The sequence below is a fragment of the Halopseudomonas salina genome, from assembly GCF_008641105.1.
The window spans coordinates 110,968-223,830 of record NZ_VTTI01000004.1 but is presented as its reverse complement, the minus strand read 5'-3'; the positions used below and the strand labels follow the sequence as shown (position 1 = coordinate 223,830).

112 protein-coding genes and 3 tRNA genes (1 of these 115 only partly in view) are annotated in these 112,863 nt (G+C 57.3%); 73 read left to right on the top strand and 42 right to left on the bottom strand.

Annotated features, from left to right (window positions below):
• From dinG to FZF01_RS08435, 4 genes are all read left to right on the top strand, one after another.
• On the top strand, positions 1-512 hold the end of the coding sequence (dinG, locus tag FZF01_RS08450) for an ATP-dependent DNA helicase DinG (RefSeq protein WP_150277708.1). 1,621 nt of this gene lie to the left of the window's left edge; only the last 512 of its 2,133 coding nucleotides appear in the window; the start codon falls outside the window, past its left edge; its stop codon occupies positions 510-512.
• 78 nt (positions 513-590) lie between these two features.
• Complete coding sequence (locus FZF01_RS08445; RefSeq protein WP_150277707.1) at positions 591-1,763, top strand: serine hydrolase domain-containing protein; 1,173 nt, start codon at positions 591-593, stop codon at positions 1,761-1,763.
• Positions 1,764-1,841: 78 nt separating this feature from the next.
• The gene (gene pdxH / locus FZF01_RS08440) at positions 1,842-2,483 is read left to right on the top strand and encodes a pyridoxamine 5'-phosphate oxidase (RefSeq protein WP_150277706.1); all 642 of its coding nucleotides are present in this window, start codon (positions 1,842-1,844) and stop codon (positions 2,481-2,483) included.
• 64 nt (positions 2,484-2,547) lie between these two features.
• The gene (locus tag FZF01_RS08435) at positions 2,548-3,366 is read left to right on the top strand and encodes an SDR family oxidoreductase (RefSeq protein WP_150277705.1); all 819 of its coding nucleotides are present in this window, start codon (positions 2,548-2,550) and stop codon (positions 3,364-3,366) included.
• Here the strand turns inward: FZF01_RS08435 and FZF01_RS08430 are convergent.
• Both FZF01_RS08430 and FZF01_RS08425 read right to left on the bottom strand, forming a co-directional pair.
• A complete protein-coding gene (locus tag FZF01_RS08430) occupies positions 3,350-4,597 on the bottom strand; it encodes a TIGR03862 family flavoprotein (protein WP_150277704.1) in 1,248 nt (415 codons plus the stop codon). The two genes, FZF01_RS08435 and FZF01_RS08430, sit on opposite strands and share 17 nt — an antisense overlap.
• 49 nt (positions 4,598-4,646) lie before the next feature.
• Complete coding sequence (locus FZF01_RS08425) at positions 4,647-5,567, bottom strand: histone deacetylase family protein (RefSeq protein WP_150277703.1); 921 nt, start codon at positions 5,565-5,567, stop codon at positions 4,647-4,649.
• A 186-nt stretch (positions 5,568-5,753) separates the two neighbouring features.
• Here FZF01_RS08425 and tesB point away from each other — a divergent pair, with 186 nt between their 5' ends.
• The 4 genes from tesB to FZF01_RS08405 all read left to right on the top strand — a co-directional run bounded on the left by tesB (position 5,754) and on the right by FZF01_RS08405 (position 10,422).
• Entirely contained in the window at positions 5,754-6,617 is an 864-nt protein-coding gene (gene tesB / locus FZF01_RS08420) for an acyl-CoA thioesterase II (RefSeq protein ID WP_150277702.1), read from the top strand.
• A 3-nt stretch (positions 6,618-6,620) separates the two neighbouring features.
• On the top strand, positions 6,621-7,220 hold the full coding sequence (locus FZF01_RS08415) for an HAD family hydrolase (protein WP_150277701.1): 600 nt from the start codon (positions 6,621-6,623) through the stop codon (positions 7,218-7,220).
• 160 nt (positions 7,221-7,380) lie between these two features.
• Positions 7,381-8,343, top strand: a complete 963-nt coding sequence (locus FZF01_RS08410; RefSeq protein WP_188434271.1) for an HDOD domain-containing protein — start codon at positions 7,381-7,383, stop codon at positions 8,341-8,343.
• Between the two features lie 42 nt (positions 8,344-8,385).
• Complete coding sequence (locus tag FZF01_RS08405; protein ID WP_150277699.1) at positions 8,386-10,422, top strand: LTA synthase family protein; 2,037 nt, start codon at positions 8,386-8,388, stop codon at positions 10,420-10,422.
• 48 nt (positions 10,423-10,470) lie between these two features.
• Here FZF01_RS08405 and nadC read toward each other — a convergent pair whose 3' ends face one another.
• Together nadC and FZF01_RS08395 are read right to left on the bottom strand one after the other, a co-directional pair.
• The gene (gene nadC / locus FZF01_RS08400; protein WP_150277698.1) at positions 10,471-11,319 is read right to left on the bottom strand and encodes a carboxylating nicotinate-nucleotide diphosphorylase; all 849 of its coding nucleotides are present in this window, start codon (positions 11,317-11,319) and stop codon (positions 10,471-10,473) included.
• 96 nt (positions 11,320-11,415) lie between these two features.
• Positions 11,416-12,780, bottom strand: a complete 1,365-nt coding sequence (locus tag FZF01_RS08395) for an alanine/glycine:cation symporter family protein (protein WP_150277697.1) — start codon at positions 12,778-12,780, stop codon at positions 11,416-11,418.
• 336 nt (positions 12,781-13,116) lie between these two features.
• Between FZF01_RS08395 and FZF01_RS08390 the strand changes: the two genes are divergently transcribed.
• The 4 genes from FZF01_RS08390 (at position 13,117) to FZF01_RS08375 (ending at position 19,245) form a co-directional block, all read left to right on the top strand.
• Complete coding sequence (locus tag FZF01_RS08390; protein WP_150277696.1) at positions 13,117-15,573, top strand: DUF1631 domain-containing protein; 2,457 nt, start codon at positions 13,117-13,119, stop codon at positions 15,571-15,573.
• 63 nt (positions 15,574-15,636) lie between these two features.
• Complete coding sequence (ampD, locus tag FZF01_RS08385) at positions 15,637-16,209, top strand: 1,6-anhydro-N-acetylmuramyl-L-alanine amidase AmpD (RefSeq protein ID WP_150277695.1); 573 nt, start codon at positions 15,637-15,639, stop codon at positions 16,207-16,209.
• Positions 16,206-17,030: a regulatory signaling modulator protein AmpE gene (gene ampE, locus FZF01_RS08380; RefSeq protein ID WP_188434272.1), complete on the top strand. Its 825-nt coding sequence runs from the start codon at positions 16,206-16,208 to the stop codon at positions 17,028-17,030. Before ampD ends, ampE begins: the two co-directional genes overlap by 4 nt.
• A gap of 196 nt (positions 17,031-17,226) precedes the next feature.
• Positions 17,227-19,245 carry a methyl-accepting chemotaxis protein gene (locus FZF01_RS08375; RefSeq protein WP_188434273.1) on the top strand — a complete coding sequence of 673 codons (2,019 nt, stop codon included), beginning with the start codon at positions 17,227-17,229 and terminating at the stop codon, positions 19,243-19,245.
• 68 nt (positions 19,246-19,313) lie between these two features.
• Here FZF01_RS08375 and FZF01_RS08370 read toward each other — a convergent pair whose 3' ends face one another.
• The 3 genes from FZF01_RS08370 to FZF01_RS08360 all read right to left on the bottom strand — a co-directional run bounded on the left by FZF01_RS08370 (position 19,314) and on the right by FZF01_RS08360 (position 21,859).
• Complete coding sequence (locus FZF01_RS08370) at positions 19,314-19,880, bottom strand: cob(I)yrinic acid a,c-diamide adenosyltransferase (protein ID WP_150277693.1); 567 nt, start codon at positions 19,878-19,880, stop codon at positions 19,314-19,316.
• 90 nt (positions 19,881-19,970) lie between these two features.
• Positions 19,971-20,888 (bottom strand): 2-dehydropantoate 2-reductase, encoded by a 918-nt coding sequence (locus FZF01_RS08365; protein WP_150277692.1) that lies wholly within the window; start codon positions 20,886-20,888, stop codon positions 19,971-19,973.
• 5 nt (positions 20,889-20,893) lie between these two features.
• The gene (locus FZF01_RS08360; RefSeq protein WP_150277691.1) at positions 20,894-21,859 is read right to left on the bottom strand and encodes a response regulator; all 966 of its coding nucleotides are present in this window, start codon (positions 21,857-21,859) and stop codon (positions 20,894-20,896) included.
• A gap of 105 nt (positions 21,860-21,964) precedes the next feature.
• Between FZF01_RS08360 and FZF01_RS08355 the strand changes: the two genes are divergently transcribed.
• The 3 genes from FZF01_RS08355 (at position 21,965) to FZF01_RS08345 (ending at position 23,985) form a co-directional block, all read left to right on the top strand.
• On the top strand, positions 21,965-22,450 hold the full coding sequence (locus FZF01_RS08355) for a YajQ family cyclic di-GMP-binding protein (RefSeq protein ID WP_150277690.1): 486 nt from the start codon (positions 21,965-21,967) through the stop codon (positions 22,448-22,450).
• Positions 22,451-22,475: 25 nt separating this feature from the next.
• Positions 22,476-23,315: a mechanosensitive ion channel family protein gene (locus FZF01_RS08350; RefSeq protein WP_150277689.1), complete on the top strand. Its 840-nt coding sequence runs from the start codon at positions 22,476-22,478 to the stop codon at positions 23,313-23,315.
• Positions 23,316-23,469: 154 nt separating this feature from the next.
• Positions 23,470-23,985: a hypothetical protein gene (locus FZF01_RS08345; protein ID WP_188434274.1), complete on the top strand. Its 516-nt coding sequence runs from the start codon at positions 23,470-23,472 to the stop codon at positions 23,983-23,985.
• A gap of 85 nt (positions 23,986-24,070) precedes the next feature.
• Here the strand turns inward: FZF01_RS08345 and FZF01_RS08340 are convergent, their stop codons facing one another.
• Both FZF01_RS08340 and FZF01_RS08335 read right to left on the bottom strand, forming a co-directional pair.
• On the bottom strand, positions 24,071-25,453 hold the full coding sequence (locus tag FZF01_RS08340; protein WP_150277688.1) for an AmpG family muropeptide MFS transporter: 1,383 nt from the start codon (positions 25,451-25,453) through the stop codon (positions 24,071-24,073).
• Between the two features lie 20 nt (positions 25,454-25,473).
• Positions 25,474-25,806 carry an MGMT family protein gene (locus FZF01_RS08335; RefSeq protein ID WP_223825461.1) on the bottom strand — a complete coding sequence of 111 codons (333 nt, stop codon included), beginning with the start codon at positions 25,804-25,806 and terminating at the stop codon, positions 25,474-25,476.
• A 67-nt stretch (positions 25,807-25,873) separates the two neighbouring features.
• Here FZF01_RS08335 and FZF01_RS08330 point away from each other — a divergent pair, with 67 nt between their 5' ends.
• Positions 25,874-26,890, top strand: coding sequence for a DUF481 domain-containing protein (locus FZF01_RS08330; protein WP_188434275.1), 1,017 nt, complete (start codon positions 25,874-25,876; stop codon positions 26,888-26,890).
• A 69-nt stretch (positions 26,891-26,959) separates the two neighbouring features.
• On the opposite strand, the gene FZF01_RS08325 is transcribed toward FZF01_RS08330, so the two are convergent.
• A complete protein-coding gene (locus FZF01_RS08325) occupies positions 26,960-27,718 on the bottom strand; it encodes an SDR family oxidoreductase (RefSeq protein WP_150277685.1) in 759 nt (252 codons plus the stop codon).
• 196 nt (positions 27,719-27,914) lie between these two features.
• Between FZF01_RS08325 and FZF01_RS08320 the strand changes: the two genes are divergently transcribed.
• The 3 genes from FZF01_RS08320 to groL all read left to right on the top strand — a co-directional run bounded on the left by FZF01_RS08320 (position 27,915) and on the right by groL (position 30,546).
• Entirely contained in the window at positions 27,915-28,364 is a 450-nt protein-coding gene (locus FZF01_RS08320) for an FxsA family protein (protein ID WP_150277684.1), read from the top strand.
• Positions 28,365-28,555: 191 nt separating this feature from the next.
• A complete protein-coding gene (locus FZF01_RS08315) occupies positions 28,556-28,849 on the top strand; it encodes a co-chaperone GroES (protein WP_150277683.1) in 294 nt (97 codons plus the stop codon).
• Between the two features lie 50 nt (positions 28,850-28,899).
• A complete protein-coding gene (groL, locus tag FZF01_RS08310) occupies positions 28,900-30,546 on the top strand; it encodes a chaperonin GroEL (RefSeq protein WP_150277682.1) in 1,647 nt (548 codons plus the stop codon).
• Positions 30,547-31,077: 531 nt separating this feature from the next.
• On the opposite strand, the gene fdxA is transcribed toward groL, so the two are convergent.
• Positions 31,078-31,401, bottom strand: a complete 324-nt coding sequence (fdxA, locus tag FZF01_RS08305; protein ID WP_150277681.1) for a ferredoxin FdxA — start codon at positions 31,399-31,401, stop codon at positions 31,078-31,080.
• A 145-nt stretch (positions 31,402-31,546) separates the two neighbouring features.
• On the bottom strand, positions 31,547-34,135 hold the full coding sequence (gene mutS, locus FZF01_RS08300; protein WP_223825443.1) for a DNA mismatch repair protein MutS: 2,589 nt from the start codon (positions 34,133-34,135) through the stop codon (positions 31,547-31,549).
• A 222-nt stretch (positions 34,136-34,357) separates the two neighbouring features.
• Between mutS and FZF01_RS08295 the strand changes: the two genes are divergently transcribed.
• The 3 genes from FZF01_RS08295 to FZF01_RS08285 all read left to right on the top strand — a co-directional run bounded on the left by FZF01_RS08295 (position 34,358) and on the right by FZF01_RS08285 (position 36,488).
• Positions 34,358-34,879, top strand: coding sequence for a CinA family protein (locus FZF01_RS08295; RefSeq protein WP_150277680.1), 522 nt, complete (start codon positions 34,358-34,360; stop codon positions 34,877-34,879).
• A gap of 110 nt (positions 34,880-34,989) precedes the next feature.
• Positions 34,990-36,030, top strand: coding sequence for a recombinase RecA (gene recA, locus FZF01_RS08290; protein ID WP_150277679.1), 1,041 nt, complete (start codon positions 34,990-34,992; stop codon positions 36,028-36,030).
• A 14-nt stretch (positions 36,031-36,044) separates the two neighbouring features.
• A complete protein-coding gene (locus tag FZF01_RS08285; protein ID WP_150277678.1) occupies positions 36,045-36,488 on the top strand; it encodes a regulatory protein RecX in 444 nt (147 codons plus the stop codon).
• On the opposite strand, the gene FZF01_RS08280 is transcribed toward FZF01_RS08285, so the two are convergent.
• From FZF01_RS08280 to FZF01_RS08270, 3 genes are all read right to left on the bottom strand, one after another.
• Positions 36,448-37,536, bottom strand: a complete 1,089-nt coding sequence (locus FZF01_RS08280) for an LOG family protein (RefSeq protein WP_150277677.1) — start codon at positions 37,534-37,536, stop codon at positions 36,448-36,450. The genes FZF01_RS08285 and FZF01_RS08280 overlap by 41 nt on opposite strands.
• Before the next feature lie 30 nt (positions 37,537-37,566).
• Complete coding sequence (locus tag FZF01_RS08275) at positions 37,567-38,970, bottom strand: MBL fold metallo-hydrolase RNA specificity domain-containing protein (protein WP_150277676.1); 1,404 nt, start codon at positions 38,968-38,970, stop codon at positions 37,567-37,569.
• Positions 38,971-39,039: 69 nt separating this feature from the next.
• Positions 39,040-39,450: a PA3611 family quorum-sensing-regulated virulence factor gene (locus tag FZF01_RS08270; protein ID WP_188434276.1), complete on the bottom strand. Its 411-nt coding sequence runs from the start codon at positions 39,448-39,450 to the stop codon at positions 39,040-39,042.
• 142 nt (positions 39,451-39,592) lie between these two features.
• Between FZF01_RS08270 and FZF01_RS08265 the strand changes: the two genes are divergently transcribed.
• Complete coding sequence (locus tag FZF01_RS08265; protein WP_150277674.1) at positions 39,593-40,351, top strand: tRNA-uridine aminocarboxypropyltransferase; 759 nt, start codon at positions 39,593-39,595, stop codon at positions 40,349-40,351.
• On the opposite strand, the gene FZF01_RS08260 is transcribed toward FZF01_RS08265, so the two are convergent.
• The gene (locus FZF01_RS08260; protein ID WP_150277673.1) at positions 40,345-41,274 is read right to left on the bottom strand and encodes a DMT family transporter; all 930 of its coding nucleotides are present in this window, start codon (positions 41,272-41,274) and stop codon (positions 40,345-40,347) included. The genes FZF01_RS08265 and FZF01_RS08260 overlap by 7 nt on opposite strands.
• A 191-nt stretch (positions 41,275-41,465) precedes the next feature.
• Between FZF01_RS08260 and FZF01_RS08255 the strand changes: the two genes are divergently transcribed.
• From FZF01_RS08255 to FZF01_RS08235, 5 genes are all read left to right on the top strand, one after another.
• Complete coding sequence (locus FZF01_RS08255; RefSeq protein WP_150277672.1) at positions 41,466-42,128, top strand: response regulator transcription factor; 663 nt, start codon at positions 41,466-41,468, stop codon at positions 42,126-42,128.
• Entirely contained in the window at positions 42,125-42,499 is a 375-nt protein-coding gene (locus FZF01_RS08250) for a diacylglycerol kinase (RefSeq protein ID WP_150277671.1), read from the top strand. Before FZF01_RS08255 ends, FZF01_RS08250 begins: the two co-directional genes overlap by 4 nt.
• A gap of 108 nt (positions 42,500-42,607) precedes the next feature.
• Positions 42,608-46,093, top strand: coding sequence for a hybrid sensor histidine kinase/response regulator (locus FZF01_RS08245; protein ID WP_150277670.1), 3,486 nt, complete (start codon positions 42,608-42,610; stop codon positions 46,091-46,093).
• 82 nt (positions 46,094-46,175) lie between these two features.
• Positions 46,176-46,901: an AzlC family ABC transporter permease gene (locus FZF01_RS08240; RefSeq protein WP_150277669.1), complete on the top strand. Its 726-nt coding sequence runs from the start codon at positions 46,176-46,178 to the stop codon at positions 46,899-46,901.
• Entirely contained in the window at positions 46,898-47,224 is a 327-nt protein-coding gene (locus tag FZF01_RS08235; RefSeq protein ID WP_150277668.1) for an AzlD domain-containing protein, read from the top strand. Before FZF01_RS08240 ends, FZF01_RS08235 begins: the two co-directional genes overlap by 4 nt.
• On the opposite strand, the gene FZF01_RS08230 is transcribed toward FZF01_RS08235, so the two are convergent.
• From FZF01_RS08230 to FZF01_RS08220, 3 genes are all read right to left on the bottom strand, one after another.
• A complete protein-coding gene (locus FZF01_RS08230; protein ID WP_188434277.1) occupies positions 47,225-48,451 on the bottom strand; it encodes an MFS transporter in 1,227 nt (408 codons plus the stop codon).
• A 91-nt stretch (positions 48,452-48,542) separates the two neighbouring features.
• Entirely contained in the window at positions 48,543-49,616 is a 1,074-nt protein-coding gene (locus FZF01_RS08225; protein WP_150277666.1) for a metal-dependent hydrolase, read from the bottom strand.
• Positions 49,617-49,706: 90 nt separating this feature from the next.
• Positions 49,707-50,396 carry a crotonase/enoyl-CoA hydratase family protein gene (locus tag FZF01_RS08220; RefSeq protein ID WP_150277665.1) on the bottom strand — a complete coding sequence of 230 codons (690 nt, stop codon included), beginning with the start codon at positions 50,394-50,396 and terminating at the stop codon, positions 49,707-49,709.
• Between the two features lie 195 nt (positions 50,397-50,591).
• On the opposite strand from FZF01_RS08220, the gene FZF01_RS08215 reads away from it, so the two are divergent.
• Positions 50,592-50,682: transfer RNA gene (locus FZF01_RS08215), tRNA-Ser, on the top strand.
• A 66-nt stretch (positions 50,683-50,748) separates the two neighbouring features.
• Here the strand turns inward: FZF01_RS08215 and FZF01_RS08210 are convergent.
• Complete coding sequence (locus FZF01_RS08210; RefSeq protein WP_150277664.1) at positions 50,749-51,471, bottom strand: Crp/Fnr family transcriptional regulator; 723 nt, start codon at positions 51,469-51,471, stop codon at positions 50,749-50,751.
• Positions 51,472-51,688: 217 nt separating this feature from the next.
• Positions 51,689-52,408 carry a Crp/Fnr family transcriptional regulator gene (locus tag FZF01_RS08205; protein ID WP_150277663.1) on the bottom strand — a complete coding sequence of 240 codons (720 nt, stop codon included), beginning with the start codon at positions 52,406-52,408 and terminating at the stop codon, positions 51,689-51,691.
• A gap of 297 nt (positions 52,409-52,705) precedes the next feature.
• Here FZF01_RS08205 and FZF01_RS08200 point away from each other — a divergent pair, with 297 nt between their 5' ends.
• A complete protein-coding gene (locus tag FZF01_RS08200) occupies positions 52,706-53,692 on the top strand; it encodes a GAF domain-containing protein (RefSeq protein ID WP_150277662.1) in 987 nt (328 codons plus the stop codon).
• A 272-nt stretch (positions 53,693-53,964) separates the two neighbouring features.
• A complete protein-coding gene (locus tag FZF01_RS08195; protein ID WP_150277661.1) occupies positions 53,965-54,477 on the top strand; it encodes a hypothetical protein in 513 nt (170 codons plus the stop codon).
• A 70-nt stretch (positions 54,478-54,547) separates the two neighbouring features.
• Here FZF01_RS08195 and dsbG read toward each other — a convergent pair whose 3' ends face one another.
• Genes dsbG through dsbD form a run of 3 tightly spaced genes read right to left on the bottom strand, consistent with a single transcriptional unit; the run spans position 54,548 to position 57,860 of the window.
• Positions 54,548-55,303: a thiol:disulfide interchange protein DsbG gene (gene dsbG, locus FZF01_RS08190; protein WP_150277660.1), complete on the bottom strand. Its 756-nt coding sequence runs from the start codon at positions 55,301-55,303 to the stop codon at positions 54,548-54,550.
• Positions 55,300-56,115: a TlpA disulfide reductase family protein gene (locus tag FZF01_RS08185; protein WP_150277659.1), complete on the bottom strand. Its 816-nt coding sequence runs from the start codon at positions 56,113-56,115 to the stop codon at positions 55,300-55,302. The genes dsbG and FZF01_RS08185 overlap by 4 nt, the downstream gene beginning before the upstream one ends.
• On the bottom strand, positions 56,115-57,860 hold the full coding sequence (dsbD, locus tag FZF01_RS08180; RefSeq protein WP_150277658.1) for a protein-disulfide reductase DsbD: 1,746 nt from the start codon (positions 57,858-57,860) through the stop codon (positions 56,115-56,117). Before dsbD ends, FZF01_RS08185 begins: the two co-directional genes overlap by 1 nt.
• A gap of 151 nt (positions 57,861-58,011) precedes the next feature.
• Here dsbD and FZF01_RS08175 point away from each other — a divergent pair, with 151 nt between their 5' ends.
• Positions 58,012-58,707 carry a response regulator gene (locus FZF01_RS08175; protein ID WP_150277657.1) on the top strand — a complete coding sequence of 232 codons (696 nt, stop codon included), beginning with the start codon at positions 58,012-58,014 and terminating at the stop codon, positions 58,705-58,707.
• A complete protein-coding gene (locus tag FZF01_RS08170; RefSeq protein WP_150277656.1) occupies positions 58,704-60,023 on the top strand; it encodes an ATP-binding protein in 1,320 nt (439 codons plus the stop codon). The genes FZF01_RS08175 and FZF01_RS08170 overlap by 4 nt, the downstream gene beginning before the upstream one ends.
• A gap of 12 nt (positions 60,024-60,035) precedes the next feature.
• On the opposite strand, the gene FZF01_RS08165 is transcribed toward FZF01_RS08170, so the two are convergent.
• Positions 60,036-60,740, bottom strand: coding sequence for a tellurite resistance TerB family protein (locus tag FZF01_RS08165; RefSeq protein WP_150277655.1), 705 nt, complete (start codon positions 60,738-60,740; stop codon positions 60,036-60,038).
• A gap of 191 nt (positions 60,741-60,931) precedes the next feature.
• On the opposite strand from FZF01_RS08165, the gene ilvD reads away from it, so the two are divergent.
• Complete coding sequence (ilvD, locus tag FZF01_RS08160) at positions 60,932-62,608, top strand: dihydroxy-acid dehydratase (RefSeq protein WP_188434278.1); 1,677 nt, start codon at positions 60,932-60,934, stop codon at positions 62,606-62,608.
• Between the two features lie 28 nt (positions 62,609-62,636).
• Positions 62,637-62,954 (top strand): antibiotic biosynthesis monooxygenase family protein, encoded by a 318-nt coding sequence (locus FZF01_RS08155; RefSeq protein WP_150277653.1) that lies wholly within the window; start codon positions 62,637-62,639, stop codon positions 62,952-62,954.
• Here the strand turns inward: FZF01_RS08155 and FZF01_RS08150 are convergent.
• The gene (locus tag FZF01_RS08150) at positions 62,932-63,519 is read right to left on the bottom strand and encodes a uracil-DNA glycosylase family protein (protein WP_150277652.1); all 588 of its coding nucleotides are present in this window, start codon (positions 63,517-63,519) and stop codon (positions 62,932-62,934) included. The two genes, FZF01_RS08155 and FZF01_RS08150, sit on opposite strands and share 23 nt — an antisense overlap.
• A gap of 282 nt (positions 63,520-63,801) precedes the next feature.
• On the opposite strand from FZF01_RS08150, the gene FZF01_RS08145 reads away from it, so the two are divergent.
• The gene (locus tag FZF01_RS08145) at positions 63,802-65,025 is read left to right on the top strand and encodes a 3-hydroxyacyl-CoA dehydrogenase (RefSeq protein WP_150277651.1); all 1,224 of its coding nucleotides are present in this window, start codon (positions 63,802-63,804) and stop codon (positions 65,023-65,025) included.
• Positions 65,026-65,110: 85 nt separating this feature from the next.
• On the opposite strand, the gene FZF01_RS08140 is transcribed toward FZF01_RS08145, so the two are convergent.
• The 3 genes from FZF01_RS08140 to purM are packed head-to-tail and all read right to left on the bottom strand — an operon-like array spanning position 65,111 to position 67,614.
• A complete protein-coding gene (locus FZF01_RS08140) occupies positions 65,111-65,830 on the bottom strand; it encodes a DUF3108 domain-containing protein (protein WP_150277885.1) in 720 nt (239 codons plus the stop codon).
• Between the two features lie 31 nt (positions 65,831-65,861).
• Entirely contained in the window at positions 65,862-66,542 is a 681-nt protein-coding gene (gene purN, locus FZF01_RS08135; RefSeq protein WP_150277650.1) for a phosphoribosylglycinamide formyltransferase, read from the bottom strand.
• 4 nt (positions 66,543-66,546) lie between these two features.
• On the bottom strand, positions 66,547-67,614 hold the full coding sequence (gene purM, locus FZF01_RS08130) for a phosphoribosylformylglycinamidine cyclo-ligase (protein WP_150277649.1): 1,068 nt from the start codon (positions 67,612-67,614) through the stop codon (positions 66,547-66,549).
• A gap of 208 nt (positions 67,615-67,822) precedes the next feature.
• Here purM and FZF01_RS08125 point away from each other — a divergent pair, with 208 nt between their 5' ends.
• From FZF01_RS08125 to hda, 3 genes are read left to right on the top strand one after another with little or no spacing between them, the layout of a single operon-like run.
• Positions 67,823-69,013, top strand: coding sequence for a DUF2066 domain-containing protein (locus tag FZF01_RS08125; protein ID WP_188434279.1), 1,191 nt, complete (start codon positions 67,823-67,825; stop codon positions 69,011-69,013).
• 39 nt (positions 69,014-69,052) lie between these two features.
• Entirely contained in the window at positions 69,053-70,171 is a 1,119-nt protein-coding gene (locus tag FZF01_RS08120; RefSeq protein ID WP_150277647.1) for an AI-2E family transporter, read from the top strand.
• On the top strand, positions 70,171-70,884 hold the full coding sequence (hda, locus tag FZF01_RS08115; RefSeq protein WP_150277646.1) for a DnaA regulatory inactivator Hda: 714 nt from the start codon (positions 70,171-70,173) through the stop codon (positions 70,882-70,884). Before FZF01_RS08120 ends, hda begins: the two co-directional genes overlap by 1 nt.
• 4 nt (positions 70,885-70,888) lie before the next feature.
• On the opposite strand, the gene FZF01_RS08110 is transcribed toward hda, so the two are convergent.
• From FZF01_RS08110 to arsC, 3 genes are read right to left on the bottom strand one after another with little or no spacing between them, the layout of a single operon-like run.
• Entirely contained in the window at positions 70,889-71,296 is a 408-nt protein-coding gene (locus FZF01_RS08110; RefSeq protein ID WP_150277645.1) for a DUF2069 domain-containing protein, read from the bottom strand.
• Positions 71,283-71,906, bottom strand: coding sequence for an NAD(P)H:quinone oxidoreductase (gene wrbA / locus FZF01_RS08105; RefSeq protein WP_150277644.1), 624 nt, complete (start codon positions 71,904-71,906; stop codon positions 71,283-71,285). Before wrbA ends, FZF01_RS08110 begins: the two co-directional genes overlap by 14 nt.
• Positions 71,903-72,256, bottom strand: a complete 354-nt coding sequence (gene arsC, locus FZF01_RS08100) for an arsenate reductase (glutaredoxin) (RefSeq protein ID WP_150277643.1) — start codon at positions 72,254-72,256, stop codon at positions 71,903-71,905. The genes wrbA and arsC overlap by 4 nt, the downstream gene beginning before the upstream one ends.
• 93 nt (positions 72,257-72,349) lie before the next feature.
• Between arsC and FZF01_RS08095 the strand changes: the two genes are divergently transcribed.
• The 3 genes from FZF01_RS08095 to FZF01_RS08085 are packed head-to-tail and all read left to right on the top strand — an operon-like array spanning position 72,350 to position 74,347.
• A complete protein-coding gene (locus FZF01_RS08095; protein ID WP_150277642.1) occupies positions 72,350-73,621 on the top strand; it encodes a virulence factor BrkB family protein in 1,272 nt (423 codons plus the stop codon).
• Positions 73,618-74,082 (top strand): TlpA family protein disulfide reductase, encoded by a 465-nt coding sequence (locus FZF01_RS08090; protein WP_150277641.1) that lies wholly within the window; start codon positions 73,618-73,620, stop codon positions 74,080-74,082. Before FZF01_RS08095 ends, FZF01_RS08090 begins: the two co-directional genes overlap by 4 nt.
• A complete protein-coding gene (locus FZF01_RS08085) occupies positions 74,075-74,347 on the top strand; it encodes an acylphosphatase (protein WP_150277640.1) in 273 nt (90 codons plus the stop codon). The genes FZF01_RS08090 and FZF01_RS08085 overlap by 8 nt, the downstream gene beginning before the upstream one ends.
• Before the next feature lie 10 nt (positions 74,348-74,357).
• On the opposite strand, the gene FZF01_RS08080 is transcribed toward FZF01_RS08085, so the two are convergent.
• From FZF01_RS08080 to FZF01_RS08065, 4 genes are all read right to left on the bottom strand, one after another.
• A complete protein-coding gene (locus tag FZF01_RS08080) occupies positions 74,358-74,942 on the bottom strand; it encodes a lytic transglycosylase domain-containing protein (protein ID WP_150277639.1) in 585 nt (194 codons plus the stop codon).
• A 1-nt stretch (position 74,943) separates the two neighbouring features.
• Positions 74,944-75,675, bottom strand: coding sequence for a hypothetical protein (locus tag FZF01_RS08075; RefSeq protein ID WP_223825442.1), 732 nt, complete (start codon positions 75,673-75,675; stop codon positions 74,944-74,946).
• A gap of 13 nt (positions 75,676-75,688) precedes the next feature.
• Positions 75,689-77,422 carry a proline--tRNA ligase gene (locus FZF01_RS08070; RefSeq protein WP_150277638.1) on the bottom strand — a complete coding sequence of 578 codons (1,734 nt, stop codon included), beginning with the start codon at positions 77,420-77,422 and terminating at the stop codon, positions 75,689-75,691.
• A gap of 151 nt (positions 77,423-77,573) precedes the next feature.
• On the bottom strand, positions 77,574-78,827 hold the full coding sequence (locus FZF01_RS08065) for an OprD family outer membrane porin (RefSeq protein WP_150277637.1): 1,254 nt from the start codon (positions 78,825-78,827) through the stop codon (positions 77,574-77,576).
• A gap of 315 nt (positions 78,828-79,142) precedes the next feature.
• On the opposite strand from FZF01_RS08065, the gene FZF01_RS08060 reads away from it, so the two are divergent.
• Together FZF01_RS08060 and FZF01_RS08055 are read left to right on the top strand one after the other, a co-directional pair.
• Entirely contained in the window at positions 79,143-79,571 is a 429-nt protein-coding gene (locus FZF01_RS08060; protein ID WP_150277636.1) for an HIT domain-containing protein, read from the top strand.
• Positions 79,571-79,780: a SlyX family protein gene (locus tag FZF01_RS08055; RefSeq protein ID WP_150277635.1), complete on the top strand. Its 210-nt coding sequence runs from the start codon at positions 79,571-79,573 to the stop codon at positions 79,778-79,780. The genes FZF01_RS08060 and FZF01_RS08055 overlap by 1 nt, the downstream gene beginning before the upstream one ends.
• A 58-nt stretch (positions 79,781-79,838) precedes the next feature.
• Here the strand turns inward: FZF01_RS08055 and FZF01_RS19735 are convergent, their stop codons facing one another.
• Positions 79,839-80,426 carry a cold-shock protein gene (locus FZF01_RS19735; protein ID WP_308420783.1) on the bottom strand — a complete coding sequence of 196 codons (588 nt, stop codon included), beginning with the start codon at positions 80,424-80,426 and terminating at the stop codon, positions 79,839-79,841.
• A 222-nt stretch (positions 80,427-80,648) separates the two neighbouring features.
• On the bottom strand, positions 80,649-81,119 hold the full coding sequence (locus FZF01_RS08045; RefSeq protein WP_150277634.1) for a Dps family protein: 471 nt from the start codon (positions 81,117-81,119) through the stop codon (positions 80,649-80,651).
• Positions 81,120-81,466: 347 nt separating this feature from the next.
• Between FZF01_RS08045 and aspS the strand changes: the two genes are divergently transcribed.
• From aspS to nadA, 17 genes are all read left to right on the top strand, one after another.
• Positions 81,467-83,242, top strand: a complete 1,776-nt coding sequence (gene aspS, locus FZF01_RS08040; RefSeq protein ID WP_150277633.1) for an aspartate--tRNA ligase — start codon at positions 81,467-81,469, stop codon at positions 83,240-83,242.
• A 25-nt stretch (positions 83,243-83,267) separates the two neighbouring features.
• The gene (locus tag FZF01_RS08035; protein WP_150277632.1) at positions 83,268-84,014 is read left to right on the top strand and encodes a YebC/PmpR family DNA-binding transcriptional regulator; all 747 of its coding nucleotides are present in this window, start codon (positions 83,268-83,270) and stop codon (positions 84,012-84,014) included.
• A gap of 121 nt (positions 84,015-84,135) precedes the next feature.
• Positions 84,136-84,663 (top strand): crossover junction endodeoxyribonuclease RuvC, encoded by a 528-nt coding sequence (gene ruvC / locus FZF01_RS08030; protein ID WP_150277631.1) that lies wholly within the window; start codon positions 84,136-84,138, stop codon positions 84,661-84,663.
• A 22-nt stretch (positions 84,664-84,685) separates the two neighbouring features.
• Entirely contained in the window at positions 84,686-85,291 is a 606-nt protein-coding gene (gene ruvA, locus FZF01_RS08025) for a Holliday junction branch migration protein RuvA (protein WP_150277630.1), read from the top strand.
• 29 nt (positions 85,292-85,320) lie between these two features.
• Positions 85,321-86,382 carry a Holliday junction branch migration DNA helicase RuvB gene (ruvB, locus tag FZF01_RS08020; protein ID WP_150277629.1) on the top strand — a complete coding sequence of 354 codons (1,062 nt, stop codon included), beginning with the start codon at positions 85,321-85,323 and terminating at the stop codon, positions 86,380-86,382.
• Between the two features lie 60 nt (positions 86,383-86,442).
• Positions 86,443-86,910: a tol-pal system-associated acyl-CoA thioesterase gene (gene ybgC / locus FZF01_RS08015; protein WP_150277628.1), complete on the top strand. Its 468-nt coding sequence runs from the start codon at positions 86,443-86,445 to the stop codon at positions 86,908-86,910.
• 4 nt (positions 86,911-86,914) lie between these two features.
• The gene (gene tolQ, locus FZF01_RS08010) at positions 86,915-87,589 is read left to right on the top strand and encodes a protein TolQ (protein ID WP_150277882.1); all 675 of its coding nucleotides are present in this window, start codon (positions 86,915-86,917) and stop codon (positions 87,587-87,589) included.
• A gap of 11 nt (positions 87,590-87,600) precedes the next feature.
• Positions 87,601-88,047, top strand: coding sequence for a protein TolR (tolR, locus tag FZF01_RS08005; protein WP_150277627.1), 447 nt, complete (start codon positions 87,601-87,603; stop codon positions 88,045-88,047).
• On the top strand, positions 88,044-89,090 hold the full coding sequence (gene tolA, locus FZF01_RS08000) for a cell envelope integrity protein TolA (RefSeq protein ID WP_150277626.1): 1,047 nt from the start codon (positions 88,044-88,046) through the stop codon (positions 89,088-89,090). Before tolR ends, tolA begins: the two co-directional genes overlap by 4 nt.
• Before the next feature lie 5 nt (positions 89,091-89,095).
• Positions 89,096-90,394 carry a Tol-Pal system beta propeller repeat protein TolB gene (gene tolB / locus FZF01_RS07995; RefSeq protein ID WP_373286416.1) on the top strand — a complete coding sequence of 433 codons (1,299 nt, stop codon included), beginning with the start codon at positions 89,096-89,098 and terminating at the stop codon, positions 90,392-90,394.
• Between the two features lie 47 nt (positions 90,395-90,441).
• Positions 90,442-90,945 (top strand): peptidoglycan-associated lipoprotein Pal, encoded by a 504-nt coding sequence (gene pal, locus FZF01_RS07990; protein WP_150277624.1) that lies wholly within the window; start codon positions 90,442-90,444, stop codon positions 90,943-90,945.
• Between the two features lie 8 nt (positions 90,946-90,953).
• Entirely contained in the window at positions 90,954-91,766 is an 813-nt protein-coding gene (ybgF, locus tag FZF01_RS07985) for a tol-pal system protein YbgF (protein WP_150277623.1), read from the top strand.
• A gap of 121 nt (positions 91,767-91,887) precedes the next feature.
• Positions 91,888-92,547 carry a 7-carboxy-7-deazaguanine synthase QueE gene (gene queE / locus FZF01_RS07980; protein ID WP_188434280.1) on the top strand — a complete coding sequence of 220 codons (660 nt, stop codon included), beginning with the start codon at positions 91,888-91,890 and terminating at the stop codon, positions 92,545-92,547.
• A 1-nt stretch (position 92,548) separates the two neighbouring features.
• A complete protein-coding gene (gene queC, locus FZF01_RS07975; protein WP_150277621.1) occupies positions 92,549-93,232 on the top strand; it encodes a 7-cyano-7-deazaguanine synthase QueC in 684 nt (227 codons plus the stop codon).
• 47 nt (positions 93,233-93,279) lie between these two features.
• Positions 93,280-93,355: transfer RNA gene (locus FZF01_RS07970), tRNA-Lys, on the top strand.
• A gap of 233 nt (positions 93,356-93,588) precedes the next feature.
• On the top strand, positions 93,589-94,047 hold the full coding sequence (locus FZF01_RS07965; protein ID WP_150277620.1) for a PA2169 family four-helix-bundle protein: 459 nt from the start codon (positions 93,589-93,591) through the stop codon (positions 94,045-94,047).
• Between the two features lie 211 nt (positions 94,048-94,258).
• The gene (gene nadA, locus FZF01_RS07960) at positions 94,259-95,317 is read left to right on the top strand and encodes a quinolinate synthase NadA (RefSeq protein ID WP_150277619.1); all 1,059 of its coding nucleotides are present in this window, start codon (positions 94,259-94,261) and stop codon (positions 95,315-95,317) included.
• Here nadA and FZF01_RS07955 read toward each other — a convergent pair whose 3' ends face one another.
• On the bottom strand, positions 95,318-96,793 hold the full coding sequence (locus tag FZF01_RS07955) for a M48 family metalloprotease (protein WP_150277618.1): 1,476 nt from the start codon (positions 96,791-96,793) through the stop codon (positions 95,318-95,320).
• A gap of 86 nt (positions 96,794-96,879) precedes the next feature.
• Here FZF01_RS07955 and FZF01_RS07950 point away from each other — a divergent pair, with 86 nt between their 5' ends.
• The gene (locus FZF01_RS07950) at positions 96,880-97,128 is read left to right on the top strand and encodes a sulfurtransferase TusA family protein (RefSeq protein WP_150277617.1); all 249 of its coding nucleotides are present in this window, start codon (positions 96,880-96,882) and stop codon (positions 97,126-97,128) included.
• An 11-nt stretch (positions 97,129-97,139) separates the two neighbouring features.
• Positions 97,140-98,243: an AI-2E family transporter gene (locus FZF01_RS07945; RefSeq protein WP_150277616.1), complete on the top strand. Its 1,104-nt coding sequence runs from the start codon at positions 97,140-97,142 to the stop codon at positions 98,241-98,243.
• 12 nt (positions 98,244-98,255) lie between these two features.
• Here FZF01_RS07945 and FZF01_RS07940 read toward each other — a convergent pair whose 3' ends face one another.
• Together FZF01_RS07940 and FZF01_RS07935 are read right to left on the bottom strand one after the other, a co-directional pair.
• On the bottom strand, positions 98,256-98,720 hold the full coding sequence (locus FZF01_RS07940; protein WP_150277615.1) for a peroxiredoxin: 465 nt from the start codon (positions 98,718-98,720) through the stop codon (positions 98,256-98,258).
• 57 nt (positions 98,721-98,777) lie between these two features.
• Entirely contained in the window at positions 98,778-99,335 is a 558-nt protein-coding gene (locus FZF01_RS07935) for a glycine cleavage system protein R (RefSeq protein ID WP_150277614.1), read from the bottom strand.
• A 241-nt stretch (positions 99,336-99,576) separates the two neighbouring features.
• Between FZF01_RS07935 and dapA the strand changes: the two genes are divergently transcribed.
• From dapA to FZF01_RS07885, 10 genes are all read left to right on the top strand, one after another.
• Complete coding sequence (gene dapA / locus FZF01_RS07930; RefSeq protein ID WP_150277613.1) at positions 99,577-100,452, top strand: 4-hydroxy-tetrahydrodipicolinate synthase; 876 nt, start codon at positions 99,577-99,579, stop codon at positions 100,450-100,452.
• A gap of 35 nt (positions 100,453-100,487) precedes the next feature.
• Positions 100,488-101,591 carry an outer membrane protein assembly factor BamC gene (gene bamC, locus FZF01_RS07925; protein WP_188434281.1) on the top strand — a complete coding sequence of 368 codons (1,104 nt, stop codon included), beginning with the start codon at positions 100,488-100,490 and terminating at the stop codon, positions 101,589-101,591.
• Between the two features lie 17 nt (positions 101,592-101,608).
• Positions 101,609-102,406 carry an MBL fold metallo-hydrolase gene (locus tag FZF01_RS07920; RefSeq protein WP_150277611.1) on the top strand — a complete coding sequence of 266 codons (798 nt, stop codon included), beginning with the start codon at positions 101,609-101,611 and terminating at the stop codon, positions 102,404-102,406.
• The gene (gene purC / locus FZF01_RS07915; RefSeq protein WP_150277610.1) at positions 102,406-103,119 is read left to right on the top strand and encodes a phosphoribosylaminoimidazolesuccinocarboxamide synthase; all 714 of its coding nucleotides are present in this window, start codon (positions 102,406-102,408) and stop codon (positions 103,117-103,119) included. The genes FZF01_RS07920 and purC overlap by 1 nt, the downstream gene beginning before the upstream one ends.
• 57 nt (positions 103,120-103,176) lie before the next feature.
• Positions 103,177-103,266: transfer RNA gene (locus FZF01_RS07910), tRNA-Ser, on the top strand.
• Between the two features lie 842 nt (positions 103,267-104,108).
• A complete protein-coding gene (locus FZF01_RS07905; RefSeq protein WP_150277609.1) occupies positions 104,109-106,097 on the top strand; it encodes a carboxylesterase/lipase family protein in 1,989 nt (662 codons plus the stop codon).
• A 122-nt stretch (positions 106,098-106,219) separates the two neighbouring features.
• Positions 106,220-108,238: a carboxylesterase/lipase family protein gene (locus tag FZF01_RS07900; RefSeq protein WP_188434282.1), complete on the top strand. Its 2,019-nt coding sequence runs from the start codon at positions 106,220-106,222 to the stop codon at positions 108,236-108,238.
• A 272-nt stretch (positions 108,239-108,510) separates the two neighbouring features.
• Positions 108,511-110,562 (top strand): PhoX family protein, encoded by a 2,052-nt coding sequence (locus tag FZF01_RS07895; RefSeq protein WP_223825441.1) that lies wholly within the window; start codon positions 108,511-108,513, stop codon positions 110,560-110,562.
• Positions 110,563-110,657: 95 nt separating this feature from the next.
• Positions 110,658-110,888, top strand: a complete 231-nt coding sequence (locus FZF01_RS07890) for a Sec-independent protein translocase subunit TatA (RefSeq protein WP_150277607.1) — start codon at positions 110,658-110,660, stop codon at positions 110,886-110,888.
• A gap of 14 nt (positions 110,889-110,902) precedes the next feature.
• A complete protein-coding gene (locus FZF01_RS07885; RefSeq protein WP_150277606.1) occupies positions 110,903-111,286 on the top strand; it encodes a hypothetical protein in 384 nt (127 codons plus the stop codon).
• Here the strand turns inward: FZF01_RS07885 and FZF01_RS07880 are convergent.
• Positions 111,216-112,733 carry an alpha/beta hydrolase family protein gene (locus tag FZF01_RS07880; RefSeq protein ID WP_188434283.1) on the bottom strand — a complete coding sequence of 506 codons (1,518 nt, stop codon included), beginning with the start codon at positions 112,731-112,733 and terminating at the stop codon, positions 111,216-111,218. The genes FZF01_RS07885 and FZF01_RS07880 overlap by 71 nt on opposite strands.
• Positions 112,734-112,863 lie beyond the last annotated feature (130 nt).

The window sequence follows — 112,863 nt, the reverse complement described above, 5'->3', positions numbered from 1 at the left end:
TGCCAGCCATTCTTGAAGAGGCTCTCGGTAGTCTGGTGCTGTTTTCCTCCCGGCGGCAGATGCTCGAGGTCTATGCCGGGCTGGGTGGCGCCTTCCGCGAGCGTATTTTTGTGCAGGGGGATCTGTCCAAACAGGAGTTGATCCGCCAGCATCGCTCTCGGGTTGACGAGAAGCTACAGAGCGTGATTTTTGGTCTGGCGAGTTTCGCCGAGGGTGTCGACCTGCCGGGCCGCTATTGCGAGCACGTGGTCATCGCCAAGATTCCCTTCGCCGTGCCCGACGATCCGGTGGAAGCGGCGCTGTCGGAGTGGATCGAACGCAATGGCGGCAATCCTTTCATGGAAATCGCCGTGCCCGATGCCTGCCTGCGCCTTATCCAGGCCTGTGGCCGGCTGCTGCGCAATGAGCAGGACAGTGGCACGGTCACGCTGCTCGATCGCCGCCTGGTGACCCAGCGTTACGGCAAGGCAATTCTCAATGCATTGCCGCCGTTTCGCCGGGAAATCGAATAGCGCTGAATATCGGTGCGGTATTGGGTCTGAATCTGCGATTTAATATGGACCAACGATAAACACAACAACGGAGTTTCCATGAGCAATGTCCAGGGTTATTTCGATCCCCGTTTTGAATCCGTGCGGGACATCTTTGCCGCACAACAGCAGGATCCGCAGGCCCGGGGTAGTGCGCTCTGCGTGACCATTGGCGGTGAGACAGTGCTGGATCTGTGGCAGGGCGTGGTCGACAAGGACAACCAGCAGGTCTGGGAGCAGGATTCACTGGTCAATGTGTTTTCCTGCACCAAACCCTTGGGTGCGGTGGCTATTTTGCAGCAGGTCGAGGCAGGCAAGCTGGGTCTGGATACGCCTCTGGCCGATGTATGGCCGGAGTTTGCTCAAGCTGGCAAGGCGCAGATCACGCTACGTCAGGTCCTCAGTCACCAGTCCGGTTTATCGGCAGTAACCGAAACACTGCCTCCCGAGGCGCTGTTCGACTGGAATGTGATGAGTAGCGCCCTGGCCGCGCAGCGGCCCTGGTGGGCACCTGGCGAAGCCCATGGTTACGCCCCGGTTACGTATGCCTGGCTGGTCGGCGAGCCGCTGCGCAGGGTCAGCGACACTCGCCCTGGTCAGTACATTCAGGAGCATATCTGTCGGCCACTGGGGATGGATTTTTTTGTTGGCGTGCCGGATCAGGACCTGCCGCGTCTGGCACATTTATCGCGGTTACGTAACCAGTACGGCGATGAGTATGCCCGCGCGCTCTTTGCCTCCATGGGCAAACCTGAGGGGATGGGCTTCAAGGCATTCGGCAATCCCTCGAGCATGATGGTGAGTAGTAATGAGCGCCACTGGCAGCAGGCCGAGATACTCTCTGCCAACGGTACCGGTAACGCCAGGTCCCTGGCACGCTTCTGGCAGGTCCTGGCCCACGGCGGCAAACTGGGAGAGGCACATCTGCTCGACTCGGAACTGGTCGATGAGATGCGCCGCGAGCACGTTCAAGGCATGGATCGTACTTTGCTGGCGCCTACCCGTTTCGGTCTGGGTGTGATGCTTGAGCAGCCGTATGAAGGCGGTGGTTTCGGCATGGGGCCCCAGGCCTATGGACACCCGGGAGCAGGCGGCTGCCTGGGTTTCTGTGACCCAGAGACCCAGGTCGGATTCGGTTATGTGACCAACGCGATGGGCCCATACGTGCTGATGGATCCCCGCGCGCTGGCCTTGAGTCGTGAGGTCTACCAATGCCTGCGAAGCGTGGATTGATACAAGCCTTGTCCGGGATCAATGCAGTCCACACTGGCGGTGCTAGGATTAGGCCCGAGATGACAGGGAGATTTTCCGATGAAGCCTGATATTGCCGATCTACGCCGTAACTACACCCGTGATGGTCTGCTTGAAGACAAGGCCCCCGATGAACCGCTGAGTTTGTTCGCCAACTGGTTCGAGCAAGCGGTAGAGATCGAATCCACCGAGGCGAACGCCATGATGCTGGCCAGCGTGGATGCCGACAACCAGCCGCATTTGCGTACATTGCTGCTCAAAGGCGCTGACGAACGGGGATTTGTGTTCTTTACCAATTACCAGAGTGCCAAGGGTCGCCAGTTGCTCGAGCAGCCCAAGGCAGCAATGACCTTCTGGTGGCATGACCTGGAGCGCCAGGTGCGTATCGAAGGGGAGGTAGAGCGCATCAGCGAAGAGGAGTCCGATGCCTATTACCACAGCCGCCCGGTCGGAAGCCGTCTAGGTGCCTGGGCGTCGCCTCAGAGCGAAGTAATTGCCAGCCGCGAGGTGCTGGAAAACAAGCTGGCCGAACTGGAAGCACGTTATGCCCAGGAGGCGCCTCCACGTCCCGAACATTGGGGTGGCTTGCGCTTGAAGCCCCAACTGATCGAGTTCTGGCAGGGCAGGCCCAGCCGTCTGCACGATCGGCTGAGCTATCGCCTGGTCGATAATCACTGGCGGCGCGAACGCCTGGCGCCCTAGGGCATTTCTTGCAGCGCGCTTCTTTTTGGCCCACTCTTTGGACAACAGCAGTGGGAGACGGGTGATGGCCAGAGGGATGTTTCAACAGAAGGTAGTTGTGGTGACCGGCGGCTGCGCAGGCATCGGGCGTGCGCTGGCGTTGCGATTCGCCCAGGCCGGAGCGCGGATTGCGATCCTCGACGTTCAGAATGAGCCTCTGGTTGCCTTTCGCGAGCAGCTGATGAGCAAGCTGAACGCCGAGGTTCTCGCTATTCATTGCGATGTGGCCGACGATAAGGCCTGCCAACAGGCGATCTGCCAGGTGATCGAGCATTTTGGTGGTGTTGATGTGTTGATCAACAATGCTGGTATTACTCACCGCAGTGAGTTTGCCGACACCGATCTGGAAGTTTTCCAGCGCATTATGGCGGTGAATTACTTTGGTGCTCTGCACTGTACACGGCACGCTCTTGAGAGTCTGATTGAGCGCAAGGGGCAGATTATTGTACTCAGTTCGATCTCTGGATTTGCCCCGCTGCTGTATCGTAGCGCCTATAACGCAAGCAAGCATGCCCTGCATGGTCTTTTCGAGACCTTGCGCTTGGAAGTGCGTGAGCAGGGGGTCAATGTAATGTTGGTCAGTCCGGGCTACACGGCTACGGATATACGCAAGAACGCGCTGGTGGGTGACGGGTCAATCAACCAGGCCAGTATTGTTGCGCCTTTCAAGGTGTCATCTCCCAACGATGTAGCAGACGACATCTATCTGGGAGCAGTCAAACGCAAACGCTTGCTGGTCTTGTCCAATGTTGACTGGCGGGCGCGCTTCTTGTCGCGATTCTTCCCGCGCCTGTTCGAAACCTGGATGTTGCCACGGCTTTCCGGGGTCAAGCTGGAGCGTTGAGCCAGTCAGCGGCGCCCTGGCCTGCGGTGCGGCCACTGGCGAAGCAGGCAGTCAGCAGGTAGCCGCCGGTGGGTGCCTCCCAGTCGAGCATCTCGCCAGCGCAAAATACCCCCGGCATGCTCCTCAGCATCAGTCGTTCATCCAGCGCACTCCGGGTTATCCCGCCGGCGCTGCTGATAGCCTCATCTAATGGACGTATGCCATGCAGCTCTATGGGCAGCGCTTTCATACCCTGTGCCAGGGCCTGAGGATCGGCCAGAACCTCCGGTAGCAGGCATTCATGTAGCAAGGCCGTTTTCAAGGGGTCAAGCCCTGCACGTTTGCGCAGAACCGACGCCAGGGATTGGCCCTTGCGCGGTTTGGCCAGCAACGCAGCCAGCTCCTCGCGGGTGCGATCCGGGGCTACATCCAGCCAGAGACAGGCCTTGCCGGTGGCCAGCAACACATCCCTCAGTGGGGCGGAAAGAGCGTAGACAAGGCTGCCTTCAAGACCGTCGTGGGTGACCACGCACTCGCCCCGGCGTGATACCACCTGGCCATCCGGCGTCCTCACTGTGGCGATAACCTGTTTAAGCGGCGCGCCAGCAAAGCGCTCGGTCATGAAAGGGCTCCAGTCGGCGACGAATCCACAGTTGGCCGGCAATAAGTCCGCGACCGTAATGTGCCTTACACGCAGGGTCTCCACCCAGGCGCCGTCTGATCCCAGGCGAGCCCAGCTGCCGCCGCCCAGGGCCAGGATGGCGGCTGAGTGGACCTTGCACTGCGGGCCGGCCGGCGTGTCGAACTGCAACTGTTGCTGCTCGGTCCAGCCAGTCCAGCGATGCCGGGTATGCAAGCGTACGCCTGCCTCACGCAGACGTCTCAGCCAGGCCCTCAGTAGCGGCGCTGCCTTCATTTCCACCGGGAACACCCGGCCGGAAGACCCCACGAAGGTATCCACTCCCAGGCCGTGAACCCACTGGCGCAGTTGACTGGCATCCATTTGCGCCAACCAGGTTTCCACCCAGGGGCTGGCTTCCCTGTAGCGGGCGACAAAATGCTCGGCGGACTCGGAATGGGTAATATTCATGCCGCCGACGCCAGCCAGCAGAAACTTGCGTCCGGGCGATGGCATCGCATCATAGATATCTACCTGCAGACCGCGGGCGGCCAACGTCTCGGCTGCCATCAAGCCGGCCGGACCCGCACCGATAATGGCAACGCTGGGAAGGGGTGAAACGCTCGCGGGCATGAGGAATCCGATGAAGTCTGACAGGGTATTGATGCGCAGGGCTGCCAGTTTAACCCAAACCGCGTTCGCGCCAAATCTGCGCGGCACTCTGATGCAGCAGAGCGTGACGTCGGGCGAGGGCATGGCGATCATTACTGTAACCACCGCCGATCACGGCGCAAACGGGTATATCCCGGCCCAGGCAGTGCTCGATGACCATTCGGTCGCGGCTGGCGATTCCTGCGTCAGTCAGTGCAAGGTAGCCGAGAGCGTCATCCCGATGCACATCCACGCCAGCGTCATAGAGAACGATGTCAGGTTGGTACATGGGTAGAAGGTAACCCAGCACATCGTCGACTACTGTCAGGTAGCCCTGATCGTCGAGCTGGCGCGGCAGAGGAATGTCCCAGTCGCTGACCGCCTTGCGTGCGGGAAAGTTGTTCTCGCAGTGCAGTGAAACAGTTATGGCGTCCCTGTCATTTTCCAGAATCCGCGCAGTACCGTCGCCCTGATGTACGTCGCAGTCGAAGATCAGAACCCGTCCGGCCTTGCCGCTGGAAAGCAGGTACCGACTGATAATGGCCAGATCGTTGAAAATGCAGAAACCCGAGGCAAAGTCATGGTGGGCATGGTGGGTGCCGCCGGCCAGATGGCAGGCCAGTCCGTGCTGCATGGCCAGTTCGGCGGTCAGTAAAGAACCACCCACGGCGCGGGTGGTGCGTTGCAACAACGCTTCGCTCCATGGCAGCCCCATACGACGCAGCTCCACTGGTGACAGGGCGTTGGAGCTGAATCGGCTGACGTAGCCATCATCATGGGCCAGCCGCAACAGATCGCTGGTAGCCACCGCAGGTTGATGCAGGTTGCCCTCATGCAGCACCCCTGTCGCGTGCAAGTGGTCGTGCAGCAACACGAACTTGTCCATTGGAAAGCGGTGTGCCGCCGGGAACGTGAAGCTGTAATCGGCGTGATAAACCAGAGGTAGATCCATGTATGCAGGGCCTTTGAAAGGGTTTCGTCGCAGTATGCGGGGCCCTTGAACAAGCCAACAAGCGCGCAGGCATTACCAAAAGCTGCAGGTTAGCGGTTAGAATGTCTCGCTTTGCGACACGCTGTCGCACCCCTGTTTGCCGTTCGCCGCCCCAACGGGTCGGCTGCCGTTGAGGAACCTATTACCATGACCCAAATGCTGGATGATCTGGTTAGCCTGCTGGCGCTGGAAAAGATCGAGGAAAACCTGTTCCGTGGCAAAAGTCAGGATCTGGGTTTCAAACAATTGTTTGGCGGCCAGGTTCTGGGTCAGTCGCTATCGGCAGCCAGTCAGACGGTTGATCCCGAGCGGCACATGCATTCGGTACACGGTTATTTCCTGCGGGCAGGTGACGCCACTTTGCCAATCGTCTATCAGGTAGATCCATTGCGTGATGGTGGCAGTTTCTCCACACGCAGAGTCCAGGCGATTCAGAAGGGAAAGCCGATCTTCACCATGATTTCTTCCTTTCAGGGCGACGAGGACGGCTACACTCACCAGGCGCAGATGCCTGACGTACCCGCCCCCGAGGAACTGCGTAACGAAACCGAACTGACTCGTGATCATCAACACATGATTCATGCGAGCGTGCGTGAAAAGGTGCTGGTCGACAAGCCTATCGAGATCCGTCCGGTTGGTAAATTCAATCCATTTGATCCCAAGCCCGCCGATCCGGTGCGCTATATGTGGTTTCGGGCTGATGGTCGGCTGCCGGACGATCCACAGGTGCACCGCTACCTGCTGGCCTACGCTTCGGATTTCCACCTGCTCGGTACCGCGATGTTGCCCCACGGCATTTCGTCATGGACGCGGAACATGCAGGTTGCCAGTCTGGATCATTCGCTGTGGTTCCATCAGCCACTGCGCATGGATGACTGGCTGCTGTATGCAATGGACAGTCCTTCGGCCAGTGGTTCCCGTGGTCTGTCCCGGGGCCAGGTTTTTACCCGCGACGGTATTCTGGTCGCGTCTGTTACCCAGGAATCACTGATGCGTCAGGTGGAGCGTTGATCGATGCATGATGCCAAGGCATGGATATTTGATCTGGACGGTACCTTGACGCTGGCTCAGCATGATTTCGTCGCCATCCGCGAGGAGCTGGGTATCCCTGCCGATGAGGATATTCTGGGATATCTGGAGAAGTTGCCCGAAGATCAGGCCAGCGAGCTGAGCAGGCAACTTGACGCCATCGAGTTGCGTCTGGCCCGAGATGTCGCTGCTGCTCCTGGTGCTGCCAGGCTTATCCGGCATTTGCGCGATACCGGCAAGCAGGTCGGGATACTGACCCGCAATCTGCATTCAGTAGCTTTATCTTCCCTCGAAGTATTGGGCATCGCCGACTGCTTCGAGCCGGAGCATATTCTTGGCCGTGCTGAGGCTCTGCCCAAGCCGGACCCTGCGGGCATCCATCACCTGCTCGGGCTCTGGTCAGTTGAGCCCAAGGAAGCAGTGATGGTGGGGGATTTTCGCTTCGATCTGGAGGCCGGCCGTGCGGCAGGCTGTCGTACATGCCTGCTGCATGAGCATGACAGCTGGCCAGGACTGGCTGATCTGCATCTGCCCGACTGTGAGCGCCTGCTCGTTTATTTGCAGGGCTTTGCCGATACGCATTGAGCTTTTGCGGGCGGGCTGCAAAAACCGGCTCGCAAATGGTTGCAAAAGGCTATCATATTCCGCCCTGTCACCCTTTGCGGAAAAGCCCTGTATGTGGATCCATATAAAGTCATTCTTCACCGCCGGCAGAAGCAGTGGGCCCGGGGCTACGAGATCAGGTGTGGCAGGCAGTCGCCGCAGTGCCGATATGGATTCAGCGGTGGTTGCCAGCCAGCCTCTTGATACCCGTATCGAGCAAGCGTTCATGGGCATGGTGCTGGGGGTACATTCACCCCAGGAGTCGGCACTCAACGACTTCGAGACCAGAGCCCTGAAAGTATTTGCCGGGCTGATGGACGGAGATTTGGCCGACGCCCGGCTGATTCCACGACTTCCAGCGGTGCTGCCGCGTCTGATGAATTATTTCCGTGATCCCTCGACAACTACCCGGGAGCTGGCCGATCTTATTGGCCGCGATATTGTCTCGGTCAGTGAGGTAATACGCCTGGCCAACAGCCCCTTCTATCGACGCGCCAGTGAGGCGCGCAGTCTGGAGCAGGCCGTGTTGGTGCTAGGTCAGAGAGGCTTGCGCCAAATGGTTGCGAACCTGTTGGTGCGCCCCATTTTCAGCGAGCGGCAGGGCCATTTCAGCGCGATAGCCGGCGTTCTGCTCTGGGAGCAGTCGGAGAAAACCGCACTAATCACCGCGGCGCTGGCGCAAAAGGACCAGGGTGACGAATTCTCTGCGTATCTGGCGGGTATTTCCAGCAACCTTGGGCTGTTGATCGGTTGCCGTGTCCTGGATAGTCTTTTTGACGGCAGTCAGACCCCGAGCAGCATCGCCTTTCGTGCTCAGTGGCTGGCGATAGCTCGCAGGCTTACTGCTCGGGTTGCCAGAGCCTGGGAATTCCCGGATCAGGCCTGTGCTTTGCTGGAGCAGGTGTGCGAGGCGGACCCCTCCAGGTTGCCTTCTGACGGCATGCGGCTATACAGTGCGCAGCGCCTTGGTCAGTTTCACAGTCTGCAGCGCTGTGGCCGGCTGCCGGTGACCGATACCGCATCACCTGCATCCATGATCGCAGACGAGCGGGTCTTCTCGCTCGCTATGGACATCCTCGCTCGACTCGATGGGCGTAAAGGCTGATGTTGGCAATATAAAACCTATAACTATTTTCAGGAGCCTGCCATGGGCTGGTTACGATCACGCCGTCTGCATTATTTTCTCGGCGGTGTAGTGATTCTCTTCGTGTTGCTGGTCGCTTTGCGAGCAGTCTTTCTGTTTGGCTTTTCGTCGATCACGCCCGGGGTGGATCAGCCCTGGCGGCTGGTTCTGGAGACGCTGGGGATCGGTGTCCGTTTTGATTTGAGACTGGCTATTCTACTCATGCTTCCGGCAATGCTGCTGGCCTGGCTCCCGGTATGGAACAGCCTGCGCTCACGACCCTTACGATGGATCAGCCGGTCTTATCTGCTGATCGCTCTGGCAGTTGTGCTATTCATGTATATCATCGATTTCGGCCATTACGCCTATCTCGGTGTGCGTTTGAATGCCTCTGCTCTCAAGTTCATCGAGGATGCGGGTATTTCCCAGCAGATGGTCTGGGAAAGCTATCCGGTGATCTGGATCACTCTGGCCTGGCTGGTCATGCTGGTGGCCAGTTTCTGGGCGCTGTTGCGCTTGGAGAGAGAGACCCTCGACCGCGCGGATACCCGCATTGGTCTCGGCTCACGGATCTGGGGTAGCTGCCTGATGGTGGTTGTCGTATTCCTGGCGATCCTCGGCCGCTTCAGCAACATCAATCTGGAAAATCCGGTTCCGCTGCGCTGGAGTGACGCGTTTTTCTCTGGTGATAGCCAGTTGGGCGCTCTGGGCATCAATCCGGTGATTTTTTTCTACGACACCATTGCCATTCCCCAGGAGCGTTACGACCTTGCCGAGGTGCGTAAATATTATCCGCAAGTGAGCGAATATCTCGGCGTGATCGAGCCGGATATTGAGGCGTTGACGCTGAACAGGGTCCTGTCTGTGCAGCCGCACCGACTTGATGCCGCGCAGCGACCCAATGTGGTTTTCATCATGCTTGAGTCGCTCGGGACCACGGCGGTAGGGGCCTATGGCAACCCCCTCAAGCCGACGCCAAATCTGGATCGAATGGCATCGGAGAGCTGGTTCTTCCGTCATTTCTATGTGCCGGTCACGGGTACGGCTAAAACCGTCTGGGCAAGTATTACCGGTATTCCGGATGTGTCGCGCTCCGAGACTGCAACGCGCAATCCGCTGATCACCAATCAGCACACGCTGGTCAATGCGCTGGAAGGCTACAACAAGATTTATACCATCGGTGGCAGTGCCGGCTGGGCCAACATGAATGGGCTGATCAGGCAGAGTATCGACGGCGTGACGCTGTATGAAGAAGGCTTCTGGAAATCTCCTAACGCTGACGTATGGGGTATCTCCGATCTGGATCTGTTCAAGGAGACCGACAAATTACTGCGAGCGCTGCCGAGCAATGAACCATTCTTCGCCTATATTCAGACCGCGGGTAACCACAGGCCCTTCACCATTCCGCCGGATAACGACGGTTTTGAGGTGCTTGAGCCCAGCCTGGAAGAGGTGCAGGCGGCGGGCTCGCGTAGCGTGGCCCAGTACAACGCGGTGCGCCTGCTGGACTTCAATATCGGGCGGTTGATGGAAATGGCAAAAGAAGGCGGGTATTTCGATAACACCATTTTTGTGATGTTTGGTGATCACAACACCCGTATTGCCAATATCGACTACATGAGGCCGGCGTTCGATCAGTTGGGGCTGGAAAGCAACAATACCCCACTGTTCATTTATGCCCCCAAGCTACTACCCCCGCGTGAATTCGATGAGGCGGTTGGTCTGGCAGATCTGCTTCCCACCATCGCAGGCCTGCTTGGTTTTGAATATGACAATCGCACCACGGGCCGCGATCTGTTGATGCCTGCCCCTGAAGGTGAGCGAGTAGTGCCCTTGGTATTGCGAGAAGGAACCTTCCCGTTAATAGGTGCCGTGAGCAAGGATTTTCTGTTGCAGATGAATTACGACGGAAGCGAGCCCAGCCTGCACGACCTGCACTCCGATACCCCCCTGGATAACGTGGCCGACCAGTATCCGGGAGAATACCAGCGTCTGTTACCGCTGACCCGGGGGTTGTACGAAACGTCCCACTACATGCTGTATGAAAACGTCCGGGATTGACCCGCGGGCGCAAGCAAGAGAAAACCGGCCTGTTGGCCGGTTTTTCAATTACATGCTCAAGCGCATGGATAAATCCACCGCCTTGATGTCCTTGGTCATGCTGCCTATGGAGATAAAATCGACACCGGTTTCAGCGACGCTTCTGAGGGTCGTCTCGTTTATTCCCCCCGAAGCTTCAAGCGCGGCCTGACCAGCACTAAGCCGTACTGCTTCCCGCATGTCATCGTGGCTGAGTTCGTCCAGCATGATGATGTCAGCACCTGCTGCCAGCGCCTCACGCAGCTCTTCGAGATTTTCGACTTCGACTTCCACCGGTTTGTCCGGAGCCAGGTGGCGAGCCTGGGCGATAGCCTCAGCAATGCCACCACAGGCAGCAATGTGATTTTCCTTGATCAGGAAGGCGTCGTACAACCCGATCCGGTGATTGTCGCACCCGCCGCAGGTTACGGCATACTTCTGGGCCATGCGCAGGCCGGGTAGAGTCTTGCGGGTATCGAGCAAACGTACGCCGCTGCCCTCGACCAGGTCGGCGAAGTGACGGCTGCGCGTGGCTGTGGCGGACAGGGTCTGGATGAAATTCATGGCACTGCGTTCAGCGGTCAGCAAACCCCTCGCGGGGCCGTTGAGTCGGCAGAACACCTGATTGGGCTCCATACGCTCACCATCACGGGCTAGCCACTCGACGTGGATCTGAGGGTCGACCTGACGGAACACCTCCTCAGCCCAGGCTGTACCACACAGGATGGCTGACTCGCGTGTGAGGATGCTGGCAGTGGCCTGTCGATCGGCCGGAATCAGGGCGGCGGTAATGTCGCCGGAACCTACGTCCTCGGCGAGAGCCCGGCGCACGTCATCAACGATAATCTGTTGCAGTTGGTCCAGGGTCAGATTGGGCATGGGGCGAGGCTCCGTCGAGTATGTCGTGAGCCGGCGAGTATACCCTATCAAGCGCAGAACGCCCGCCGGCAGGCGGGCGTGGGGAGGGCGATATGACTAGTCCTTCAACAGGTTGAGCGGATCGTTGAAGTAGTCCCGGGTCAGCTTGAATACGACAGGACTGAGCAAGAGCAGCGCGATGAGGTTCGGGATCGCCATCATTGCATTCAGCGTGTCCGCCACCAGCCAGAGGCTGCCAAGATCGACGATCGGCAGAGTACCCAGTGGGATTGCCAGCACCCAGAGTACTCGAAACGGGATGTTAGACTTTTCACCGAACAGGAACTGGGTGCATTTTTCGCCATAAAAACTCCAGCCGATGATGGTCGTGAAGGCAAAAATGGCCAGACCAACGCTGACAATGTACTGACCCCAACCGCCGGGCAAGCCGATGTTGAACGCGTGGGCTGACAGGGAGGCACCGTTCTCGCCACTCTGCCATGCACCGGTCACCATGATCACCAGGCCGGTGATCGAACAGATCACTATGGTATCGATAAAGGTGCCGAGCATGGCCACAGTGCCCTGACGTACCGGGTTGCTGGTCTGTGCCGCGGCATGGGCAATGGGCGCGCTACCCAGGCCTGCCTCGTTGGAAAAGACGCCACGGGCAATACCAAAGCGCATAGCTGCCCAGATGGTGGCGCCAGCAAAGCCGCCTGCGGCGGCTGCCGGATTGAATGCATGATAGAAAATCAGGCCGAAGGCCTCAGGCAATTCGCTGGCATGCATTGCCAGAATTACCAGTCCGCCGCCGACGTAGAAAAGCGCCATGATCGGAACCAGCTTGCCAGCCACTTCGCCAATCCGTTTGATGCCGCCGATCAGCACCAGGGCGACCAGTACGGCTATGACGATACCCGTCAGCAGAGGCTCAATGCCAAAGGTGCTTTGCAGGGCATCGGCTACCGAGTTTGACTGGATCGTATTGCCGATACCAAAACCGGCCAGCATGCCGAATATGGCGAAGAGCACCCCAAGCCATTTCCATTTCTGGCCCAGACCGTTCTTGATGTAATACATTGGCCCGCCAACGTGATGGCCCAGCGCGTCCTTTTCGCGGAAATGTACCGCCAGCGCGGCTTCGCAGAACTTGGTTGCCATGCCTACTACAGCAATTGCCCACATCCAGAATAGGGCGCCTGGGCCGCCAAAGAACAGGGCGGTGGCCACGCCGGCGATGTTCCCGGTACCCACCGTGGCAGAAAGTGCTGTCATCAGGGCGTTAAAGGGGCTGATATCACCCTCGGCGGTGCTCTTGCGCCCGTTCCAGAGCATTTTAAAGCCGTAGCCCAGTTTTCGTTGGGGGATCAGTTTCAGGCCCAGGGTCAGATACAGACCGGTGCCAGCCAGCAGTGCGAGCATTGCTGGTCCCCAGACAATGCCGTTTATGGTGCCGATATACGCAATAAGTGCATCCATTGAAGTGACTCTCCAGTAGTCAGGTCTGTTATTTTATATTCTTGCCAAACCGGCACAGGATAACGTGTGTTTCGCCCTGGCAGCTGTTCGCTGGCGTCCATTTGTGTCAGCAATGCGTCGATCCGGAAAATACGTGGGTGCCAATTGTGTGAACCGGTTCAAGAAAAAGCCAGAACAAAGAAAGCAGGTCTGAAAAAGACTGTATAGTTGATCTAAATTTGACGCCAAATCCGTGACGCATGGAAGGCAGTACACGCAGCATGCAGTATCATGTGCAGTAGAAGGGAGCTCCGCTGGCGTTGGTCATGACGGTCGCAGATCGTCCGGAGAACAGGTATGGCGCGCGATCCCAAAATCATCAGTTTTTCCCCGGCCGGCCAAGGCAGCGAAACCGATCGGGAGCGGACGTCAGTTTTGCCGGCGCCGCTTCGGAGCGTGCGCAAGGAAGCTGTGGCCTTCCTCAAGGCTCGCTTGTCGGCGTTGTTTGATAACGCTGACGACAGTCTTTTCGAAATGGCGGACCGTGCCGCCAGCAACTCCGAGCAAGCTCTTTTTTTTGAAGCCATGCGCGCCGTGCGGCTGCATCGGCATGCGATGAGCTCCAATTGCTGTCAGCAGCTCGGGCGCAATATGGAAGCATTGAACGACAGTGCCTCTACGGTCAAAGCGCGGCCGATAGCCAATTTTGCCATCGACAGCCTTTCCCTGGTTCAGCCCGACGATCTGGAGCAGACTGTCGCGCTTGACAGCATGGTCGGGCGGGTGGTGGAGCGAAATCGACAAGGCCTTTCGCATCTGGCTATTCGGTTCAACAGCCTGGTTAAATCCCCTGTTGACGAAACCAGCAACCCAGTCGGCCCGGCTGCTCTAGCACAGATTTTTGTGGACGCACTCGGCGAGATGACGCTGGACATAAAAGTACGCATAATCGTTCTCAAGCTTTTTGAGCGCTACGTTTTTAACTCGATTGATCCCTTTTATGCCACCGCTAACGCCCAACTGGTCAGCGCGGGTGTCTTGCCTGATCTGAAGAGCGTTGCCCCCGTTCAGCGGCACCAGCCCGCAGTAAACATTGGTTCCGGCGCCACTGTCGCTGCCGGTCAGGCACTTGGAGGTTATGGAGCGCAGGAGAGCACCGACCAGCAACGTGTACTGTCCCTGTTCAGTGAGCTGATCGGCAACTGGCGGCATGCCAGCGGAGACGCGGCGCTCTCAAGAGTAACCGGATCCTCAGGCGCGCCGCTGCAGAGCAGTGAATTGCTCGGGGTTCTGGCCCAGGTACCTGTTGGTGAGTTGGAGGAGGGTGGCTTCAGGCGTCAGGATCTACGCACCCATATCAGCCAGTTGCTGCAGGAGCAGCGCGATCACCAGGGCCAACGACGTTCCCTGGATCGTATCGATGAGGATGTCATCAGTCTGGTATCGATGCTGTTTGATTTCATTCTTGATGATCCGCAGCTGCCCGCTGCGTTGAAAGCGATGATAGGCCGGCTACAGCTGCCGATCCTGCGGCTGGCGATCTCTGACAAGCGCTTCTTTGGTCAGGCCAGCCATCCAGCCCGCAGGCTGCTTAACGAACTGGCCCGCGTCACTATGGGCTGGAATGACCAGGATGATTTGCGCCGGGATCAGTTGCATGTGCTGCTCGATAGTATTGTTCAGCGTTTGCTTGCCGAGCCCACGCCGCAACCGGACATGTTTTCGGCGATGCATGGCGAGCTGACCAGCTTCGTCAACACCGAAAAGCGCCGTTCTGATCTTCTCGAACAGCGCACCCGGGATGCAGAAGAGGGCAAGGCCAGGATAGAGGCTGCCCGTGGTGAGGTGGCGGCAAGGCTGAACGCCATGCTGCTGGGCAGGACCCTACCCGTCTTCGTGGTTGATCTGCTGCGCGAAACCTGGAGTCAGGTGATGCAGATGACCTGTCTTCGCGAGGGACCTGATTCCGCTGGCATGCAGGCGACCGCAGAGGTTGCACGCATGTTGCTTCAGAGTGTTGAACCGCTGGCTGCTGGCGATGTAGGCGAGCGTGAAGCCCTCAACCTGCGGGTGCGTGAGTCCCTGGCTGATGGACTGACGCTGCTGGGTATTCAGGCTGAGCAGGGTGCGCCGCAACTTGTCAGGCTCAAGCAGCTTCAGCAATCGGTGCTGCTGGAGGCTGGACCTGCGGCGCCGGATTCTGTGCAGACTGAAACGCAAGAGCGGGATCATTCCCATGTGGCGCAGGAAGTCCAGGGTCCTGCAGCCTTGGATATGGCCGAGCCGGAGGAGACTGACGCTCAAGCTGCACTGCAGGCAGCCCCCGCGGAAACAGGCGAGTTGCAGCAGACAAACCCAATGACAGGCCTCTCCGGCGATAAGGCGGCGCCCGAATCAATCTCTGCTACGGTAAAACCGGCTCCTCAGATGCAGCGCCCGCGTATACCCGTCATGGAAGTGCGTGAGCCAGTACTTGAGGAGTCAGCGGCACCTGACCAGGCCCTTCTGGCCGGGGACACTGACCCGGCTGCAGTGGCCTGGGTCGAGCAGTTGCACACGGGCAGCTGGTTCGAGTTTCAGATGGATCCGCACTCTGCGACGCAGCGTTGTAAGCTTGCTGCGATCATCAGCTTCAGTGGCAAGTACATCTTCGTCAATCGTGCTGGTATGAAAGTGGCAGAATTCGCCCGGGTGGACCTTGCTCAGCATCATGCTGCAGGGCTGATCCGCCTGCTTGACGACAATCAGTTGTTTGACCGCGCTCTTGAATCGGTTATCGGTAATCTTCGGCAGTTGCAGGCAGGCAGACACTGATACAAATTGTGCTATCCACTGCGCAGCCTGCTAGCATAGGGTTTTTGCCGGACTCCTTAGGCCATGCCGATACGCATAGAAGATGGCTGGGCGAGAGACGTAGACATCTGCCCCTCGCCCCACTGCAATGCTCGTCCCCCGGCGGAGAGCATTTCTTTACTGGTTATCCATAATATCAGTCTGCCGCCCGGGCAGTTTGGTGGTGGGTTTGTCCAGGCCTTTTTCAGGGGGGCTCTCGACCCCCTGGAGCATCCCTACTTCGCCACCATAGCTGCTCTGCGCGTTTCGGCGCATTTTCTCATCGAGCGGAATGGGAAAGTCACCCAGTTTGTCTCCTGTCTGGACCGTGCCTGGCACGCAGGTGCGTCACTTTATGCCGGGCGCACTGATTGTAATGACTTCTCAATCGGCGTCGAACTGGAGGGTACCGATACTCAGCCCTATGCGGAGGCTCAGTACTCCAGCCTACTGGAGCTGACTCAGGCTCTGCGGTCGGCTTATCCGGCTATTACGCCGTACCGCATTACCGGTCATGAGTTCATTGCGCCGGGTCGCAAAACCGACCCCGGACCCGCCTTCGAATGGCGTCGTTTTCTGGGCGATCTGGTCAACCAGACAGGGGGGGGCGCAGCGTGAGTTTTCTGGTTCTTTTGCTGGTCGGACTCATTATTCGCTTCACTCCATGGCGCCACGGTTTTCCCGTCGATGCCGCCGGCTTGTGGGTACGCAGGATCGTTGAGGGTGAGCAGCCGCGCCCTATATGGCAAACGCTGGCGCTGCTGGCATTGCCGATGTTGCTAGCCGTCTTTGTTTTATGGGGGCTGGAAGGGCAGCTTTACGGCCTGTTGACCTTGGCAGCACATGTCGCTCTGCTGCTGGTCGCTATCGGCCGTCACGATTCCCTCGGTTCAATGGCAGCATCATTCGAGCAAGCCTGGCAACGAGGTGACCAGGAAGCGGCTTACCACATTGCCCGTAGAGACCTGGACCTTGACGGTGAAGGACCTTCTGATCTGTTGCGTGGAGTGGACGCCAGTGTGGGCTGTGCGACCTTCCGGGATTATGTGACCCCGGTTTTCTGGTACCTGTTGCTCGGGCCTCTGGGAGCCCTGGGTTATCGGCTGCTGGAGCGTTTCCAATTACGATCCGAGCATCCTGCTCTGCCAGCGGTCAGGCGCATGATCCATGCACTGGAATGGTTGCCGGCGCGTCTTTTTGCACTGAGTCTGGCCCTGGTGGGGGATTTTGAGCGAACACTGGGGTTGGTGAACAGTTGGGTGCTGCGCTGGGAGGTTAGCGCTGACCAGGTGGTGTCCGATTGCATTGCCGCAGCCCTGGGTGATGAGCAGAGAGTCACCGGTACAGCGTCGGCAGTCCTGCAACCGGTGCGTGCACTACTTGCTCGAAGTCTCTTGGTCTGGGCGGCCTGTATAGCATTCATCAGCCTGTTCGGTTAAAGATGTCAGTCGTATTGCCGATAGCTCAGTATGAGACAATCAGAACAGCTCCTGTACTGCTTGCACGGCGGGTTGTGGAATGCGAAAGGTGGTGTTCGCCCCGCCGATATAATAAACACAAGGCCTGATCACAGGTTTTTGCCGACGCGTTTTGATGTGTGTACGGCAGAAGATACGTATTTGAGGAGATGGATGCGTGAATAGTCTGATGGCCCCCGCCATAGCGTTGATGAACCGTTTGAGTTATGGCATGAAGTTCTGCCTGATCAGCGTCCTGTTTTTTGTGCCTCTAGGTATCGTCAGCAGCATGCTGGTGGAGCAGGCATATGAACGGGTCAAGATTACCCAGCGCGCCCTCGATGGCATGACACTGGTTGAGCAGAATCTGTCAATCATGCGCGATGCAGAAATGCTGCGTGATCTGGACGTTGTGCTCGGTCAGCTAGGGCAAGGCGAGTTCGCAGCGGATCTGGAGCAGCGCACAGCGGTTTTGCGCAAGCAGGTAGTGGATGCGCTGCAAGGTCTGGATCTTGATCCGGATGACCCGCAGGCAGGCGACCTGGTGACCAAGCGTGACGAACTGATACAGGCCTACGAACAGGCTGGTCAGGAGTCGGTCCGCAATCGCGGGGCATTGACCAGTCTTGCGCTCGGCGAACTGTCCTCTCTACTGGGTTTTAGCGCTGCTTATGCTGGATTGCCCCAGGATTATGATCGCAATATCCGCCAGCTTTCCGATTTGCTGATCAACGTGACGCCTGTGATTACCCAGACACTTGGCGCCGGGCGTGCCGTTGGTTCTTATTCCATTGGTCTGGGCTATCTGAATTCCGATGCCAGTCGCGATATGGACGATCTGTTTGAAAGCATGCAGACGCTTCGCGGTGATTACGCGCAGACTCTGGACCTGGTGCTGTCGGGAGATGAGCTCAGCGGGCTGCGTGGTTCAGGACAGGTCAGTCTGGAAAGTCTCGACACCGCCGCACGTATCTTCGAAGACGATATCATCCTGGCCAGCACGCTCAGCGGAAACTGGCTGGATTATTTTAATCAGCTAACCGCTGAAATTGACAAAACCTACGCTTTCAATGGGGCGGTACTCGAGACGCTGGGGGAGGTTCTGGCCAAGCGGCTAGGCGAAAATATTCAGGCCATGACTGTGCTGATCATCTCCCTGTCAGCTGTCGGTTTGCTGATTATCTATCTCTATGCCGGTTTCTACATGGCTACGCGGCGAACCCTGAAGCGGCTGTCCGCATTGATGGGCCAGGTGGCCGATGGCGACATGACGGTACATGTCGAGGTCGACAGTCGGGATGAGCTTGGCGCACTGGCAACGGATTTCAACCATACCGTACGACGGATTCGGGATCTGATCACGCAGGTCAGCCAGACGGCCGGTCAAGTGGATCAGCAGTCGCAGCAGGTAGAGACAATTTCGGGGGAGAGCAGTCGCGCAGTCGCCTCGCAACGCTCGCAGATCGAACAGGTAGCGACCGCCATGAACGAGATGTCGGCCACGTCCCAGGAAGTGGCGCGCAGCGCCGCCAGTGCCGTGACCAGTGCCGGACTGGTGAGCAAGGAAACCATGGCCGGCCGGCAGTTGGTGGAGTCCTCCGTCGATGGTATCGAGAAGCTGGCCAACGAGATCGAGAACTCGGTCAAGGCGATTAACCAACTGGCCGATGACAGCTCTTCTATCAGTCGGGTACTTGAGGTAATTAAAGGTGTCGCCGAGCAGACTAACCTGCTGGCTCTCAACGCTGCCATTGAGGCTGCGCGGGCGGGTGAACAGGGTCGTGGCTTTGCAGTGGTAGCCGATGAAGTCAGAACGCTGGCGAGAAGAACCCAGCAATCCACCGAGGAAATCGAGCAGATGATTGCTCGTCTGCAGAACGGTGTGAATGGGGCAGTCAAGGCCATGGGGGCGAGTCATGGCATGACTGGCGCCACAGTGGACTCTTCGCTCAAGGTGCAGGACGCCCTGGCCAATATTCTCAAGGCGGTCAATCAGATAGTCGATCAGAGTGAGCAGATTGCCGCCGCGGCAGAGGAGCAGACCGCGGTAAGTCACGACATCGATCAGAATATTGTCGAGATAAATCAGGTCAGTGATCGAACTGCAGAGGGTGCGCGGCAAACTGAAGAGTCCAGCAACCGCATGAGTCGGCTGGTGCAGGAATTACAGCAGATTATCAGCGCGTTCCGCGTCTGACTGAGTAGCGTGCTTGCGCTCCAGTACAGTCCGTGCTGTTGCGCAGGCGGTTCAACGTCTTGCGGGCCTTAGGCTTCGGGCTTGGGTTTGGAATGCCATAGCACTTCGGGCGTCTGCTCACGCTTTGCGATAGCCCTGGCCATGACAAAAAGCAGGTCCGACAGCCGGTTGAGATAGATTCGCGCCTGCTCGTTCACTGTTTCTTTATTGGCCAGCGAAAGATAGCGCCGCTCTGCCCGCCGGCAAACACTGCGAGCCAGATGAGCGCTGGCTACGCAGCGCGAGCCCCCGGGTAGAATGAAGTTTTTCAATGGCTCAAGGTCTGCGTTGTATCCATCGATCAATTCCTCCAGGTCTGTCACGTCTGACTCGCCGATGATGTCATGCCCGGGTACCGCCAACTCACCGCCCAGATCGAACAGCCGATGCTGCACCGGGGCCAAAACCGAGCAAAAATCGGTCAGGTGCTGGGCCTGCAGATCAGCTATCAACACGCCCAAAAGGCTGTTCAGTTCATCGACGCTGCCCATTGCCTCGATACGAGGGTGATCCTTTTCGATGCGCCTGCCGTCGGCAAGGCCAGTCTGCCCCGTGTCGCCGGTACGGGTATAGAGTTTACTCAAGCGAAAGCCCATGGTGCGTATGCCTTTAGGAAAGTCAAAAATCCGAAGTCTGTCATTAGCGGCAAAGCCTAGCCGTTCTGAGCGCCCACGCAAAGCCTGCTATCAATCACCGGGTAGCCCAAGCATTGCCAGATGTGTCTTCAGCCTCGCGTGCAGATGCCTCATTGCTGGCACCTCCAGGCGGGCCTTTTCCGCAGCGCGGCACGCATGGCCGAGGATGTAATCTATTTCGGTACGCCGGCCCGCATGCACATCCTGACGCATCGAGGAACTGTTTTGCGCGGTTTTCAGAATGACAGTGCTGATCACATCAGGTAGCTCTGCGGCCTGTTCTGCATAGCCCTGGCTTTGCAGCAGTGACTGCAGTTCGTGGGTAAGTGCGTCGAGCTCTGCACCTGCTCTGGCGGGAATCTCACCGTTGAGGCAGTCGTACAGCGCGGTAAAGGGATTGATCGCGCAGTTGATGGCCAGTTTTTGCCATAACACACGACCGATATCTTGCTCCCAAACCCAGTCGAGCGTGGTCTGCTTGAGCGACTCCAGCCAGGGAGGACAGAGGCCCCCGGCTTCGTCACCGATCCTGGTTGTTCCCTGGCCGGCCCAGACCACATGGCCAGGCTCACGCAGCCAGGCACCGTCAGTCACGCTGGCGCAGAGCACTCTGCTGCTACGGCATAGCGCTCTGGCCTGTTGCTGGCTGCCGAGACCGTTCTGCAGCATTATCACAGCACTGTCAGAGCGCAGACGAGAAACCAGAGGCGCCAGTGCAGAGGCAACGGCGTGGGCCTTGGTGGCGACGACAAGGTAGTCCAGCGCTTCGGTGTGCGAGCCCAGCGTCGCCTCCATCAGGTATTTTTGTCGGGTACCCTGGTGCTCGAATGTGAGCATGCTGCCAGCGGCCTGCCATTGCTCAACCGCCTCGTGTGTGCGCATGATCAGGCTGACCGGGTAACCAGCCTGTATCAGCCTGCCAGCCCAGAGAAGCCCGAGGCTGCCGGCACCGAGGATATGGAAGTGCATGGCGATCAGTCCGGTTGCGGCCAGCGAACCTCGGTGATCAGGCTGGTTTCGTAGGCTTCTTCGAGGTGTTGTTCAACAAGCTCCAGCAGTTGTTCTGTGCCGGGCAAGGTCTGTCTGTCGTTCACTGCACATAGGGCCATGCCCGCACGCAATGTGAGATAGCCTTCGCTGGTCTTGAAGGCCTTGAGGTTCAAGCCATCATGGAGTCGTTTGAAACTGGCCGGTTTGCAGTCAGCGGGATCTTCAGCCAGCGTGACAATAGCGAATGTATTGGACCCCGCCCGTGCGATCACATCGGTGGGCCGGACCAGCTGCTGAAGTCGCCGCGCAATGCCTCTCAGCAACTCCTGTTGAACACCTTCACCCAGGCGAGTGGTCAGTTCCTCGAGATTCTGCACGCCCAATACCAGTGTGCAGCAGATGCCGCCGCGCGATTCGACGTTGCGTAGAATATCGCCGAGTCGTTGCAGGGCATAACGCCGGTTACCCAGAGCAGTGACATTATCGACTAGGTTGTGTTCTTCAAGTTGGCTGTTATTGGAGGCAAGGAGGCGGTTTTCATCAAGCAGCCGGTTGATTAGTTGTGTTGTGCGGTCGGCTGCATAAATGCGCGGAAGCAACTGCTCGTTCATTGACGATTTGCTGATGAAGTCGTCTACACCACGATCGAAGGCTTCGCTCAGAACGTTGTCGCCCTCCCTTGCAGTCAATAGCACCACATAGGTGTAGTGGTCGGTTTGCTCGTCGGTCTGACGAATACGCGTTGTCAGCTCCAGGCCATCCATTTCGGGCATCAACCAGTCAGCGACCATAACGCTGGCTGGGCGCTCCTCGTGCATTGTCAGCGCATCCATAGCGGAGCTGGCAAATCGGATATCGGCATACCCTGCGCGCGTCAGATTATGGCCAATAACCGCACTGCTGAACTTGGTGTCGTCCACCACCATGATGCTGAGCTGCGGGTTGGGCATTGCGGGACTCCCGGTCTGTTGTTCTGTTCGGGTTATAATGCCACGAACCTATGCAGTTGTTTTGCAATATATGTCATAAATTTTTTGTTTAGTTGAGGTAAATGCATGCCTTCTTTTGATGTTGTCTCAGAACTGGACAAGCACGAAGTCACCAATGCCGTGGAAAACTCCATGAAGGACCTTGAGCGCCGATATGACCTGCGGGGTAAGGGCAGCTTCGAGTTCAAGGACAAGGAATTGCTGGTACATATGACCGGAGATGCCGAGTTTCAGCTGGAGCAGATGCTCGAGATTCTCAGGATCAATCTGGTCAAGCGCAAGATCGATATTCAGTGCCTGGAGGTCAAGCCAGCCTTTGCATCAGGCAAGCAGGTAAAGCAGGATGTGCAACTCAGGGAAGGCATAGACAAGGAGCTGGCAAAGAAAATCGTCGGCAGGATCAAGGAATCCAAAGCCAAGGTGCAGGCGGCTATTCAGGGCGAGCAGGTTCGCGTGACAGGCAAGAAGCGTGACGATCTTCAGGAAGTGATGGTGTTGTTACGCGGGGCCGATATGGAGATGCCCTTGCAGTTCAACAATTTCCGCGACTAGAGCGAATGACAGAGAGGTAGGACGGATGGATGAGGTGATGACGCAGCTCGAAGAGCTTCAGGAAGCCTGGCTGCCAATGGTGGTGGAATACGGAAGTCAGGTCTTGTTGGCCATTGTGACATTGCTGATCGGCTGGTGGCTGATCGGCCGGCTGACTGGCGGTATCCATGTGCTTATGGAGAAACGCAATATCGACCGGACTTTGCACGGGTTTATTGGCGCACTGGTCGGCATAGGCCTGAAGGTGATCCTGCTGGTCAGTGTTGCGGGCATGATTGGCGTCGAAACTACCTCCTTTATTGCGTTGATTGGTGCTGCCGGTCTTGCGGTGGGTCTGGCATTACAGGGTAGCCTGGCCAATTTTGCAGGCGGCATGCTGATTCTCATCGTCCGTCCGATTCGCGCCGGTGAGTATATCGAGGCTCAGGGCGTGGGTGGCACCGTCGACAGTATTCAGATTTTCAATACCATTTTGAAAACACCCGATAACAAGACGATCATCATTCCCAATGGGGCCTTGTCCAACGGCAACATCATCAATTATTCCCGCCAACCCACCCGGCGTGTGGATCTGAATATCGGGATTGATTATGGCGATGATGTCAAAAAGGCCCGCGAGATACTGTTGGGGTTGGCAACAGCTGACGAGCGCGTCTTCAAGGATCCCGAGCCAGTGGTCTGGTTGGTGTCACTAGGTGATAGCTCAGTCAATCTGTCGCTACGCATGTGGGCCAAGACAGATGATTACTGGGGCGTTTACTGGGAGCTTCAGGAGTTGGCCAAGGAGCATTTCGATCGCGAGGGAATCACTATTCCGTTCCCCCAGCGCACAGTTCACATGATGACCGACTCTGCTGCAGAGTAAATTCGAATGTGCTGTCAGAAGCCCGGCCGATGCCGGGTTTTTTTATGACTTTTTTCTTACCAATAGTCTGAACCCTCACGACCGTTCCCTGTCCAGAGGGGGTAGAGGCGTGCATATAGCTCGCCCAGTTCACCAGACCATAAGGTATATTTCCATGAAGCGACTTTTAAAAACATCACTGATCATGGCCGCGATGATTCCTGCCATGGCCATGGCAGTGCCGTCCGCCGGCGACAGGGAAATCACCCTGAGCGGGGCTGGCGCCAGCGACAAGGATTTCGATCAGAATGGAATATCAATGCAGGGTAGCTGGGGCGAATACTTGAGCCCATCTTCGCTGTGGGGCGTGCGCCAGAGCATCGGCATAAGTGACTCTGAAGGTGAGGAGACCAACTTTGATGGCTCCACACGCGTTTTCTATGATTATCATTTCGGTACTGGCGATACTCGTCCGTTCATTGGTGCGAGCATCGGTGGCATCTATGGCGAGCAAGTTGATGAGAGCTTCATTGCCGGCCCCGAGATCGGCGTCAAGCATTGGGTCAAGGAAGACGTGTTCATCACCGGCATGATGGAATATCAGTTCCTGTTCAAGAGTGCCAGCGATGCTGATGATCGCTACGACGACGGAGCGATTTTCTACAGCGTAGGTGTCGGTTACAACTTCTGACAGTCAATTTTATTTGGTTTTTTTGCGGCGCCGCGTCTTAGCGGCGCCGTTTTTTTATCTACTTCCGACAGGCTCCTCGCATTGATCAATCCATCCCCGGGCGCTTCAGTCTGTCAGGATGGGCCACCCTCAGCAGCATGAACGCCAGAATGATAGCCGGTAGGCCTGTCAGCGCAGTGAGCATGAAAAAGGTTACCCATCCGGTGTTTGCCGCCAGCATCCCGGTAAAACCCGCTGCGAATTGACCGGGGAGGGTCATGATCGAGCTGAAAAGGGCATATTGAGTCGCGGTGTAGGCTGTATTGGTCAGACTGGACAGGTAGGCAATGAATACCGAAATGGCCAGCCCCCCGGTGATATTGTCGGCAATGATGGCCATTATCAGGCCATACTGTTCGGGTCCGATATGCGCGAGCCAGGCGAAAGTCAGGTTGGTTGCCGGTGCCATGAAGGCCGTAAGCAGCAGGATAGGCGCAATGCCGAAACGAGCTACCAGTAGCCCCCCAAGAGCGGCTCCCAGCAGTGTCATGCCCAGGCCAAAGGCAGCCGCAATATTGGCGATCTCCGCCTTGCTGAAGCCCAGGTCCAGGTAGAATGGGTTGGCCATAACTCCCATGAAAATATCGCTTATGCGAAAGGTCGCGATAAAAGCCAGGATGACTAGGGCAGCCTTGCCGTAGCGCTGAAAAAACTCGGCGAAGGGACACACCATGGCGCCAATGAACCAGGCGGTCAGATCCCGGCGCCATCCCGCATGACTGGTTCGGGCCAGATAGTCACTCACCCGGTGCTCCAGTTCCATCGTTGAATGCGTCACGTGCACCGCAGGCTCGGCGATGATCAGCGTGGTAAGAATGCCAACCCCCATCAACCCGGCCATGGCTGCATAGGCAATAGTCCAGCTATCCAGCGACGCTAGATGCAGTGCGCCAGCGCCTGCGGCGAGAATGGCTACTCGGTAGCCAGTTACATAGGTCGCTGCCATAGCGCCCTGGCGATGCTTGGCCTCGGCCTCCACGCGGTAGGCATCGATCGCAACGTCCTGGGTTGCAGAGCCGAACGCCGCGAGAACTGCCCAGAGCGCAACAAGGGTAAGGTTTTCCCTCGGGTCAGTGAACGCCATGCCCAGCAAGGCAACGGCAATGACCAACTGAGCCAGCAACATCCAGGCCCGGCGACGTCCCAACCAGCGACTCAGAAGGGGCAGGGGAGCGCGATCAATCAGCGGCGCCCAGAGAACCTTGATTGAATGCGCCATGCCGACCCAGCTGAGAAAACCAATGGCGGTAAGCTCGACACCCAGGTCACGGAGCCAGGCGCTGAAGGTGCCGCCGACCAACAGTAATGGCAAGCCCGCGGAAAACCCCAGGAAGAGCATGCCGATAACACGTGGTTTAAGGTAGACGCGTAGCCCTTCACGTTCGCCGATGGAGGTGGTGGCTACGCCATTGGTTTCGGGGTCGATCATGCTGCTCCTGTTCTTCTGGTTCAATCCGGCCAGCCGTACCGTTTCATGTCGACCCGGCGATGGGTGATGATGATACCTTCGGCGAGGAGCCGTTGATATTGCTCCTGACCCGCTGGATGGTCAGGAGGTAATGAAAGCTGGCCCTGGCTGTTGAGAACCCTGTGCCAGGGAAGCGTGGTGCCCTCCGGCAATTGCCCCAGCCAGCGCCCTGCCAGGCGTGCTCCGCGCCCCATTCCGGCCAGTTGCGCCAGTCTGCCGTAACTTGTGACACGGCCTTCCGGAATACTCGCCAGCACTAGCAAGAAAGTCTCACGGACGGTGGCTGAACCCGTTTGCAAGTCTGAAGGCGGCATAGCTGGCTTTCGGTTTTCAGTCATGGATAATGGCGCCTCGCTGTTGCCCTCATCATATAGGTTTCACATGCTCCGTTGTCGCCCCCTGTTGGCACTTGTTCCGCTCCTAGTTACATCTACCGCCGCTATTGCTGACACGCTCTGGTTGACCAATGGTGATCGGATCAGCGGCACTATCGAACTACTTCAAGATGGTGAACTGGTCATGAATACCGAGCTTGCTGGCCGTCTTCGGGTCAAAGTCGAGAATATCAGTACATTCGAGGCAGAGCATGCGCTGCTGATCAAGACGCCGGGGCAGGCAGAAAGTTCTCTGGCGGTATCTGCGTCAGACACCTCTGGCACGGTGAATGTTCTCAATGGTGGTACGCAGCCTGTGCTGCTGGAGATTAGTACAATCCAGCAAATGCTAGAGCCCAACCCCATCATCGAAGACTGGGTCTGGTCAGGGGATGCAACTGCGGCGCTGGACATCAAGAATACGACCACGGACCAGCGCGATCTGGACCTGGCCTTTGACACCCGTGCGCGTCATGGGGATTGGCGGCATGTGGTGGGCGGGGAGTTCGAGCGCGACTACCGTGACGATGTGAAAAGCCGCCACGTATGGCAGGCCGACTATGACGTGAGCTGGTTCTTCGACGAAAAATGGTTCTGGCAGACTGCCGCAGGATATGAACGCGACCATATCGAGGAAATCGCCCGCCGCAAGCAGTTCGGTATGGGGCCGGGTTACGAGTGGTGGAATGACGCCCTGGGGCGCTTCGAGACATCGGCACGCCTCGACCGTGTGGAGCTTGAAAGCCGTGATGGCAGCACCGATACCTTTAACGCGCTGGGATTGCAGTGGGAGTTGCGCCGGTATCTGTTCAGTAAACGCTTTGAAGCGATTCACAACGCTGAAGCATTGATTCCAGACGATCCGGCGATCAATTTCGGTCTGGACGCGGAATTGGGCATTCGCTATCTGGTCAACAGCTGGGCTTCACTGAGTCTGCTTACCGAATGGGATTATGTGAATGGTAATTCGCAAAACAGTATCAACCACACCCGCTACCGGCTGGGTTTTGGGATAGGTTGGTAGCGGCCTGGGTTAAAAGGGCAGGAAGAGTAGTGGCGGGTTGGTCGAAGCCAGCCCCGCCAATATTCCTTATTACAGGCGAATACCGCCGTCCAGCTCCAGTATGCGGCCGGTGTAGTAATCGTTCTCGAACAGATAGGCCGCCGAATGGGCGATTTCCTCTGGCTTGCCCATGCGCTTGAGGGGAATGCCGGAGGTCATCTTTTCCAGCGCCTCGGGCTTCATGCCCGCGGTCATGTCGGTCTCGATAAAGCCGGGTGCGATGCCCGCGACCCGGATGCCGTAGCGTGCGAGTTCCTTGGCCCAGGTGACGGTCAGTGCTGCGACGCCGGCCTTCGCCGCCGAATAGTTCGACTGACCCATGTTGCCCGCGCGGGAGATGGACGAGATGTTGATGATCAGGCCCTGGCTACCCAGCTCGACCATCTTGGCGGCCACTTCCCGGGTGCCGAGAAAGACGCCGGTCAGGTTTACGTCGATGACTGACTGCCACTGCGCCAGGCTCATCTTCTGGATCTCGCCGTCGCGTGACTTGATCAGCAGCCCGTCACGCAGGATACCGGCGTTGTTGATCAACCCGTTGATGGCGCCAAAGTCGGTTGCTACCTGGCTGACCATATCGATTACCTGCGCTTCGTCGGCGACGTTGCAGATGTAGGAGCGAGCATCGCCGCCAGCTTTCTTGCAGGCATCGACTGCTTCGTCCAGGCGATCCTGATTGAGGTCAATCAACGCCAGCCGGGCCCCGCGGCCCGCAAGATACTCGGCCATGGAACGACCCAGGCCCTGACCGCCGCCGGTCACGATGATCACACTGTCTTTCAGTTGCATAATTGGCACCTCTCATAGCCAAGGGGATCTTATCGGGGGCAAGCATGCCCGACTCCTGCCGATTTTTGAATACCCGCGGGTGCGTTTCGGTCATCGTTTGACCTGGGAAAGGACAAAAGACAGCGTTGGCTGGCGGTTGAAAGCCGGTTGTGGCGTACCCATATACATACTTGACTGAATAATTTTCGAGGTTCGCATGCCATTAGTGCGTTTTACATTGCTGGCCATACCGCTGATTGAATTGGCGGGTCTGATATTGCTCGGCCAGAGGATAGGTGTCGGTATGACCCTGTTGTGGGTTCTGGCCAGCGGCATTCTCGGCGTGGCCGTTATCCAGAGTCAGGGCTGGACAATGCTGCAACGGCTGCAGGCCCGCATGGCCCAGGACAGCTCACCCTTTGGTGTTCTCAAGTCAGGCATGTGGGGTGTGCTTGCCGGCATCTTGCTGGTTTTCCCCGGTGTGCTGACCGACGCTGCAGCCCTGGTATGTCTTTTATTGGCCTGGCGCTATCGCGGTCAGCTCCAACCCGGTGACCCGGGCGGTCCCGGCGTCTGGCGCCAGGGGGACCATGACGTCATTGAGGGTGAGTGGAAACAGGGCAAAGAAGAGCAGATCGATCGCGACAAGCCTGCGGATCGAGAGTGAAAAAATTTCCATGGAGCCCTTGAAATCGTTTTCGCGGGCCCCATTAACGCTTCACCAGTTTTACAGGCTCCCAGTGGGGGCTCAACAAAACAGTGACGTCGCCGTTGGCGCGTCCCTCGGGTCGAAAGGCCCGGTTAACTTGAGAGGCCGGCTCGCCGGCAATCGACATCAATATTGGGAGAGATCTAACGATGAAAATCCGTCCGTTACACGACCGCGTAGTGGTTCGTCGCAGTGAAGAAGAGACCAAGACCGCTGGCGGTATCGTTCTGCCCGGTTCCGCAGCAGAAAAGCCGAACACCGGCGTGGTGCTGGCTGTGGGCACCGGTCGCATCCTGGATAATGGCGATGTCCGTGCTCCAGCTCTCAAAGAAGGCGACAAGGTTGTCTTCGGCCCTTATTCAGGCAGCAACACTATCAAGATCGACGGCGAAGACCTGTTGATCATGAGCGAATCCGAAATCTATGGCGTGTTGGAAAGCTGAGTTAAGCGCTTCTGACATTCTCTGAACGACATTATGGAAGGAAAGTAAAAATGGCTGCTAAAGAAGTTAAATTCGGTATCTCTGGCCGCAACAAGATGCTGGCTGGCGTGAACATCCTGGCCGACGCGGTCAAGGCAACTCTGGGGCCAAAAGGCCGCAACGTCCTGATCGAGCGCAGCTACGGCGCGCCGATCATTACCAAGGATGGCGTTACTGTTGCCAAGGAAATCGAACTGAAAGACAAGTTCGAGAACATGGGCGCCCAGTTGGTCAAGGACGTCGCATCCCGCGCCAACGATGACGCTGGTGACGGTACCACTACCGCTACCGTGCTGGCCCAGGCAATTGTGACCGAAGGTCTGAAGTCTGTTGTTGCCGGCATGAATCCGATGGATCTCAAGCGGGGCATCGACAAGGCGACCATCGGTATCGTGGCTGAGCTGAAGAATCTGGCCAAGCCCTGCGCTGATTCCAAGGCCATTGCCCAGGTAGGCACCATCTCCGCCAACTCCGACGAGTCCATCGGCAAGATCATTGCCGAAGCGATGGATCGCGTAGGCAAGGAAGGCGTTATCACGGTTGAGGAAGGTTCCGGCCTGGATAACGAGCTCTCCGTCGTAGAAGGTATGCAGTTCGACCGCGGTTACCTGTCTCCCTACTTCGTCAACAAGCCCGAGACCATGTCTGCCGAGCTGGATAATCCGTACATCCTGCTGGTCGACAAGAAGATCTCCAACATCCGTGAAATGCTGCCGACCCTGGAAGCTGTGGCCAAATCCGGCCGTCCGCTGATGATCATTGCCGAAGATGTTGAAGGCGAAGCGTTGGCTACCCTGGTAGTCAACAATATGCGCGGCATCGTCAAGGTGGCTGCCGTCAAGGCGCCCGGTTTTGGTGATCGCCGCAAGGCCATGCTGCAGGACATCGCCATCCTCACTGGCGGTACCGTGATCAGCGAAGAGGTCGGCCTGAGCCTGGAAAACACTGGTCTTGAGCACCTTGGTCAGGCCAAGAGTGTGCAGATCAACAAGGACAACACTACCGTTATCGATGGCGCCGGCGCCAAGCAGGACATCGAAGCCCGTGTTGGCCAGATTCGCAAGCAGGTCGAAGACACCACTTCCGACTACGACAAAGAGAAGCTGCAGGAGCGTCTGGCCAAGCTGGCTGGGGGTGTTGCAGTAATCAAGGTCGGTGCTGCTACCGAAGTCGAGATGAAAGAGAAGAAGCACCGGGTTGAAGATGCCCTGCACGCCACTCGCGCAGCCGTCGAAGAAGGCGTGGTACCTGGTGGCGGTGTTGCTCTGGTTCGCGCTCTGCAGGCGATCGAAGGGATGACCGGTGACAATGAGGATCAGACCGTCGGTATCAATTTGCTGCGTCGTGCAGTCGAGGCGCCTTTCCGCCAGATCGTTATGAACGCCGGCGAAGAAGCCTCCGTTGTCCTGAACAAGGTCAAAGCGGGCGAAGGCAACTACGGTTACAACGCTTCCACCGGCGAGTACGGTGACATGATCGAGATGGGTATTCTGGACCCGGCCAAGGTAACCCGCAGCGCGCTGCAGGCTGCTGCCTCCGTAGCCAGTCTGATGATTACCACCGAAGCCATGATTGCCGAGCTGCCGGAAGACGACAAGCCCGCAATGCCTGACATGGGCGGCATGGGTGGAATGGGTGGCATGGGCGGCATGATGTAAGCCGACTGCCTCCAGGCAAGACCCGAAACCCGGCACCGCAAGGTGCCGGGTTTTTTTATCTGCAGATTCAGGGAAGATGTGAATTCGGTAGCCTGAGACTGGTGCCTGAGATAAATGTTCCTGTTGTGCAGTGTCTTTTTTGTAAGTGTTTGCCTACAAGCTTTGTAAGCAAAATCTGCCAGCGGCTGTCAGCACTTGGTAGATTTTCTCTCAGAAAAATAGTAAGTGCTTGAAAAATAAAGTTATTAAAATATGAGAATGGTGTTTTAGCGCTAAATTTCACACTTGCTTACATTGGGTTGAGCAGTATTATGTACCCATGTGTGACGGATCACGCAGTCAGGCAGGATGCCAGACAGGGATCATCAGGGTGATGGAGTCAGGACGACTGGATAAGGATTTCACATAGGGAATGAAAGAGTGGGCGGGTTTATCCCGCCCCTTTTTTTGTCTGCGATTTGAGTTTTCAAGAGGCAGACATGAAAAAGCCGGCGCATTGGCCGGCTTTCAATTCTTCGACTGCGAGACGCCTCAGCGCTCCAGGTATTGCAGCTTGTCAGGCACGCCATCCCACTCTTCAGCGTCGGGCAGGGACTCTTTCTTCTCGGTAATGTTCGGCCAGATCTCTGCCAGCTCGGCATTGAGCTCAGTGAACTCCTGCATGTCTTCCGGCACTTCGTCCTCGGAAAAAATGGCATTGGCCGGGCATTCTGGCTCGCAGAGGGCGCAGTCAATACATTCGTCGGGGTGAATAACGAGGAAGTTTGGACCCTCGTAGAAGCAATCGACGGGGCAGACCTCAACGCAATCGGTGTATTTGCACTTGATGCAGTTGTCTACAACAACAAAAGTCATGGCGGGGTCTCCGGAATAAGTCGGTCTTGATTAATGGCGCGTAGTCTAGCAGTTTTTGCATTCTGGTACAGAGCGACGATGATATTTGCCGAAGTTCGCAACATGATCGCCGCGTCTTAATGCAAATATCTCTCATTTACAGGCATTATTTGTGCTCCGCCTTCCACTCATAAAGCAGCTCGAGTGCCTGTTTGGGGGTCAGCTCGTCGGGCTTGAGTTGGTGTAATTGCTCGACCAATGGATGCGGCGCCATTGCAAACAGGTCGTTCTGCAGAGGTTTTTTTTGTGTCGGCGTTTCGGGCTTGCCCTGTTGGCTGAGACTCTGTTGCTCCAGCGCCGCCAGATGCTCACGCGCACGATCTATTACCTGACGTGGCACGCCAGCCAACTGGGCTACCTGCAAGCCGTAGCTCTGGCTCGCGGGGCCCGGGAGTACGCTATGCAGAAAGACGATGCGCTCATTATGCTCGGTGGCATTAAGGTGCACGTTGGCCACACCCGGGTCAGTATCGACCAGGCCGGTGAGCTCGAAGTAGTGGGTGGCAAAGAGGGTGAATGCGCGCACCCGGGCCAGATACTCGGCCGCTGACCAGGCCAGCGACAGGCCATCGAAGGTGCTGGTGCCGCGGCCCACTTCATCCATGAGTACAAGGCTAGCGTCGGTGGCGTTATGCAGGATGTTGGCCGTCTCACTCATCTCGACCATGAAGGTTGAGCGACCACCGGCCAGGTCATCACTGGAACCGATACGGGTGAAGATGCGGTCCACCATGGACATTTCCACGGTGCGTGCCGGCACAAAGCTGCCGATATGCGCGAGCAGCACGATCAGCGCGGTCTGACGCATGTAGGTCGATTTACCACCCATGTTCGGGCCGGTAATGATCAGCATGCGGGTGTCGGGATCCAGGTGCAGATCATTGGCGACAAATGGACCGTCCAGAACATGCTCCACGACCGGGTGCCGGCCTTGTTCTATGCACAACTGGCTGCCCTGGATAAAGGTTGGCCGCTGGTAATCCAGCGTGCTTGCACGCTCGCTCAGCGTGGCGAGCACATCGAGTTCAGCCAGGCCCGCAGCGGTGTCCTGTAGACGTGCCAGGTCTTCATTGAGACGGTCGAGCAAATCTTCGTACAGTTGTTTTTCACGGGCAAGAGCGCGGCTGCGTGCAGACAGGGCTTTGTCCTCAAAGGTTTTCAGCTCAGGGGTAATAAAGCGCTCAGCGCCCTTGAGCGTCTGGCGTCTTACATAGTCGGCTGGCGCCTGAGCTGACTGGCCCCGAGACAGTTCGATGAAATACCCGTGTACCCGATTGTAGCCGACCTTCAGGGTGGAGAGACCGGTGCGTTCGCGCTCACGGGTTTCCAGGTCGATCAGGTATTGCCCGGCGTTTTCGCTGATATTCTGCAGTTCGTCAAGGTCCGCGTCGTAGCCTGGCTTGATTACCCCGCCGTCGCGCAGGACCGCCGGGGGATTTTCAATCACGGCCCTTTGGAGCAGTTCGGCCAGTTCCGGATACACGCCGACTTCCCCAGCCAGATGTTGCAGATGCGCTGTTTCCAGAGGTTCCAGGGCCTGTTGCAAGGCGGGCAGGGCGGCGAGGGAGTCACGTAGACGCGCCAGGTCCCGCGGGCGCGCCGAGCGCAGCGCGATGCGAGCAAGAATGCGCTCAATATCGCCAATACCCTTGAGTGCGGGTTGTAATTCCTCGTGGTAATGCTGCTGTAAAAGCGTAGTGATGCTGTCCTGTCGTGCTTGCAGTACCTTTGCATCACGCAACGGGCGATTCAGCCAGCGGGCCAGCAGACGGCTGCCCATGGCGGTGGCGGTATGATCGAGCACGTCCAGCAAAGTGTTGTCGCGCCCGCCGGACAGATTGCTGTCGATTTCCAGGTTGCGCCGGCTGGCACTGTCAATGATCACGCTGTCCTCGAAACGCTCCAGAATGAGGCTACGGATGTGCGGCAACGCGATACGTTGGGTTTCCTTGGCGTAACACATCAGCGCACCGGCCGCACCCAGCCCCAGCGTCAGGTCGTTGCAGCCGAAGCCGACCAGGTCCTTGGTGCCGAATTGTTGGGTCAGAGATTTGAATGCGCTATCGCGATCAAACTCCCAGGGTGCTCGTCGGCGCACCGCACGACGTCGCTCGATTGGCGTGTTCGTCTCCCAGTCATCGGGTATCAGCAATTCTGCAGGTGCCAGTCTCTCTAGCTCACCCAGTAGTGTTTCCCAGCCCTGTAATTCCATCACACAGAAACGCCCGCTATTGATATCCAGCGTGGCCAGGCCAAAACCTCGCTCGCTACCGACCAGTGCGGCCAACAGGTTGTCGCGCCGCTCGTCCAGCAAAGCCTCGTCACTGACCGTGCCGGGTGTGAGGATGCGAACCACCTGCCTTTCTACCGGCCCCTTGCTGGTAGCCGGATCGCCGATCTGTTCGCAGATCACCACAGACTCGCCAAGCTTCACCAGTCGGGCCAGATAACCTTCTGCGGCGTGATAGGGAATGCCGGCCATCGGAATGGGTTGGCCGCCGGACTGTCCGCGGGCAGTCAGGGTAATGTCGAGTAGGCGCGCAGCTTTTTTCGCATCATCAAAAAACAGCTCGTAGAAATCCCCCATGCGATAAAACAGCAGCTCGTGCGGATGGTGCTGCTTGATCCCGAAGTACTGCTGCATCATCGGTGTGTGGCTAGATCCGGATGGCTGGTTTCGAGCTTCTTTTTTCATCTTAATCCATTGAAAATCAGGTTATTTCATCGCATCGCACAGAGTCGCGCAGGGGTTTCAGCACATGGATCTGGAGGGAGCGACTGGGGTAGCGCGCCAGAGTAGCAAACCGGCAAGGTCAAAAACAGTTGAAAACATCAAGTGCCACCACCGGATAACCCGGGGGATGAATCCGTAGTTGGAGACTGGCATAGTCTATTCAGTTTTATGAGAGGAGTGCGCATGTCGAACTATGATCACTTGATTGACGCTACGGCCGCCCGGCTGGGCAATGTATTGCAGCGTCACGGCTTGAATGTGAGTGCAGCAGAATCTTGCACCGGAGGCGGCATCTGTGAGGCCATCACTCGCGTCAGTGGCAGCTCTGCCTGGTTCCAGACGGGCTTTGTCACCTATGCCAATCAGAGCAAAAGCCGTTGGCTGGGCGTGCATGAGGGTGATCTGCAGGCTCATGGTGCGGTAAGTGAGCCGGTGGTGCGCGCGATGGCCAGTGGTGCGCTGGCAGCCGCTGAAGCTGATATTGCGGTCGCGGTAAGTGGCATCGCCGGTCCGGATGGTGGGACCGCAGAGAAGCCGGTGGGCACGGTATGGTTTGCCTGGGCCCTGCGCGACGGCACAGTCAGCTCCGGCTGCCGCCGTTTGCAGGGCAATCGCCGGGAAGTGCGCGCCCAGACCGTTTTGCACTCTCTGGAGGGCCTGATCAAGGCCGCAGAGCAGTTGGCTGTGAGCCAGTCCTCAACCTGATTAAACAAGGGGTAGGCGGCGGCAGACTTCTGTGAAATAATACTGACCATATATACAGTAGTTTTCGTTTTCCGGGCACTCGCGTACCCGCCACTCCAAGAGGATGCACAATGGACGACAACAAGAAAAAGGCGCTTACGGCTGCCTTGAGTCAGATTGAACGTCAGTTTGGCAAGGGTGCGGTGATGCGCATGGGTGATCAAGAGCGTATGGCCATCCCGTCAATCTCAACCGGTTCCCTGGGGTTGGATATTGCCCTGGGCCTGGGAGGTTTGCCCAGGGGCCGGGTCGTCGAGATTTATGGTCCGGAATCTTCAGGTAAAACCACACTGACTCTCTCGGTCATTGCCCAGGCGCAGAAGCAAGGTGCTACCTGTGCTTTCGTTGACGCAGAGCACGCACTGGATCCCGAATATGCCGGCAAGCTTGGTGTGATCGTGGATGATCTGCTGGTTTCTCAGCCTGATACCGGTGAGCAGGCTCTGGAAATTACCGACATGCTGGTACGCTCCAACGCGGTCGACGTAATTGTCATCGACTCGGTAGCAGCCCTGGTACCCAAGGCCGAAATCGAGGGCGAGATGGGTGATCACCACGTCGGTGTGCAGGCCCGCCTGATGTCCCAGGCCCTGCGCAAGATTACCGGTAACATCAAGAACGCCAATTGCCTGGTTATTTTCATCAACCAGATCCGCATGAAGATCGGCGTGATGTTCGGCAACCCGGAAACCACTACAGGTGGTAACGCGCTGAAGTTCTACTCCTCCGTCCGTCTGGATATCCGCCGTACCGGCGCGGTGAAGGAAGGCGACGAAGTAGTGGGTAGTGAGACCCGCGTCAAGGTAGTCAAAAACAAGGTGGCGCCTCCGTTCCGTCAGGCTGAATTTCAGATCCTCTACGGTTCCGGCATCTATCACAATGCCGAGATCATCGATCTGGGCGTGCAAATTGGCCTGGTCGAGAAATCCGGCGCCTGGTATGCCTACAAGGGCAACAAGATTGGCCAGGGCAAGGCCAATGCAGCCAAATACATGGCCGAGAATCCGGCCATTGCCGACGAGATCGAGAAGGCTATTCGTGATCAGCTGTTGCCCAAGCCCAGCAACGCCAAGGCAGCGGCTGTCGAGGCCAGCGCCGACGTTGATCTGTAATCTGACGCGACATCATGTTTGGTCGTCAGCAGCAGCTTGAAACGCCCCAGGAAATCCGGCGCAGCGCGCTGGACTTGCTGGCGCGACGTGAGCATAGCCGGCTCGAAATGCTACGCAAGCTAAAGCTGCGTGGCGCTTCTACCGACCAGTGTGAAGCAGTGATCGATCAATTGCAGGAAGATGGCCTACTAAGCGACGAGCGATTCTGCGAGGCCTACGTGCATGCCCGGGTTCAGCGTGGTTACGGCCCGCAGCGACTTGCAGAGGAGTTACGCGAGCGCGGCGTGGCCGAGCATCTTGTCAGCGACGTGCTGGGACTGGACTGGGATTGGTCCAAACGGGCCAGCGTGGCATTCGCCAAACGCTTTCCTGAAGGCCCTGCAGAAGATCTCAAGCAGCGTGCGAAACAGCTCAATTTCATGCGCTACCGGGGTTTCGCAGATTTTCGACTCGATTGACGTAATTGATAAGTGCTCTTAACCGGCCCTGATGGCGGCCGTTAAAGCTGAATACCAGACGATGCATTCCATCCAATTCTGGCTCATCCGGATCTGGGCATCCGGTACCTACCTGCTCGAAATCCCCTCCTTCGCAAATATCATTGAATTGTTCGTTGATCTGGTCCAGTGTGAGATCGCTCAGTGGCTTGTGCATCCGCAGCTGATAGCGCCTATCAACCCATCTGGATGAATGGTAATTGCTGTAGAAGTGCAGAATTTCCTGCATGGCCTGATCAGGTGAGCGCGCCAGTGTGATCAGATTGAAGTCGGCCTCAAGTATGTATCCCTGATCACACATCTGGTTTTTGAAAAAAGTCAGCAGACCGTCCCAGAAGCCACCATCGGGAACGTCGAGCAGGATAATGGGTACTACCGGACTCTTGCCGGTCTGGATCAGCGTCAGCACCTCCAGGGTTTCATCCAGAGTGCCAAAGCCTCCCGGGCATAGAACCAGCGCGTCAGCTTCCTTGACGAAAAACAGCTTGCGCAAAAAGAAAAATCTGAAACGCAGGTCATGATCTGTGTTGTATACGATGTCGTTGGAGCGCTGCTCGAACGGCAAGGTGATATTGAAGCCGAGACTGTTGTCCAGACCGGCCCCTTCATGAGCTGCACCCATGATGCCATTGCCAGCTCCAGTGATGGTCATATAGTCATTCTGGGCAAGGGTTCTGCCCATATCGCGTGCCAGGGCATACAGCTGATGGTCAACGTGGGTTCGAGCCGAACCGAATACGGTTACCTTGCGGCGGCGCTTGAACATCTCGAGTCGGGCGAAGGCCTGCTCGAGTTCGGCAATGGTTTGCAGCATGATCTTGGCGTCCCAACGGTCCCTGTCAGCCTGTGCCATGCGTACGATGTTGAGAATCATCTCACGGTAGAGCGGAGCGTTTGCGCTATTGCCAGCGCTGGCATCGACCAGCGCATCGATTTTTTGCTGTAACCCCGTTCCACCGGTCTGCACATGCCGTGTCAGGTAGTCCGCCGGGTCTTTGTCATCGGTCATCGACAGTTCCAGTATCAGTTTGCATGCTCGTCAAAACGCTATTTGCTCATCCAGCTCCGGGATAGTTGCCAGCCAGCCAAGGCGGGCTTTTATCGCCGCTGCAAGCGCTTCGCTCTTTTCCAGCTCACCATGCACCAGATAGATTTCAGGACTGCGTTTGAAGTGCCCAAGCCATTCAATGAGTTGTGACTGGCCGGCATGTGCGGAAAATCCACCGAGTGTATGCAGATGCGCCTTCACGGCGAGGCTCTGATGAATAATGCGTACGTTTTTCTCACCGTCGACCAGTCGACGGCCCAGGGTACCCTTGGCCTGGAAGCCGGGCATGATGATATGGCAATCATCACGCCAGAGATTGTGTTTGAAGTGATGGACTATACGGCCGCCGTTGCACATGCCTGCGCCGGCAATAATAATCGCGCCGCCGTAGACGCGGTTGATTGCCATGGATTCCTCGGTGCTTGGCGTGCATTTGAGGATCGGCAGCCAATGCTTGAGATCCCCTTTTTTCTGGCTTTCGATCAGTGCTTTTTCAGCAGGTTTGAAGTCCTTGCGAAAACGATCGTAAATCTCCGTGGCAGCGATCGCCATGGGGCTATCCAGAAATACAGCCTGTTGCTTGAGCGTGCCGGCCTGATAAAACTTGCCCAGATAGTAGAGGATGTCCTGGGTTCGACCTACGGCAAACGACGGGATCAGGACATTACCGCCGCTGGCCCAGGCGGCATCGAGTATTTGCTGGAACTCCTCCAGGGTCTCGTCCAGGTTGCGGTGGTCCCGATCGCCATAGGTAGACTCCATCAACAGCAGGTCTGCCTCCTTAAGGGTTTCAGGCAGCTTCAACAGGGGCGACTGGTCATTGCCCAGGTCTCCTGAAAACACCAGTTTGCGGGTGAGGTTGTGCGCTTCATGAATGGTTATTTCCACGACGGCCGACCCCAGAATATGGCCAGCCTCATGGAAGGTAACATTGATACCATTAGCCGCTGTCGCTTCCTGACCATACTCATGGTGCTTGCACAGTCGCAGAGCGGCGTCGGTATCTTCCTGGGTATAAAGAGGTTCGAGAAGGGGCTTGCCTGCACGTTTGCGCCACTTGTTTTCCCAGTCAGTGTCCCTTTGCTGCAGGGCGGCGGCGTCGCCGAGCATGAGTTTCAGGAGTTCGGCGCAGCCCTGGGTCATATAAATAGGGCCTTTATAGCCTTCAGCCACCAGTTTGGGCAGAAGACCTGAATGATCCAGGTGCGCGTGGGAGATAATGACTGCGTCGAGGCTCTCGGGCATGAAGTCGAAGCGATTTCGATTCTGCGCCTCTTCCCGACGGTACCCCTGGGTCATGCCGCACTCCAGCAGAACCCGGGATCCATTGGCTTCCAGCAGATAACAGGAGCCGGTAACCTGGCGTATCGCGCCTTTGAAGGTGAGTAGAGCCATGTTTATATTCTCCGCCTGAAAATTCCATTGTGCCGGGCGTTGATGGCTGGTTCGTTGATCTGGGACAGTCTAGAAGGACTGACAGTGTTCAGATACAAAGCTGTGTGTCAGGACGGGCTGAGTGGTATCAGTCAGCACAAAGTGGTAGGTCAGGGTCGCGCCCATGTCCATCAGGCGGCGAAACTGCTGGTTGGAGCACACGCTGGCCTGCAACTGGCTGCGTACAACCAGGGGCTCGGACTGCAATTGGGCCGCATAAGCTTCATTGACCGAAAGGTAATTGATCAGGTGACCATCTCGCGCACTGAAGCCTTCATCGACAATGTCATCATTGAGTGGCCGAGGAGTGCCGATGCTACTTTGCTCGGCAATGTCCTCAAGGGTTTCCTGCAAGCGCATTTCCCTGAGCGATTGCGCCTGAGAGGGAAGGGCGATTAGGGTTGCAACGAGCAGGGTAGTGGACAGGGTTAACCAACGCATGAATATTCTCCATTGACCGGAATGTATGACGGACTGCAGCATTCGACCATCCCGGAGTGAACTGGTTCGTGCCAAGCCCGACCAGAGCGGTTTTGATTGTGTCAGAATGCTGGCCGAGCACCAAATCTGAAAGTGGAAATCCATGACCGAAGAGAAGTATCCCGAGCACGCGGTTCACCGGCTCCGGAGCCAGATGCGTGAAAAATCGACCAGGCCCTTTCGTGCCCGGGGCTCGTTCATGCAGCGTTGCGAGGGTTGCCTGCTTGCTCCCAGGGCATGTCTGTGTGACTGGCGACCCAGCCTGGCAACGTCAGTAGGCATCTGCCTGATCATGCATCCCCTGGAGCCGCTCAAGCCAACCAACACCGGAAGGTTGATAGCCGACTGTCTTCCCGAGACCCACGCTTTTGTCTGGTCCCGCACAGAAACGGATTCGCAGCTGGAGCACTTACTGGCAGACCCCCAATGGCAGCCGTATATCGTTTTCCCCGGGGAGTACGCGCGACCCGATCAGCAGGTGGTGCAGGAGCTACCCGAGCGCAGCGCTTCAGGTAAGCGACCGCTGCTGGTCATTCTTGATGCTACCTGGACGCAGGCCCGCAAGATGTTTCGTAAAAGTCCTTGCCTGGCTGGGTTGCCGATACTGAGCCTGCGCACCGAGCAACTTTCGCGCTATCGCCTAAGACGCTCCTGTCGTGAGGAGCATCTGTGTACCGTCGAAGTGGCCGCTGCCTGTCTGGCGCTGGCTGGCGATGAGGCCGATGCGCAGTTGCTGGGTGACTATTTCGACCTTTTTACCGAAGCCTACCTTGCGTCGCGGGCCAATCGGCCGTTCACGCTGGACACACCAGCGCATGAGCGTCTCGCGCTGCATCTGGCCAGAAAACCTAATACTCAGTGATGCCCGGCGGGCTCTTGCTGAACGGGTACTATTGCCCGTCGCCTTTCCAGAACCAGGGGCACCAGTTGCGCTACCAGCATGCCGGCGAGCATCAGGGAGCAGCCGATGAATCCCCTCAGGCTGAGTGTCTCATTGAGAACCAGCCAGCCGGCCAGCGCAGCGAATACGGCTTCCAGGCTGAGAATCACCGCGGCATGGGAGGCGATGGCATCACGTTGGGCCACTACCTGAAGGGTGAAAGCAACCCCTACGGCCAGCAAGCCGCCGTACAGAATGGCTGGCCCGGCCAGCACGATTGAGGTCCAGACAATGGGCTCAAAAATCACTGCCAGTACCAGGCTGATCACAGCGCACACCACAAATTGGCAGAAAGCCACTCGCACCGGATCGAAGCGGCTGGCCAGGGAGCTTACCAGCAACACGTGTACGGCCCAGCAGGCCGCGCCGGTCAACTGCAGCCAGTCGCCCCGTGAGATGCTGTAGTCTGCATTCACGCTCAATAACAGCATCCCGATCAATGCCATTGCTGCGCCGGCCCAGGTGCCGATGCCAGTGCGCATACCGATGAATAGCCCGAAAACTGGCACCAGAATGACGTAGAGCCCGGTGATGAATCCGGAGTTGGTCACGGTGGTAAACATCAGACCGATCTGCTGCAGGTTAATGCCCAGGGTGAGGACAAGCCCCAGAATCAGGCTTCCCAGCAGCATGGGCCGGCTAAATCGGTACCCGCCGGGAGCGGCGCGGGGCCTGGCGAGCAACACCAAAGGCAGAACTGCCAGAGCGCCGAGCAGAAATCGCAGTCCGGTGTAAAGGAAGGGGCCGACATGCTCCATGCCCTTGCTTTGGGCGACAAAGGTCGAGCCCCAGATCAGAGCTGTAATCAGCATGAGCAGGTCGGCTCGGTAGGCACTGGATTTCATGCATGGCTCCGCTTGATTGATTCCGGCGCGGAGTATGCCTACAGGTTTTGTCCAAAAACAGATACAGTTGCGCAGGATTAGCGCGTGACCGCTGGGTCGGCACAATCAGTTAATTGACGGGTTCTCCGGCGGCTGTCACGCTTTGCACCACAAAGCCAACAAAAATAACATCATTATCGAGAACATAAGGTATGGCTCCCACCTACGATATTCTGATCGCAGACGATCACCCGCTGTTTCGCAGCGCATTGCGCCAAGCTCTCGTTTCGGCCGCTGACGCGCAGCTTCAGCTCACGGAAGTGGGCAGTATTTCCGAGCTGCAGGCTAGCCTGGAAACGCGAGACAGTTGGGATCTGGTTCTGCTGGATCTGAACATGCCTGGCGCCTACGGTTTTTCAGGGCTGGTTTTGTTGCGAGGTCAATATCCGCATCTCCCCGTGGTAGTGATTTCAGCCCAGGAAGAGTCCTCCGTGGTCAATCGTGCGCGAGACTTCGGTGCCAGCGGCTTTATTCCAAAGTCTTCGTCCCTGGAAGAAATACAGCAAGCGGTGCGCACAGTGCTGGAAGGCGGCATAAGTTGGCCAACTGCAGCCGGCAGTGGCGGACCGCTATCGGAGCAGGAAAAGACCGTGAGCGCTCAGCTTGCCAGTCTCACGCCACAGCAGTTCCGCGTGCTGACCATGGTCTGTGATGGTCTGCTGAATAAACAGATCGCCTACGAGCTGAGTGTGTCAGAAGCAACTGTCAAGGCACACGTCACTGCTATATTTCGTAAGCTGGGAGTGCGTACCCGGACCCAGGCGGCACTGGTGTTGCAGCAAATGGAACTGACCCATGCGGGTCAGAGTGCATGACCAATCCGTACAAGGGCGCTACCGGCCTTCGGCGTATCTGGAATGCCTGTGGCTACTCACTGGACGGTTTGATGACGGCCTACCGCGGGGAAGCCGCGTTCCGGCAACTGGTCTGGATGGCGATCATTCTGATTCCAGTGGCTCTGGTCTTGCCGGTTGGTCCGGTTTCCAGAGCTCTATTGATTGGCAGTGTGCTCATCTCATTGATCATCGAGCTGTTGAATTCGGCTATCGAGGCGGCAATCGATCGAATATCGCTTGAGACCCATCCTCTGTCCAAGGCGTCGAAAGACATGAGCAGCGCTGCGCAAATGCTCGGCCTCATTCTGCTGGCGGTTGTCTGGGGCCTGGTTCTGCTGGAAAACTTCTAGCCCGGACTGCAACAATCGTCCGATGTTTAGACCTAAGTCGTAGTCGGGGTTGCTGGGCAAAGCCAGGGCGGCCTGACAGACTGGTCACCTTGTTCAAGGTGTCGTTACGTGATGCTTTCAGGTTTGCTGGTCGCCTCGATATTTCTCCTTTACATGGCGTTGCTGTTTGCTATCGCGTTCTGGGGCGACAGGCAGACCAGCGAGTTCAATCCGCGACTCCGTGTATGGGTTTACAGCTTGTCCCTGGCGGTCTGGTGTACCAGCTGGACGTTCTTTGGTGCAGTGGGCATGGCCGCCGATCAGTTGTGGAATTTTCTCCCGATCTATATCGGCCCAGTCATTCTGTTTCTGTTCGGGTGGCGTCTCTACGCTCGCATGATTGCGATCAGCAAACAGGAAAACATCACTTCGATTGCCGATTTTATTGCCTCACGCTACGGCAAATCCCGAGGGCTTGCGGTAGCAGTCAGCATCTTGTGCCTGGTCAGTGTTCTGCCGTATATCGCGTTGCAGCTCAAGGGTATTGTGCTGGGGTATAACCTGCTCAGCGGCTCGTCCATGACCGGCAGTGGGACCCTTGCCGGTACCAGCGGTGCCGAAGATACCGCACTCATCATCACCTTTGTCCTGGCTCTGTTCACTGTTCTCTTCGGAACCCGAAGCCTTGATGCTACCGAACACCACCGGGGCATGATGCTGGCTATTGCTTTCGAGTCCCTGGTCAAGCTCCTGGCGTTTCTGGCGGTAGGTATTTTTGTCACCTTCAGTCTGTTCGGCGGAGTGGGGGACTTGCTCCAGCGGGCCACTTCCAGCCCGGAGCTACAAGAGTACTGGCAGCGCGATACCTTGTTCACCAATCTGCTATTTCAGTCGTTCATTGCCATCCTGGCGTTTCTCTGTCTGCCCCGACAATTTCAGGTGGCTGTCGTCGAGAATATCGAACCTGGTGATTTGCGCCTGGCCCGCTGGGTGTTTCCCGCCTATCTCATTCTTGCAGGTCTGTTCGTACTTCCTATCAGCCTGGCCGGACAGATGACCCTGGGCCCGACAGTGTCGGCAGATTCCTATGTGATCAGCCTGCCACTTTTGCAGGGCAGTCCGGTCCTGGCGCTATTGGCATTCATTGGTGGCGCATCGGCGGCGACGGGCATGGTGATCGTGGCTGCCAGTGCCTTGAGTACCATGGTATCGAATGATGTTGTGTTGCCGTTGTTGCTGCGCAATCGGAACCGGCCGGAACGGACCTATGAAGAGTTTCGCGGTCTGCTACTGAATGTCAGGCGGACCAGCATTCTGGTTATTCTGTTGCTCGCTTACGTGGTGTATCGGCTGATTGGCTCGGCTGGCACACTTGCGAGCATTGGACAAATCGCCTTCGCCGCCATAGCTCAGTTGGCGCCGGCCATGTTCGGGGCGCTGTTCTGGAAACAGGCCAACCGTGCTGGCGTATTTGCCGGTCTGGCCGTGGGCAGCAGTCTGTGGTTCTACACGCTGATCCTGCCTTTGCTGGGCTGGCAGTTGGAGGGCTGGCCGCTGCTGAATACCCTTTACGGCGGTCCGCTGGATCTTCCGATGGATAACCTGACACTGGCGAGTTTGATTGCGCTGGCTGGCAACGTGGTGTTTTTCATACTGGTATCGGGGTTCAGTCGGACCCGGGTGGTAGAGCACTGGCAGGCCAGTCGTTTTGTCAGCCCTGATTCGTCGTCCTGGCAGGAAGGGCCCAGCCGGGCGCTGCTGCGGGTGACAGTGGATGATCTGTTACTGCTGGCTGGGCGGTTCGTTGGCCAGGAGCGCGCGCAACGCAGCTTCGAGCGTTTCTCTCTGACCCGGGGGGGCGCTATGTCCGGATCACAAATTGCCGGTAGCGCCTGGATTGCCCACAGTGAACGTCTGCTGGCTGGGGTCTTGGGCGCCTCTTCGGCCAGGGCCGTAGTCAAGACAGCAATCGAAGGCCGGGACATGCAGTTCGACGACGTGGTACGCATCGTCGATGAGGCCACCGAAGTGTTGCAGTTCAACCGCGGGCTGCTGCAAGGTGCTATCGAGAATATCAGCCAGGGAATCAGTGTGGTCGACCGCGAGCTGCGCCTGGTGGCATGGAATCGACGCTACCTGGACATGTTCGAATATCCCGAAGGGTTGATTGCGATAGGTACGCCCATTGCTGATCTGATCCTGTATAACGCTAGCCGTGGCCTGTGTGGCCCCGGTGATCCCCGTGAGCATGTGACCAAGCGCATTAACTGGATGCGCAAGGGCAACGCCCATCGTTCCGAACGGCAGTTCCCCAGTGGGCAGGTTATTGAGATCATTGGCAATCCGATGCCTGGCGGTGGCTTTGTCATGAGCTTTACCGATATCACTGAATTTCGCCGGGCAGAGCAGGCTCTGAAAGAATATAACGAGCGCCTGGAACAGCGCGTTGCCGAACGTACCAGTGAGCTGTCGAAGCTCAATCAGGCACTCACACTGGCCAAGGCTCAGACCGAGCGCGCCAGTCAGTCCCAAAGCCGCTTTCTCACCGCAGTAAGCCACGACCTGATGCAGCCCATGAATGCCGCCAGACTGTTTTCGGCGTCCTTGTCCCATCAGGCCAACCTGCCGCCCGAGGCAGAAGAGCTGGTGCACCATCTGGATACGTCCCTGCGGTCAGCCGAGGATCTGATTTCCGACTTGCTGGATATTTCTCGCCTCGAAGCCGGTCGCATCACGCCGGAATGGAATGACTTTGCCCTCAGTGAACTCTTTGAACCCTTGCGTATCGAGTTTGGCGCTTTGGCTGTCGAACGGGGTGTTGAGCTGCGCGTGCATGACAGCCAACTGCGCGTGCGCAGTGATATGCGCCTGTTACGTCGGGTGCTGCAGAACTTTCTGACCAACGCATTTCGCTATGCGGGGCGTTCCAAGGTCGTGCTTGGTGCCCGGCGACAGGGCAGTCAGTTAAGGATCGAGGTGTGGGACCGCGGGCCAGGGATTCCCGGGGATAAGCTGAGAGTCATATTCGAGGAGTTTCAGCGGCTGGACAGCCACCACACCCAGGCTGAAAAAGGCCTCGGACTGGGACTGGCCATTGCCGACGGTATCTGTCGGGTCCTGGGTCATGAGCTGGCGGTGCGCTCTTGGCCAGGCCGTGGCAGCGTCTTCAGTGTCGCCCTGCCGGTTGCCACGGCCGTCAGGCCCCGCATACGGCTGGCTGCCGTGCAACCGAGCCCTACTGTCTGCGGCGCCCAGGTGCTGTGTGTAGACAACGAGGAAAATATCCTGACCGGCATGCATAGCTTGCTCAGCCGTTGGCAGTGTCATGTCGCGGTGGCAAAGGATCGGGTGGAGATCGAGCAACTGCTGGATTCCGGATTCCGGCCGCAATTGATTCTGGTGGATTACCACCTGGATGCGGGCGACACGGGCACTGCTTTGGTCCAGTGGCTACGCGGGCGTTTGGCGGAGGACCTGCCAGGGGTGGTCATCAGTGCCGATGGTCGTAGCGAACTGGTAGCGCAGATACGTGCTGCGGGTCTGGACTTCCTGCCCAAGCCGATCAAACCAGCTGCGCTCCGGGCGTTGATCAGCCGCTATGTGAATCTGCACTGAGGCCTGTTCGCGCCAAACTGTATCTTGTGTGCTTCAACGCCAGAGCGTAGTTTCGCTCGCCTGATCGTTAAAGGGCCAAAGCATGTCACCGCGTTGCAAGTCTGCGTTAGTCGGAGCCAGGGACACCATTCCGATGCTGGTCGGCGCTCTGCCATTCGGCATAATTTTCGGCACTCTGGCCGTTTCGTCCGGGCTTTCTGCAACCGCAACCCTGGCCATGTCCGCTCTGGTGTTTGCCGGCTCGGCCCAGTTCATCGCCATTGGGCTGATTGCTTCGGGTACCGGGCTGCTGGTCATTCTGCTCACTACCCTGATCGTCAACTTGCGGCATCTGCTCTACAGCGCCAGCCTACTGCCCTATGTACGCCATCTGTCGCAGCGCTGGCGTCTGCCGCTGGCGTTCTGGCTGACCGATGAAAGCTATGCGGTAGCGCACAGGCATTACCTCAGCCCGGATGAGCCCCTGGAAGACAAACACTGGTATTTTTTCGGTTCCTGCCTGGCGATGTACAGCAACTGGTTTGTCTGCACCCTGATTGGCGTCCTGCTTGGTCGTTCGCTGCCGGAGATGGCCGAATGGGGTCTGGATTTCGCGATGGTCGCCACTTTTATCGGTATCGTCGTGCCCTTGTTACGAACCCGGCCAATGCTGGTTGCCGCGCTGGCTGCCGGGGCTGTCGCCGTGGTGGCCCACGGATTGCCTTACAAGCTGGGTTTGATGCTTGCTTCGCTCGTCGGTGTCATGGCTGGCATTGCAGCCGAGCGGTTGGTCAGCCGACCCAAGTCGGGCCAGGGAGGTGATGCATGACTTTCCATGAGATCATTTTGGTAGCGGGTATGGCTCTGATCACCTTTGCTATCCGTTACACGCTCTTTGCTGCCGGGCACCGGGTAAGGTTTACCCCCTGGGTTGCCCAGGGCTTGAATTACGTGCCGGTGGCCGTGCTCACGGCAATAGTGGCACCCGCCATGCTCATGCCTGATGGCAGCCAACTGGATCTGGGTGTGGATAACGCCTATCTCGTAGGCGGTATTGTGGCGATCATCCTTGCCGCGCGATGGCGCAACCTTTTGGTAACTATTATCGGTGCAATGTTGTGCTTCTTCGCCTGGCGTTGGTGGCTCGGGTAATCACCAGAAAGTTGCACGGCCACTGCGCACAGCGGTAACCATCAACGCCAGTGCGGCGATCGAGATCAGGGTGGTGAAGCCCAGCACGGTTGTGCCAAAACCGATCACGTCGCTGGTAAAACCGACGCCAAGCACCACAGAAGCCATTGTCAGGTATGCCATCAGGTAGAACGCCGAGATGATCCCGCCGCGCTCTGCCGGTGGTGCTACCTGGCTGATAGAGGCAATTGCCACCACCCCGGTGGCCCCGGCCCCGGTAGCAGTGGCCAACGTTGCCAGTGCAAACAGCGAGGGCGAACTGAGTAGCACTGAGCCTGCCATGATCACCAGGCCGGTGATGAGCATGATGGGCCCGGCGATCAGCAGTCGGTTGAGGGGTTGGCGTTGGCAGGCAAACTGACTAATTCCCGCCATCAACTGCCAGGCGGCAGCAAATAGACCCGCAACGGCGCGATCGCTGATGCCGGTCAGATTCATGGCCAGTGATGGACCCAGCGATGCGTAGAGACTTCCGGTAGACCAGGCCAGGCATATAGCGGCGGCCGCGAATATGAACGCACCCAGAAGCTCGCGTGGCACCTTGATGGTGGTCGGTCGCCAGTTGCGCAGCTTGAAGTTGTGCTGGCGCTGACCGAGGTGAGTGGGCCAGGGTGCGGACAGTAGCAGAATGATGGAGCCGAGAGTTAGCGCAATAATGACCAGAAAAGGCCAGAAAGCAGCGCCGGTGCCGAAGTGCAGCGCAATCGAGCTGACCGTGGGGCCCGCGAAGGCGCCGAGGGTAAAGAACAGCGCCGAAAGAGTCGCCGCACGAGTCCAGTTCTCATTGGGCTCAAGTTCTACCAGAGCGGCCGAAGCTGCTCCGGTAACCAGGCCGGTGCCAATGCCGGTCAACAAGCGCGCCAGGCCCAGGCCGTAGATATCTGTGGCCAGGAGAAATGCGCTCGCCCCGGCCAGTATGAACACCAATCCCGGCACCATCATCTGTCGTCTACCGAGTTTGTCCGATAGCGATCCGAGGATGAGCAGTGTGGTTACTACCCCAAGTACATAAATGGAAAAAACCGCTGTTAGCGCTGTGGAAGAAAACCCCCATTGATCCTTCCAGTAGGAGTACAGGGGGGTTGGCAGATTGCTGGCAAAGATCGTGGTAAAAATTGCCAGCAGGGCAGCAATCATTGCCAGGCCCCGGCGATTTTCGCCGCCGGTTGCGCTCAGTTCCGCTGTCATGCTCTGTGTCCGTAGGGGTGATGCCTGCATTATCGCAGAGAGCGGCTGCTGTTGCGCTGTTGCCTGGCATCATCAGCGGTTATGGAAAAGCCTATGGTGTCGCGCCAGATGCTGCTGGCATGTCGCCCAGGTTGTTCGCCAGGGACTCCAGGGGGAAACGGTATTGAGCATCAATCGCACGACGGAACAGCCCCCCTAGCTGCCCCAGGTCAGCCGCCGGCGCAGGCCACAGCTCGGAGTCACGGACTAATGAAGTGGTTTTCCCGTCGTCGGAAACGGTGGCTAGGGCAAAACGGAACGGGTGATAGCCAGTCATGCCCAGCCGCAGATCGGTCACTACCCACTGGCTCCCAATAAGGTCGTAGCGCAGCATGTCACGAGTGAACCAGCGTAACCTGTGATGCTGCTCCGAGCCCTCAAGGGCCAGCGCTGCTTCGCTGTAGTTTCGCGGCAACTTGACCAGTTTCGGCAGCTCGCTATCAAACCATCCGGTGAGTCCTTCGTAATAATCATCTCCGTCTACAGCCACCACCCGCCAGAGCAGAGTGTTGAAAGGCGTGGGAGAGCTGAAACGGTGCTCAGTTTCAACGCCCGCGAGCGCAAGGGCACGATCGAGCCGGTAATCCGCCATCTGCTTGCCGGCCAGGGTGCTGAGCAGATACAGACTACTGATCACCAGCGCCGCATGTTGCCAGCGCAGGCCCGCGCGATTCATGCCGATAATCAGGCCGGCGACTACCGCGAACAGCAATGGCAAGGTGTACAGGGGGTCGATAATGAAAATGCTTGAGATCGCCACCGGTGCTGTGGTCATTGGCCAGAAAAGTTGCGTCCCGTAGGTGGTGAAAGCATCGAGGAGCACGTGGGTGACGAAGATCAGCCAGATGCACAGCCATAGTCGGACTGCCGTGTAATCAGGATGGGGACGCAGGCGTCTTGCGAGCCAGGCGAGTATCAAACTCAGACCAGTGAGTACGAAAAGCGAGTGGCTGAAGCCCCGGTGGTAGGTCATGTCGGCTACCGCATCGCCGAAGTCCAGCACCACGTCCATGTCTGGCAAGGTGCCGAGCAGTGCGCCGGCAACCAGGGCTTTGCGGCCATGCCAGCGGCCTAGCATGGCGCCGCCGACGGAGGCGCCAAGCAGTGCCTGAGAAAGCGAATCCATGTGTGTTCCCCTGAACAAAAAACACCAGAATAAGTCAGTCCGGTGTGTTTTGTCCGGGCAAATCGATTCGAGTCGTAACGCCCGTTTTTATCAGAGAGCGTGCTGCTTATCCACAGCAATGGAGCGGTCCAGCAGTTCCAGCAGTTCCTTGCGCGTCTTGAGCTTGGTATTGCGATGTGCAGTCATATTCAATTTGGTCAACTGCGTGGCCATTTCCATCGCCTTGCTTTCCAGTTCCTCGGCGGATACTACCTTGTCCAGAAAACCTGCAGTTACCGCGTCTGCCGGATCGAACATTTCTGCGTTGATGACCGAGCGGTTGAACGCACTATTGGTCAGGCGTGCGCGGGCCAACTCGATGCCTACATGGTGCATCGTCATGCCGATGGCAACTTCATTCAGGCCGATTTTGAACGGGCCCTCGATTCCGATACGGTAATCGGCAGAGAGGAGGATGAAAGCGCCTTTGGCCACCGCGTGGCCGGTGCAGGCAACAATCACCGGGAAGGGGTGAGACAGCATGCGTCGAGCCAGGGTTGAGCCGGATGCAACCAAGTCCCGTGCCGCGTCTGCACTGGATGTCATGACCTTGAGATCGTATCCGCCGGAGAGAATGCCGGGTTGCCCGGTGATAACTACAACGGCCTTGTCCTGCTCGGCCTGATCAAGCGCCTTGTTGAATGCCTCCACAACAGCCGGAGATACCGCATTGACCTTGCCGTTGCTCAAGGTAAGACGCGCGATGCCATCGGAGAACTGGTAGGAAACGAGCTCGTTCATGAAATATTCCCTTTGTGTGGAGGCGACCTGACATGGTCGCGTGTGGAATGCAGTGTACCAAGATAAAGCTGACCGGCCAGTTCCGCAGTAATACGCCGGTGCCGGTCTGCACCAGGGAAAAAGGGTTTGCTAAACAGAAGCGCTTTCGGTAAATTAGCGCGCCTTGGAACCGGCCCTGCCGGGTTCGAGAATTGCGGAGAGGTGGCCGAGTGGCTGAAGGCGCACGCCTGGAAAGTGTGTATACGTTAATAGCGTATCGAGGGTTCGAATCCCTCTCTCTCCGCCATATTGCATCGACAAAGCCCCGTTTATCGGGGCTTTGTCGATTTTAATCTTCAGGTTTTCACTGCTTTTAGGAAAAGGCTACCCGTTCAAGCATCCGGTCGTAGATCTGCCTATCAGCCACATAGCAGTGACAGGAGGCTTCTTCCAGGCCGGGGCGGTCATGCACGGTGATTTTGCCCCTTTGATAGCCGATCAATCCACGGCTTTGCAGGGCCTTGGCTGCCACGGTCACACCTGAACGCCTTACCCCCAGCATCGAAGAGAGAAACTCGTGGGTGAGGTGCAGTTGGTCACCCTGGGTTCTGTCGTGGGTCATCAACAGCCAGCGTGCCAGACGTGGTTCCACTGCGTGAAAGTGGGCACAGGCTGCGGACTGGGCTATCTGACTCATCAATGCATTGAGATAGCGTTTAATCGCTTTTTTCAGGGCGGGGCTGCGTTCCAGATGATCCTGGAAGCAGGCCGATGACATGCGCAATGCCGTACCCCCTCCCTTGACCAATACTTGTATCGAGCTCTCTTGCACGCCGAGCATCAGTGACACTCCCACCATCCCCTCGTTTCCCACCATGGAAACTTCCAGACGTGCTCCGCTTTCCAAGGTCACGATCAGCGAGGCAAGGCAGTCTATTGGGAAGTAGACGTGCAGGATCCGTTCCCCAGGCTCTGCCAGTACCTGACCGAACTTCAGGTCCACCATGTCACTGTCCGCAACAAAACGCTCCAGCTCCTGAGCAGTCAGGCTATCGAGAAGTCGGTTGGGATTGGAAAGAACAGCGGTTTGATCCATTGATGCACTCCAGGCATGAAAATTTGGCCATCGGCACATGCAAAGAACATCATGGAACCCCGAGGTCAGAAAGCGATAGAAAAACAACGCTCTATCGACGACAACAGGGACAGTAACACCGGCTTTTTATCCAGTCGGTACGCTGGAGCACACATGGAAATTTATGTACGCAATCACACCTTCGCTACACTCAATCATGGTTGATCGTGCATGGTGATCAAGCGGAGTGTCGATAATTGAGCAGGCGGTCATATTCCTTTTTTACCACGGCATAGCATTCACATACCCGCCTTTCCAGGCCAGATCTGTCCAGAATGCTGATACGGCCACGGCGGTAGGAAATCAAGCCAGCCCTTTGTAGATCCCCCGCTGCGTCGGTGACGCCTTCCCTGCGCACACCCAGCATGTTGGCGATCAGTTCCTGAGTCATCACCAGTTCGTTGGTGGGCAGTCGGTCCATACTCAGCAGCAGCCATCGGCACAATTGTTGGTCCAGGCTGTGATGCCGGTTACACACAGCGGTCTGGGCCATCTGGGTAATCAGCGCCTGGGTGTAGCGCAGCAACATATCCTGCAGGCAGCCTGCACGGTTGAACTCGGTCTTCAAGAGCTGACCCTTGAGGCGATAGGCGCTGCCAGCGCTTTGAACGATGGCGCGGCTCGGCGTGGTTTCGCCGCCCATGAAAAGCGAGATGCCAACAATGCCCTCGGCTCCAACTAGGGCTGTTTCTGTAGAACTCCCATCCTCCATCACGCAGAGCAGCGAAATGATGCAATCAATGGGAAAGAAAACATATGGCATGGTCTTCCCGGACTCCACCAGAGACTCTCCCAGCGTCAGTTCGACCAGCTCCAGATGCGGCGCCAGGCGGTCGTACTCGTCTTTGGGTAGTATCGCCAGCAAATGATTCTGCCGAGGATCACGTTTCTGGGGCATGCAGGGTACTCCGTTATTGGACAGGCCCTCCTTGTGACACTCGACAGGGAGGGCTTGTTCCGGGGTGTTATTTGGCCCGAGGTTGTCGCGGGAGGGGTATCTGTGAGAGGGCGGGAGGGCATCACTTGCATGGAATCAAGCCGAGGGTTGGATTTGTTCCCTTTGCACGGCGCTGTGTACGAGAAGGCTGCTATGTACGCTAACGCACGGTGTTGGATCTGTCACGGTATTAAACTCGTTAAAATACTCATGCTGTTCAGTCTTTGATGGAGCAACATCACACAAGGATATTCCATAGTGCTTGAGGCTAATATCCGAGCTCTTCAGGTCATGATGGGGGCTGGAGCGCCTGCTTCAGACTCTCCTGAAAACCCTGACGGACCTATTGAAACGCTTCTCGACAGGTACACGCAGCTTGTGGCGCGGATCTTCAAGGTGCCCATGGCGGCAGTATCTATGGTCGACCGGAAGCATCAATTTTTAAAAGCATCTTTCGGAATTGAGGTTTGTGAAAGCTCAGTCCACGACTCTTTCTGTGCCCATGCGCTCAAACTGGATGTGCTTGAGTTGTCAGATATACAGGACGACGAATTGTTCTGTTCCCATCCCTCCGTATTGGGCCCTCCCTTTCTGCGCTTTTACATGGGTGTCGTACTGCGAGGTCCCAGCGGCAAGCCCATAGGTACCCTCTGTATCATGGATACGCTACCTCGCTTCATGAGCCGCCTGGAACGTTCCTGGTTGATTACTTTCGGCCAACAGTTCAGCGAGCTGATCAACCATGAAAATGCCTTGGCTGAGGCGCAGTTACTGCAAGTCAGTGCTCCCATCGAAACGCCGTCAGCTGATTCACTTGCCGAATTGATCCGTCTGTCAGAAAAGGGCGGAGGCTACGTGGCAGTCCTGCATATGCGTCTTAAACGGATAGACGAGATTTATCGTCGCAATGGGCCTGTCGTCAGGAACCATGTTCTGGAATGTCTCGCTGAGCGTCTGAAATCACCTGACTCCAAAGTGTTGGCCGTCCATCATCCGAGTATGGCGCGCTTTGGTGCAGTGATACCGGTGCATTCGATTCAGGATCTGTTCAACGTGATCACTGCTATTGTTGCCAAGCTGTCCAGGCCAATCATTCTCCAGGGGGTAACGATTCAGCCGGACATAGATGTGAGCATCAGCTTGTCTGACCTTGAGGGTGTGACGCTGGAAAAGCTTCTGGAAAAGGCAGAGGCGGCCCTGAACGGCCACATTTCTCATGAAGGGATACGGGTTTTCAACTACTAGTTCGTGGCAAAGCAGTGCAGCAGGAGCCTCACTGCTACTGCAGCCATTTTTGGGTGCCAGGCGGATCAGGATTGGCTTGTTTTGTTCCTCAAGTGAGAGAGCCCCGGATTTCTGGTCTAGACTTTCAGGGTCGATCCGGCCGATGTCGAGAACCGTATGACCCTGACAGGATGTCCGTGCCTTCACCGATCCAGAATGTGGCTTTGCTCCTGTCCTCACTCGGCCAGCCCTCGGCCCGAGCTGTCGTAAAACTGATAACCACAGGAGTGACCATGATGCTTCCCAACCAAACCCTCCGCCAAAGACTAAGCCTCTCCAGTTGTATTGTCGCTGTTCTGCTACTGAATCCGGCAGTTGCCGACACCATCGAGGGTTCGCTCAATGGTGAATCGAAAAGCTGGAATGTCCTCAAGCAGCAAGGCGCATCAACGGCAACTTTTTCGGAGCTGACTCCCGGCATGCAGACAGTCAGGTTGCAGGGCCATGTGGAGCAGAAGTTTGCCACCCAGGGCACCCTGAGTATCAATTTCACGTTGATGAATGGATCGCTGATAAGCCCCCCGGAAGTGACCTATTTCCATACCAATGGATTCATGCCCAACTATGGAAACCAGGATACGCCAGCCGGCTGGGAGCTTAGCATCAGCGAGATTGAAGGGGATTCGGCGCATTTTGTCGGACGATATGAGGGCACCCTGAAACTGCAGGGCAAGCCTGAGGGGAATGAACCCGAGACGCTGGAACTGGCCGTTGAATTCGATGTGCGAGCCACCAGGGATGAATAAACACCTGCGCCGCTCAGTTCATCGGCAGCGCAGGGCGCGGACGGCGCTCAGATAAATACACTGGGCTGTGTTATCTCGGCCCCATGATCTCTGCCAGGCGATCCGGTCGGGGTGCGCCCTGTTGCTGCTGCATGCGTCCCTGGTCATCCTGAAAGAAGATCGCCGGTGTGGCCTGGGCGCCAAGTTGGCTCATCAGATCGTAATTGGCTTTTAGCTGCTGCTCGATCGCCGCCGGGATCGTCTTCATCGCCACAACTCCGTCACCGGACTCATGGTCATGCAATGCCGCCGCGGGATTCTTTGCTGCGAGAATGGTGGCGGATTTGCCGGGGCTGTCTTCACGCAATATGCCGACCATGATATGCCGCAGTTGCACCTTGCCTGACTCTACCCACGGACGTGCCTGCTTCCAGAACATGCTGCAGAACGGGCAGCTGGGATCGGTGAAGGTATAGACCACGCGCTCGGCATCATCAGCGCCATCACCAATCCAGTCGCTGGCTTCCAGCTGCGCCCACATGCCTTTTGCCATGGGTTGATACACCAATTCGTCGAGATGTTTCTGGCTGATATCTGTGCCGTTGGCATCCAGCAGGGTGCCGACCAGTACGTGCTGTCCGTCCTCGGTGAGGTACAGTGCCAGGCCCTGTCCATTGAGTTTGCCGGCAAAACCCTGCAGGCCCGCGGGGGCGTCGAAGCGGCCGACAATGTCGACACCGTGCTTGACGGTAGCGGCAATGGGCGCGGGCCAGTCTTCAGCGCTGGCGAAGGGCGTCAGGGTGAATAGCAGGGCGGGGAGTGCATATTTTGCATGTAGTCGGATCATGGCGTTTCTTCCTCTTTGAGTTTGGCAATCTGGTGGGACAGGCTCGCCGCGGACAGTTCGCCCAGGTGGCTGGCGACCTGCTGGCCTTGTTCGTTGTAAAACAGGGTGGTGGGCAGCGCCTGAGAGCCGACCTGCTGGCCAAACTGACCGCCGCTGTCGAGCAGGACGTTGTGCAGTGTCAGGTCGGTGTCTTGCAGGAAGCGGATTATCTCGCCCTGGCCTTCGCCCTGGTTGATGAAGGCAAAGACAATGTCGGCTTCCCGTTGCTGGGCGTCGGCCAGTACCGGCATTTCACGCCGGCAGGGTGGACACCAGGTGGCCCACAGATTGACCACCAGCGGCCGGCCGTTCAGATCCTCAAGTGATACCTGTTCACCTTCAACGTCGAGCAGCGTCATGTCCGGGAGTTGTGTGCCTTGCTGCAGGGTGTGGAGCATGTAACTGCTCACGCCCCAGAAGATCAGACCGACTGCCAGCGCCCCGCCTAGAGGCAGGCGCAGAGTCAGGTCGCGCCAGGCAAGCCACAGGCCTGCAGCCAGCGCCGCTACGATGCCCGGCCAGATGATGAAACCGCCATCGCGGATGTCGATTACCTGCCAGAGGTCGTCTCTGTAGTGATCGAAATAAAGGGCCACAAACGCCAGGCGGGCGACGCCCAACCCCAGCAGCAGGAGATTGAACAGGTGTTTTTCCGGATTGCGCTCGCGGTGACGCCCCATCCACCAACCGGTCAGCGTCGCCAGAAACAGACTGACCAACATTATGAGATGTGAGCTGGCCATCGCCAGCGGGCCGATATTGACTGTCAGCATTAGCCGTCCTCACGGGTGGTTTGCCACGACTGCATGAATTCACTCGCGTTGACTTCGCCGGTGATGCGGTGGGCGCGTCGCTCCTCGCCATCTGGCCCGAACCACAGAAGGGTAGGCGGGCCATGAATAGCATAGCGCGAGAGCAATTCACGGCTCGCGGCGCTGTTGGTAGTGACGTCCGGTCGCAACAATCTCACGCCATCCAGGCTGGCCATCACATCGGCCTTGCCGAACACGTTCTGTTCCATGATCTTGCAGGACACACACCAGTCTGCGTAGTAGTCGACCAGTACCCATTCTCCAGCTGCCCTGGCGGCGGCCAGTTGCTCATCCAGCTCGGCGGGCGTATCCAGGGTGGTAAAGGCGTCCATATCGCTCTCTGCCGGAGCGGCTGTGGCCGATGCACTATAGACTGCCAAGGGTTGCCAGGGATTGATCGCACCACCGGCAGCGCCCAACAGCAGCGTCAGGCCCCAGACGCCCGCGAGCGTGGCGGCGGTATGCAGCATCGTGCTGTGAGTGCTGCCGCGGGCTGTATGCATCAAGGTGATGGCAGCGCCCAGCAGGAATACGGCTATCAGGCCGAGCCACAGGGAGGCATCCAGCGCCGGCCGAACGATGAACAGGGCCGCGGCCAGGAACACGAAGCCGAATACCACCTTGACCCGGTTCATCCAGGCGCCGGGGCGTGGGAGAAAGCGGGTGCCGACTGTTACCAGCAGCAAAAGCGGCACGCCCATGCCTACACCCAGAGCAAAGAGCGCGAGACCGCCCTGCAGCATGTCGCCAGTCTGGCCGATATACAGTAGCGCGCCTGCCAGTGGTGCGGTCATGCATGGGCCCACCAGCAGGCCGGACAATACTCCGAGCATCGCCGCGCCGCCAAGATGGCCGCCGGTCTGCTTGCGTCCGGCCTGATCCAGTCTGTCCCGAACAAAGGCGGGTAGTTGCAGTTCGAAGAGCCCGAACATCGGTAGCGCAAGCAGGACGAAGAGCCCGGCGAAGCTGCCAACAACCCAGGGTTGCTGCAAGACGGCCTGCAGGTTGCCGCCGATCAGCGCCGCCAGCACGCCTAGTGCGGCATACACCAACGCCATGCTGAATACATAAACAGATGCAAGCATCAGTCCTCGGCGAGGGGTCGCGCCACTGCCCACCACCAGGCCAGCAAGAATCGGCAGCATGGGCAGCGAGCAGGGTGTGAATGCCAGCAATAGCCCCAGCCCGAAGAATAGCGCCAAAGCTACCGGCAGTGACCAGGCCTTAAGATGACCGGCCATGCGCTGGTCTTCGGCCTGCGTATCAGACGCTGGCTCCTGAACGTTGGTACCGATATCACGGCTTTGCGGCGGATAGCATAAACCGGCATCGGCACAGCCCTGCCAGCCGAGCGTGAACGCGCCTGAGTGCTCCGCCGGAATGGTCAGTTGCAGCGAGTCGCGGTACACCTGCGAATCACCAAAGAATTCATCGCTGTAGGCTGTGCCGTCGGGGAGTGTGGGATGGAGTCGGGCATTCAACCCGGAAAAGGTCAGGCGTTCCTGATACAAGTAGTATCCGGGTGCGATGCGCCAGGTCAGCTGTGTTGCACCGTCGTCACTGCGCGTGACAGACAGGTCAAACGCTTCCTCGACTGGGAGAAACTCAGCATTGCCTTCGGTCCCGCTGCTGAGGCTGCCGAAGGCGAATGCCAGGCTGCTCCACAATAGAAAAACAGGTAAAACCGGAAAATGCCGCCACTTCATGTGTTCGGTGCCCCCGCCTGCAGAATGATGTGCTGGAGTATGCATTGGCGGGATTAAGGGCGAATTAACGCCTGTGTGGTTCAGCCAGCAGCTCTTAATCCGCTGTTAATCATTACAATGGATACTGTCAGAAATCCGTAGCGGAACATCCATGCATATTCTCCTTGTCGAAGACGACCCCCTGATTGCCAGCGGCATTGCCGCCGGTCTGGCTGCGCAAGGCATGACGGTGGACCCGGTGGGCACCGCGGCACATGCCGAGGCCATGCTCGGAACAATCGCCTTCGATGTGATGATTCTGGATCTGGGGCTGCCCGACGAGGATGGGTTGTTGTTATTGCGCCGGCTGCGCGCCCGGGAAGTGACCATCCCGGTGCTGGTGTTGACCGCCCGTGATGCCGTCAGCGATCGGGTTGCCGGTTTGCAGGCGGGCGCCGACGATTATCTGGTCAAGCCATTCGATCTGCGTGAGCTGAGTGCCCGGTTGCACGCAATGCTGCGCCGAGCCAGCGGCCGCAGTTCGAATCTGATCAGGCATGGTGTGCTGGTGTATGACCCGGATGCTGCGCTGGCCTGGGTGAACGACACGCCAGTGGAACTGTCGCGGCGCGAACGTGCCTTGCTCAGTACCCTGCTGCTGAACAAGGGCCGAGTGCTGACCGCAGGGCAACTGAAAGACAGCATCTACGGCATGAGCGACGAGCTTGAAAGTAACGCGCTCAACGTGCATATCCACCATCTGCGCCGCAAGCTGGGTAATGACATAGTCGAGACCGTGCGCGGGCTGGGGTATCGCCTCGGTGCGGCGGCGCCTGTCGATCCCCCATTATCCGGTTCGCGACAATGAGCCTGCGCCTGCGTCTGACGCTGATTCTGGGGTCCACTTTCATCATCCTGTGGTCCGTGGCTGCCGCCTGGATGCTGTACGACCTGCGGGCAGAGATGATGCGGTCGCTGGATCAGCGGCTTGCCGCCTCGGCGCAGATGGTGGCTGGTTTGCTGGTACAGCTGCCGCAATCCTCTCAACCGGATACGGGCAATCCCATTACTGCCCAGCGATTGGGCATCCCCGATGGCCTCACCTGTCAAGTCAGCTCATTGCGCGGCGAAGTTATCGCGCGTAGTCACCCCGAGTTGGCGGAGCCCCTCGATGCGCAGCAGACTGGTTTCCGAGACCAGCAGATAGATGGGGTGAGATGGCGTAGCTACACGGTAGAGCAGGATGGCATGCGCATTACCACGGCAGACCGGTTGGATGAGCGCAGAGAACTGCAATCGGCGGTATTGCTGGCAGCGGCATTGCCGGTAGGGGTAGCGTTGCTGGGTACGCTGTTATTGCTCTGGTTTGGCGTGCGCAAGGGGCTGGAACCGCTACGGCGCATGGCTGATGCCTTGCTTGAGCGCGATGCGCAGTCCCTGCAGCCTTTGCAGTTGGCCTCTCTGCCAAGCGAACTCAGACCGCTGCAGGACAGTCAGAACCAGCTTTTCGAACGGATTGCCCATGCCATTGAGCGCGAGCGCCGTTTCACCGGCGATGCGGCCCACGAGTTGCGCAGCCCCCTGACGGCGATCAAGGTGCACCTGCAGGTAGCGGGGATGACATCGGGCGCCGAGTCCGCCAATGCTCTGGCCCAGGCTGAGAAAGGCGCTGATCGTCTGCAGGGCACACTGGAACAGTTGCTCTTGCTGGCGCGGGTAGAGGGTCGGCAATCCTTCGACGAAGGCGCGCAGGCCACAGCGCTGCAGGTCGCCCGTTTGGCAATGCAGGACACTGCTGGCGCTGCAGAAGGTGTGGAGCTACGCGCTGCGGCCACGTTATCGGATCGACCTTTGAACATGCCCCCCGCGCTGGCTACGGTAGCGCTGCGTAACCTGCTGGATAACGCCCTGCGCCACACCGTCAAAGGCACACGGGTGGAGCTCGAGGTCAGCAGCCAGGGCAACTGGGTGCATTTCAAGGTGCGTGATCATGGCCCGGCATTGGCCGACGACAGCGTGATGTTGCTGACTCGGCGCTTCTGGCGGCAGGACACCGGGGGCGGCAGCGGCCTGGGTTTGGCAATAGTGGATGCGATAGTGCAACGCTTTGGCGGCCAGTTGCGATTCAGCAACGGCCCCGATGGGATGCTGGTCACGCTCCAGTTGCCGTTGCTTGCTGTTTAATTCACAAGGGGCTCACCCCAGATTGCTTGCTGCCTGGGTCTCAAGTTCGGTTTTCAGGGCAGGGTCGAGCTTCAGTTGCCGCGCTAGCTCATCCAGGTAGGCGCGTTCCATGTAATTCTGGTCGTCGACCATGACCAGGCTGGCAAGATACATCTCCGCGGCGATCTCCGGCGTGGCAGCCGAGCGAGCAACATCGGCAGGATCGAGGGGCTTGGCCAGTTCCTGGTCGAACCACCGCTTGAGTTCGGAGTCGTCAGTGATCCTTTCGACTTCGCCATCGATCAATACGCGTTCACGATCGTCGATATGACCATCGGCCTTGGCGGCGCCGATGACGGCGCGCAAAATCGCCTGGCTGTGCTGTTCAATCTGGGCGGGCGGAACGCGATCAATCGTCTGGGGTTGACCCGGGCTGGCGCCTCCCTGGATCTGGTTATGGGTTTGCCAATTGCTGTAGGCCTTGTAGGCGACAACACCCAGTGCAGCCAGACCGCCATACATGGCCACCTTGCCGCCCATTTTGCGGGCCTTCTTGCTGCCCATCAGCAGGCTCATTGCGCCGCCGCCCAGTGCGCCTCCCCCGACGCTGCCCAGTAATCCACCCAGCGGTGAACTGCCGCCAGCCCGGCTTTGTGGCTGATTACCGCCGTTGCCCTGATTCTGCAGCATATCCTTCCCGGCATGGAGCAGTTGGTCCAACAGACTGCGCGTGTTCATTTCCACCTCTGATCAGTTTCGTTGGCTTCAGATATTCAAGGCACATCATATAGCTCCCGGGGTTGGACGCGGTAGATGGGCAATCGTTTCCAATGCTTGCTGATTTTCCGCTGGGTCTGAAACCTGGCGCACTCAAGAGTGCTAGGCTGGCAGGAGAATACATCCATCGAATGCCCAGGAAGGAGAACAGCATGGCCGAAGACACAAGGCGCCGACATTCTGCACAAGTGGTCGACGGGGCGGGCAAGGCTCCGGGCCGGGCCATGTTGCGGGCAGTCGGTTTCGAAAGTGAGGATTTTGTCAAACCGCAGGTGGGAATCGCCTCAACCTGGAGCATGGTCACGCCCTGTAACATGCATATCAACCATCTGGCCGAAGTGGCCGGGCAGGGTGTCGATGCGGCGGGTGGCAAGAGCGTCATCTTCAACACCATCACCATATCCGACGGTATAGCCAACGGCACCGAGGGCATGAAGTACTCGCTGGTTTCCCGTGAGGTGATCGCCGACTCGATCGAGGCTGTAGCCGGTTGCCAGGGCTTTGACGGACTGGTCACTATTGGCGGGTGTGACAAGAACATGCCCGGCTGCGTGATGGGCATGGCTCGATTGAACCGACCCTCGGTTTTTGTCTACGGCGGCACCATTCTGCCCGGCGCGGGTCACACCGATATTATCTCGGTGTTCGAGGCAGTAGGCGCCTGCGCCAAGGGTGATATGGATCTGATTGAGCTCAAGCAGATCGAAGAGACGGCGATTCCCGGCCCCGGATCCTGCGGAGGCATGTACACAGCCAATACCATGGCTTCGGCTATTGAGGCGATGGGCATGAGCCTGCCCGGCAGCTCGGCGCAAAATGCCACTTCAGATAGCAAGCTTGAGGACTGCCGGGCGGCAGGGTCGGCGGTGCTCAACCTGCTCGAAAAAGATCTCAAACCCCGCGACATCATGACCCGAAAGGCATTCGAGAATGCGATTACCGTGGTGATTGCCCTTGGCGGCTCGACCAATGCGGTGCTGCATCTGCTGGCAATGGCCAGCACGGTGGATGTCGAGCTGGCCCTTGAGGATTTTGCGCGGATTGGCCAAAGGGTTCCCGTGCTGGCGGACCTCAGGCCCAGCGGCCGTTACATGATGTCTGAACTGGTTGCCATAGGCGGCATTCAGCCCCTGATGAAGATGCTGCTTGATGCCGGTTTGTTACACGGCGAGTGCATGACCGTAACCGGAGCCAGTCTGGCTGAAAATCTGGTTAACGTAGCGCCTTATCCGGCGGACCAGGACATCATTCGCGGGCTGGAGAACCCGATCAAGCGCGACAGCCATCTGCGTATTCTGTACGGCAATCTCGCGCCGGACGGCGCTGTTGCCAAGATAACCGGCAAGGAAGGCACCCGTTTCAGAGGTCGAGCTCGGGTTTTCCACTCGGAGGAAGAGGCGCAAGCCAGTATTCTTGGTGGCACGGTGGTTGCCGGCGATGTGGTGGTCATTCGCTACGAGGGCCCCAAGGGTGGCCCCGGCATGCGAGAAATGCTGTCACCCACCTCGGCCATCATGGGCCGCGGCCTGGGCAGTGATGTGGCATTGATTACCGATGGCCGCTTTTCTGGTGGCAGTCACGGCTTCGTTGTTGGGCATGTTGCCCCGGAAGCGGCTGATGGCGGTCCGATTGCGCTGGTGTTGGATGGCGATCAGATAACCATCGATGCTGACGCTAATACAATCGACCTGCATGTCAGTGGTGTGGAGCTGGAAAAGCGCAGGCTCAACTGGAAAGCGCCGGAGCCGCGCTATAAACGTGGTTTGCTGGCCAAATATGCGCGCACGGTTACCAGCGCCTCGATCGGAGCTGTTACCGATCTGCCATGAAGGGTTTCTGTGAACGGGAGAGGCTGTGATGAAGTTCATTTTTGAAGTGCGGATGAAGCCCGGCTACACGGTGGATGAATACGCCGATGCCTGGATCCAGGCCAGTGAAGTGATTCAGCAAACGCCGGGGGCATTGGGCACCCGGCTGCATCGCAAGATCGGTGAACCGGACGTGCTGCTGGCGATTGCCAGCTGGGAGTCCAAGGCAGCACGCGACGCCAAGGATGACAACCGCGACGAGCTGGTGCGATCCATCCTCGAGAGGCACGCGAGAAACTGTGAAATCACAGTGATAGGCGAGTTCGAGGAGCCTGAGTGGGAGGTTATGCCGCCCGATGTGGTGTGAGGGCGGCAACGCGTTGTTTTAGTGCTGGAATGACTTCGAGCTCGAACCAGGGGTTGCGCTTTAGCCAGATATTATTTCGCGGACTGGGGTGGGGCAGCGGCACACGTTCCGGCCAGTAGCTTCTCCAGTCAGCAACGCGCTCGGTGAGCGGCTGTTTGTCAGCAAAATGATAGGCGTGTGCGTACTGCCCGATGACCAACGTCAACTCCACCAAGGGCAAATGGGATAGCAGCTGTTCTCTCCAGGCCGGCGCGCATTCCGGCCGCGGCGGCATATCCCCTGACTTGCCTTTGCCTGGGTAACACAGGCCCATGGGCACAATTGCTACCTGGGCTGGGTCGTAAAACATCTCCGGGGTCATCCCCAGCCATGCGCGCAGGCGGGCACCGCTTGCGTCGTCGAAGGGAATGCCACTTTCGTGCACCTTACGCCCGGGGGCCTGACCAACGATCAGGATCTTTGCCCGTGGATCGTGTTGCAGCACCGGCCGTGGGCCAAGTGGTAAGCAGGCCTGGCACAGGGTGCATGCTCTTACCTGCTCCAGCAATTGGGTGTGGGCAACCATGGTGATTACTCCGCTGTAATTCTGGTCGATAAAAGGGCTCGAAATATAGCCACAATACCTCTGCAGCCTTTGAGCACATGCTATCAGTGAAACCTTCAGAGGCTCTCTGGTCGAGGCCTGCACTGAATTTATTCACACTGTGAATGGCGCCAATCGAGCTTATTTGTTTCAAATCCGGCGTATTTTTGCGTAATGTATCGGTCCTTGTTTTACAGACTCTGCGGTCATCGTTTCCTTCTGACCGCGCTCGTAATTCCCAACTCGACCAGGAGGTATGCTGCGATGGCTTCTTTTGAAGAAATCAGGAATGTAGGTGTAATAGGTGCCGGCACCATGGGCCGCGGTATCGTGATGAACTTCGTCAATGCAGGCTACCCTGTCACCTGGCTCGACGTTAATGGTGAGATGCTGGCGAAAGGTCTGGAAGACATCGCCAGCGTGTACAAGCGCTCTGTGGCCCAGGAGCGTTTTGATGACGCCGAAGCTCAGGCGCGTCTTGGTCGGATTACCACTACCCAGCAATACGCCGATCTGCAGGATATGGATCTGGTGGTTGAAGCTGTGTACGAGAACATGGATCTGAAGAAAAAGATCTTTGCCGAACTGGACAAGGAAGTGAAAGCCTCTGCAATCCTGGCGACAAATACCTCCTACCTGGATATCGACGAGATTGCTTCGGCCACCAAGCGGCCGGCACAGGTGCTGGGTCTGCACTTCTTCAGTCCAGCGCACATCATGAAGCTGCTGGAAGTCGTCCGCGGTAAGGCGACTGCCCAGGATGTCATGGACGCCTGCCTCGAGATTGGCAAGAAAATTGGCAAGCAGGCCGTCCTGGCTGGCAACTGCCACGGATTTATCGGCAACCGGATGCTGGAAAAGTACTCCCGCCAGTCCCGCGAAGTGGTGCTGGAAGGCTCCACGCCATGGGAAGTAGACCAGGCGCTGCAGGGCTTTGGCATGGCCATGGGCCCTTACCGCATGTACGACGTGGTCGGCATTGATCTGGGCTGGCGCTCACGCCAGCTGGCAGGCATCGGTCGTGGTGAGCCAATCGTATGGCTGGACAACAAGCTGTGTGAAATGGAGCGCTTCGGCCAGAAGAGCGGCCACGGCTTCTACCAGTACGAGAAAGGCAGTCGCCAGGCTATCCACGATCCCGAGACTGACATGCTGGCCCGCGAAGTAGCGGACGAAGCCGGTTACACCCAGCGGGACGTAGGTGCTGAAGAGATCGTCCAGCGCTGCATCCTCGCCCTGGTTAACGAGGGTGCCCGTATTCTGGACGAAGGTTATGCTGAGTCAGCCGAGGATATCGATCGTGTTTATCTGTACGGCTACGGCTTTCCTGCCGAGCGTGGTGGCCCGATGAGCTATGCTGATAACCTGGGGCTGGATGAAGTGCTCAAGCAGATTCGTGCTCTTGAAGCCAGCCAGGGCGAATTCTGGAAGCCTGCTGATGGGTTGGTTCGCCGCGCCGAAGCGGGTGAGCGCTTTACCCAGCAGTAAGTTACAGCTGCCCACAAAAAACCGCGGTGGCCTTTCGGTTCCGCGGTTTTTTTGTGGGTTCTTAAGTGCTTCTATTAGCCTGCTGCTATTCGGCTACAGGGGTACCCACTACCGGCTTGCCGTCGAGCGTAGCCTCCTTGAGCATGATGCGATAATGCTGACCGTCGGTCTCGACTTGGCTCAATCGCACCAGCAGGTAATTCCAATCCTTGGCGAACCACAGGGTAGTCTGGCGCTTGGAATCGGCGTCACGTATCCGCTCGACCTCAACCGCATCAAACTGGCCGGCCCGCGTGGTGACACGATCGTCGCCAACCACCCTGAACTCATACTCGTCGATCTCGTCGCCATCCACAACGCGATAGATCATCTCCGTACGACCAGCCATCAGATCTCGCTGCAGAGCCAGTTGATAGGTGGTTTTATCGAGTAACCCGGGTTCAGTGGCCAGGGTGAAGGTTTCTCCCTTGTGTTCGCCTTTTACCAGCTGGTTTTCCCAGTCAAACACCTGACTTGTCTCGCGGCTGCGACCCAGCCCTTTGCGCTCGTAGTGATAGCTGAGGGGCACTACCCGATCTTCTTCGAGTCGGAGGGTGCTGTTTTCAGAAAGCCTGGCAACGAACATGCCGGCGCTGAAGCTGAGGTTCCAGGTTCCGTCGGCATTCTGCTCGAGGGTGTGAATGGCTTCGCCGTTAACGGGGATTTTTTTCATGTCTGCGGCGTAACTGGCAGTAAATGGTGCAAGCTCTGCGGCTGAGAGTGTAGCCGAGCCAAAACTCAATCCGGCAACCACCAGCCAGCGCATGGTCTGTTGCAGGAAGCGGTGTTGCGACGTGCTATGAGGCATAGGGATCTTCTCGCAGGTCGTTATTGAAATCTTCAAGACTCAGGCCCTCAGGTGCAATAGCTGATCCATCCAGGCAAGCCTGGTCATTGACCAGTCGCAGGCGCCCCTCAATGAACCAGCGCATCGCCAGGGGATAGAGGAGATGTTCTTGCTGTTGCACCCGAGTGGCAAGCGACGCAGGTGTGTCGTCAGGTAATACGGATATTCTGGCCTGAACGATCAGAGGGCCGCCATCGAGCTCCTGGGTGACAAAGTGCACCGTGCTGCCATGTTCGTCTTCTTTGGCATCAAGTACTCGCTGATGCGTGTGTAAACCTTTGTGCTTTGGCAACAGAGATGGATGAATGTTCAATAAAAAACCACGATAGCGCGAAACAAACTTTTCAGTCAGGATCCGCATGAAGCCGGCGAGTAAAATCAGATCGGGCTCGAACTGATCAATCTGCTCGATTAGCACCTGGTCATAGGTTTCACGATCAGCATAAGCCCTGTGGTCTACTACAACGGCAGGGATATTGGCTTTGCGTGCCCGTTCAAGGCCCAGGGCATCGGGACGATTGGATATCACCGCCACGATCTGGCCTTCGTCCGGGTTTACCCTCAGGCCGTCAATAAGTGCCTGCAGATTGGTTCCTGAGCCTGAAATGAGTACCAGAATACGGCAGGTCACTGTGTCAGCGACCCCCGCGGTGCAGAGTGACCGGTTCCGCACCGTCTGCTAGCTGTTCGACGCTGCCGATGATCCAGGGCTCTTCGCCTGCGTCTTTCAGTAACTGCAGGGCACGCTCTGCGTCTTCATGGCCTACACAGATAACCATGCCGACGCCGCAGTTGAGGACTCGGTGCATTTCGTTTTCCTCAACATTGCCCTGTTCCTGCAGCCAGTTGAACACCGCTGGGCGCAACCAGCTATCGAGATCGATGCGCGCGCCGGCGTTGGACGGAAGCACCCGTGGAATATTTTCCAGCAAACCGCCGCCGGTAATGTGAGCCATGGCCTTGACCGCACCTGTCTCCTTTATAAGCTGCAACAACGCTTTGACGTAAATGCGTGTCGGAGCCATCAGCAGCTCGTTCAGGTTTTTCCCGTCCAGCTGAATCTGGTTGATGTCTGCGCCGGATACTTCGATGATTTTGCGTACCAGGGAGTAACCGTTGGAGTGGGGGCCTGAAGAGGGCAGGGCCAGCAGAACGTCGCCGGCCTGAACTCGGCTGCCATCAATGATCTCCGATTTTTCGACCACGCCGACGCAGAAGCCGGCCAGATCGTAGTCTTCACCCTCGTACATGCCAGGCATCTCTGCCGTTTCACCCCCAACCAGAGCACAGCCCGCCAGTTCGCAGCCGGCACCAATGCCGCTGACTACCTCGGCGGCAATATCAATATTCAGCTTGCCGGTGGCGTAGTAATCGAGAAAGAACAGGGGCTCGGCGCCGCAGACCACCAGATCGTTTACACACATGGCCACCAGGTCGATGCCGATGCTGTCATGTTTGCCCAGATCCATTGCCAGACGCAGTTTGGTGCCGACGCCATCGGTGCCCGAGACAAGAACCGGCTGCCGGTATCCCTCCGGTATTTCACACAATGCGCCGAAGCCCCCGAGACCGCCCATGACTTCCGGTCGGCTGGTGCGCTTGGCGACGTGCTTGATCCGGTCAATCAGCGCGTTGCCGGCATCGATGTCGACGCCAGCGTCCTTGTAGCTGATGGAAGGCTTTGGGGGGGTCTGGCTGCTCATGCTGAGATCTCGACGACTGGAAAGGGGGATAGCAACGGCCTTGTTTGGAACCGTTACACTTTAGGTCGCTAGTTTAGCAACATGAGGAGCCGAGAACCATGCTCGCCGAGCGATACCGATACCCAGTTGGTGCCCTTGGTTGCCGGCATGGCGACGCGCGTTTAATGTATGCGCATTATTCATGCTGTCAGGTCCGCGGGAATCTCTCATGTATCAGTTGCGTAGAAATCTGGTTTTGCTGCTTTTGGTTCTGGTGCTCACACCAATAACATTGGTGCATGCAGCGGTACTCGAGGGCTTTTATCGGGTCGAAATACCGCCTAGAGAGGAGCAGGATCGCAGCATGGCCTTGCGTGAAGCCTTCGAGATTATGGTCGCGCGGCAGGCCGGCAGTGGAGCGGTTGATCACGAGGCGGTGTTGGCTGCCATGCAGGATCCACGAAATCTCATGCGGCGAATTGCCGGCATCGAAGAGGGTGGTGTGCGGGTGGAGTTCGAACCGGCTTCCTTGCGTGACTTGTTCACCGAAGCAGGTCTTCCGGTATTGGGGCCCAATCGGCCGACGGTTATGCTTTGGGCGGTAGAGGAATCTGGTCTCGGAATCGAAATGCTTGGTCAGGGCAGTAACTGGGCCGCAGTGCTAGACGAGGCGGCGCAGAACCGCGCAGTAGCCCTGAGTCTACCCCTTGCCGACCTTCAGGACAGGGCGCTGGTAGATGTCCAGAGCATCCAGAAAGGAGAAGGGGAAACGTTGAGGCAGGCCAGCGAGCGATATGATGCCAAGGCCGTGCTGGCGTTGTCCATCGATGAGGGGGCTCAAGGACCGGTATTGGCGTGGCACTGGTGGTTGAACGAGCAGTCCGAGAGCGGGCGCATCTCCGCCGATTCGAAGGCTGCAGCGGCTGATCAACTGATGCTCCTGGTGGCGGATAGGGTATTCGGACAGTATGCCGTTGCTCCATCCAGCGCCGCTGAGGTGTCGACTTGGGAAGTAATTGTTGAAGGAATTGATAGCCTGGACAAGTTTGCCGCCTTGCAACGAACCTTTCAGCAGTTGGGTAGTAGACAGATGCCCAGTGTTCTGAGTATCAGGGGCGACGAGGTACGTTTTGGTCTCGAATTTCCGGGCACTGAGGCGCAGCTGGAGCGTTTGCTGGCTCTGGATCAGCGTCTGCGCCGCATGCCCACCCCGGAGCTTGAAGTGCTCCCCGTGCCCGAACCCCTTCTCGAGCCCCAGGCTGATCAGGTTGCCGATGAAGGTGCTGATGACCAATCAGGCCCCGTTGGAGGTGAGTCTAGAATGCCGGAAAGTTCAGAGGGTGCCGCCTTGGCGGAACCTGAGCCCGAGTTGCAGGAAACTGAACCGACACCTAACAGGATGTTTTTTCGCTGGCGCTAAAGGTGTCGAGCGTTACCCCCTCTTTTCAAGGAACTGGAAATGATCACTGATACCCGTTGGTACTGGGCCGCTGGATTTGCGGTGCTGATGCTGATGATTTATTTGCTGCAGCCCATCTTGCCGCCGTTTCTGATTGGTATCCTGCTCGCCTACCTGGGCGACCCTGCTGTGGTCCGCCTTGAAGCCCGCGGGGTACCACGCATGGCTGGTGTAGTTGTGGTTTTCGCGGCGGTTACGGGTATCTTCGCCGTATTGTTGCTGATCCTCATTCCTCTGCTTATCAATGAAATTGGTATCTTGCGCGACAGTATTCCGGCCATGGTGGTCTGGTTTAACCAGACTGCGTTGCCCTGGTTCGAGTCGCGTCTGAACGTCGATGTCAGCAGTTTCCGCCTTGAGACTGTCACCGACACGATTCGTGAGAATCTGGGTAAGACCGGCGGGATAGTGGGGATTATTCTGCAGCAGGCTACCCGTTCGACCATGGCTTTGCTGACCTGGCTGGTCAATTTGGCCATGATCCCGGTTGTGGCTTTTTACCTGATGCGCGACTGGAAGGAAATCATGCAGCGTATCCGCGGCCTGTTACCCAGACAGCATGAGGGGCTTGCGGTGAGCCTCGTGCGTGACTGTGATGAAGTACTGAGCTCCTTCATCAGGGGGCAATTACTGGTCATGCTTTGCCTGGGCGTTATCTACTCCCTGGGGTTGTGGCTCATCGGGCTGGAGCTTGCGTTATTGATCGGCATGGTTGCGGGTCTGGCGAGTATCGTGCCCTACCTGGGTTTTGTTGTCGGAGTAGGCGCCGCCCTGATTGCAGCCATTTTCCAGTTTGGGGATGTGTTCCACCTGGTTGCCGTCGTCGCCGTGTTCAGTCTCGGGCAGGTGATTGAAAGCACTCTGCTGGTGCCGCTGCTGGTCGGCGACCGCATTGGTCTGCATCCGGTGGCTGTTATCTTTGCCGTATTGGCTGGCGGGCAGCTGTTCGGCTTTGTGGGTGTATTGCTGGCATTGCCGATTGCAGCGGTACTCATGGTTCTGGTGCGGTACATGCTGGGTCGGTACAAGGATTCAAGCGCCTATCGCGATCCTGAGGAAGACATTCTGACTACCGGAGATGGGCAAGCTGTCGCGGAATCCGAGGCTCCCATTCCCTGATGTCGACTGGAAATCCCATACAACTGTCGTTGAGCGTCAAGCTCAGCGACGAAGCCACCTTCAGCAATTTTTACGCCGGGCCCAATGAGCTGGTGGTCAAGGCGGTGCGTGCGCTGGCCGATCCACAAAGCAATCCGGCCGATGACGTTTTATACCTCTGGGGCGCTTGCGGTAGTGGGCGCTCCCACTTGCTCCAGGCCGCTTGTCATCACATGGCCGAGGCAGGCGGGTTGGCGATGTACCTCCCCCTGGCGGACATGATCGAGCATGGACCGGTTCTTTTTGAAGGGATGGAAGAGGTGGACCTGTTGTGCCTGGATGAGTTGGACGCAGTGGTAGGTCATGCACATTGGCAGGAAGCATTGTTCCATCTCTACAACCGGCTGCGCGAGCGAGGCGGACATTTGTTGTTGGCCGCCGATTCACCACCCCGGAGCATGGCGCTTGATCTCCCCGACCTGACTTCGCGTCTCGGATGGGGTCTGGTCCTGCAAATGCAGGCCCTGGATGATCTGGGTAAGCAGGAGGTGTTGAAACTGCGGGCAGAGGGCCGGGGTCTGCAGCTATCGGACGAGGTGGCGCGGTATATGTTGAGCCGGGGCGCCCGAGGTATGGGTGAGCTCTTTGCTGCCCTTGAGAAGCTTGACCAGGCGTCCCTGCAGGCCAAGCATCGTCTGACCATTCCCTTCGTCAAGCGCATCATGGACTGGTAGTTGCTCAGCCGGCCTCTCTCACTCGCTTGGCCTGAAAGCCCCACCGCACGTAGCCCATCGCTGGAATGAAATACAGCAGGCTGAAGCCGACCAGTAATGAACCGTAGATCAGTCGTCCGGGCTGAAAACAGACTAGCACTCCGTAGATAAAGTACAGGTTGATGGCAAAGCACAGCCAGGCATGTGCTCGCACATTGCCCATGACGATGCCCGGCATGAAAATCAACAGGGGTACCAGCAGAGTGCCGATTATGACCAGCGGGTTGGCGCCATGCAGATCCGCAAACATCGCATTATAAACAAGCAAAGTGACAATCACCGCCAGATAGCCGATCAGCGAGAGTATTCTGGTCAGGCGCATGCGCGGCTCGAGATATTCCAGAGGCGGCAAGGGTTTTTCAGCTTTGGACATGGGTAGCTCCGGCATGCAACTTGTGGGTCAGGGAGGCAACGCGTTGACCAAGGGCTCGGCATAATGCTGATTCATGGGCGTCGAGTGGACGAGATCCGTCGGTGCCTGCGTGATGGCTTGCACCATAGGGCGTACCGCCGCCCCGGGTTTCCGTGAGTTCCGTATTGGTGTAGGGCAAGCCTACCAAAAACATTCCGTGGTGCAGCAGCGGTAACTGCATGGACAACAAGGTGCTCTCCTGGCCACCATGCAGGCTGGCCGTCGAGGTGAACACGGCTGCCGGCTTGTCGGTCAGGCTGCCAGCCAGCCAAAGGCTGCTGGTGCCATCGATGAAGTACTTGAGCGGGGCAGCCATGTTCCCGAATCGGGTAGGACTGCCGAGGATCAACGCAGAGCAATCGCGCAGATCGTCTTCCGTGCAGTACACCGCACCCGATGCAGGTACGGCGGGGCTGGTGGCCTTCGTCTCGGCTGATACTTCCGGGACGGTCCGCACGCGGGCCTCCAGGCCAGTCTTTTCCACTCCCTCGGCGATCAGGCGGGCCATTTTTGCGGTGGCACCGTGGCGGCTGTAAAACAGGACCAGAACGTAGGGCGCGTTGTGGCTCATGCAAACAGCTCCAATACCTTTTCCGGAGGGCGTGCAAGTACGGCCTTGCCGTTGCGTACCACTATCGGGCGCTCGATTAGCCTCGGGTAATCAGCCAGCGCCTGGACCAGCTGTGCTTCACTGAGTTCGGGATTGCTCAGGTTCAGCTCCTTGTAGGTGTCTTCGTTCTTGCGCATCAGATCGCGTGCGCCCATATCCAGCATGGTCAGTAGTTCGCTGATTGACGCGTTGTCCAGAGGTGTCTTGATGTAATCGATTATTTCTGGTGCTTCTCCCTGCTCTTCAAGCAGTGCCAGCGTCTGGCGGGATTTCGAGCAGCGAGGGTTGTGGTAAATACGTGCTACGGACATGGGAGTCTCCGTTCCTGTGAGCGGGGCCGGTGGCTTATGCCGGGTATGGGGTTTATTCTAAGCGCTAACTCTTCTGGCTGTCAGGGTATCTGGATGTCGCCAAGACTCAACCTGTTACTGCATTTTTGCCGTTACCTGTTTAGACGCTTCAGCGAGGACAACTGTGTCAAGAACGCAGCAGCGTTGACCTACACCACCTTATTTGCCGTTGTGCCCGTGATGACGGTCAGCTACGCGATGCTGGCGGCTATTCCAGCCTTTGATCAGGTGGGCAGTCAGGTAGAGGATTTCATCTTCAGCAACTTTGTGCCTTCTACTGGTGACACCTTGCGCGAGTACCTGAGTCAGTTTTCCGATCAGGCCCGCCAGCTCACCGGTGTGGGTGTAGCGCTGCTGCTGATTACGGCACTACTGATGCTGCTGAATATCGAACGCGCATTCAATGCGATCTGGCGCATCCGGCAGGCCAGGCGTGGCGTATCCAGTTTTCTGCTGTATTGGGCGGTACTCAGCCTGGGCCCTCTGCTGTTAGGGGCCGGCTTTGTGGTGAGCACCTACCTGACGTCACTCAATTTCTTTGATACGGGCGCGGCTATCGACACCCTTACCCGTTTGATGCTGGGTTGGCTGCCGCTGATCTTGAGTATCGCTGCATTTACGCTGGTATACGTGGCTGTACCCAATACGCGGGTGCCCCTGCGTCATGGCCTGGCAGGAGGTGTTCTCGTAGCGCTGCTGTTTGAAGGGGCTAAAGCATCTTTCGCATTGTACGTGGCGCTGTTCCCCGGGTATCAATTGATCTACGGCGCCTTTGCTGCTTTTCCCCTTTTTCTGCTGTGGATTTACGTCAGTTGGCTGATCATTCTGTTTGGCGCCGAACTGGTAGCCAATCTGGGAAACAGCAATGCCTGGCAGCGCCCGATGCTTCCGGGCTTGCTGAGCATGCTGGGGCTGCTGCAGGTGTTCCTGCAGGCGCACAAGCGTGGCGATGTGGTCGACTTGGGTAGAGTCAACAATGCGGGCTGGGTCATGCACGAGGAGCTATGGCTGGAGCAGACAGAATGGCTGGAATCCGAACGAATAATTGCCCGGGCCCAGCATGGTGGATATGTTCTCAGCCGGGATCTGGACCAGATGGAGCTCGCGGAGCTGTTTGCCCGTATGCCCTGGCCAGTTCCCAGCACAGTCGAGCTCCCATCCCGTCTGCACTCGAATGCACCCTGGTACCCGGCATTACTTGATTCTTTGGGGCGTCTTGAGGATCAGCGCAGGGAGACTCTGGGGGGTAGCGTCAAGAGCTGGCTGGTTGCCGAGATGGCGCCGGATGAATTGAGCGCTCGCGCGCCTGATGAGGTAACAGCATGAAGCATCAAATCAAGGCGTGGGTTATTTTGACGTCTCTGCTGGCCCTGGTAGCCTGCACTCAACCCCAGTGGATCGATCACAGGGGCGCATCGGTGCGCGCAGCAGACCTCGAAGGTCGATGGGTGGTGGTCAACTATTGGGCCGAATGGTGTGCACCCTGTCGGGAGGAGCTGCCGGAATTGAATTCACTGTCGCGGGCTTCTGACCAGGTTGTGGTTCTGGGTATTCACTTTGACGCTTATCAGGGGGAAGAGCTGCGTGCGCTCAGTGAAGAAATGGATATCGGTTTTTCCGTTGTAGGCCATGATTTTGCCGAGGCTTACGGACTGGCCTTGCCGCAGGTTCTGCCGACCACTTATGTCATCAATCCTCAGGGTACCCTTTCACATACGCTCCAGGGACCGCAGACCGAGCAGGAGCTGATGGCCCTGTTACCTACAGGTGGAGTAGAAAATGACTAGGCTAAGTGTTCAGGGGTTTGTACGAGGCAAGGTTCAGGGTGTGGGCTTCAGGCATGCCACGGTCCAGCAAGCCAACCATTTGGGCGTGGATGGCTGGGTCAGGAACCGGGACGACGGCTCGGTTGAGGTGATGTTGTGCGGTGAGCAGCGTAATGTCGAGGCATTGGCGCAATGGCTGCGTGAGGGGCCTTGTGCTGCGCGAGTCGATTCGGTCGACCTTGATGCCTGCATCTGGCAGGACATCGCCGGCTTCGTACAGCTGTGAGCCTTGGCTTTCACTCGTTGACGTACCAGTAGCTGTACCAGTAATCGATAACCCGATCCGGGTATTTCTGGCTCCCCAGGCTACCGTTGTAGCGAGCAAGTCCGCGTCGCAGGTTACCTTTCTCCTTGTCCAGATAATATTTGAGGATGGTGCACCCGTAGCGCAGGTTGGTCGCCAGATCGATCAGGTTGTCTTCGGGCCGCCCCAGTTCATGCTTCCAGAAGGGCATGACCTGCATCACTCCTTGGGCCCCCGCTACCGACAAGGCATACCGGTCGAAGAGGCTCTCAGCGTGAATGAGGGCCAGTACCAGGTCAGGCTTCAGACCTGCGCTGCTGGAGGCCTGATGTACCAGACGCAGGAACTCGAGCCTCTCCTGTTCATCCGGCAGGTAGGGTGCCATGCGCGCCGACATGTCGACCAGCCAGACCTCCGCATCGAAACGATCATCAAAGCTGCTTGAGCGCGCCACCGTTTCTGCCAGCAGTGCCTTTAGCTGTTGATCAACCACTTCAGGGTCCTGAGCTTGCACGGGCCCTGCCAGTCCAAGCCAGCCTGCCAAAACCAACGCCACTATCCCTGTGCGTATTGCCATATCAGGGTCGGCTGTTAATTTCCAGTGCCTGGATGAATTCACCCTGCAGCATCGGATCGCCGGTGGTCAGGAGAATGAGCATGTTTTCCAGTTGATTGGATTCAACGTCCAGACCCAATTCAGCCAGGCGCTTGACCCTGTAAGCCCACTGATCCACGTCATCTTCTTCCAGGTTGTCATATATCAGCGCCACAGCTTCATGCAATTTGCTGCGCAAATCACGACCCACCAGCAGGTTTACCTCGCCACGCACGGCCTGATCTGCCTGGGCGCTGAGCTGAATGACTCTGAGGTTCTGGTAATCAAGATCCAGAAATCCATCGTTCAGCAGGTTCAGCTGCAGATGCCCGTCCTTGTCTGTGTACAGGGTTGTCTGGAAGTTGCCAGCAATGACCACGATGGGTTTTTCGGCCCAGGGCAGACTTTGATATTCCTCTCTTGTGTCCAGTAAGTTGCCGTGACGGTCGAAGTAATCAACCTGATAAAATAACTGCTCGGTGACACGCACCTTGCGCTGCGGCAGCGCCATAACGGCTGAATCGCCTATGTCGATCTGCACAGTATGGCTGACCAGGTCACGATCCACTCGATCGCGCGCATACTCCGTCTGCGGTGCCTGCGCTGCACAGCCCGTCAGCAGTACGCTGGCGAGCGTTGCGATTGCTTTGAAACCAGGCTTCAAACGTTCCCTGGAAAGCGGTAGTGTCCATAGCCGTGGCGAAATGATGTGCATAGCTTTTCTCTTCTCAGGCCTTTGCGGTGCTTTGCACCAGAAACGCGAGAATATCCTCGACCTTGATGTTACGAGCCTCGCTTTCCCGGCGATATTTGTACTCGACCTGGCCTTCGTCCAGGCCGCGGTCGCCAATGACGACCCGGTGCGGAATGCCAATCAGATCCATATCGGCAAATTTGACGCCAGGGCTGACTTTTTTGTCCCGATCGTCGAGAAGCACATCGATTCCAGCGCTCTGTAGCGCGCTATACAGCCGCTCGGTTTCGGCCTTGACCTGTTCGGAGCTTTCCATTTTCAGCGGCACCAGGGCTACCTGGAAGGGAGCAAGGGCGTCGGGCCAGATAATGCCGCGCTGATCATGATTCTGCTCGATTGCAGCAGCCACAACCCGTGAAACACCGATGCCATAACAACCCATGCTCAGGGTGCTGGCTTTTCCCTGCTCATTGAGCACGGTGCAGTTCATTGCTTCGCTGTATTTGCGGCCCAGCTGGAAAATATGACCTACCTCGATGCCTCGTTTGATAACTAGTGTTCCCTGGCCGTCCGGACTCGCATCGCCTTCAACGACGTTACGCAGATCGGCTATCTCGTCATACTTTGCATCACGCTCCCAGTTAACCCCCGTGAAATGGCTGCCATCCTGATTTGCACCGCATACGAAATCCGCAAGGTGCGCAGCTTCGTAATCGGCTATGACCTTGACCGTCAGGCCTACCGGCCCGATCGAACCGGGTCGGCAGCCGATGGCTTGCAGGATCTGCGCTTCACTGGCGAAGGTAAGAGGTGCGTGAATGGCCGGATGCCTTTCCGCCTTGATTTCGTTCAACTCATGATCGCCGCGCAGAACCAGCGCGACCATGGGATGCTGCTTGCTTTCTCCGGCTTCGCCCAGAACGACCAGGGTTTTTACGGTCTGGGTAGCGGGTAGCCCGAGGAAATCGCAAACGGCCTCGATGGTGAACTTGCCGGGGGTCTCCACCAGGGTTTTTTCGGCATTGGCGGTCGGTCGCTCGCCCTGCGGTGGCAAGGCAGTCGCCTTTTCCATGTTGGCTGCGTAGGTGCCGGTATCCGAGAATACAATTGCATCCTCTCCGGAGTCAGCGAGCACGTGGAACTCGTGGGAGCCTTCTCCACCTATGGACCCGTTATCAGCGACCACCGGGCGGAAATTGAGTCCGAGTCGTGTAAAAACGTTGCAATAGGCCTGGTACATACCCTGGTAGGTCTGTTCCAGCGAGCTTTGATCCAGGTGGAAGGAGTAGGCATCCTTCATGACAAATTCGCGGGCACGCATCAGACCGAAGCGTGGGCGTATCTCGTCACGGAACTTGGTCTGGATCTGGTACATGTTCAGCGGTAGCTGCTTGTAGCTGCTGATTTCAGTGCGAGCGAGATCAGTTATGACCTCTTCGTGGGTGGGACCCACACAGAACTCGCGATCATGACGGTCTTTCAGGCGCAACAGTTCGGGGCCGTATTGCTCCCAGCGCCCGGATTCCTGCCAGAGTTCTGCAGGCTGAATGGCGGGCATCAGGATTTCCAGGGCGCCTGCGTTGTTCATTTCCTCGCGAACGATGTTTTCGACCTTACGCAGAACCCGCAGGCCCATCGGCAGCCAGGTGTAGAGACCCGATGCGATCTTGCGGATCATTCCCGCACGTAACATCAGTTGGTGGCTGATGACGGTGGCGTCAGCGGGTGTTTCCTTGAGCGTTGAGATCAGATATTGGCTGGTGCGCATGGGGCAGTAGATCCTGAGGCGATTTGAGCAGTGACCATATTGTACGGTTGTGACCAGTTGGCGTATAGCCCGCACCGGACCTGGGATTTTTCGATCGGGCATAAAAAAACCCGGCCGAAGCCGGGTTTTCTGTTTCTTACCGCGGGTTTGCTTAGAGCAGATCCCAGGTGTAGGAAACGATCAGGCGGTTCTCGTCGACGTCGCCGCCGTCAAGAGTGTCGTCCTGACGGATGGTAGCGTTACGCCACAACACGTTAACACCTTCCAGCGCGCCGTTCTGAACGGTGTAGCTGATGTTGGTGTCACGCTCCCAGCGGCTGTCACGCACGGCAGGAGCCGCATCGATGTTGTCACTGGTGATGTAGCGAGTCATGAACGTCAGACCGGGCATGCCCAGGCCAGCGAAGTCATAGTCGTAACGGGCCTGGTAGGAGCGCTCGTCCTTGGCGTTGAAGTCAAGGTACTGTACCGAGTTGGCCAGGAAGATTGCGCCATCATAGTAAGCGAAGCCAGCATCGCCACCCATCTGCTGATAGGCAACGCCGAATGCGTGGTTACCGGCACCCAGAGTCAGAGCCAGAGAGGTAGCATCGTTGTCGAAGTTGTCAGCTGGGCCGCTTTCGTCCGAAGTCTGGTAGTGAGCCAGGTCGGTGACCAGAGACAGGTCGTTACCCAGCGCCATGTTGTAGGTGGCGCCCAGGAAGTGACGCTTCCACAGATTTTCAGCATCAGAAGTGTAGAGGGTGGTGCTCAGGTCGTCAGAGAACGTGTAGGTGCCGCCGAGATACGTGACTTTCTCGTCAAGGATGAAAGCGCCATCAGTCTCGGAGGAGCTGCTCATATCGCCACGATCGTTCATGCGACCAGCTTCTACGAACAGGCCGTCGATAGACTCGTTGGTGATGCTGTAACCGTTGTAGTGGTTCGGCAGCAGACGAGCGTCGTCATAGGCGATAACCGGGTTGGACGGCAGGTGTACGCCATAACGCAGAACGGTGTCTTCTACGATGTGGGCTTTGACCGCGCCACGGATTTCAGCATAGTTGCCCGGGCCGGTGTTGCCCTGACTGCTTGGCAGCAGGCCAGTGCCTGCGTCGTCGCTGGTGCTGTCCAGCTTGATGCCCATCATCGCGATGGTGTCAAAACCCAGGCCGATCGGGCCGCGGGAGTAGCCGGATTCGAAGTTCAGTACGAAGCCGGTAGCGGTTTCGTCACGCTTGCTCTGGCCTACACCAGGGCTGCGGAAGTCGCGGTTGAAGTTCATGGTGCGGTTGCTGAGGGTAGCCGAAGAGCTCTCGATGAAGCCTTCGTTGTTTTCAACAGCTGCGGTAGCTTGTGACACGATAAGTCCATTTGCGGCGGCAACGGCCAGTGCAATGGAACTCCACTTGATAACATTTTTCATTATTTGCTCCTTCAGATTAAAAACAAGCCATGGTCACGGCACCCGCAACCAATCATCTTTTATTGTTATCCCAGCAGATTAAAGCATCAAAAGATGAATAGCGAAACATTAGGCTTAAAAAACATGCTCTTGTAGCTTTGACCTACAATTTATCCGAGTATCATACCTCGGCTGGGGTCTTTTAACCGCGCTATTGTAATCCAATTATCACAGTTTTATGTGATTCGTTTCACAAATGTCTCACGCTGAGACGGGCGGGATCGAATCGGGCAGCGATTCCCATCCCCATCTTGCCTTCAGGCCAACAGGAGCCACATGTTCAAGCTACATTCACAGCTGGCAGCTGATTGCGTTCATATCGGGGATTTTCCCTTGAGTCGGCTGCTGATGATGAACGATTCTCAGTATCCCTGGTGCATACTGGTGCCTCGGGTTTGCGATGTGACCGAGATATTTCAGCTTGATTATAAGGATCAGCAGCGTCTATCCGCCGAGTCTGCGTTGTTGAGCAGGTTGCTGTGCAGCACGTTTTCCGCGGACAAGATGAACATTGCCGCCTTGGGTAATGTCGTCAGTCAGTTGCACGTTCACCACGTGGTTCGCTATCGCACTGATGCGGCCTGGCCTGCACCTGTGTGGGGGCGTTTGCCGGTGAAGCCTTTTGCGGGTGAGGATCTGGAAGTGCGCTTGACACAAATCAAGCAGATGCTGCCATCTGGTTTCAAATTTGCGGAGCAAGTGTGATGAGCGATCTGGAAGACAGAGTTGCAGACCTGGAAATACGCCTGGTATTTCAGGATGACACCATACAGTCGCTGAGCGAAACGTTGGCCGCGCAGCAGATGGAGTTGGAGAAGTTGCGTCGAGCAGTGGAGGTGTTGGCCAGGAGGCAGGCTGATCTCGCCAGCTCTTTACCAGCCAACGATGAGGATCAGCCGCCGCCACATTACTGATCCTGCATTGTTGTGACGGAAGGTGGCGCCCTCTGAGGGCGCCGGTAATCAGTCTGGTTTACAGAATGACCACATCTTCGGCTTGCAGGCCTTTCTCGCGGCGGGCAACCACAAACTCGACCCTCTGGCCTTCTTCCAATGCCCGGTGGCCTTCGCCACGGATGGCGCGAAAATGCACAAACACATCATCGCCCTGGTCGCGTGAAATAAAGCCAAAGCCCTTATTGATGTTGAACCACTTTACCGTACCCGCTTCGCGATCCGACTGTCTGCCGGGCAGGCTGAACGAAAGCTGCTGTATCTCGTTTGCCAGAGTCATCACTGTTGCCAGGCAAACGACGCCGATGGCCATACCAATTGCATAAATGACCAGTGTTTCGAGCGCGGGAACCCAAGTTGAGATCAGAGGGATCAGTGCTGCGACCAGCAAACCGATCGAAACAACGATGGCGACGCCGAACCTGATTGCGGTGTCCACACGGTGGCGTGCGGTGAACTGTTGAAGATTGAGTAGGCCGGTAAACAACAGAAGAATTCCATTGAGATTGATCAGGCCGCTTTGAGCGAAGAAAGGTAGTGTGTTGACCAGGCCTGTAATTAACGCGGCGAGGCCGATGATGAGGTGCAGATAACGTAACGTATTCAAGAATTTCACCTTGGATGCTATGACATTGGTAATGGGGAAGTGCCTGTGGCCGGCGCATAGAGACTTTTGCCGGGGCGCGCACTGTAACCTGAAACTGTCAAGGGCTCAAAGCGTGAACTTGTGGGGTAAAGAGAAAGTCAAGAAGGGTAGAGCAGTGCTGTAACTTGAGCATCGGCGGGTGGCTGTCCACCCGCCGACGTTAATTCAATGCAGCGGCAGACATTATTTCTCGAGAAGGCTGCGCAGCATCCATGCGGTTTTCTCATGCACCTGCATCCGCTGGGTCAGCAAGTCAGCCGTTGGCTCATCGTGGGTTTCGTCGCAGATAGGGAAAGACTCCCGTGCAGTGCGTACGCATGATTCATGACCCTCGACCAACAGGCGAACCATGTCCAGCGCATCCGGTACACCCTCTTCTTCCTTGATGCTGCTCAGTTCGACAAACTGCTTGTACGTGCCGGGCGCGGGGAAGCCGAGAGTCCGGATACGCTCAGCGATATCATCCACCGCCTGTGCCAGCTCCATGTAATGGGTTTCAAACATCATATGCAGTGTCTGGAACATGGGGCCCTTCACGTTCCAATGAAAATTGTGGGTTTTCAGATAAAGCGTGTAGGTGTCCGCCAGCAGGTGCGACAGACCCTGAGCAATTTTCTCGCGATCGTTTTCTTTGATGCCAATATCGATTTTCATCATGACTCCTGTTGGATGGGATTGATTCAAACGGGTTTGGACTGCCGCAGTTGGCCGTAACTGCGACTGTGTTGTTGTCCTTTTGAGCTGCAGTATAGACGCTAACGTAACGCCTGCATGCTCAACTGCCAATTTGTCGAAACCGAATATTGCAGCAATCTCCTCGCAGCTGGCGCGTCTCCATGTGGAGTCATGTCGTTGGAGCACAGTTAAATCAGGGATTGAGGTTCTCGCCGACAAGGGTACCTTTCGGGTATATTATGGCGCTTTTCTCAGTGTGCTGCTTCGCGACTGGCATTCATCCCGGCGCGCAGGCTGCCCGATCTCTACGACAGGAATACCACAACATGATGCGTACCCACTATTGCGGCCAGTTGAACGAATCGCTGGCGGATCAGGAAATCACCCTTTGCGGCTGGGTTCATCGACGTCGTGACCATGGTGGTGTGATATTCCTGGATATCCGCGATCGTGAAGGTCTGGCGCAGGTGGTATTCGATCCAGATCGCGAAGAAACCTTCGCTCTGGCCGACCGCGTGCGCAGTGAATATGTGGTCAAGGTAACCGGTAAGGTCCGCCCTCGCCCTGCCGGTGCAGTGAACCCCAACATGGCCTCCGGTGCGATCGAGGTTCTGGGGTACGATCTCGAGGTGCTGAACCAGGCCGAAACGCCACCCTTCCCCCTGGACGAGTATTCAGATGTGGGCGAGGAAACCCGCCTGCGTTATCGCTTTATCGATCTGCGCCGCCCAGAGATGGCCGCCAAACTGAAGCTGCGTTCGCGCATTACCAGCAGCGTGCGCCGCTATCTGGACGAGAATGGCTTTCTGGATGTGGAAACACCCATCCTGACCCGTGCTACCCCTGAAGGGGCTCGTGACTATCTGGTGCCCAGTCGCACCCACCCTGGTACTTTCTTTGCCTTGCCGCAGTCACCACAGCTGTTCAAGCAGTTGCTGATGGTCTCCGGCTTCGACCGTTATTATCAGATCGCCAAGTGCTTTCGCGATGAGGATCTGCGCGCTGATCGCCAGCCGGAATTCACCCAGATCGATATCGAAACCAGCTTCATGGACGAGAAGGACATCATCGGTCTGACCGAGGGTATGATCCAGAAGCTGTTCAAGGAAGTGCTGGACGTGGACCTTGGCGACTTCCCGCATATGACCTTCGAAGAGGCGATGCGTCGCTATGGGTCGGACAAGCCGGACCTGCGCAACCCGTTGGAGCTGGTCGACGTGGCCGACCAGTTGACCGAAGTCGACTTCAAGGTGTTTAGTGGGCCGGCTAGCGATCCCAAGGGCCGTGTTGCTGCGCTGCGCGTTCCTGGTGGGGCCAGCATGCCGCGAAAGCAGATCGACGATTACACCAAGTATGTGGGCATCTATGGCGCCAAGGGCCTGGCCTATATCAAGGTCAATGAGCGAGCCAAGGGCGTTGAAGGTCTGCAGTCACCGATTGTCAAATTCATTCCCGAGGCGAACCTTGAAATCATTCTCGACCGGGTTGGCGCGGTTGATGGCGATATTGTCTTCTTTGGCGCCGACAAGGCGAAGATCGTCTCCGAGGCCTTGGGCGCCCTGCGTATAAAGCTTGGACATGACCTGCAGTTGCTGACCTGCGAGTGGGCGCCGTTGTGGGTGATCGATTTCCCGATGTTTGAAGAGAACGACGATGGCAGCCTGAGCGCATTGCACCATCCTTTCACTGCGCCCAAGTGCAGCCCGGAGGATCTGGCTGCCAACCCGGCTACGGCTCTGTCGCGCGCCTATGACATGGTGCTTAACGGTACCGAACTGGGTGGCGGTTCGATCCGTATCCATCGCAAGGAAATGCAACAGGCGGTTTTCAACATTCTCGGCATCAGTGCAGAAGAGCAGCAGGAAAAGTTCGGCTTCCTGCTTGATGCATTGAAGTACGGCGCGCCGCCGCACGGTGGCTTGGCCTTTGGCCTGGATCGCCTGGTTATGCTGGTAACCGGTGCCCAGTCGATCCGTGAAGTCATTGCCTTCCCGAAGACCCAGAGTGCGGCCTGTGTCATGACTCAGGCCCCGGGTGCGGTGGATGGCAAGGCCCTGCGCGAGCTACACATCCGTCTGCGCGAGCAGCCCAAGGTCGAATAACCCGCCCAGAACCACGGAGTCGATCATGGCCGGACATTCCAAATGGGCCAACATCAAGCATCGCAAGGCAGCGCAGGACGCCAAGCGTGGCAAGGTGTTCAACAAGCTGATCAGGGAATTGACTGTGGCTGCCAAGCTTGGCGGCCCCGAGCCCGCGGATAACCCCAGGCTAAGAGCGGCGGTGGATAAATCACTGACCGCCAACATGACCCGCGATACCATCGACCGCGCAATTGCGCGTGGTGTGGGCAGCACTGATGCGGACAACGTCGAGGAGCTGACCTATGAGGGTTATGGTCCCGGTGGCGTTGCGGTCCTGGTCGAAGTGATGACCGATAACCGCAATCGCACGGTCAGTGAAGTTCGCCACGCCTTCAACAAGTGTGGCGGTAATCTGGGCACCGACGGGTCTGTGGCCTACCTGTTCGAAAGGCGCGGGCAGATCAGCTATGGACCGGGTGCGGATGAGAACGCTCTGATCGAGGTGGCCCTGGAAGGAGGGGCTGAGGACGTCGTTAGCAATAACGACGGTTCGATTGACGTATTGACCACTTTCGAAGAGTTCGGTGGCGTTCGCGATCATCTGGATCAGCAGGGATTTGTTCGTGAGGCTGCGGATATCAGCATGATCCCTGCGACCACCGTTGTCCTGGACCTGGAGGGAGCCGAGAGCGTTCTCCGGTTGGTTGACATGCTTGAAGATCTGGACGATGTGCAAAACGTCTACAGCAACGCTGACATACCCGACAATGTTCTGGCCCAGTTGAGTTAGAGCGTCGAGCGCATGGAACGGGGAGGCATGTGCCTCCCTTTTTCTTGCCCGCGTTCTTTTATCGAATGGCCAGGCGGATATGGCACACTAGGGCTCATCCAATTAGCGGAAATCACCACGCATGGCCCTGATATTGGGTATAGATCCAGGTTCGCGCACGACAGGCTACGGTATTGTCCGCGAGCACGCGGGTAAGTGTGAATACGTCACCTCGGGTTGTATCCGTCTCGGCGGCGGGCCGCTGCCGGGCAGGCTCAAACTGATTTTCGAGGGCCTGAGTGAACTGATCGGAAAATATGAGCCGGATATTCTCAGCATCGAGCAGGTGTTCCTGGCGCGCAACCCTGATTCGGCACTGAAATTGGGTCAGGCCCGCGGCGCTGCAATAGTTGCAGCGGTGCACGCCGGAATGGATGTGCATGAATACACCGCCAGGCAGATCAAGCAATCGGTAGTTGGTACCGGTGCAGCTGACAAGACCCAGGTGCAACACATGGTCACTCAGCTGCTCGGGCTTTCCGGGACGCCGCAGGCGGATGCCGCTGATGCCTTGGCAGCGGCGCTCTGTCATGCCCATTCGACGGCACTCAATACGCAGCTGGGTGGCGGGCTCCTCGGGTTGCGCAGCGGCCGGGTCCGCCACAGATGAGCGTCAACGAAGAGACATTTCAATGATTGGACGACTGACAGGTGTGCTGCTCGAAAAGCAACCGCCGCATATTTTACTGGACGTACAAGGCGTAGGTTACGAGCTGGACGCGCCGATGAGCACCTTTTACAAGCTCCCGGGCCTGGGGCAGTCGGTTACCCTGCATACTCACATGGTGGTGCGCGAAGATGCTCAACTGCTGTATGCCTTTGTCGAGAAACGCGAACGCGAACTTTTCCGTGAGCTGATCAGACTCAACGGCGTGGGCCCCAAGCTGGCGCTGGCTTTGATGTCCGGTCTTGAGGTTGATGAGCTGATTCGGGCGGTACAGGCTCAGGACACCAGCGCTCTGGTGCGGGTGCCCGGCGTGGGCAAGAAGACCGCGGAGCGTTTATTGATAGAGCTACGCGACCGTTTCAAGGCATGGGAAGCCTTGCCTGGCTCCTTCAAGCCGCTGGGCGGGGAGGGTGCCAGTCTCGCTCCAGCCTCACAGAGCAGTGATGCGGTCAGTGCCCTCATAAGTCTCGGGTACAAGCCGCAGGAGGCCAGCCGCGCCGTAGCAGCGGTCGAAGAGGACGGCATGACTAGCGAAGAGTTGATTCGTCGCGCGCTCAAGGGCATCGTTTAATTGTTCTGCATTCAACGCACGGGATATCCATGCTGGAAGAAGATCGCTTGATCGCTGCCGCGCCGCGGCAGCAGGAAGATGTTATTGACCGGGCTATCCGCCCCTATCGCCTGGCTGATTATATCGGTCAGCCGAGTGTGCGTGAGCAGATGGAGCTGTTTATGAAGGCAGCCAAAGGCCGCGGTGAGGCCCTGGATCACGTACTGATTTTCGGGCCGCCCGGACTGGGCAAGACGACCCTGGCCAACATCATTGCCCAGGAGATGGGCGTCAAGATAAAGAGCACCTCAGGTCCGGTCCTTGAGCGCGCGGGCGACCTGGCAGCCATGCTGACCAGCCTTGAAGCTGGAGATGTACTCTTTGTTGATGAGATTCATCGTCTTTCGCCGGTAGTCGAAGAAATCCTCTATCCGGCAATGGAAGATTACCAACTCGATATCATGATCGGCGAAGGGCCTGCTGCCCGCTCCATCAAGTTGGATCTGCCCCCTTTTACGCTCGTGGGTGCCACCACCAGGGCGGGTATGTTGACTAACCCGCTGCGTGATCGGTTTGGCATTACGCAGCGGCTGGAGTTTTACGGAGTCGATGATCTGGCGACCATTGTGACCCGTTCGGCAAAGATTCTCGGCCTGCAGGTGGAGTCCCATGGTGCGCTCGAGATTGCGCGTCGGTCCCGCGGTACACCGCGAATCGCCAACCGATTGCTGCGTCGCGTTCGTGATTTCGCAGAAGTACGCGGCACCGGTGCCATTTCGGCAGAAATAGCCGACCAGGCCTTGAACCTGCTGGATATTGACGTCAAGGGCTTCGATCACATGGACCGTCGTTTGTTGTTGGCGATGATCGACAAGTTTGATGGTGGTCCAGTGGGTATCGATAGCCTGGCTGCAGCCATCAGTGAAGAGCGGCACACCATAGAGGATGTGCTTGAACCTTTTCTTATTCAACAGGGTTTTATTACCCGAACCCCCCGAGGGCGCATGCTTACACGGCACGCCTATGCCCACTTCGGGCTCGATCTGCCCCGTCGGATGACACAGCCCGCGGATGATCTCTTCGGCACCGGACAGGACGCTGACGGGGCTTGAAAAAATATTTTCGATATTGGCTGGGAAACACTATGCAAAGCTCACCGTTGGCTCTACATTATGCGCGCTGACTATTCCGGACCGCCGTTCGTGCAGAGAGTCCGAGTCTACTTTGAAGATACCGATGCCGGCGGCATCGTTTATTACGTTAATTACCTCAAATTTATGGAACGTGCGCGAACCGAAATGGTCCGTACCCTGGGGTTTGACCAAAGTGTCCTGCAGACTGAAAACATTATTTTTGTCGTGCACTCGGTGACCGCCCGTTATCACGCGCCCGCGCGCTTGGATGACGAGCTGGACGTCAGCGTGGAAGTGCTTGATCTCAAGCGGGCCAGCATACGGTTCCGCCAGCAGGTTAAACGTGTTGATGGGGACCTGTTGTGTGAGGGTGAGGTGTTGGTTGCATGTGTCAGCGCCGACCGGTACAAACCCAGAGGAATTCCGTCTGGTCTGAACGCTGCGTTCAGGGCCAGGCAGGTAATAGATAGCAAGACCGAGCGAGGAGAGGCACCGCGTGCAAGCTGATCAAATGTCGATGTGGCACCTGATTTCTACCGCCAGCGTTCTGGTACAGCTGGTTATGCTGATTCTGGTAGCGGCATCCATCATGTCCTGGGTAATCATTTTCCAACGCGGGTCCTTTATCCGCTCCGCGAAAACCGCGCTCGATGACTTCGAGGATCGATTCTGGTCTGGCATCGATCTGTCCAAGTTGTACCGTCAGGTCACAGGAAACCCGGACAACAACTCCGGACTGGAACAGATCTTTCGCGCCGGCTTCAAGGAATTCTCCCGGATGCGTCAGCAGGCAGGTGTTGATCCGGATGCTGTAATGGATGCGGTACAGCGCTCGATGCGCGTGGCGATTTCCAAGGAAGAGGAAAAGCTCGATCAGCATCTACCGTTTCTCGCCACTGTCGGCTCGACCAGTCCTTACATTGGTCTGTTCGGCACCGTCTGGGGCATCATGAACTCCTTCCGTGGTCTGGCTACAGCGCAACAGGCCACACTGGCGACAGTTGCTCCGGGTATTGCCGAAGCCCTGATCGCGACGGCAATTGGTTTGTTCGCGGCGATTCCGGCAGTTATTGCCTATAACCGATTTGCCGCGCGCTCGGAAACACTGATCAGTCGCTACTATACCTTTGCTGACGAGTTCTCGAGCATTCTTCATCGCCGCGTCCACGCCAGCAACGACGAGTAAACGGAGTCAAAATGCAGGTTCAAGGCAGACGCCGGAAACGCAAACCCGTTGCAGAGATGAACGTCGTACCCTATATCGACGTGATGCTCGTGCTGCTGGTTATATTCATGGTGACCGCTCCGATGCTGAATCAGGGCGTGAAAGTTGATTTGCCGCAGGTGGCCAGTGAGGTCATGCCCTCGGACAGCAATCAGCAGGTGCTTACTTTGTCAGTGTTGGCCGATGGAACCTATTTCTGGAATCTGGGTGAAACCGTTGATACGGAGAACCAGACGGACAGCGCGATTTCTCTGGAGGAAATGGCGTCGGGTGTGACCAAGATTATCAGTGCTCGACCGGACACGCTGGTATACATACGAGGCGACCGCGAAGCTAACTACGGCCTGGTTGTTACCGCGATGGCAACTTTGCAACAAGCGGGTGTCCCGAACGTGGGACTGATTACAGAGGCGCCGTGAACACTCGTGAGCCGCGTCAGGCGGAAACCGGCCGTTATGTTGCCTCGGTGCTCAAGGCCCTGGCCGTGCACCTGGCTGTGGTATTGCTGCTTTTCGTCTCCTTCAGCAGCGCGCCGGAATTCGAGCCCGCCAAGCCAATTGTTCAGGCGACATTGGTACAGTTGAACTCCAAGAGCCCGGCGCAGACCCAAACGGATCAGCGTATAGCTGGTGAGGCCGCACGTACCGCAGCTCAACGCCACGAGGCAGAAGAGCTCAAACGCGACCAGCAGAAACAGGAACAGGCCGAGGCTGCCGCAGCCAGGGCGAAGGAGCAGGCTGCTGCAGCGCAGGCCGCCCAGCAGCGTGAAGAGCAGCAGAAAGCGGCACAAGCCGCTGAGCAGAAGCAGTCGGAGGCAGCCAAACAGCTCGAAGCTGCCAAACAAGCCGAGGCTGAAGCCCAGCGCAAGGCCGATGCAGCGCGCAAGTTGGCAGCCGAGGAAGCCGCAAAGAAGGCAGAAGCCGAGGCGGCAAAGAAAAAAGCGGCTGATGAGGCAGCGAAAAAACAGGCTGCGGAGCAAGCGAAGAAAAAAGCCGCAGAGGAGGCCAAGCGCAAGGCTGACGCTGCCAAGGCAGCGGCGGAGAAAGAGGCCCAGCAAAGGCGTGCGCAAGAAGAGGCTCGCGCCAAGGCGCTGGCTGATTTGCTTGCCGACGAGACGCAATACCAGCAGGCTCAGGCTGACCTGTCAGGTGATGAGGTAGCAGCCAGCTATGATGATTTGATCAGACGTTATGTCAGCGAGCAATGGAGACGTCCTCCTTCTGCACGTAATGGTATGGTGGTTGACGTTGTCATTAGTATGCTGCCTACGGGTGAGATTACTGGCGCCGTAGTCGTGCGCACTAGCGGTGACCCGGGTTTTGACCAGTCTGCGGTGCAAGCCATCAGAAACGTGGGTCGTATTCCAGAAATGCAGCAGTTGTCACGGGAAAAGCCGGCAACTTTTGATAGCCTATATCGCAAACGAACGTTGCGCTTCAAACCAGAGGACCTGTCATTCTGATGAAAATGTTGAAAATCTGGCTAACTGCCTTCGCGCTGCTGCTTGTAACGCAGAATCTGTATGCTCAGGGCGCCATCGAGATTACCCGGGGCACCGACAAGGCTTCGCCGATTGCTGTGGTGCCTTTTGGCTGGCAGGGTGGCACGCCGCTGCCTGAAGACATGGCAGAAATTGTTGCCAACGACCTGCGAAACAGCGGCATGTTTGCTCCGTTCGACAGACGCAATATGCTCAGCACTCCTACCCAGGCCAGCGAGATATTTCCTCGAGACTGGCGCATTCTTGGTGTCGAATATGTTGTCGCCGGGCAGATTAATGCCGATCCCGGCTCCGATCAGTATCGTCTGCAGTTCAGCCTTTACAGTGTTGTCAGGGAAGAAGTACTGATGACGCGTACCGTGAGTGGCACGCGAAGTCAGTTGCGTGATATGGCGCACCATCTGAGCGATCAGGTCTTCGAGGAAATTACTGGCATCAAGGGCGCATTCAATACCAAGCTCCTTTACGTCGCTGCTGAACGATTTTCTGTCGACAATACCCGTTTTACTCTGCAGCGCTCGGACTATGACGGCGCTCGAGCAGTCACACTGCTGCAATCACGGGAACCTATCCTGACGCCTTCGTATGCACCAGATGGGCAGCGTATTGCTTACGTATCCTTCGAGTCAGGGCGCCCGGAAATATTCGTGCATTACATCCAGACCGGTCGCCGCGAGCGTATCACCAGTTTCGAGGGCCTCAATGGCGCCCCTTCCTGGTCACCTGACGGTGAACGCCTGGCTTTTGTGTTGTCCCGCGATGGTAATCCCGAGATCTACGTGATGGAGCTGGCCAACAAGCAGCTGCGACGCATCACCAACCACTTTGCTATCGATACCGAGCCGGACTGGCTGGATGCCAACACCATCGTCTTCACGTCTGACCGTGGTGGCCGTCCGCAGATCTATAAACAGAATATCAATACTGGTGTTACCGAGCGGCTGACTTTTGTCGGCAACTACAACGCCAATGCCAAACTCTCCGTTGATGGTCGGACCATGGTCATGGTGCACCGTCAAGAGGGTACCCGTAATTTTCAGATTGCCATCCAGGACCTGGAGCGCGGTAATCTGAGAGTGTTAACAGAAACTTCATTGGATGAATCACCCACTGTTTCTCCCAATGGCGTCATGTTAATTTATGCCACCCGTCAACAGGGACGGGGCGTACTCATGCTGGTGTCTACCAATGGCCGTGCAAGGTCGGTAATTCCGACCCAATTCACGGACCTGCGAGTGCCCTCATGGTCCCCATACCTGCCCTAGGGTGTAAAAAATCATTAAAACATGTGGGGTTTACGAGGAGTCTTATGATGCAAGTAATTAAATTTGGTAAGTTTGCGGCATTGGTTGTAGCTATGGGCGTGATTGTTGGTTGTTCCTCCAAAGGTGGCGACACCGGCGGAACTGGCGCGGTTGATCCGAACGCCGGTGCTGGTTACACCACTCCAGCTTCAAGCGGTGACGACATGTCCAGCGAAGAGGCTGCTCTGCGCGCGGTCACTACTTTCTACTTCGAACTCGATAGCGCCGAGCTGAAGCCTGAAGCTACCCGCGCCCTTGATGTGCATGCCAAGGATCTGCGTGCTGCTGGTAACCGTGTAGTGCTGGAAGGCCACACCGACGAGCGTGGTTCACGCGAGTACAACATGGCTCTGGGCGAGCGTCGTGCTGCTGCCGTTCAGCGTTACCTGGCTGGCCAGGGCGTTTCTCCTTCACAGCTGGAGCTGGTCTCCTACGGTGAAGAGAAGCCGGCCGCAATGGGTTCCAGCGAAGAAGCTTGGGCTCAGAACCGTCGCGTAGAACTGCGTAAGTAAGAGGTCATATGAAAGGGTTCAGGGGTTTAACAGCTGCCTTCATGCTATTGCCTATCGCGGCAATGGCCCAGGTGCCGGTTATTGACGGTAGCGCGGGCGGTGTCCGCGGTAGTCAATCGTCTACCCCTGCCGCCCAGCAGACCACAGCTGGCCCCTCGATAGAGGGCCAGCTATTGCAGCAGCTGTATCAGCTTCAACAGGAGGTCGCGATGTTGCGCGGCAGGCTGGAGGAGCAGGAATATCGGCTCAAGCAAATGGAGCAGGACCAGTCGGACCGATATCAGGATATAGACCGCAGGCTGTCAGCGGGCACCGGGGTTACACCTGGCGATGCCGATCAGCAAGCGCCAATTGATGCACTTGAAAGCCCCACTGCGAGTCAGCAGGGAAACACTGGCAGTGCAACAGCACCGCAAGGCAATACCGGCACGGCTGAGGTCGATCCGGCGCGTGAGAAATTGATGTACGATGCAGCCTTTGACCTGGTCAAGGCGCGAGATTTTGAAAAGGCGATCCAGGCCTTCAGTGCCTTCGTCAGGAAATTCCCGAATAGCGAATACGCCGGGAATGCGCAGTATTGGCTGGGTGAAATTCACCTGGTAGAGTCCGATTTGCAATCAGCTGGCCGCGCGTTCGCGTTGGTAGTCAGCGAGTATCCCGGACATCGCAAGGAAGCCGACGCACTCTACAAGCTCGCCGATGTCGAGCGCCGCCTGGGTAACCGGGACAAGGCCGTAGAGCTGTATCAGCAAGTGCTCTCACGGCATCCGAACTCGTCGGCAGCCCAGCTTGCAAGGCGCGATCTGGACAGCCTGGGCTGAGAGATACCCGCCCCACTCTTACTATTACGGCCATCATGCTTGCTTCCTGATTCATCAGGTGTGCAAGCGATCGTCCCAACGGGCCTCTGCCTTTTCAGCAGTCCAGCCCTGGATGCCAAACATGTCAGTCGATCTTTGCGCAACGCTCCGGATCACGGAGATATTTTATTCCCTTCAGGGTGAAAGCCGCTCGATCGGGTTACCCACCGTTTTCGTACGTCTGACGGGATGCCCTTTGCGATGTCAGTACTGTGATACTGCTTACGCCTTTACTGGTGGCGAAGTTCACAGCCTGTCCGCAATTCTTGCACGCATAGAGCGGTTCAAACCGCGTTTCATCTGCGTAACCGGTGGTGAGCCTCTCGCCCAGCCTAATTGTCTCCCATTGCTGCAAGCGCTTTGTGATGCGGGCTATCAGGTGTCGCTCGAGACCAGTGGCGCCTTGGATGTCAGTGCAGTGGATCCGCGTGTGAGCAGGGTGGTAGACCTGAAAACGCCAGATTCGGCAGAGTCCGGCCGCAATCTGTATGGAAATATGGCGGTGCTCGGTAAACATGACCAGGTGAAGTTTGTGGTCTGTAGCAGGCAGGATTATGAATGGGCGCGCTTCAAGCTGGACGAGTACTCGTTGCCGGAGCGGGTAGATGAAGTGCTGTTCTCGCCCAGCCACGAACAGCTAGTCCCAAAGCTCCTTGCTGAGTGGATTATGGAGGACAACTTGCCAGTCCGTTTTCAGCTACAGCTGCATAAATATCTGTGGAACGACGAGCCTGGACATTGATATGACGAATAGTAAAAAAGCGGTCGTGCTGCTATCTGGCGGCCTGGATTCTGCAACGGTTCTGGCGATGGCCCAGGCGGAAGGCTATCTGTGTCACACATTGAGCTTCGATTATGGTCAGCGCCATCGGGCAGAGCTCAACGCAGCGGCACGTCTCGCAGCGAGCGCCGCTGTAGCAGCCCACAAGGTGATCAAGCTGGATCTTGATGGAATGGGGGGCTCAGCCCTGACTGACGTCAGTATCGCTGTACCAGAGGAGGCGGGAGAAGGGATCCCTGTTACCTATGTGCCGGCACGTAACACCGTCTTTCTGGCCTTGGCGCTGGGTTGGGCAGAGGTACTCGAGGCAAAGGACATCTTCATTGGTGTTAACGCTGTCGATTATTCCGGTTACCCCGACTGCAGGCCGGCTTTCATACAAGCTTTTGAGACAGTAGCCAATCTCGCTACACGTGCAGGCATCGAAGGTGTCGGGTTTCGCATCAGGGCTCCCCTGCAGAATATGAGTAAAGCTCGGATAGTCGAATCAGGTGTACAGTTGGGTGTCGATTACAGCCTGACCGTTTCTTGCTATCAGGCAGATGATCAGGGGCGAGCCTGTGGCCGCTGCGACAGTTGCCGTCTGCGCTCAGAGGGATTCGAGGCTGCGGGGCTAAAGGATCCGACACGTTACGCGGGGATGTAAAAAAAACTTGAGTTTATCTGATAAATCAGTACTATAGCGCGCGTTCCGGGTCGTTAGCTCAGTTGGTAGAGCAGTTGGCTTTTAACCAATTGGTCGTAGGTTCGAATCCTACACGACCCACCATTTTTCCCCTCTGTTTATCCTGAAATACCCCATACCCCTTTTTCCGCTTCCTGATTCCGTCCAATCGGCTGCTTTCCTGCGTACTGAAAGCTCGACGTGGCATTTCCTTGTCTCTAGCCCCTCAATTTAATGGTTGAACCTCCCTATGCCGGCAAAGTCCAAACTCTGGCAAATGGAATGACGCAATCTGTCTTTTCCATCATCGCAATCATGTAATGAACGGAGGAAGGTCTATGACTTCAGCAGCGAAAGAAACCATCAAGGTTCTCAACGATCTTATCGAGACTTGCAAGGATGGTGAGAAAGGTTTCAAGGTATGCGCGGACGACGTGAAGCGGCCCGAGCTCAAGGCATTGCTCAGTGATCACGCCATGGAATGTGGTAAGGCAGCTACAGAGCTCCAGGGGATTGTGGTACGTCTGGGTGGTGACCCGGAAGACGATACTAGCCTGGCAGGTGATATGCACCGCCGCTGGGTCGACCTCAAGTCAATGATCTCGGGAAAAGACGAAAAGGCTATTCTCAACGAGTGCGAGCGCGGGGAAGATGTCGCCAAAAAGAGCTACAAGGAAGCTCTCGAAGCGGATTTGCCCGCTGACGTACGCCAGGTCGTAGAACGTCAGTATCAGGGTGTGCTGCGTAACCACGATCAGATCAAGGCATTGCGTGACGCAGAACGCGCTCGCAGTTAACCAGTCTGTATCCTGAGTTGGGCGCGGGACGTATAAATGCCCACGCCCTGCAGTGTGACCGTCAGGATAAGCGGGCTGTAGGATTACAGCCCGTTCAGGTCGCCTTCAAGGTGATGGGCTGGAGCAGGCCAGCGCCACGGCAGTGATCCATTATTCAGAGCAGACGGCGTGGTATAATGCCAGCCATTGTCACGACTACAGGATCCTTGTCATGTCACAGATTCCCGAGCGGGTGTTGGTTCAGGCCCATCTTGCGGCCAAGCAGGTTGCGCCCCTCACTACAGCGGAAGAGGCCGATTACAAAGCACGTATCCGCTCGGCGCTACTCGCACGTGATGCCGTCCTGGTTGCCCATTACTACACCGATCCTGTGCTACAGGCGTTAGCCGAAGAAACAGGTGGCTGCGTCTCCGATTCCCTGGAAATGGCGCGTTTTGGCAAGGAACATCCGGCCAGCACCCTGGTAGTAGCTGGTGTGCGCTTCATGGGTGAAACGTCCAAGATCCTCAGTCCCGAGAAGCAGGTTCTGATGCCCACGCTCGAGGCCACCTGCTCACTGGATATCGGCTGTCCGATAGAGGAGTTCTCTGCCTTTTGCGATCAGCACCCGGATCGGACTGTAGTCGTTTATGCCAATACCTCAGCCGCCGTCAAGGCGCGGGCGGATTGGGTGGTGACTTCGAGCTGCGCGCTCGAAATCGTTGGCCACCTGATGGACAAGGGCGAGAAGATCATCTGGGCACCTGACCAGCATCTGGGTAATTACATACAGCGTGAAACTGGTGCAGACATGCTTCTCTGGGAGGGTTCATGCATCGTTCACGAGGAGTTCAAGGCCAAGGCATTGCTGGATCTCAAGGCCGTATATCCCGATGCTGCTATTCTGGTACATCCCGAGTCACCCATGTCGGTAGTGGAGCTTGCAGACGTGGTGGGCTCAACCAGCCAGCTGATCAAGGCGACTCAGACCCTCCCGAATCCTACCTTTATCGTTGCCACTGATCGGGGCATCTTCTACAAGATGCAGCAGGGCGCTCCGGGCAAGTTGTTGATCGAGGCGCCAACTGCGGGTAGTGGTGCTACCTGCCGCAGCTGTGCACATTGCCCCTGGATGGCCATGAACACCCTGCCGGCACTATTGCAGAGTCTGGAACAGGGCACTAATGAAATCCTGGTGCCTGAGCATCTTGTTCCCCAGGCGGTGAAGCCGCTGGAACGAATGCTCGAATTCACTCGCCAGGCTCGTCTCAACGCCGTCGGGAACGCCTGATCACATATTTTCTATAATGGCGCGCTGCTCCATCAGGTACTGCTGACGGGCTTGAATGCGAGCGCTTTGGACATAATCGTCCCCCGCGCGCACGGCTGCCAGGTCCAACTGCTCGGCAGCCTGGTCCAGGTCGCCGGCGAGCATGAAGTACTCAGCCCTGGCGGTATGGACGCCCACGATATTGCCCGCCAGGCCGCGTATCTCTGCGGTCAGGTACCACACATCAGGGTCGTTTTCGCGCTGGCTCGCCAGCCGGTTGATCACCTTTTCCGCCTCGGCATAACGCCGGCTTCGCAACAAAATATCCGCCTTGGCCTCCTGCAGGGGATAGCTTTCCGGATTGATCAGCAATAGGCGGTCTACGCGGGCAAGCGCCTGATCCAGTTTGCTTCGGCTGATGTCCAGCTCCACGGCTGCGAGATTGACAGCCAGATTGTCGCCCTGACTGGCGAGCAGTGGCTCGATAACGCTGGCAGCCTCTGCATGCTGCCCGCCGCGAATCAATGCCAAAACGAGTCCGTACCTTGCTGCCGCGTGGTCGCCCTCGTGTTCATCTAGCAGGATTCGAAAGCGCTGCGCCGCAAGTCCGGGACTTTGCTCATAATGTAGCTGTACCCGGGCACGCATCATCTGATACTCCGGGCTATCGCTTTGTCCGCCATTCTTCAATTGCTCTGCCCGGTTGCGTGAGTCGGCGATACGCGACTGTGTCACCGGGTGGGTCAAGAGAAACTCCGGCGGCTTGCGGCTGAACCTGCCCATTTGCGCGAGACGCTCAAACATGTCGGGCATTGCCTCGGGGTCGTATCCGGCACGTTCCAGGTTGATCAATCCGATTCGGTCAGCCTCCTGCTCGTTCTGGCGGGAGAATCGCCGTTGTTCCTGTATTGCCGCCGCCTGAGTGGACGCCAGGGCAGCGATCCCGGCGTCACCGCCACCAGCCGCTGCCAGAATGACACCGGCCAGCATGGCGGTCATCATGGGGATGCGCATGCGCTCCTGCTGTTGTAGATTGCGGGCAAAATGGCGTTGTGACAGGTGGGCAAGTTCGTGGGCCATGACCGAGGCAAACTCGGCTTCGGTATAGGCGTTCAAAAAGAGTCCGCCATTCACACCGACCACCCCGCCGGGCGCGGCAAAGGCATTCAACTGCGGACTCTCAATCAGGACGAAGGCCAGGCGTCGGTCAGACAGTTGGCTGGTTTCTACCAGGCCATAGACATGACGCTCGATAAAGTCCTTGAGCAGGGGATCATCCATTGTGGGAACGGCGCCGCGCAGCATGGACAACCATGCCCGGCCCAGCTGGTATTCCTGCTGCGCAGACATGATGGACGAGCTGGTATCTCCCAGGGACGGTAGGTTGAATTCTGTGGCGCCAAGGGATGGCGCAGCGAAACTGACCAGCAGCCCAAGTGCCAGCCCCTGTAAACCGGTGCGTAGTCGCCTGATGGGTAGCGCTGTGATGCTATACATGATTACCTGCGTATCCAGTGGGATAAGATTGTCTGCCATCAACCCCCGAGGGCTATACTGTAGCACTAGTTGATCAGGAGCCTCGCATGGCTGACGCCCCCAGCACCTTCACCGCCGACCAGAGACTTGATGCCCGGGGGCTGAGTTGTCCATTGCCTCTGCTCAAGGCCAAGCAGGCCCTCAACAAGATGGCAAGTGGAGAGATATTGCAGGTTTTGGCGACGGACGCTGGTTCGCAACGGGATTTCAAGCGATTTTGCGAGCTTGCCGGTCACTCCCTGCTCGAGTCCTCCGTTCAGGACCATGAATTTCATTATTGGTTGCGTAAGGAGTGAGATCAACAGGCATGATCAAGGTATTCCGTAACTGGGTGCATCGCTACTTTTCCGACGAGGAAGCAGTCGTTCTGGCGGTACTCCTCGCATTGGGTTTTGCGATTATCATCTCCTTTGGTGACAGCATTGCTCCACTGCTGACCGGGGTGGTGCTCGCCTATCTGTTGCAGGGTATGGTCACCCGCCTCAAGAAGTGGGGAGTTCACCAGGCGATTGCCGTCTGGCTGGTGTTTTTGCTGTTTCTTAGTGCGTTGGCGGCTCTGTTCGGTATTGTCGTGCCGCTGGTGTGGCGGCAGGTGATCAATCTGTTCAATGAGTTGCCACGTATGCTGGTTGAATGGCAGGCGCAGTTGGCGCACCTGCCTGACCAGTATCCTGCACTGGTGTCCTCTGGTCAGATCGATCGGATAGTGGCGTCGATCAATGGTGAGCTTGGGCAGTTCGGGCAATGGCTCTTGTCCCAGTCTCTGGCTGGTTTACCCATGTTGCTTACCATCCTGGTCTATCTGGTGCTGGTGCCGATTCTGGTGTTCTTCTTTCTGATGGATAGCGACAAGATTATCGCCTGGCTGGTAGGGCGGCTTCCCCGCGAGCGGCGTTTGATGAATGAAGTCTGGACCGAGATGAATCAGCAGATAGGCAACTACATTCGTGGCAAGGCGGTGGAAATCTTGATCGTAGGTGCCGTCAGCTATGTCTGCTTCGCCGTTCTGGGCCTCAATTACGCTGCACTGCTGGCGGTCATGGTCGGATTCTCTGTTCTGGTGCCCTATATAGGCGCCACCATTGCCACGATCCCCATCGCTCTGATCGGACTCTTTCAGTGGGGCCTGGGCAACGAGTTCATGGTGCTGATGATTGTGTATGCGGTTATTCAGGCCCTGGACGGTAACGTGCTGGTTCCTGTTCTGTTTTCCGAGGCTGTCAATCTGCATCCAGTCGCCATCATTGCGGCGGTACTGATTTTCGGTGGGCTATGGGGGTTCTGGGGGATATTCTTTGCAATCCCGCTCGCCACTCTGTTCAAGGCGGTCCTTAATGCATGGCCGGGGGCGCAGGGAGAAAATCAGGGTCGGGAGCTGCAACCTGGCGAGGTGGTTGCTGAGGCTCCCTAGAAAGTGGTGGTTTCAGAGAGCCCGGGCTGCAGCCAATACCTCTGAAACGTGGCCCTTGACCTTTACCTTGCGCCACTCTGCCCGCAGCACGCCCTGGGCATCTACCAGGAATGTGCTGCGTTCTATTCCCTCGTACTCCTTGCCATACATCTGCTTCAGCTTGATCACGTCGAACAGCTGACAGAGCGATTCGTCCGCGTCACTGATCAGTTCAAAGGGAAAGCCCTGTTTGCTGCGAAAGTTCTCATGGGTACGCAGGCTGTCGCGTGACACGCCGAATATGCGGGTATTGGCCGCAGCAAAATCTTCATGGCAGGCGCGAAAATCCTGCCCCTCGGTAGTACATCCCGGCGTATTGTCCTTGGGGTAGAAATACAGCACATAGTGCTGACCAATAAGCTGCTCGGAGTCTACTTTTATGCCGCTAGTTGCCTGAGCGTTGAAGGCAGGTACGGGTTGGTCCAGTTCGATGGTCATGCCGGGAGGTTCCTTGGCTGTTGGTTGCAGGTTGGGCAGGGGCTATGGTTCCGGATCTCAGTGCACTGGCCGCCAGGGCTCTATCACCGCATCCAGATTGAGTTCGTCACAAAAATCCAGAAACTGTTCGCGCAGCCAGCTAAGCTGCGTTTTGGCCGGAATGGCGATGGTCAAAGTCATATTCAACATGGCTGTGCCGGTGTGCTGTGCCATGTAGGTAAAGCTGAACAGCTCCTCAATGTCGATTTCCAGTTGCTGAAAGAAGGCGCAAAGCTCGCCGCACAATTCAGGCCGCTGTGCCGCGGTGACGAACACGTTGTAGGGAAGCGCCTGGGGTCGTTCATCCAGGGTGGTGCTGCGGCTCATCGAGAGCGTGAACTGCTCGCGACGTGCCACCGTGTGAAGCAGCGTCTCCAGACGTGCGAGCGCATCCCAGTTCCCGCTGACCTGCAGAAGCAGGGCAGAGCAGGTGCCGTGTCTGCTCATGCGGCTACTGACGATCAAGCAGCGCTGCTCCATGCACAATCGTGTAAAGGTGGTAACCAGGGTGGTGGTTTGCCCGCCCAGGGCGCTGATAACCAGGAACTGTTCCTTCTGTGGTGCTGGGGTCGACATGGTGTTCCTCAAAAGCTGATTTACGACTTGCCCCGCAGGTCCGGCAGGTCGTCAGAGGTATTATTGTCGCCCCGTCTGCCCCTGGGATCAATCTCAGCTTGTGTGCGACTGTCTTGTAGTCGAGGTCCTGTAATGGCGTGTGAGAAGCCTGTGCGCGGCCGCGAATTGTGTGTGGCTTCCCTTGTGCTGACAGCACGGCGAAAGTACCATTGCGGGTCAATGTTTCAACTGGAGCAGTTGCATGATTTCAGGCAGCCTGGTGGCGCTGGCAACACCGATGGATTCACGGGGCGGGCTTGACTGGCAGGCTCTTGAACGGCTGGTTGATTTTCACCTCGAACAAGGTACTGACGGGATTGTTGCTGTAGGTACCACTGGCGAGTCAGCAACGCTGGACATGGCCGAACACAAAGAGGCGATTCGTCGTGTGGTCGATCAGGTAGCGGGTCGCATACCGGTTATTGCCGGTACAGGTGCAAATTCAACCCGCGAAGCGGTAGAGCTGACAGAAGCGGCTCGCAGCGTGGGGGCCGACGCTTGCCTGCTGGTGACGCCCTACTATAACAAGCCTACCCAGGAAGGCCTGTACCAGCACTTCCGCTTTATTGCCGATGCGGTAGCCGTGCCTCAGATACTTTACAACGTCCCGGGTAGAACGGCCTGCGACATGTTGCCGGAAACCGTGGAGCGGCTTGCCGATATCAGCAACATTATCGGCATCAAGGAAGCGACGGGTGATCTTCAGCGTGCGCGCGAGCTCATAGACCGCGTTGCGGACCGCATGGCCGTCTATTCCGGGGATGACCCTACTGCAGTGGAGCTCATTCTGATGGGCGGCAAGGGCAACGTTTCCGTCACTGCCAATGTGGCGCCCAAGGCGATGCACGAGTTGTGCAAAGCAGCACTTGAAGGCAACGCCGATCTGGCGCGCCAGATGAACGAGTCTCTCATGCCGTTGCACAAGGCCATGTTCATTGAATCAAACCCGATTCCAGTGAAATGGGCGCTGCACGAGATGGGCATGATGGCTGACTCATTGCGCTTGCCACTGACCTCGCTCAGCCCTCGCTGTCATGAAACGGTCCGTGCTGCCCTACGCGAATGCGGCATTCTGTGAACTCGCCTCGAACCATGTATACCAAGGAATTGTTTATGAAGCCTGTACTGGGTGCTTTAACGCTCGCGCTGCTCGCTGGTCTGAGTGGCTGTGGTTATCTCGCTGGTGAAGATGGCTATTTCCGGGATCGTGGATCGGACTATCAGGGCGTCGTCATCGAGCCGAGAATTGATATTCCCGCGGGCGTTGAAAGCAAGCCGCTGGGTGATCTGCTGCCCGTGCCCGGTCAGACTCAGGCCCAGGAAAATACCGGGGAGTTCGAGTTGCCCCGGCCCCAGCCCATGCTGGTCAGCGCCGATGCAGCCGAGTTCTCGCTGCAACAGAATGGCTCGACCAGATGGGTTCAGGCGCAGCGCAGCGCCGCCGAAGCCTGGCCTCTGGTGCGCCAGTTCTGGAATGATTACCAAGTGCCGGTGGCAAGCGAGACCCCTAACCTGGGACAGCTGCAGACTGACTGGATAGCCTTTGATCTGCAGGCCGACAACCCGCTGCTGCGCCGCATTCTTCCCGCCATTGGCGAAGGTCGCAGGGTCGATGGTCAGGAGCACCGTTTCCGTATGCGTATTGAACCCGGCGTTGAAGGTGCAAACAGCGAGATTTATGTCACCCAGATGTCGCGCAGCCAGGGCGGTACGCGCGATGATTGGCCTGAAAATTCTGATAACGCCAATCTTGAGCGGGCCGTCTTGGCGGAAATCGAGACCTATCTGAATCAGACCCGTAGTGGCGCTTCAATCACTTCACTGGTTGCCGCTCAGGCAGGCCCGCGCGCAGTGCTTGCGCGCGACGGTGCAGGCAATCCGGTCCTGACCCTGCAAAGTGACTTCAACCGGGCCTGGGCCGCTATCGGACAGGCTTTGAGTCAGGCCGATATCCGCATAGCCGACCTGAACCGTAGCTCGGGTGTTTACTATATTGATCTGGCTCAGTCAGCCAGCAGCCAGGAAAAGCCTGGTTTCTTCGGACGCTTGTTTGGCCGTGATGAAGAACCCGAAGACGACAGGGCGCAGCGTACCGAAGTTCGCCTGACCGCGGTGGGCGGAAGTGTGCAGGTCACGGTGGATGAGAGCATCAATAGTGCTGCAGACCCGCGGGTTGCAGCCGATGTGCTCGAGCGCATCCAGACGAATCTGAATTGATCGAGCGGGTATAACCTATGCGGTATTGCTCGCTGGGCAGTGGCAGTCGTGGCAACGCCACGGTTGTCGAGTCCGGTCAGACACGTCTGCTGATCGATTGCGGTTTCAGCCTGCGTGCAACGGAGCAGCGGCTGGCCCAGGCAGGTTTGAGTGCGCGGCAACTTAGCGCAGTCCTGGTCACCCACGAGCATTCCGACCATGTGAAAGGCGTTGAAGGTCTGGCCAGGCGGTACCAGCTACCGGTTTACATGACCCACGGCACGCTGCATGCGCTGCGCGATTTTCAGGCGCCGGTCGAGGTTGTGCAGCTTGATCAGGGCTTCACAATCGGCGAGCTGCATGTTGAGCCGGTGGCGGTTCCTCATGATGCCCGTGAACCCTGTCAGTACATCTTCGACAGTGGTCAGCACCGCTTCGGCATTCTGACTGATACCGGCATGATTACCCCCTGGATCATTGAGCGCTACAGGGCGCTCGACGGGCTCTTTCTGGAAGCCAACTATGATCCTCACATGTTGGCCAACGGGCCCTATCCGCCCAGTTTGCGCGCCAGGGTCTCTGGAGATCTGGGGCATTTGAGTAATCAGCAGGCCGCTGGGCTACTTGCCCAAATCGATCGTTCCACCCTGCGGCACGTGGCGATTGCGCACATCAGTGAAAAGAACAACCGGCCAGAACTGGCGCTGGATGAATTGCAAGGCGCTTTAGCCGGATGGTCAGGTGAGTTACACCTGGCTGAACAGAACCAGGGACTCCCCTGGCAAGACATAACGGGTATGACCCAACCACTTTTCGCGCACAGCGGGAGCCGATAATGGAAAAACGCACAGAACTCTATCGCGGCAAGGCCAAATCGGTATTCACTACCGACGATCCGGATCGTCTGATCCTGCTGTTTCGTAACGATACCTCTGCCTTTGATGGCAAAAAGATTGAACAGCTTGACCGCAAGGGCATGGTTAACAACCGTTTCAATGCGTTCATCATGCAAAAGCTTGAGGATGCGGGCATTCCTACCCAGTTCGATGCGCTGTTGTCCGATACCGAGGTTCTGGTCAAGAAGCTCGATATGATCCCGGTTGAATGCGTGGTGCGCAATCATGCTGCCGGGAGTCTGGTCAAACGCTTGGGCATCGAAGAAGGCAAGGCGCTGACGCCACCGACCTTCGAGCTATTCCTCAAGGATGACGCCAAGGGTGACCCCTTCATCAACGAGTCTCACGTAGTGACCTTCGGGTGGGCGACGGCTGACCAGCTCAAGCGTATGCAGGAACTGACGCTGCAGGTAAATAGCATCCTTACCAGGCTATTTGACGCCGCCGGTTTGATACTCGTGGACTTCAAGCTGGAGTTCGGGCTGTTCAAGGGCGAAATCGTACTGGGCGATGAATTCAGCCCTGACGGTTGCCGCCTGTGGGATAAGGCCACAGGCAAGAAAATGGACAAGGATCGCTTCCGCCAGGGCCTGGGCGGTGTAATTGAAGCCTATGAAGAGGTAGCGCAGCGTCTGGGCGTAGAGCTCGGCTGACAGCTAGGCTGACCCCTTCCGCCGCGTCGAGCAAAGCTGTTATGATGCGCGCCGACTGGAGAGTTGCCGGAGTGGTCGAACGGGACGGATTCGAAATCCGTTGAACTGGCAACAGTTCCCAGGGTTCGAATCCCTGACTCTCCGCCAGAAATAGACCGCAAGGCCCCGTTATTCGGGGCTTTGTTGTTTCCAGGTTTCGCTTTTCCCCGGCTGTTCTCACACTTTGCGGTCTCCTGCGGATGAGCACTCGTGCAGATCTGTTGCCGCACGCCGACTTAAGTACGGGCATTTGGCATTTCCTGCTCCAATTCATTGCCGTGGTCAGGTTGTAGGATCATCGCTCTCTGGCAGGTCCTGCTGATGCACATGCTCAATGCCCGTAGCTGGTTGGTTTTGGAGTTTTCATCGAAGACCTGTCTCGTAGTGATTCATCTAATGGAATTGGCCTGGTAGTTGAGTTGTGCCATAAGCGTTATGAATGACTGTTCATTCCCTTTTATGACGGCTCTCTGGTTGTATCTTGTTGTCGTGTCTTGTCTTGTTGGCTTCCTCACCAAACTGTTTTCCCAGGAGTGAACGAGTTTAAGGGCAGAACCGGTACGTTCGTCGGCAACACCATGAAACGGGAGTTTATCATCGGAGCGTGACAGTTTTCGTGCTGAAACGCTCTCATCAGATCCTCATCAGGCAGACCCTGACCTATCAGTCACAAAGCGGATTTGTCTCTTTTCGGACGCGTTTTTGCGGCAAGAAAAGCTCCGAAAAAATCGCGTTTTTCCCTGTGTTCAGTGCCCGGACGAGGTCTATGCTCGGGGCGTATCTGAACATGACCTGCCTGGCTTGCGCGGGTAGGGCGTGTTGATTTGACCGTTCAGCGTGTACGCCCTTCGGCGGATTGCGGAGAGGTAATGTCCTGCGATAGTTCCGGGTAAGACAATACGAAGGTCGCGGCATGAAGAACTCCATTACAAAAACAATCGGAGATCTGCATGAAAGTTTCGAACATCAAACATCCCCTGCGCTCGGCTGTGCTAAGTGCTTCGTTTGTACCGCTATTTCTCTCCCTGGGTGGTTGCCTTGGGGGATCCGGCTCAAGCGATGATCGACAGACCGGCACTTTTGTCGACAGCGCTGTGTCCGGCCTGGATTTTCAGACTGAAGACGGGAGCGGCGAGACCAATGCCAATGGTCAGTTCACTTATGCCAGCGGCCAAACCGTCAGCTTCGCCATTGGTGACCTGGACCTCGGCTCTGCAGTGGGTGCGACGATATTGACGCCGCTGGACATTGTCGATGGTGCCCCGGGGGCGAATGACCAGCGTGTGAGCAACATGCTGGTGCTGCTCCAGACGCTGGACGCCGACGGTAATCTGAATAACGGTATTCAGATTACCGAAGCGATCAGAGACGAGGTGTCACTCAACGCCGGCAATTTGTTGCTTGATCAGGCGCCGGCCGATTTTCGTGCGAGCCTGACCACCGTGGTAGCTACGCTCGAAGCGGCAGGTGCTTTCAGCGATACCGACCCGCGCCCACGAAGCCTGGTCAGTAGCGCCGATGCTCAGGAGCATCTCGAGCGCTCTACCAGCCCGCGCCTGGTAGTCAGCACCAACTCAGGAGACATCAGTGGCTTTGAGGCCGATGCAAATACCTGGCAGTTTCTCGGCGTTCCCTATGCCAAGCCTCCACTGGGTGATTTGCGCTGGAAGGCGCCTCAGCAGCCTGACGCCTGGGACGGTGTGCGTGACGCGGTAGCCTGGAGCGACCAGGCGGCGCAGAACCCGGCGCTGCAGCGCTTCGGCGAGGGCGGCATGAGTGAAGACTCGCTGTATCTGAACGTGACTGCGCCGAAGGAAGCCGAGGGATTGCCGGTGATGGTCTGGTTCCATGGCGGCGGCTTTACCGCATTGACCAGCAATACCACGCCTTTCAACAACCCTGAGGCGGTAGCCAGCAAAGGCGTTGTGCAGGTCTCGGTCAACCATCGCCTGGGGCCATTTGGCTACATTGCCCACCCCGACCTCAGTGCCGAGAGTGGCTATAGCGGTTCGGGCAACTACGGTCAGTTGGATCTGATCATGGCCCTGGAGTGGGTACGTGACAACATTGAGGCCTTTGGTGGTGACCCGGGTAACGTGACCATTTTTGGCGAGTCCGGTGGTGGCCGCAAGGTGTTGTCGCTGATGGCTTCACCCAAGGCAGCGGGCCTGTTCCATCAGGCGATCAGCCAGAGCGGTACTCTGTATCCGGATACTCGTAGCCTGGAGGCCGCAGAGCAGATTGGCACTCAATTGCAGAACAACTTGAACGCTGCCTCGCTCGTGGAAATGCGCGAGAAGAGCTGGCTTGAGGTGATGGCGGCTGCGGCCACGCTGCAGCCCTATACCAATATCGACAACAGCTATCTGCCCATCAGCGAGCGCGAATTGTTCGAGCAAGACAAGGACAATGACGTCCCCTTCATGTTCGTTATCAACACCAACGACACCATAGATCCGATCAACACGGTAAAGGATGTCTTTCCCTGGATGGCTCCGCTGAAAGAGGCGGCTACCTACGCCACTCTGTTCAGTCACCAGCCATCCGGTTGGAAGGCGCGCGGTGTACAGGCCTATCACGGGGCCGAGCTGGCCTATATGTTCAATATGCCCAGCAGTGTCATCACCCATTATCTGCTCGGTCTGGTGATTGATCCGGCCACGGGCGAATCGCTGGTGATTGGTGACCTCAATGGCAACGGCGTGAGCGGCTCGGCAGGTGATCCAGCGGATATTTACGCCTCCGCCGGTTTTGATGCGACTGACGGCGAAGTGATCGAACGCATGCTTAGCATCTGGACCAACTTCGCCAAGACCGGTAACCCCAGCATCACCGGCGAGATCGAGTATCCCGAGTATGACGCGCAGACGCAGCAGTATGTCGAGCTGAGCGACGTCGCCGAGGTGAAATCCGGAGTCGCCGACGAGTTTGCCGACTGATCGATCCACAACAACAAGATAGAGGCCCCCGGCCTGCGCGCATGACCTCATGCCCGCAGGTCAGGACACCGGTAGGCATCGGTAGGCACCGGTGAGGCCCGCCAATCAGAATGGAGAACGATATGCTCAAACCAGATACTGCAAGATTTCCCTTGCGCGCTGCCTTGCTCACCATGGTTCTGGCACCGCTGCTATCACTGACCGGCTGCCTGGGTGGTGGCGGTTCAGACGATGATCCGTTGAGCGGCACCTTCGTCGATAGTCCCGTGGCAGGGCTGGATTACAGTGGACCCTCGATTGGTTCGGCGCAGACCAATGCCGGGGGCAAGTTCAACTACTTTCCCGGTGAAACCCTGAGCTTCGCCATTGGTGATCTCGATCTGGGCGCAGCCCCGGGGGCGGAGGAACTGACTCCACTGAGTATCGTTGACGGTGCCAGCGGCGTGGGTGATCCCCGGGTTACCAACATGCTGGTGCTGCTGCAGAGTCTGGACGCGGACGGCGACCTGAATAACGGCATCCAGATTACCCAGCAGATCCGTGACGAGGTGTCCTTCAAGGCCGCCGAGCTGGATCTGACACAGCCTGTTGCCGACTTCAGGGCCGATCTGGCCACGGTAGTGGCGCAGTTGGAAACCGCTGGGGCCTTCACCGACACCGATCCGCGGGCGCGTTCCGTGACCGCTACGGCCGATGCGATGGCGCACTTCAACCGCTCGACCAGCGAACGGATTGTGGTCACCACCGAGGCCGGAGATTTGCGTGGCTTTGCGGCTAACGAGGACACCTGGCAATTCCTTGGCGTGCCCTATGCCAAACCGCCCCTCGGTGAGTTGCGCTGGACACCACCGCAACCGCTGGCACCCTGGGACGGTGTGCGGGATGCTGTCTCCTGGGCTGACCAGTCGGCACAGGACACCGCGCTTGAGGCCGTCAACGAAGGGGGCATGAGTGAAGACTCGCTATATCTCAACATTACTGCGCCCAAGGACGCTGAAAACCTCCCGGTGATGGTCTGGTTTCATGGCGGCTCCTTTGCGATCCTCTCCGCCAACTCGCCCCAGTACAACAACCCGAACGGATTGACCGAGAAGGGTGTGGTGCTGGTTACTGTCAACCATCGCCTGGGGCCGTTTGGCTACATCGCCCATCCATTGCTCACAGCAGAGAGTGGTTACGGCGGCTCCGGCAATTATGGGCAGATGGACCTGGTGATGGCGCTGGAATGGGTTCGTGACAACATCGAATCCTTTGGCGGCGATGCGGGGAATGTGACTATTTTTGGCCAGTCCGGCGGTGGCGGCAAGGCCTATTCACTGATGAACTCGCCCCAGGCCACGGGGCTGTTCCACAAGGCAATTGTTCAGAGCGGTTTTGCGCCACTGGATACCACCGGCGGTCCGGAGGTCTCGTTGGTCGAGTCAGAAGCCATAGGCGCTGCACTTTTCGAACGGGCGGGTGTGACTACTCTGGAGCAAGCCCGGGCCTTGCCCTGGAACGAGCTCGTGAAGGCAGATCAGGACAACAATATCCCGCGCCAGACCTACCGGCCGAACGCGGATAATTACTATCAGCCCAATACCTATTATCAGAATGTGCTGAATGGTATGCCGAGCGATGTGCCTTTGATGGCCGGCGTGACTTCGGGCGACTACACCACCCTGCGAGCGGCTTTGCCGATCTGGCTGGCGCAACGCACGGCGAAGTACCAGTCCGAACAGTTCATCTACAAGTTCAGTCGGGTGCCAACCGGCTGGAGCGCGATGGGGCTGGCCAGCTGTCACGGGTGTGAGCTGCCATATCTGTTCAATTACCCCGCCGGAATGGTGCAGAACTACCTGTTGGGGCTTGTGTTGACGCCACAGGGTGCCCGTCCGGTGATTGGTGACCTCAACGGCAACGGTGTGACCGGCTCGCAGGGTGACCAGGCAGATGTGTTTGCCTCCATGCAGTACGGCGCAACGGATGTGGCTGTTGCGGAACAAACCATGACCATGTGGACCAACTTCGCCAAAACTGGCAACCCCAGTACCGATAGCCTTGCGTGGCCTCCGTATACTCTTGGCAATGATTCGTTCGTCGAAATAGGGCCGGGCAGCGAAGCAACGTTGGAAACCGGGTTGGCCGACTCAATACAGTAGAGCTTGAACTGCGGCGGAGCTGGTCGTCAGGCCAGCTTGGCTGCAGGGTTTAATGTCCCGATAATGAGCTGCAATACCGGTGTGGGTTTTGGGTTTTCCTGAAGCTAACAAATGCCGGTGTACTTCCGCAGTTCAGCTTCTTTCTCTGTCATATCCTGTACATCCGGCTGTAGCGCAATAGCACTCAAAACTTCACGTTTTCGGTGTCGATCTGTCATGTTCGATTCCCATCATATCCCGGTCGATTCTAATAACCTGATGAGGAAGTCCGGATGTCCACAGATATGCAAAACCAGCTGGCCATTATTGATCACGGAGAGGGCGATGAGCCTCTGAGCACACGCCAGATGAATCCGCTTTTTTCGAGCATTCTCGAGGCCCGTCTGGGTCGCCGCCAGATTCTCAAAGGCAGCGCAGGCGCGGCAGCAGTCGGCTTCATGGGTCTCGGTCTGTCCGGTTGTCTGAGCGATTCCGACAGCGACGATGATAACGGCACTGCTGAACCTGCTCCGGCGCCTGCGGCGCTGCTGGGCTTCTCTGCTGTACCGGTAAGCAGTGCAGACACTATCGTGGTGCCCGAAGGTTACAGCCATCAGGTGCTGATTCCCTGGGGCACACCGATCACTGGCGATTTTCCTGCCTGGTCAGTTAACAGCACAGGTGCCGATCAGGCTTCTCAGATTGGCTCGCACCACGATGGCATGCACTTCTTTCCGATCAACGACAGCTCCGAAGATGGCTTGCTGGTGCTTAACCACGAGTACATTGAACCGCGCTTGATGCATGCTAGCGCTCAGGGCGTGGCATTGAGCGGCGGTGCTGTACCCCCGCTGGTTGGTGGCAAGCGTCCGGATGATGAAGTGCTCAAGGAAATGAATGCTCACGGTGTGTCAGTCGTGCGCGTCGTCAAGGGCGTCAACAACGATTGGCAGGTCAAGTTTGACGCCATGAACCGTCGTATCACGGCGCTGACACCAATGGCGATTCAGGGTCCGGTACGCGGCAGTGACTTCGTCAAGACCAAATACAGCCCACAGGGCACCATGACACGGGGCACGCTGAACAATTGCGGTAATGGCGTTACTCCCTGGAACACCTACATGGCTGCAGAGGAAAACTGGGCCGGTTATTTCTCCAACGGCGGCGACAATCCCCGCGAACACTCCCGCTACGGCGTACCCACGGGTGCCAATGGACGTTACGGCTGGGAATCGGCTGCCTCGGGCGCCGATGAGTACATTCGTTTTGATGCCAGCATCAAAGGTGCTTCGGCACTCGAGGACTACCGGAATGAACCTCTCTGCTTCGGCTACATGGTAGAGATCGATCCCTATGATCCGACGAGCACCCCGGTCAAACGCACTGCGATGGGCCGTTTTGCTCACGAGGGTGTCGTGTTCGCTCCCGCGGTAGAAGGTCGTCCGGTTGTTTGTTATTCCGGTGATGACTCGCGTTTTGAGTACATCTACAAGTTCGTCACTGCCACTAACTACAACTCTGCTACAGCGTCAGGTAGTTTGCTCGACACCGGTACGCTTTATGTCGCCAAGTTCAACGACGATGGTACTGGCGAATGGCTGCCATTGGTATACGGTCAAAATGGCCTGGTCGCACCGCTGTTTACCAGCCAGGCTGATGTGCTGGTCAATACTCGTCTGGCTGCTGACACTGTTGGTGCTACACCGATGGACCGTCCGGAGTGGGGTGCTGTCGATCCAGCAAATGGCGATGTGTACTTCACGCTGACCAACAACAGCAGACGTACGGCTGATCAGACTGATGAGGCCAACCCACGGGGCGCCAACCCACATGGTCACATCATCCGTTGGGCAGAAACAGGCGGCGACCATGCTGCTACCACATTCGACTGGGATATCTTCCTGTTTGCCGGTACCAGCGGCACGTTCGGATCTGACACCAGTGTTGGTCAGGATCCAAAGGGTCAACCACTCACGGCTGACAATATCCTCAGTTCTCCTGACGGCATGTGGATCGATCCGGACAGCCGTGTCTGGATTCAGATGGACAGCGGCGCCACTGATCCCTTCGGCAACTGCGCGATGTTGGCTGCCGATCCGACTAGCGGCGACCTCAAGCGGTTCCTCGTTGGACCTCTGGGGCAGGAAATCACTGGAGTAATTACTACTCCGGACCAGAAGACCATGTTTATCAACGTCCAGCACCCTGGTGGCAATACTTCCCCGGCAGATTTTGCTGCGGGTAATTACCAAAGCACCTGGCCCGACAACAATCCAGGCCAGTATCCACCACGTTCGGCGACAGTGGTGATCTGGAAGGATGACGGCGGTGTGATCGGTAGCTGATCAGGTAGCCGGCAGCTTCCATTGGGCTCTGCCGGCACCTTTTTTATCAAACGGCGCACTTTGCAGGTGCGTCGTTTCTTTTCGGAGTAAGAGTCATGGGTATAGGTGGAGTCAGTATAGGTTCGTTGTTAATTGTTCTGGTGATCGTGATGCTGTTGTTCGGCACCAAGCGGTTACGCAGCATTGGTGGTGACCTGGGTGGCGCTCTCAGTGGATTCAAGAAAGCCGTCAAGGATGGCGAGGAGTCCCGTGACGCACTGGCTATCGATGTTGAGGCCGAGCGACAGCAGAGCCGGGCTCATCAGTCCGAAAAAGTTGTTTCCTGAGTGGGGTGTCAGGCATGTTTGATAATGGTCTCAGCGAGTGGGTGTTGGTGCTGGTAGTGGCGCTGCTGGTGCTGGGCCCACAGAAGGCGTTGGTGATCGTCAATATGGCCGGCCTTATGCTGGGTAAGGCGAAAGCCGCGATGGCTCAGGTACAGGAGCAGGTCGCCAGGGAGTTGCCCCGCGAGGAGCTGGAAGTGGTGCAGGAGACAGTTCAGGAATTGCGGCGGAGTAACGTCAAGCGCAAGGCGATCGAAGTGTTGGGACTGGAAGAAAAAAGGGCTGACACGGTGAGTGCCAGCCCCTCTTCAGTTGCGGTTCAGCACTCCCTCAAAGAGCTGCAGCTGCCGGGACAGCTGGAGCACACGCGCCAATCAGCGGAGCAATCGCAGCCCGCGTAGCGGTCTGTGGAGCGCCATCTACAGTAAATTGACAGCCAAACTGCGGGTCAGCCACTGTGGCAGGTGTCAGGAAGTCGTCCCCTGCTGGCTTTATGCCGTCCTGTTCCCAGTCCAGCATGGCGTCCAGCGTTTGCTCGAACTCGGCGAACGAGAAGTCGCAATGCCCTGGCGCACGAACTGCGCGCTGTACAACCTGGTCACCGAAGCCGTTATCGATCATGCGCTGCTTGTAGATCTGCTCCATGCTGATGGGTACGAACAGATCGCCCAGGGTATGCACGGTGACAACAGGGATGGCCTTGTACAGATTGCCGTTCACCTTGGGAATGAAGCGCAGCCCATCATCACGCAAGGCATTGGCATTGGCATCAGGGGTAATCTGATAAATCGTGTCGTTGAACCCTTGCTCTGTGGGAGTCAGGGGCTGTCCGGGTGTGGTCTGGAAGCGATAAGTTACATCGCGGGTATCGACCACATTCTCGTTGAGAATGCCTGTGACTGTGCCATCAGCACCTGCAAATCCCTGCAGCAGATCCTGGAAGCCACCGAATGCAACGCCATAAACCGGACGCGGACCGCCGCTCAGGTTTTGCAGCGTGGTGAACAAGGGTAGGCCTTCCTGTGTAAGTCCGTCGACGTTCTTGTTGGTTGCGTAGTCGGTCCACAGAGCCGTGCGTGCTGCTGTAAGTTTGGCCTCGACATCGTTGATCGGATAGGTGTTGGCAGGTACGCCGCCGAATTGGAACAACGATAGGCTGTAGGCGCCGAAGTAGTTGAATAGCTCGGTGTCGCCCAGTACGCCACACATGGGAGCCGCACCATCATAGGGAACAAAGGTGTTGGCAGTTTGCTGGGTTTCCAGTTCGATGGCTGCTGCTGTTACGTGCCCGCCCATGGAAACGCCAGTGATATAGCGCTTGGTCGGAGCCGCCAGTGGGCGTCCATTTTCAGCGGCAATGTCATTGAATGCCAGGGCCAGCTTGTTGGTATCTTCAACGCCCGCCAGCACATCGTAATAAGTGGTGCTGTACGAGGACGCAGCCCAGGCATAACCGTTGTCGAGCAGGTACTGACGCATCGGCGGGCTATCAACGGTCAATTCAGAGCCTTCACCCCGGAACCCGTGAGCATACATGACCAGCATGCCATTCCAGTTTTCTGGAACCTCTACGCGATATCCCGCGTTGTCAATCACTCCATGCCAGCGGCTGGTATTTTCGTAGGCGGGCACATCAGCGACTAGCGGTCCGAAGGCCAACTGGTCCTCATCCACCTCGAAGAAGCAATTATCGATTCGTTCCTGCTGAGCGGTAGCGCCGGCCGGTGTGTTGCCAGCGGTAGGGCAGGCAATGCTGCTGCTACTGCCACCACCGCCACCCAGGCAGCCAGACAGCGCAACCGCACTGATAACCATGCCCAGATAGGCGGTTTTCTTCATCATGTTCATTGTTGTTATTCTCCTGAGAGGCAAGGCCGAAATTGTTTTTTAGTGAGACACTTGTGTGCTGGCATTGCTCATTAGAGTAAAGCGTCAAACGCCCGTAGTAGCAAGCGTCAGATGCGGTTGTTGGTCCGGT

Coding starts and splice junctions, on each gene's coding strand:
- FZF01_RS08445 (WP_150277707.1), top strand. CDS start 591: ATGAGCAATGTCCAGGGTTATTTCGATCCCCGTTTTGAATCCGTGCGG.
- pdxH (WP_150277706.1), top strand. CDS start 1,842: ATGAAGCCTGATATTGCCGATCTACGCCGTAACTACACCCGTGATGGT.
- FZF01_RS08435 (WP_150277705.1), top strand. CDS start 2,548: ATGGCCAGAGGGATGTTTCAACAGAAGGTAGTTGTGGTGACCGGCGGC.
- FZF01_RS08430 (WP_150277704.1), bottom strand. CDS start 4,597: ATGCCCGCGAGCGTTTCACCCCTTCCCAGCGTTGCCATTATCGGTGCG.
- FZF01_RS08425 (WP_150277703.1), bottom strand. CDS start 5,567: ATGGATCTACCTCTGGTTTATCACGCCGATTACAGCTTCACGTTCCCG.
- tesB (WP_150277702.1), top strand. CDS start 5,754: ATGACCCAAATGCTGGATGATCTGGTTAGCCTGCTGGCGCTGGAAAAG.
- FZF01_RS08415 (WP_150277701.1), top strand. CDS start 6,621: ATGCATGATGCCAAGGCATGGATATTTGATCTGGACGGTACCTTGACG.
- FZF01_RS08405 (WP_150277699.1), top strand. CDS start 8,386: ATGGGCTGGTTACGATCACGCCGTCTGCATTATTTTCTCGGCGGTGTA.
- nadC (WP_150277698.1), bottom strand. CDS start 11,319: ATGCCCAATCTGACCCTGGACCAACTGCAACAGATTATCGTTGATGAC.
- FZF01_RS08395 (WP_150277697.1), bottom strand. CDS start 12,780: ATGGATGCACTTATTGCGTATATCGGCACCATAAACGGCATTGTCTGG.
- FZF01_RS08390 (WP_150277696.1), top strand. CDS start 13,117: ATGGCGCGCGATCCCAAAATCATCAGTTTTTCCCCGGCCGGCCAAGGC.
- ampD (WP_150277695.1), top strand. CDS start 15,637: ATGCCGATACGCATAGAAGATGGCTGGGCGAGAGACGTAGACATCTGC.
- FZF01_RS08370 (WP_150277693.1), bottom strand. CDS start 19,880: ATGGGCTTTCGCTTGAGTAAACTCTATACCCGTACCGGCGACACGGGG.
- FZF01_RS08365 (WP_150277692.1), bottom strand. CDS start 20,888: ATGCACTTCCATATCCTCGGTGCCGGCAGCCTCGGGCTTCTCTGGGCT.
- FZF01_RS08360 (WP_150277691.1), bottom strand. CDS start 21,859: ATGCCCAACCCGCAGCTCAGCATCATGGTGGTGGACGACACCAAGTTC.
- FZF01_RS08355 (WP_150277690.1), top strand. CDS start 21,965: ATGCCTTCTTTTGATGTTGTCTCAGAACTGGACAAGCACGAAGTCACC.
- FZF01_RS08350 (WP_150277689.1), top strand. CDS start 22,476: ATGGATGAGGTGATGACGCAGCTCGAAGAGCTTCAGGAAGCCTGGCTG.
- FZF01_RS08345 (WP_188434274.1), top strand. CDS start 23,470: ATGAAGCGACTTTTAAAAACATCACTGATCATGGCCGCGATGATTCCT.
- FZF01_RS08340 (WP_150277688.1), bottom strand. CDS start 25,453: ATGATCGACCCCGAAACCAATGGCGTAGCCACCACCTCCATCGGCGAA.
- FZF01_RS08335 (WP_223825461.1), bottom strand. CDS start 25,806: ATGCCGCCTTCAGACTTGCAAACGGGTTCAGCCACCGTCCGTGAGACT.
- FZF01_RS08330 (WP_188434275.1), top strand. CDS start 25,874: ATGCTCCGTTGTCGCCCCCTGTTGGCACTTGTTCCGCTCCTAGTTACA.
- FZF01_RS08325 (WP_150277685.1), bottom strand. CDS start 27,718: ATGCAACTGAAAGACAGTGTGATCATCGTGACCGGCGGCGGTCAGGGC.
- FZF01_RS08320 (WP_150277684.1), top strand. CDS start 27,915: ATGCCATTAGTGCGTTTTACATTGCTGGCCATACCGCTGATTGAATTG.
- FZF01_RS08315 (WP_150277683.1), top strand. CDS start 28,556: ATGAAAATCCGTCCGTTACACGACCGCGTAGTGGTTCGTCGCAGTGAA.
- groL (WP_150277682.1), top strand. CDS start 28,900: ATGGCTGCTAAAGAAGTTAAATTCGGTATCTCTGGCCGCAACAAGATG.
- fdxA (WP_150277681.1), bottom strand. CDS start 31,401: ATGACTTTTGTTGTTGTAGACAACTGCATCAAGTGCAAATACACCGAT.
- mutS (WP_223825443.1), bottom strand. CDS start 34,135: ATGAAAAAAGAAGCTCGAAACCAGCCATCCGGATCTAGCCACACACCG.
- FZF01_RS08295 (WP_150277680.1), top strand. CDS start 34,358: ATGTCGAACTATGATCACTTGATTGACGCTACGGCCGCCCGGCTGGGC.
- recA (WP_150277679.1), top strand. CDS start 34,990: ATGGACGACAACAAGAAAAAGGCGCTTACGGCTGCCTTGAGTCAGATT.
- FZF01_RS08285 (WP_150277678.1), top strand. CDS start 36,045: ATGTTTGGTCGTCAGCAGCAGCTTGAAACGCCCCAGGAAATCCGGCGC.
- FZF01_RS08280 (WP_150277677.1), bottom strand. CDS start 37,536: ATGACCGATGACAAAGACCCGGCGGACTACCTGACACGGCATGTGCAG.
- FZF01_RS08275 (WP_150277676.1), bottom strand. CDS start 38,970: ATGGCTCTACTCACCTTCAAAGGCGCGATACGCCAGGTTACCGGCTCC.
- FZF01_RS08270 (WP_188434276.1), bottom strand. CDS start 39,450: ATGCGTTGGTTAACCCTGTCCACTACCCTGCTCGTTGCAACCCTAATC.
- FZF01_RS08265 (WP_150277674.1), top strand. CDS start 39,593: ATGACCGAAGAGAAGTATCCCGAGCACGCGGTTCACCGGCTCCGGAGC.
- FZF01_RS08260 (WP_150277673.1), bottom strand. CDS start 41,274: ATGAAATCCAGTGCCTACCGAGCCGACCTGCTCATGCTGATTACAGCT.
- FZF01_RS08255 (WP_150277672.1), top strand. CDS start 41,466: ATGGCTCCCACCTACGATATTCTGATCGCAGACGATCACCCGCTGTTT.
- FZF01_RS08250 (WP_150277671.1), top strand. CDS start 42,125: ATGACCAATCCGTACAAGGGCGCTACCGGCCTTCGGCGTATCTGGAAT.
- FZF01_RS08240 (WP_150277669.1), top strand. CDS start 46,176: ATGTCACCGCGTTGCAAGTCTGCGTTAGTCGGAGCCAGGGACACCATT.
- FZF01_RS08235 (WP_150277668.1), top strand. CDS start 46,898: ATGACTTTCCATGAGATCATTTTGGTAGCGGGTATGGCTCTGATCACC.
- FZF01_RS08230 (WP_188434277.1), bottom strand. CDS start 48,451: ATGACAGCGGAACTGAGCGCAACCGGCGGCGAAAATCGCCGGGGCCTG.
- FZF01_RS08225 (WP_150277666.1), bottom strand. CDS start 49,616: ATGGATTCGCTTTCTCAGGCACTGCTTGGCGCCTCCGTCGGCGGCGCC.
- FZF01_RS08220 (WP_150277665.1), bottom strand. CDS start 50,396: ATGAACGAGCTCGTTTCCTACCAGTTCTCCGATGGCATCGCGCGTCTT.
- FZF01_RS08210 (WP_150277664.1), bottom strand. CDS start 51,471: ATGGATCAAACCGCTGTTCTTTCCAATCCCAACCGACTTCTCGATAGC.
- FZF01_RS08205 (WP_150277663.1), bottom strand. CDS start 52,408: ATGCCCCAGAAACGTGATCCTCGGCAGAATCATTTGCTGGCGATACTA.
- FZF01_RS08195 (WP_150277661.1), top strand. CDS start 53,965: ATGATGCTTCCCAACCAAACCCTCCGCCAAAGACTAAGCCTCTCCAGT.
- dsbG (WP_150277660.1), bottom strand. CDS start 55,303: ATGATCCGACTACATGCAAAATATGCACTCCCCGCCCTGCTATTCACC.
- FZF01_RS08185 (WP_150277659.1), bottom strand. CDS start 56,115: ATGCTGACAGTCAATATCGGCCCGCTGGCGATGGCCAGCTCACATCTC.
- dsbD (WP_150277658.1), bottom strand. CDS start 57,860: ATGAAGTGGCGGCATTTTCCGGTTTTACCTGTTTTTCTATTGTGGAGC.
- FZF01_RS08175 (WP_150277657.1), top strand. CDS start 58,012: ATGCATATTCTCCTTGTCGAAGACGACCCCCTGATTGCCAGCGGCATT.
- FZF01_RS08170 (WP_150277656.1), top strand. CDS start 58,704: ATGAGCCTGCGCCTGCGTCTGACGCTGATTCTGGGGTCCACTTTCATC.
- FZF01_RS08165 (WP_150277655.1), bottom strand. CDS start 60,740: ATGAACACGCGCAGTCTGTTGGACCAACTGCTCCATGCCGGGAAGGAT.
- ilvD (WP_188434278.1), top strand. CDS start 60,932: ATGGCCGAAGACACAAGGCGCCGACATTCTGCACAAGTGGTCGACGGG.
- FZF01_RS08155 (WP_150277653.1), top strand. CDS start 62,637: ATGAAGTTCATTTTTGAAGTGCGGATGAAGCCCGGCTACACGGTGGAT.
- FZF01_RS08150 (WP_150277652.1), bottom strand. CDS start 63,519: ATGGTTGCCCACACCCAATTGCTGGAGCAGGTAAGAGCATGCACCCTG.
- FZF01_RS08145 (WP_150277651.1), top strand. CDS start 63,802: ATGGCTTCTTTTGAAGAAATCAGGAATGTAGGTGTAATAGGTGCCGGC.
- FZF01_RS08140 (WP_150277885.1), bottom strand. CDS start 65,830: ATGCGCTGGCTGGTGGTTGCCGGATTGAGTTTTGGCTCGGCTACACTC.
- purM (WP_150277649.1), bottom strand. CDS start 67,614: ATGAGCAGCCAGACCCCCCCAAAGCCTTCCATCAGCTACAAGGACGCT.
- FZF01_RS08125 (WP_188434279.1), top strand. CDS start 67,823: ATGTATCAGTTGCGTAGAAATCTGGTTTTGCTGCTTTTGGTTCTGGTG.
- FZF01_RS08120 (WP_150277647.1), top strand. CDS start 69,053: ATGATCACTGATACCCGTTGGTACTGGGCCGCTGGATTTGCGGTGCTG.
- hda (WP_150277646.1), top strand. CDS start 70,171: ATGTCGACTGGAAATCCCATACAACTGTCGTTGAGCGTCAAGCTCAGC.
- FZF01_RS08110 (WP_150277645.1), bottom strand. CDS start 71,296: ATGTCCAAAGCTGAAAAACCCTTGCCGCCTCTGGAATATCTCGAGCCG.
- wrbA (WP_150277644.1), bottom strand. CDS start 71,906: ATGAGCCACAACGCGCCCTACGTTCTGGTCCTGTTTTACAGCCGCCAC.
- arsC (WP_150277643.1), bottom strand. CDS start 72,256: ATGTCCGTAGCACGTATTTACCACAACCCTCGCTGCTCGAAATCCCGC.
- FZF01_RS08095 (WP_150277642.1), top strand. CDS start 72,350: ATGTCGCCAAGACTCAACCTGTTACTGCATTTTTGCCGTTACCTGTTT.
- FZF01_RS08090 (WP_150277641.1), top strand. CDS start 73,618: ATGAAGCATCAAATCAAGGCGTGGGTTATTTTGACGTCTCTGCTGGCC.
- FZF01_RS08085 (WP_150277640.1), top strand. CDS start 74,075: ATGACTAGGCTAAGTGTTCAGGGGTTTGTACGAGGCAAGGTTCAGGGT.
- FZF01_RS08080 (WP_150277639.1), bottom strand. CDS start 74,942: ATGGCAATACGCACAGGGATAGTGGCGTTGGTTTTGGCAGGCTGGCTT.
- FZF01_RS08075 (WP_223825442.1), bottom strand. CDS start 75,675: ATGCACATCATTTCGCCACGGCTATGGACACTACCGCTTTCCAGGGAA.
- FZF01_RS08070 (WP_150277638.1), bottom strand. CDS start 77,422: ATGCGCACCAGCCAATATCTGATCTCAACGCTCAAGGAAACACCCGCT.
- FZF01_RS08065 (WP_150277637.1), bottom strand. CDS start 78,827: ATGAAAAATGTTATCAAGTGGAGTTCCATTGCACTGGCCGTTGCCGCC.
- FZF01_RS08060 (WP_150277636.1), top strand. CDS start 79,143: ATGTTCAAGCTACATTCACAGCTGGCAGCTGATTGCGTTCATATCGGG.
- FZF01_RS08055 (WP_150277635.1), top strand. CDS start 79,571: ATGAGCGATCTGGAAGACAGAGTTGCAGACCTGGAAATACGCCTGGTA.
- FZF01_RS08045 (WP_150277634.1), bottom strand. CDS start 81,119: ATGAAAATCGATATTGGCATCAAAGAAAACGATCGCGAGAAAATTGCT.
- aspS (WP_150277633.1), top strand. CDS start 81,467: ATGATGCGTACCCACTATTGCGGCCAGTTGAACGAATCGCTGGCGGAT.
- FZF01_RS08035 (WP_150277632.1), top strand. CDS start 83,268: ATGGCCGGACATTCCAAATGGGCCAACATCAAGCATCGCAAGGCAGCG.
- ruvC (WP_150277631.1), top strand. CDS start 84,136: ATGGCCCTGATATTGGGTATAGATCCAGGTTCGCGCACGACAGGCTAC.
- ruvA (WP_150277630.1), top strand. CDS start 84,686: ATGATTGGACGACTGACAGGTGTGCTGCTCGAAAAGCAACCGCCGCAT.
- ruvB (WP_150277629.1), top strand. CDS start 85,321: ATGCTGGAAGAAGATCGCTTGATCGCTGCCGCGCCGCGGCAGCAGGAA.
- ybgC (WP_150277628.1), top strand. CDS start 86,443: ATGCGCGCTGACTATTCCGGACCGCCGTTCGTGCAGAGAGTCCGAGTC.
- tolQ (WP_150277882.1), top strand. CDS start 86,915: ATGTCGATGTGGCACCTGATTTCTACCGCCAGCGTTCTGGTACAGCTG.
- tolR (WP_150277627.1), top strand. CDS start 87,601: ATGCAGGTTCAAGGCAGACGCCGGAAACGCAAACCCGTTGCAGAGATG.
- tolB (WP_373286416.1), top strand. CDS start 89,096: ATGTTGAAAATCTGGCTAACTGCCTTCGCGCTGCTGCTTGTAACGCAG.
- pal (WP_150277624.1), top strand. CDS start 90,442: ATGCAAGTAATTAAATTTGGTAAGTTTGCGGCATTGGTTGTAGCTATG.
- ybgF (WP_150277623.1), top strand. CDS start 90,954: ATGAAAGGGTTCAGGGGTTTAACAGCTGCCTTCATGCTATTGCCTATC.
- queE (WP_188434280.1), top strand. CDS start 91,888: ATGTCAGTCGATCTTTGCGCAACGCTCCGGATCACGGAGATATTTTAT.
- queC (WP_150277621.1), top strand. CDS start 92,549: ATGACGAATAGTAAAAAAGCGGTCGTGCTGCTATCTGGCGGCCTGGAT.
- FZF01_RS07965 (WP_150277620.1), top strand. CDS start 93,589: ATGACTTCAGCAGCGAAAGAAACCATCAAGGTTCTCAACGATCTTATC.
- nadA (WP_150277619.1), top strand. CDS start 94,259: ATGTCACAGATTCCCGAGCGGGTGTTGGTTCAGGCCCATCTTGCGGCC.
- FZF01_RS07955 (WP_150277618.1), bottom strand. CDS start 96,793: ATGTATAGCATCACAGCGCTACCCATCAGGCGACTACGCACCGGTTTA.
- FZF01_RS07950 (WP_150277617.1), top strand. CDS start 96,880: ATGGCTGACGCCCCCAGCACCTTCACCGCCGACCAGAGACTTGATGCC.
- FZF01_RS07945 (WP_150277616.1), top strand. CDS start 97,140: ATGATCAAGGTATTCCGTAACTGGGTGCATCGCTACTTTTCCGACGAG.
- FZF01_RS07940 (WP_150277615.1), bottom strand. CDS start 98,720: ATGACCATCGAACTGGACCAACCCGTACCTGCCTTCAACGCTCAGGCA.
- FZF01_RS07935 (WP_150277614.1), bottom strand. CDS start 99,335: ATGTCGACCCCAGCACCACAGAAGGAACAGTTCCTGGTTATCAGCGCC.
- dapA (WP_150277613.1), top strand. CDS start 99,577: ATGATTTCAGGCAGCCTGGTGGCGCTGGCAACACCGATGGATTCACGG.
- bamC (WP_188434281.1), top strand. CDS start 100,488: ATGAAGCCTGTACTGGGTGCTTTAACGCTCGCGCTGCTCGCTGGTCTG.
- FZF01_RS07920 (WP_150277611.1), top strand. CDS start 101,609: ATGCGGTATTGCTCGCTGGGCAGTGGCAGTCGTGGCAACGCCACGGTT.
- purC (WP_150277610.1), top strand. CDS start 102,406: ATGGAAAAACGCACAGAACTCTATCGCGGCAAGGCCAAATCGGTATTC.
- FZF01_RS07905 (WP_150277609.1), top strand. CDS start 104,109: ATGAAAGTTTCGAACATCAAACATCCCCTGCGCTCGGCTGTGCTAAGT.
- FZF01_RS07900 (WP_188434282.1), top strand. CDS start 106,220: ATGCTCAAACCAGATACTGCAAGATTTCCCTTGCGCGCTGCCTTGCTC.
- FZF01_RS07895 (WP_223825441.1), top strand. CDS start 108,511: ATGTCCACAGATATGCAAAACCAGCTGGCCATTATTGATCACGGAGAG.
- FZF01_RS07890 (WP_150277607.1), top strand. CDS start 110,658: ATGGGTATAGGTGGAGTCAGTATAGGTTCGTTGTTAATTGTTCTGGTG.
- FZF01_RS07885 (WP_150277606.1), top strand. CDS start 110,903: ATGTTTGATAATGGTCTCAGCGAGTGGGTGTTGGTGCTGGTAGTGGCG.
- FZF01_RS07880 (WP_188434283.1), bottom strand. CDS start 112,733: ATGAACATGATGAAGAAAACCGCCTATCTGGGCATGGTTATCAGTGCG.